We start from the raw sequence: 111,741 nt of genomic DNA, 5'->3' as shown, positions 1-111,741 counted from the left end.
CGCCCGTTGAGGAAGTGCAGTTCGGGCGCCCAGATGTTGCAGCACCGCGAGGCGGCGTCGCCCCGCCACACCTGCACGCTCGGGGCGGTGGCGAGCCCGGCGAGGGTGGGTGCCTTGCGGACGGTGATGACGTCGGACCAGCTCGTGGACACCAGGTGGTAGTTGCCGTCGTGGAAGGCGATCCAGGGGTCGGCGCCCTTCTGGGCCTTGACGGGATTGCCGAAGGAGGCCGCGTGCGCCGGCGGCTGCCCGAGGGGCAGGGCGAGCAGCAGTGCGGCCAGCAGGGTCAGTAGGCGACGGGCCATCCGCTGCTCCAGTTCAGGAGGTTGATGCCGAGTTTGGGGGTGCCGTTGTCGTTGCCGTCGTAGTAGTGGTAGACGATCAGGTCGCCGTCGGCGTCCTTGAGGACGGACTGGCCGCCGGGGCCGATGACGTTGCCGTGCGACTCCAGGACGGGGGTGCCGCCGTTGTTCGTCATCGGGACGCCGTTGCGGTCGAGGTAGGGGCCGGTGGCGCGGGTGGCGCGGCCGACCTTGACCTTGTAGGTGGAGGCGGTGCCCGCGCAGCAGGTGTCGTAGGAGGCGAAGAGGTAGTAGTGGCCGTTGCGCTTGACGACGAACGGCGCCTCGACGGCCTTGCTCCCGGTGGGGCGGGAGGCCAGCGAGTGGCGGGTGGGGTGCGAGGGGTGCTTCTTGCCGGTGGAGGGGTCGAGGCGGATCATCTTGATGCCCGACCACCAGGAGCCGAAGGACAGCCACCAGCTGCCGTCGTCGTCGACGAAGAGGTGGGGGTCGATGGCGTTGTGGTCGCTGGAGGCGTCGGAGGTGTGGACGATGCCGTAGTCGCTCCAGCTGCCCGGCTTGCCCGTGGTGGAACCGGCCAGGCCGATCGCGGAGTGCTGCGAGCCGAACGACGAGACGGAGTAGTACATCAGGTACTTCCCGCCGTGGTACGAGATGTCCGGGGCCCACGCCTCCGGCACCGAGGAGTACCGCGACCACCAGGAAGGACGCGTGGCGAAGGCGTCCGCCCCCGCGGTGAAGGCGGTCCGGTCGGCGGAGGTCTTGCTGCTGATGCCGCCACCGGTGGCGTACAGCAGGTACTGCCCCGAAGCGGTACGGATCATCGACGGATCGTGCGTGACCACCGACCCCGTCACCCGCCCGGGGTTGGGGTAGGCCGACGCGGTGGACGGCACGAGGGCGAGCATGACGGCGGGGAGGGCGAGGAGGGTGATTCTCTTGCGGCTCACGGGGACACCCCTGTTCTGTATTTCGAACAACGATCGCCAGTTCGGACGGAAACGTAGGAGCGATTCCCCTGCGCGTCAATGGCCTTCGCAGCGCGGGGTTCCGGCCGCACCGGGTCGGCCCGGGGTCCCCGTCATGGGCGCGGTCGAGCGGCGCGGCGCCCCCGCGCGGGGTGCCGGGCCCGGTGTACGGCACGCGGTACCGGTGGCCCTCCGGAGCGGCCGCGCGACCGGTGTGCGGCTGCTCCCGTCCTGATGACGGAGGCGGCGCCGGCCTGACGACGGAGGCGGCGCCGGTCGGCATCCCGGCGGTCTCGGGAGACCCAAGTAGCCGAATCCCGCCCGTGTCGCCCGCGCGGGGACGCCGGGGCCGGATATCCAGGGGGTCACGAAGAGGCGATCATCGAGGACGGACACATGGTGCACAGATCGGACAACGGCATGTCGCGGCGCCGGGTCTTCGCCGTCGGCGGCGCGCTCGCTTCCGTACTGACCGGAACGGGCGTCAGCGCCGCGGCGGGGCTCCCGGGCGGCGGGCCCGGTGCGGGCCGCGGCCAGGGGACCGGAGCCGGGGGCGGCAAGCCGCTGGCGCCGGTGGTCACGAACACCGCCGCCTGGCGGCCGGTGGCCGACGTGCTCGGCCGGCCGGGCGCCCTCGCCGCCGGCCGCACCGTCTACCGCGTCACGTTCCCCCGCGGTGACCTGACCGTCTCCTCCCACGGGGTCACCGGCCTGTCGCAGGCTTCGTACGCGGCGTTCGCCCGCTACCCCGACGGCCGGACGATGGTGATGGGCGACCTGGTGGCCACCGAGCGGGAGCTGCAGCGCGTCACCGACGCCCTGCACGCGCACGGCCTGCACCAGACCGCCGTCCACAAGCACCTGCTCGCCCACCGGCCGCCCCTGTGGTGGTCCCACTTCCACGGCCTGTCCCCCGACGCCCTGGCCCTGGCCCGTGCCGTGCGGGCCGGTCTGGACGCCACCGCGACCCCCGGGTACGCGCCGGCGGAGGACACCGCCGCGTCCACCGCCCCGCCACTGGACCTCGACACCGCCGCCATCGACGCCGCGCTCGGCGCCAAGGGAAGCGCGGGGAGCGGCGCCTACCGCTTCGCCTTCGCCCGCCGGGAGACCGTCACGGACCACCACCGCGTCGTCCCCCCGGCGATGGGCGTCACCACCGCCCTCACCTTCCACCCCGTCGGCCGCGGCCGCGCCGCCGTCACCGGGGACTTCGTCATGATCGCCGACGAGGTCCAGCGCGTCATCGCCGCCCTGCGGCACGGCGGCATCAGCATCGTCGAACTCCACAACCACGCCCTGCGCGACGAACCGCGGCTCTTCTACCTCCACTTCTGGGCCGTCGACGACGCCGTACGCCTCGCTCGCACCCTCCGCACCGCCAAGGCGGCCACCAACGTCGTCCCCACCACCTGACCGGCCGCGCGGACCGGACCGCCGCCCTGCGGGCACCGGAGGCCCGCGGGGCCTCCGGCGGCGGGTGCCTCGGAGGCCGAGCCGGTACTCCAGGGCCTGGTGCGTGGGCACGCGGCGAAAGCCCCCTCCCCCCGGGGGGGGCACCGACACGGTGGCCCGGCGTCCCGGAGGGCGACGGGCCCGGCCGTCGTGCCCGCAGCGCCGTCGCGGGCGGCTCGACGGGGCCCTCCGCCCCCAGGCCCGGCCCGCGCGGGACCCGTGCTCCGGGCCCGCGCCCGCGGGGCCGGGTGGCGGCACCGTGATCCGTATCCTGTGACGGTTGCCTCGGGGAAGGGACGTCCGGCATGCAGTGCAGCCGCAGGGCCGTGCGCGGGATCGTGTGCGCGGCGAGCGTCGTCGCCGTCGCGGGCCTGATGAGCGGCTGTTCGTCGGACGATCCCGCGCGGGCCGAGGAGTGGCAACGGGTCTACTGCACCAGGCTGGGGTCCTGGCAGGACGCCAGGGACGCCCTGACGGTGAGTACCGGGGACGCCGGCGCGGACGACGCACGAGCCGCCCGGTCACCGGAGTTCCGGGACGCCGAGAACGCGGCGCACGCGGCCGTCGCCGCCTCGAAGGTGCTCGACCGGGAGGGGCTCGACCACACCGGCGGTCACCTCGTCGAGGACACCGTGTGGGCCGTCGGCGGCGACACGGAGGCGGAGGGCCGTGCGACGTCGTACTGCAGCGGCTCGGGTTTCGAGACCCTGGTCGGCTGAGGCCGGGCCGTCTCGTCCACCGTCCGGGGCCCTGCCGGAACACAGCGGTCCGGCACCGGACGGGTGGCTTTCGGGCTCTCGCGGCACGCGGCCGGCGACCGCGGCGGCCGACTCGCCGGATGTACGCGGTGGTCCTCGCCCCGGCCCGTACGATGGCTCCCATGACCGGTGGCATCCCCTCACGTCGCCGCCCTGCCGGGCGGTTGCTGACGCTGCTGGTGACGGCGGTGCTGGCCGGCGTGCTGGGCATGCACGGGCTGGGCCCCGACGGAGCCGCGACGCCCCGGCCGGAAACCGGCCACGGCACGGCGGCGGCCCATTCCCCCGGGGTGCCGCAGGCGAGCGGCCCCTGTTCGCACACCGACGGGGGATCCGGCCATCCGGCCCATGCGGACGGAACGTGCGCGGCCGCCGGGACGGCCTCCGCGTACGCGCCGCCGGCGCTTCCCGGCGCCCTGCCCGGCGCACCGTCCCCTTCCGCCGCCGTGGCCGAGGCCATGGCGGCGGCCGGGAGCGGCCGGGCGCCACCCGATCTGTCCGAGCTGCAGATCCTGCGGATATAGAGCGGCCCGCACGGCATCCCCCCGTTCGCGCCCGGGTGCTTCCCGGCGCGGGTGCCGTGCCCCGTCCGTCTCTGTCCTTTCGCAGTCCGCACGCCGTGACCGGCGTGCGTGAAGGAGTCGTACTCCCATGAACAGCAAGCGTTCCCTCATCCGCCGCGGTGCCGTGGTGGTGACCGCCGGCGCGGCGGCCCTCGTCCTGGCCGCCTGCGGCTCGGACGACGGCGGCCCGGCCGAACACACCGGCCACGGCGCCTCCTCGGCGGCCTCCGCCCCGTCGTCGGCGCCTCAGGGTCGGCACAACGCCGCCGACGTCGCCTTCGCGCGGGGGATGGTCCCCCACCACCGCCAGGCGGTGGACATGGCCGACCTCGCGCCCGGCCGGGCGCACTCCGCGGAGGTGCGGAAACTCTCGGAGGAGATCAAGAAGGCCCAGGGCCCGGAGATCGAGACGCTGTCCGGGTGGCTGGCGTCCTGGGGTGAGGACGTCCCCTCCCCGGGGGCCGGGGACCACTCCGCGCACGGCATGGACGGCATGATGACCGGCGAGGAGATGGCCACGCTGGAGAAGGCGTCGGGAACGGCGTTCGACACCGCCTTCCTGAAGATGATGATCAAGCACCACCAGGGCGCCGTGAAGATGGCCCAGGCCGAGCGGGCCGACGGCTCCCACGCGCCGGCCAGGAAGATGGCCGCCCAGATCATCGACTCCCAGACCGCCGAGATCAAGAAGATGAACGAGCTCCTCGGCAAGGGCTGACCGCAGCCGCACCACGGGGCGGGCGCCGTCGGCGCCCGCCCCTCCCCCGGTGCCCGCTTCCCGCCGTCCTCCCGGTGCCCGCTCCACCGGCGTGGCGCCCTCCGGCGCGCGACACGCGCCGGAATACCCCCCGGGGGTACAATGTTCCTGCGGGTGGAGGGCCCGGACGGGCCCCGCGGGACGGAAAGGGGATGACCGTCATGGACCACGGCACGCACCGCACGGACACCGCGCACGACCACACCGGACACCACGGTTCCCCCACGTCGGGAGCATCCTGGGCGACGGCGGCGAAGGCCACCCTCCACTGCCTGACCGGATGCGCCGTCGGCGAGATCCTCGGCATGGTCATCGGCACCGCCCTGCTGTGGGGCAACGCGCAGACCATGGCCCTGGCGATCGCCCTGGCCTTCGTGTTCGGCTACTCGTTCACGCTGTTCGCGGTCCGCCGCACCGGCCTCGGCTTCAGGAGCGCCGTCAAGGTCGCGCTCGCCGCCGACACCGTCTCCATCGCCGTGATGGAACTGGTCGACAACGGCATCATCGCCCTGGTTCCCGGGGCGATGGACGCCCACCTGTCCGACGGACTGTTCTGGTCGGCGCTCCTGGGCGGCTTCGCCGTCGCCTTCCTCGTCACCACACCGGTCAACAAGTGGATGATCGGCCGCGGCAAGGGGCACGCCGTCGTCCACGCCTACCACTGACCCCGGCACGGCCCGCGCCCCGGCGCCCCGTACACGGGCGCCGGGGCGGGGCGCGCCGCCACCGGCTGGACTACCTCCTCCGCGCCGTCCCCTTCGCGCCGTCCCTTCGCTCGGCCGCGTCCTCGCCGTGCGTCCGGCCGTGCCCGCTCGGCCGGCGGCAGCCCGAGGCCCGTGGCGGCACTGGGTGGTGACGGGGGTGCCGGGGCGGCCGGTCACCGCGGCTTCGGCAGCATCCTCACCTCGGCCTCGGGGAGCTTGGCCCACCAGTGGTGGTAACGGCCGTAGACCGCCGTCTCGCGGTCGGCGAGGAACGCCGCCAGGGACCCGGCCTCCGCGGCGAGGCCGTCCCAGACGGCGGGCGGGAGCGGGTGGAAGGCCGTGACCTCGACGCCGGCGTCCGTCGGCCGCCACACCCCGGCGACGTGGCCGTCCACCAGTACGGTGGGCAGCACGTCGCCGTTGTTCCGGATCACCAGGGGGCGGTAGGCCGGGGGGATCACCCGGCTGCGGTCGGCGTAGGCCAGCAGGACGCTGTCCCACATCGCCATGAGGCGGGGCGGGGCGGGGGTGTCCGCGGGCGGGCGGGGGGCGCCGGGGAGGTCGAACAGCGCGACACCGTCCGGGCCGTGGAGCCGCTCGACGGCGCCCGTGTCGTCCAGCGCCCGGAGGACCGCGCGAACGGGTGTCCGCTGCACCATCGCGAACTGTGCGACGTCCGCCACCGACGCGGGCCCGAACCCGGCCAGGTAGCGCAGGACCAGGGTCCGCAGCACCTCCGGATCCACCGTCCGCCCGCCGGGTACGGGCCCGGTCCCGGCCGCGACGAAGGACGGCCGGAGACCGAACGACCACGGCGCTTCGGTGGGGGCGTGGTGCAGCGGCGCGTACGCCTTCAGCCCCCACCACGCCGCGTCCTTCTTCTCGGCGCCGAGCCGCTCCTCCACCCAGGCCCGCATCTCGGCCGCGCTCCGCGGCCGGCCCGCGAAGGCCAGCAGCCCCGGCACCAGTTCCTCGGCGTCCGCGGGCGTCAGCCCCGCGGCGGCGAAGCGCTGACCGAGCCGGGAACCGTACAGCGTGGGCTGCATCGCCGCGCGGAAGACCGGGTAGTCCTCGGCGTGCACGGCGTGCAGGGTGATCCGCATCAGTGTCGCCTTGACCACGGACCGCCCGGTGAAGGCGGCGTCCAGTTCGGCCGCGACGAAGCCGGTGAGCCGGTTCCACAGGGCGAGGTACGGCGAGGCGGGGTGCTGCGCCTGGAGGGCCACCACGCGCCGCACCCCCTCCAGGACGGTCGAGGACTCCCGCGCCAACAGCAACTGGCGGCTGAGGGTGGCCCGGTTGAGTTCGCGCGCGGTGATCTTCACGACGTGGATTCTGCCGTGTCCGGTCCTGCCTCCGCCAGCCTCGGCCGTGTTCCCGGAGGTCGGCCGGTGGACGGTCGTGAGCGGGCGCCGGGCGGGGCCGCACGGGGCGTGGCCCGGTCGGCCGCCCGCGGAGCGCCCGGCGGTGCGGGGGCCGTCGGCGCCCGCCGCGGGACGGTGGGGACCGGCGCCGCCGTCGGGTCCGCGGGCGAGGTGGTGCGCCCGCCGGAAGCGGGGTGCGAGGTGTGGGACGCGGGGCGCGAGATGCGAAACGCAGGGGGCGGGGTGCGGGGCCGTCAGGCGACGGCGGGGCGTTGGGCGGCGAGGCGGGCGAGGTGGGTCTCGCGCAGTTCCTCCCAGGGCGTGCAGTCCTCCGCCTCGGGCAGGCCGTGGGTGGCGATGTCCTCCAGGACGCCGGCGAGCCGGTCGGCGTTGGCCCGGGTACGGGCGGCGTACGCGCGCACGGCGTCGGCGGCCGCGGGGTCCAGCGGCTGCCGCGTGCGGTCGACGGGGGCCGGCTGTTCGCTCATCGAGGGCTCCAGGGGCGCGGGACTGGCGTGTCCCACCACGGTATCGCCCGGTCCGGAGGCCCGGGGGCGGCTCCGGGCGAAACCCGCTCGTACGGGCGTCGGATCCGGGGCGCGACCACCGGGCCGGCGCGTGGGCGATCGCCGCGGACAGCGCCTCCGCGGACGTGTCCGGTGCCCCGCCGCCCCGCGGCCCGCGCCTTCGACGGGGCAATGGTCGTACCGGGCCCGGCGGCCCCCGCACGGGGCTGCCGGGAGGAGGGCGGGCGTGCCGCCCGGCCCGTACGCGTGCCCCCGCCCGTCAGCAGTAGCCGCTGAGCGGTCCGTTCACGCCGGTCCACAGGTAGGCGTCGCTCACCCAGGTCCCGTCGGAGAGGCGGTTCCACAGCGAGGTGCTGCCGTACCGGCCGGTGTGCGTGGTGCCGTTGGCGGAGCAGGAGACCGTGACGCCGACGCCGTCGGCCACGGTTCCGACGACGGCGTGGCCGGTGCCCGGGCCGCTGCGCTTGTTCAGGATGGTGCCGCTGTCGTTGGTGTCGATGATGCCCTGGTCGAAGCCGAGGGCGCCGTAGTTGTGGAGCTGGCCGCCCGCGGCGACGCGGCGGCTGCCGTGCAGGGCCGATCCGCTGTAGGCAGCGCTGCCGTTCTGGGGGCGCCAGCGGCCGAGGTCGTGGTCGGCGATGGCGATGTACGCGCCGTTCTGGCGCAGGGCGAAGTGCACGTGGCGGCCGGAGGAGGAGCCGCCGCAGGTCACGTCGTTGCCCGTGTGACCGAGGTACGCGCCGGCGGAGACCGCGGCCCCGTCGACGGTGATGTTGTTCCACAGGTGGTAGTAGTCCGTGGCGTAGCCGCGGTCGTGCACGACGCGGATCCAGCCCTTGCACATGGTGTAGGCGGTGCCGCCGCGCGCGGCTCGTACGATCTGGTCGCCGCCCGCGAAGTCCACGGAGCTCCACGGCGTGTTGTAGCCGGACCAGCCGTGGGGGCCGCTGGTCATCGTCCAGGCGTGCCCGACGGTGAAGGGCAGTGCCATGCCGGTGCGGTAGTCGCCGCCGGCGAGCTGGGTGGTCATGCCGCCGCCGTCCGTCACGGCGGCGAGGCTGCGGCGCTCCGCGCTCTCCAGGACGGGCGCCGCCCTGGTGGAGAGGTCGCCGAAGGCGGGCTCGCCCTCCAGGGCGACCTTCCACGCGCCGTCGTCCTCGCGGTGGGCGAGGAAGAGCCAGCCCTGGGGGAGGTCCCGTGAGCCGGGCGCCGTGGCGAGGACGGCCGTACCGAAGGCCCAGTCGCCTTCCTGGCGCCGGGTGGTGACGCGGGGTTCGGTCCTGGTGCCGGCCCTCACGGTGGTGCGCGCCTTGTCGAGGAGGCGCTCCTCGACGGCGGTGGCGGGGCCGCGGTCGACGGGGGGCTCCGCGGGGGCGGCGCCGGCGGCGGCCGGTACGGCGGTGGCGGCGAGGGTCAGGATCGCCGCGAGCGCGCAGGCTCGCGCGGCGACTCCGATCCGTCTGAACATGGGGACTCCGTTCACCGAGGGGCGGGGTGACATGTTCGCGACAGCGGAATCTACGCGCGATGACGCCTCCCGACCAGAGCCCTCGCGGCGAACGCCCGGTTTCCTCGCCGTGAACCCCCTCCCCCGGCTGGTGGGCGGCGAGTGCCCGGGGGACCGCGGCACGGTGACCCGCGGCCACCGTCCGACCGCCCGTCCTCCCACGCCGACACCCACACCGCGGTCCGCTCGGCTCCGCTCGTTGCCGTGACACGGGCGGGCCGGTCTCCCGGCGCGGTCCGGTCCGTTCCGCGCGTCGCGTCGCGTGGACCACGCCGGGCGGTCCGGTTCGCCCTGAGCGGCGGGCGAAAACGGTGGACAAAGATCACCCGGGCGGCAGACTGACCCCATGACCGAACCGGATCCCAAAGCCGACCTCCGCTCCTACCTGCAGTCCGCCCGCGACGCCCTGCTGTGGAAACTCGAAGGCCTCTCGGAGTACGACGCCCGCCGCCCGCTGACGCCGACCGGCACCAACCTCCTGGGCCTGGTGAAACACGTGGCCGGCGTGGAACTGGGTTACCTCGGTGACACCTTCGGACGGCCCTCCGGCGAGCCGATGCCCTGGCTCGAGGACGGTGCCGAGTCCAACGCGGACATGTGGGCCACCGCCGACGAGTCACGCGCGTACATCGTGGATCTCTACCGGCGGGCGTGGGCGCACTCGGACGCGACGATCGACGCGCTGGCGCTGGACACGGTCGGCAGGGTGCCGTGGTGGCCGGACGGCAGGAACGAGGTGACACTGCATCACGCCGTGGTGCGCGTGATCGCCGACACGCACCGGCACGCCGGGCACGCCGACATCATCCGGGAGCTCGTGGACGGCGCCGTGGGGATGAACCAGGGCAACGACAGCATGGCGCAGGGCGACTCGGCGTGGTGGGAGAACCACCGAAGCCGACTGGAGCGCACGGCCCGGGAAGCCGGCCGGGGCGCGTGACTCCGGGCCGGGCGGGGAGGAGGCGACGGCCGGCCCCCGGCGCGGCGAGGGCGGGTGGGCCCGCCGTGCGGCGGGCGGCGCCCTGACCCGCGGAAGACCCCTTTCTCGGCTTTCCGGAAACCGGCACGGCGGCCAGGCCCCGTGGGAGACCGGCCCGGCCACCGTGTCCGCCCGGCACCTCTCCGCGGAAGAAATTCTCCGTCCCGGTTCCCCGCGAAAACCTGACGCGGCTCCTCGTCCTCTCCGATCGGGGCGGCCCGGGGTTCTTCCCACGAATTCGGAAAACCCCCGGTGAGGGGTGCCCCACCGTGCGTAGCGGCACGACCGGACACTCCGCGAAAACCTGCACGGAACCTTCGCACACGCGAAGGGAAAACATCCGAGCCCTCTCGGATTCCGGCACGTACGAGGGCATCCGGGGTCTTTCCGCACCGCGGGGCCGACCGGCGTTTTTCGTGGTCCTCCTCCCCGGAAAAGAGCGCCTCCGCGAGGCCGGAGAGGGATCTGCGGCAGGTGCCGCCGGTCACATCAGGACGGCTGGAGTCCGGATGGGCCGCCCCGGGTGCGAGGATGGTCGGTATGGACATCTGCAGCAGGAACAACGTGACGGTGACCGGCCGCCCGGACGGGCCGGCAGTCGTCCTGGCTCACGGGTTCGGCTGCGACCAGAACATGTGGCGCCTGATCGTGCCGGCCCTGGCCGACCGCTACCGCGTGGTGCTCTTCGACTACGTCGGCTCCGGCGGCTCGGACCTGTCCTCCTGGAACGAGGAGCGCTACGCGACGCTGGACGGCTACGCCCAGGACGTGGTGGACGTCTGCGACGAGCTGGACCTCGAGCGGGCGGTGTTCGTGGGGCACTCGGTCAGCGCCATGGTCGGCGTGCTGGCGGCGAAAGCGGCCCCGGAACGGATCGGGGCGCTGGTGATGGTGGCTCCCTCCCCCTGCTACATCGACGACGACGGTTACCGCGGCGGATTCACCGCGGAGGACATCGACGAGCTGCTGGCGTCGCTGGAGTCGAACTACCTGGGCTGGTCCTCCGCGATGGCCCCGGTGATCATGGGCAACCCGGAGCGGCCCGAACTCGGACAGGAGCTGACCAACAGCTTCTGCGCGACCGATCCCGACATCGCGCGGGTCTTCGCCCGTACCACCTTCCTGTCCGACAGCCGCCGGGACCTGAAGGACGTGCGCGTCCCGACGCTGGTGCTGGAGTGCGCCCAGGACGTCATCGCCCCCCGCGAGGTCGGCGCGTTCGTGCACGCCGCGATCCCCTCCTCCCGTCTGGTCACCTTGAACGCCACCGGCCACTGCCCTCAGCTGAGCGCCCCGGAGGCCACCGGGGAAGCGATCCAGGAGTTCCTGGAGTCGTTGCAGTGATGTGCGGCATAAACCAGGACCCCGAGCCCTCGGGGACCGGGGACGGGACCGGGACCGGGACCAACGCGGTGTTCACCGCACTGCTGGAGGACAGCGTCGAGGAACTGTACGAGTCGGCGCCCTGCGGGTACCTGTCGACGCTGATGGACGGCACCATCGCCAAGATCAACACCACGTTGCTGGGCTGGCTCGGCATGGACCGCGAGACGGTGGTGGGCCGGCTGCGCTTCGCCGACCTGCTCACCGTCGGCGGCAAGCTGTACCACGAGACGCACTTCGCGCCGCTGCTGCGGATGCGGGGCGAGATCAGCGGCATCGCCCTGGAGATGAAGGTCACCGGCGGCGGCCGGCTGCCGGTGCTGATCTCCTCCGTGGTCAAGCACGGCAGCGAGGGCGAGCCCCTGCTGATCCGCACCACCGTCTTCGACGCCTCCGACCGCCGCACGTACGAAGAGGAGCTCCTGCGCCGCAAGCAGGAAGCCGAGCAGGCGCGGGCCGAAGCCGAACGGGCGCGGGCGGAGGCGGAACAGGCGCGTCGGCAGGCCGAGGCCGACCGGGCGCAGCTGGCCGACGCCCTGGCCGTGTTGCAGCAGTCGCTGCTCCCGGCATCGCTGCCGCTCGTACCCGGGCTGGAGACGGCCGTCCACTACCACACGGCCTCCGCCAACCGGCTGGGCGGCGACTTCTACGACCTGTTCCCCATCGACGACACCCGCTGGGGATTCTTCCTCGGGGACGTGTGCGGCAAAGGGCCCGAGGCCGCGGCCCTGACCTCCCTGACCCGCTACACCCTGCGCGCCGCCGCCTTCCACGACCCCGAACCGGCCGTCGCGCTGACCACGCTGAACTCCGTCCTGCACGATCGGTACACCGCCACCGGGGACCCCCGCTACTGCACCGCCGTCTTCGGCATCGTCGAACCCGGTGCCGAGCACGACCAGGCCACCGTCCGCCTCGCCTCCGGCGGGCATCCGCCGGCCCTGATCGTGCGGGCCGGGGGGCAGGTGGACTCCCTGCCCACTCCGGGCGGCATGCTCGTCGGTGTCCTGCCCACCGCGCCCTTCACCACCGCCGAGGCCACCCTGGCGGCCGGTGACACCCTCCTGCTCTACACCGACGGCCTGACCGAGGCACGCACCGGTCCCACCCGTAAGAACCTGTACGGCGAAGAGGCCCTGTACGCGTTCGTCGCCGCCCGCGCCCCCTCCGCCCCCCAGGAAGTGATCACCGCGTTGACCGGGCTGCTGGGCAGCTTCGGCGACGGCCTCGACGACGACACCGCCCTGCTCGCCTTCGGCGTGCCCGCCGCCCGCCCCCACACCCTCCCGGCAACCGATCACCTCCGATGAGCCCGCTGACGATCACCGGCCGAGACACCACCACCGGACCCGTGGTGGAAGTCGTCGGCGACCTCGACTACGCCCATGCCACCGCCCTGCGCCAGCAGGTCGAACGCCTCACCCTGCGACCGGGCCAACGCCTGGTCGTCGACCTGGCCAGCCTGGAGTTCTGCGACTCCAGCGGCATCACCGCACTCCTCGCCGCCCGCCAGCACGCCCAGGCGGCCGGGGCCGACATCGTCCTGTCCGGCGTCCCCACCAACACCCTGCGCGTCCTGACCATCGTCGGTCTCGACCGGGTCTTCACCATCCGGCCCGACGCCGCCACCGCCTGAGCCACCAGCCGGATCCTCCGCTTCGGCGGACCGGGCCGCAGGTGCTCCCGGGGACGGGGCGGGGCCGGGTCTCGGAGCCTTCCGCGGACCGGGCCGGAAGCAGACCCCGTACGCACGCCGTGCGGGGTCTTCGAGGATCTCGCGCAGCCACGGGCTGCGGACGGCCGGCAGCCGGACCAGGGTGCGCCGGAAGACCCCTGGGTCGACCCGGAACGAGTCGTGGACACTCGGGATGGGCGGATCGTCGCGGAGGACGCCGTCGGGCACGAGGGCCGACGCGGGGACGGGAAGTCGCGGCTCCGGGAGGACCAGCCGGAACCACACCCCGAACGGCAGGGGAACCGGGTACGCCGGGGCGGTCTGTCCGGCCGGGGCCCAGACCTCCCCGGTCTGCGGATGGACCGGTACGAGGAGGATGGCGGCGTCCGCGTCGGGGGCGGGCAGCCCCGGCCCCGCGAGGACGGCCCGCCGCGCCGGTGGACCCTCGGGAAGCAGGCCGTCGAGTACGCGCCGGAACACCTCCGCGGCCGGGCCGTCCGGGACCGTCACCGGGCTGCCTTCCGAGGCCACCAGCAGGTGGGCGAGCGCATGCCCGGCCGCAGCCTCCCACTGCGGGCTCCAGGACCACCGGTCACTCGCCCCGGCCGGCGATCCCCACGAGGTGATCGGTTCGAACGGGGACGCCCCCCTCCCCCCCGCCATCAGCTCCGCCCAGGACAGCGGTCCGGCGTCGGCGCCGTCCACGGGGAGGCGGCGTACGGCGTCCGGGGCGAGCCACACCGCCTGCCGGAGCGAGCAGTCGTCGATCCGGCTCGCCACCGGCACGCCACACGCCTCACATGCCATGTTGGGCCCGGCGCGAGGGCGCTCCTCTCCCGGCCCCGGGTCCGGTCATCCGGCGAAGGCCCCTCGGAAACACCCTCACGACGCCGGCGGCGGCGGCCCGAGGAAAACCAGCCTCAGGGAAAGCGCGACCCGGGAAATCGCAGGAACCCCGACAGGGGAAATCTCTGTCGGCGGGCCACCGATTCCCTGCCCCGCCTCCGGGGGACCGGCCGATCCCGTGAAGCGGAAAGTCCGACCACCGCGGACGAAACAGGGAACGGACCAGCGTGCAGCGCTCCGGCTGCCCGGCCACCCCCGGCGAAAAATCCTTCGCGAAAGCAAAGTCGGCCGTGACCGTCCGGCGGCGAGCGATGCGCTGCACGGCGGAATCTTGAGGCACACCCGAACGGCTTCCGACGTCGTGCGTCCCTCCACGAAACAGCCGTGTCGGACAGAAGCACCCTTCCCGCCGCCCGCCCCGCCCGGTTCAACGGGGCACCCCACCACCTCGCCCACGAATTCTCACGATCCCCCTCGGCCTCCCGGAAACGCCGGTGACGCGTCGGCACCTCCGGCGGCCCTTTCCCGAACGTCCTGTCCGACGGATCGGCCGGGCGCCGATGAGGCCCGGCCCGTAAGCGGGCCCCTTCCCGTCACCGTCCGCAAGGAGGCGTCCTCGAGGCCTTTCGCGCGGTGGTGAAGGATCCGGGTCTGAGGGAGGGATACGGGGGCACACGAGCGGCACCACAACGAGGAATGGGGTGCTGACACATGCTGGGTATGGCCGCGGCGGTACTGTTCGCCATCGCCTTTCTGATCAACGCGACCGAACTCACGACGAACGCCGTGTTCTCGTCCGGGAACATCATGCTCCTCGGCCTGGCGGCACTCGCGCTGCACGTGGCGGGAATCGGATCCAACCGGGTCCGCCGCCGCTGACGAGCCGAAACCCCCCGGGGCGCGATGACACCGGCAACCGGTCGTCACCGCGCCCCGCTTCTCATCCGACGGATGCCTCAACTCCCTGTCTCAGAAGGAGAAGAGGGGGTACACGGCGAGCATGGCATCGAAGAAGACCAAGCCCCTGGCCCCCTGGGCCGTGCGCCAACTGCGACGGATCCGATCGATGTACGCGGCCGGAGCCGCCCTGTGGGGATTGGGGGCCCTCCTGGAAGCGTCGGAACGCCCCGGAAGCCGACAGATGTGGGTGTTCGTGCTTCTTCTGGTCATCTTCGCAAGTCTGCTGGCCGCCACGTTCGCACTCCTTCGGCGCCACGAGACCGCCACTCGCTTTCCTCTGTCCGCAACTCTTCGGGAGTCACGATGACCTGGATGCCGGAAACCGCCGCCGACGCCCTGACGGGCCCGATATGGACGCACCTGCTGGTGATGGCTCTGGCCGTACTCGTCCTGGTCTACAGCCTGTCCAGGCACAGGCGCTGATCCGACCCGGCCGGCAGCCGGCTGTGGACCGCCGGTGACACGGAACCGGACCGGCCCGTGCCGCCCGGCCCCTCTCCCCCAGCCCCTCTCCCCGCGCGACGCGCACTCCCCGGCGTCTCGCCTCCGCGTTCCCCGCCGAACCTCTCGCGGAGCGGTCCCGCCCCGGCACACGACGGGATCTCCCGGATCGCCGAGCCCCTCCCGCATCGAAGGCCCCACCGGGAACAACCGCGGCGCCCACACCGGATGACGCCGCAGGCGCGGAGCGGAGGGCCCCGCCACACGCGCGGCAGTCCGCTCGGGCAGTGTGATCGGCCCCGCCACCCGCCCCCGAGCAGCCACTTTTACGGAATCTTTGCCGTAGGGGAACCTGTCCGCCTCCGGGCGCGTTCACCTGATGGACCGCGAGGAAGCGCGTCCGACGACCAGGACCGGACAGACAGCAGCAGAAGCCGAGGTGGCACCAGTGGCGATGTGGGACCGGATCAAGGACCAGGCCAAGAACCTCCAGCAGTCCCAGAGCGCCCGGGGGTCGGGCGGGCACGGGCTTCCCGGGCAGGGGCAGCACGGTGGCCACGGCTCGGGGCAGGCTTCCGGCGGATCCAAGGCCCAGTTGGTCGGGCTGCTCAAGTCCCAGCTCGCCTCGGTCAAGACCGAGCTCAAGAGCGGTGCCTACCGGGACGCCAGCATGGCGATGTGCGCGCTGGTGGCCGCGGCCGACGGACAGGTGGAGCCGGCGGAGCGGCAGCGCGTGGAGGAGCTGATCCTCTCCAACGAAGTCCTGCAGAACTTCCCGGCGGACCAGCTCCGCCAGCGGTTCAACCACCACGTCGACAGGCTCGTCGCCAATTTCGAACTGGGCAAGGCCGAGGTGCTGCAGGAGATCTCCAAGGCCGCCAAGAAACCGGCGGAAGCCCGCGCGGTCATCCAGACCGGCATCGTCGTCGCCGGCGCCGACGGGTACTTCGAGCCGTCCGAGCAGTACGCGGTCCGTGAAGCCTGCACCGCCCTCGGCATCTCCCCCGCGGAGTTCGGCATCTGAGCCGCCCCTTCCGCAGCCCGCCCCGCCGGACGGCGGGCCCGTACCGCCTCGGGTGGGGGCCGGTGACGAGTGACCGCCGGAAGCACCGGAGGGCCGTACGGTCCGTCGGTGCTTCCTCCCTCTCCCCTTCCGCCCGACCGACGCACGGACTTCGGCCGACGGCGCCGTTCCCCCTCTCGGCGGGGACGGCGCCGCTGCCCCGCCACGCGCCTGGGGCAGTCTCCCGACCAGCCGTCCTCCAACTCCCGGGCCTCCCCCTCCGGTCGACGGGTCGCCCCAGGAGGACGCCTCAGCGCAGCACCACCGTGACGCCCATCCGCTCCAGGAACGGCACCACCGCGTCGAAGTAACTCACGTCGCCGTCCGTGTCCACGCTGACGCCCACCAGTGCCTGCCGGGCCACGTCCGCGTCGCGCCACACGAGCGTGAAGGGCACGCGGGAAGCCTCGCCCCGGCAGGAGCAGCCGCGCAGCGCGTTCCAGCACTGGTGCCACCGGTACCCGGGGCCGTGGACCGCCTCGCCGATCGCGCAGTGCAGACCCGGGACGTCGGTGACGTACCGCCCGTCCAGCTCGCACACCGTGCCGGGCTCCTCGGGGCCCCGGCTCACCTCTGTGAACTGCAGCCACTCGCCGCGCCCCTCGGTCGTGAACCGCGCCCACACGTTGCGCTCCCGGGGCGGGCCCTCGTGCCAGACCTCCCACACGGGCCGGGCCGCGGGTGGGGAGGGCAGACGGCCGAAGAGGCCGTGCTTGAGCGTCACGTCGATCAGCGCACCGCCCAGCACAGAGGGGCGGCACTCGTCGACGTCCGCCGTGATGTGCTCCTGGACCACGGTCGGCCGGCCCGCACGGTCCAGGAGCCAGAACTCCATGTGGTCGCCCCCGCCGCCGGGTTCGGCCATCCGGCGCACCATCCGCGGTGAGGGCTCGCAGCCGATGAGCCGTACGGGCCGGCGGGCGGGCTCCGGCCGGCGGCCGTACAGGCCCGCCACCCGGCGGCAGCGCCCGAGGACGCCGCCGCCGGCCCCGTTCAGGAGGGTGACGTCCGCCCTCTCGGGCTCCTCGTGGTAGGAGAGCGGCGCGGCGGTGACCACGCACTCGACGACCAGGTCGAGGAGGGCGGGGTCCTGCGCGCAGGGCCTGCTGTCGATGACGACGACGTCGTCGAGCTCACAGGAGTCGTAGGGGACGTACGCGTCCTCGGCGTCCAGGTCGCCCACGTCGAGGCCCAGTGCGCCGAAGGGAACGGGCGACGCGTCCCTCACGCACCGCTCGGCGGCCTTGAGGAGCCGTCCGGTGGGCGCGCAGCCGAGGAGGGTCAGCCGCTCCCGGAACGCGGCCCGGTCCACGAACAGCCCGTCGGCGTCGGCGCATCGTGCCCACACCGTCTGCTCGCCGTCCCACTCGCTCCTGACGAGTGCGAAGCGCAGCGGCAGATCCCGCTCCCAGACGACCTCGTGCAGCGAGCCGTCCTCCCAGTCGCCCACGGCGTGCCTCCCTCTCCGGCCTGCGGCGGCCGGGTCGATCATAGGTCCGGGGGGCGGCCCGAGTCGGTCTGCGCCCCCGGATGCCGCTTCCGCCCGGAACGGTGTGCCCGGTGGAGGTCGCCGGCGAGTGTTGCCTCAGTCGCCCAGGAGCGCGTGGGCGATGGCGGTCTGCGACGCGTCGAGTGTGGTGGCGCCGTCCTTGATGTCCCAGAGACCGTTCTGGAGGACGCGGGCGAGGGTCCAGGCGGTGGCCCGTCCGCGGTCGAGGCCCAGCACCTCGGTCATGAGGTGGAAGCGGTGCCGTACGGCGGCGGAGACGTCCGCGGCGCGGGTGATGTCGTCCCAGCGGTTGCGCAGGGCGGGCAGGAGCTCGAAGCCGGGGTCACCGGCGAGGGGCTTGGGGTCGATGGCGATCCAGTCGGCCCGCCCGTACGCCGGCGAACCGGGCAGAGGGGCGAGGACGTTGGCGTAGTGGAGGTCCCAGTGCAGGAGGCGGTCGCCGGGTTCGTCCAGCACCTCCCGCATCGCGGCGGCGCAGGTGGTGAGGAGGCGCCGCTCGTCCGGGTCGGTCAGGCGGTCCACGCTGCCGGGGAGCCGGTCGAGCATGGCGTGCGCCAGGTCGGCCAGTCGCGGCAGGCCGGGCGGGGCCGGGGTCGCGACCAGGTGGGCGAGGAGTTCCGACAGGTCCTGCAAGGCCCGCGTGCCGTCCGGGACCGCTTCCAACGAGCGGGAGCCGTCGAGGCGTTCCAGGAGCATGGTGCCGGTGGCGGGGTCGTGGTCCAGCAGGTCGACGACGCGGTGGGTGCTCCAGGTGCGCAGGGCGAGGGGCTCACCGCGGGTCTCCTCGTCCACGGGTTGCAGCTTGAGGACGGCAGGTGTTCCGTCCGGTCGCAGGACCGGGAGGACCAGTGCGACGACTCCGTGCGCGGCGGGGCCGTCGGGCTTGAGGTCCCAGCGCTCCAGGAACTGCTCGGCCAGGGCCGGCAGTCCGTGGATCCACGTCCGCCAGGCGTCCCCGGTCAGCGACGTGGCCAGCGCGGTGGGGACCTGGACCCGGCGGTCTGCCCGGCTGGTGGTCATCGCACCCCCGTCGAATTCTCGCCGGCCCCCGTCCGGATGGGGGCTCGAAGCTGCCTGCCGTACTCCCCCGCGAGGGGGCCTCCGCCGGCCCCGGGGGGCTTCGGCGACCTGCGTCTGCGTGTCGCCCTCGTCGACCGCCTCGTCCCCCACGGTACCGCCGTCGAAACGGGCACCGGACCGTACCCCCGGGCGCCGTCCGCACCGCGCGTCCCCTTCCGGCACGCCGCCGTCCCGCCGGTGTCCGGGGAGACCGGAAGGCACCCTGGAGCGGCGACCGGAGCACGGCGGGGGCCGGCGGCCGGGACCGGACGGCGGTTCCCCGAGGCGAGCCGAAGGTACCCTTCCTTCCACCGGTTCGACGGGCCCTCGGCCTCCCGACCGGGTCGGCTCCCGTGTGGGGGCCGCGTCGTGGTCGTGCGGAGGGGTCGTGGAACTGCTCGAGGTCCTGGACGAGGCCGTGGCCGTCCTGAAGGCCCCTCTGGGGGAGGACGACCGGGAACAGGGCTGGACCGACGGGCTTCGGAGAGAGGTCCAGGAGGAGATCTCCGTCCGCCGCTCGGTGCTGCGCCGCCACGGACCGGACGTGATGCGGCGCCTGCGGCCGCGTTTCGACGAGTGGCTGGAGCACGAGGGCGTGCGGCCGGGTCGGCTTCAGCGCCTGGTGTCGGACGTGCAGCGGCGGCTCGTGGACGCGCCCGCCCCGTGAGGGGGCGCGTCCGCCGTACCGGCCGGTCCGAGACGGCAGCCCGGTCACGCGCCCGACCCGCACGGTGTCCGCTCCCCCTCGACTACGGGGACAGCACACCGCCCGACGCGTGAGCGGCCGCGTAGGGCGCCACGGCCGGCAGGCCGTCCGCGCTGCGGGGTGGCCGCACGGGTCACGGCCCTCGAAGAGGTACCACGACCGGCGCGTTCCCCACGGGCTCCCGCCGTCAGTGTGCGTCCTTCGGCCGGTGGCCGGTGGGTTCGGCCTGACTCGGGGGCAGGCCGCTGACCCGTTGCAGGCGGAGTTGGCCGATCTCCGCGACGTTCTTCATCAGTTCGGCGTTCACCCAGGCGACCATGTGGGCGACGGTGTACCCGGGGTCGTTCGGCCACGGGAACGGAGCCACGGCGTCCAGGTCCGCACCGGTGAACCGGTCCATCGCCACCAGCCAGTCCTCACGCAGGCCGCACAGCCACTCGACGGTCGGCTCCCCCGCGCCCGGCCAGGCGACGTCACTCCGCTCCCGGGGCGTCCTGCCGTGGGCGTGGTCGACGGCCACGCCCCACCACCAGCCGATGTGCCAGCTCAGCCAGCCGATGGTCGGTACGGGAACGGGATCGGGTTCTGTCTCCGCCCAGTCCGCCACCCACGTCCCGTCGTCCGCTCGGCGCACCGTCCAGCAGTGGGCCACGGGCTCCCACAGGTAGTCGTCGGGTTCGAGCCGCTCCAGGTGGTACTCGAACAGCGACCAGGTCAGGTCGAACTGCCAGCGCAGCAGGTCCCGTGCGTACCGGGGGGCGGAGTCGTCTCGGGGAACAGTCACCGGCCGACCCTGGCACAGCCCCCGCGTCCCGGTGAAGCGATTATGCGGAGATCCCGTTCCCCCACGGATTTCCCCCACGGATTCGAGCCGGTGCGTCGGTGCGTCACCGCTGCACCGCGTCGGGCCGTGTCCTGTGCGTCCTGCTGGACGGTCACCTCGCCGTCAGCACCGGCCCGAACCACACCACGCTGATCGCATCCGACCTCAGCCGGGTCGTGGCCGCCCGCCACTCCGAGGACCGCCGCCCCTCCCGGGACCTCGCCCCGGGCGACGGCTTCGCCGCCTCCCTCAGCGTCCCGGCTGCCGTGACGGCCTTCCCGGTTCCGCCGACGGGGGTGGCGCTCCGGGGAGTACCGAATCCACCCCGTGTCTCGGAGGGGAGGGCGGATCGTCGTGCGGTCGATCCGGCGGTGAGAGCGCTCAGTTCGAGCCTCCTTGTCCCCTCACTCGTTCGAGAGCTTCGAACCGGCCATTCACACGCGTGTCCGTACTGAGCGGTACGCCCGTCGCCGGCCCCGTCCGCCACGGGTACACCACCTGATCGCGTCGCCGCTGCTCACGCTCCCGCGAGGTGTTCCCTTCGAATGGGTCGGTCGCTTCGCGTGGCCGAGAGTAGCGTCTTCCACCCACCTTGCCGTGCAATTGCATCTGAGATTGCGCATGCTGATCGCGGGACGGGAACGACTGATGCCAGAGCGAGGGGAACGTGCGATGAAGGACGTCGAGAACGGCGTTGCGGCCGACCTGATCCAGGGAGTCACCTGGAAGAAGAGCAGGCACAGCAATGGTTCGGGAAATTGCGCGGAGATCGCGGCCCTGCCGGGAGGGGGCATGGCGATCAGGAACTCCCGCTACCCAGACGGGCCGGCGCTGGTCTACACCCGCGGGGAGGTGGAGGCGTTCTTCGCCGGGATCAAGGACGGCGAGTTCGATTTCGTAGTCGACTGAAAACCGGCCAGGAAGTAGATCATCCGTTTCGGCTGCTCCCCGCAGCGGGATACTGACGCCTCGTATCGATACGCGCGAAGGGAGTCCGCACATGGGAGCAGCCGAACCGACCCGGTCCTCTCCGCCCCCCATACGGCCGGCCGCGTGGCCGCCTGAGCGGCGCAAGCCGCTGGTGGGTCCGCTGGGACGGGTCGAGGAACACCCCACCGCCGTGAGGCTGATCGTGGGCCACAAGCTCCGCCGCCTGCGGGAGCAGGCGCAGTTGCTCCCGCGGGACGTGGAACGGCTGCTGGGGATCTCGAAGTTCCGGACCAGCCGCGTGGAGACGGGCCAGGCGGCGTGCCGGGACGCCGAGGCGCTGAGACTGCTGGAGCTGTACCGGGTCGACGACCCCGAGCACGTCGACGAGTTCATGGCCCTGGTGGGTCTTTGCCACCGGCCGGAGTGGTGGAAGGCGTGGAACGACGTCGCGGCGGACTTCTTCCAGCCGCTCCTGGCCCTGGAAGGGGCCGCTGAACGCATCCGCACCTACGAGCACTTCTACGTGCCCGGCCTGCTGCAGACCCCCGACTACGCACGCGCCGTCATCCGGCTGGAGCATCCGGACCTGCTGCCCAGCGAGGTCGATCGGCGCGCCGAGCTGCGCAACGCGCGCAAGCAGCACCTGTGGGAGTCGGACGGGCCCGTCCTGTGGGCCATCGTCGACGAGTCGGTCCTCCGGCGCGACTTCGGTGATCCCGCCGCCCTGCGCGCCCAGATCGAGTACCTGATCAGCTGCGGGGACCACCCCGGCATCGTCCTGCAGATCGCGCGGATGGCCGCGACGCAGCAGGTGCCGCTGGGCAACAACGTCACGCACCTGAAGTTCGCCCGGTCCGACCTGGCCAGCTCCGTCTACATCGAGCACCTGATCGGTTCGGTGTTCAGCCAGGACCCCCAGCACGTCCAGAAGTACCAGATGCAGCTGGACCGGCTGGCGGCGTGCGCCCTCACCCCCGAGCAGTCACTCGAGGAGATGAAGGGCCTGCTGTGACCGCCCTCGTGCCGCCCCCGGCGGTGGTGAACCGTGCCGGGGGCGTCACGGCACGATGCCCACGCCCCCCCACTCCTTCCATTCGAAGGTCTTCTGCCTGGGGGCGAGGTCGTTGTCCGGGAGCCACGTGGAGACTTCGACGAGCCCGGGCGGGTCGATGATGTCGAGGCCCTGGAAGTAGGCGCGGACTTCGCCCTCCTCGCGTACCCGGCCCCAGTTCCCGTGGGTGGTGCGGTGCATGAAGTCGGTGACGAAGGCGCGCACGTGGGAGTGCTCGCTGACGAGCTGGCAGATGACCAGGCAGCTTCCGGGGGCGAGCCTGCGCATCACGTCGCGGACCAGCCCCGCGGGGTCGTCCTCGTCCGGGAGGCAGTGCAGCACCGAGACGAACAGGGCGGCGACCGGCCGTGAGAGGTCGATGAGCCGGCGCGTCTCCGGGTGTTCGAAGATGTGGTCGGTGTCCCGCATGTCGGCCTGGACGACCGCCGTGTGCTTGTTCGTCGCGAGCAGGGCGCGTCCGTGGGCGAGCACGATCGGGTCGTTGTCGATGTAGACGACGGAGGCCTCGGGGTGGACGCGCTGGGCGACTTCGTGCACGTTGTCCCGGGTGGGAAGGCCGGAGCCGTGGTCGATGAACTGGTCGATGCCCCGTTCTTCGGCCAGGTAGCGCACGACGCGCCGGAGGAAGAGCCTGTTGTTCAGGGCGAGCTCGCGCGTGCTGGGCACCTCGGTGAGGAGGATCTCGCACGCCTTTCTGTCCGAGTCGTAGTTGTCCTCGCCACCCAGCAGGTAGTCGTACATGCGCGCGACACTGGGGGTGGTGACGTCGATGTCCTGCGGGCTCAGCGGTTCCCCGTGCATCCAGACCTCGCCACGTCGATCGATTGGGGTTTCGGCATGAAAGAGGGCCCATGCTAGGGAGGCGGTCAGGGGCTGGGACAGGCCTCAGGCGGATCCACTCGTTTCACGGAAGGTGTTTCGGTCAGGATTCGGCGCGGTCGCGCTGACGCGGCGGTGCGGGTCGGCCGTTCCCGCGGCCGTGCGGGCCGCGGTGCGCAGGTGGACGGTCACGGCGGCTTCGTCCAGTCCCATGACGGCTGCGATCTTCGCCATGGGGAAGTGGAGCTCGTCGCGCAGGAGCACGGCGTCCGCGACGGGGGCCGGCAGCGGGGCGCTCCGGTCGTCCCCGGCGGCACGGTTCACCCAGCGGCGGAGCACTCGCCAGGCGACGGCTGAGGGGCGCGCGCTGCTGAGGACGAACGGCCAGATGGTGACCAGTTCGCCCAGGGCGCCCTCGACGCAGGCCCGTGCGATCGCAACGTCCCGCAGGCGCTGCGCGGCGTACCGGTGGTAGGCGTTCTGGTGGAGCAGGCAGAAGGCGGTGTACTCGGCCGGGAGGGAGATCGTCACGACGCGGTGTGAGGGTGGTTGGCCGAGATCCGGTTCGCCTGTCCGGTCATGTGCTAAGCGGATCGGAGGCATGGCGTGTCGTCCTCGGATGCGGAGCAGGACGGCTCCTGGGGGGACGGGGCGTCATTCGTCCGGGTGGACGACGTGGTCGGGCAGCGGGCCGTCGTACGGCGGGATCCTCAGGCGGACGAGGAAGGCGTAGTCGACGTCCTCCCACAGTCCTCGCAGGTCTCCCGGCGGGGCGTGCAGGGCCGTCAGCAGCGCGCTCGTCGTCTCCCAGGAGGGCACCACGCGTCCGGTGAGGACGTTCTCGATCGTGCCGATCCCGAGCAGGCCGGCGCTCGCCTCGGCGATGCGCTCGTACGGCGGGCAGCCGGCCGACAGGTACGTGCCGCGCAGCGCCCCGGCGAGGCGTGCCGCCGCTTCGCGCAGTGGCGGTCTGGTCGGCCGGGCGAGACCCTGGCCGGCTTCCCACAGCGGCCGCAGGTCCGCGGGATCGGCTCCGAACGTCTCGGCCAGGAGCCGCACGGCCGTCCACGTGGGCAGCCGCTCGCCGGACAGGATCCTGGACACGTACGACGGTGACAGACCCGTCTTCTCGGCGACGTCCTTGATGGGCAGGGGGGTGTGCCGGTGGAGGAACGACAGCGCGGAGGCGATCCTCCGCGCGGCGCGCCGCGCGGTCCGGGTGTCGCCGGGTGCGGGGACCTCGACGTGCGCGAGGATCTCGGGGCGGGCCTCGGGCGGTGCCGGGGCCCGGCCGGGTCGCGCGGACCGCTCCTGCGCCCGGTTGCGGAGGAGGCGCTCGACGGCCGCTTCGCCCCAGCGCGCCCGGACGGTCGAACGGCTCTGGCACGCCGCCCGGGCCACCTCGTCCCAGTCGGTTCCCCGGGAGCGGGCGTCGTTGACCGCCGCGGCGGCGTAGTGGTCCAGTTCGGCGCTGATGCGGCGCACCTGGGCGAGGAGTTCGGCGAGGTCCTCGTGCGCGTGCTCCAGTTCCAGGAGGCGCGTCACCGCGGCCTGCAGGTCCTGGGCGATGCTCAGCGCCGTGGGGAAGTGGTGCCCGGGTTGTCGTACGCCGCCTTCCCGGCGCCGCCGGCGCTGGGCACGGCGCTGGCAGCGCCGGTCGCAGTAGGCGCGTGGCCGGCCGGGCCCCGTCGTCCGCGTGAGGGGTGCCCGGCAGTACAGGCAGGTCGTCGGGGTCGGGGATGTGTTGCCCATGGTCCTCCCTCGGGGTTTCGCCCCGCGCAGGTGCCCGGACCCTGCTCACCCCAGGGGGGAGACGATCGGTCGGCTGGCTTGTGGCCGGCTTTCGGACCGTGCGCGACCGGCGGCCGGTGGTGCTCTGCCGGTGTCGACGACGGACGTGGATCACGGTCGCCGTCCCGCGGGCGCCGGGTGGGCGACGGCGGGAACGGCGTCCTAGTCGTTCTGCCGGACGGGCGTCACGAGGGCCGTCGGCGGCACCGACGGTCCTGTGAACGCCGTGAAAGGCCGCGTGACAACCCAGGCACGGCGTCCGTGCGAACCGCCTGCTCCCTTGCCACGGTCAGGGATCGCCGGCCTCCTCGGGGGGAGTGCCGAAACGACATGGCCTTCCATAAGGGACCTCCTTTGACAAGTAGGGCGGTCGGCAGGAGGGTTCGGGCGCCGGTCGACGGCCAAGCGGTCCCGTGCCTTCCTCTTTGTGCGGATGAACGTACCGCCTCGATTCACCCCTTCGCCACGCGAGTGGACGTTAATCCGAAATCCCGTTCCGGCCGGTCCCTATTGAATCTCGAACGGGAATGCCGCAATCGGCACCCTCACGCGCACCAACTTCCGCCAATCGATCGCTTTCGATCGAATTCATGCCGCCTTCGCGTGAGCTTTTTCGTTTCGGTTTCCCTTCCTTCTCTCACCGGTTCCTCATGTGTCGTAGCACGAAGAACGTGACAGGGTTCTCGGACTGTGCTATTGCGAGCTGCAATTTCAGCACCTTGACGAGGCGTCACACGCCCGTCCCCGAGGACGTCCTGCCGCACGCCTCCGGGAAGGACCGGCGGAAGCGGTGATGCCGAGTGCCGTCACCACCGGCACGCTCCTCCCGGCGGTGACCCCGTGCCGAGGCGGAGCCCCCGGCCCTCACGCGGCCGGTGGGCTCCGCGGCGGGAACCGGCTCGCAGGTGCTACCGGCGGGTGAGGGCGTCGGAGAGCCGCCGTGCCGGAGCGGACGACGTGCCGGTCGGGACCTTGCCGCAGAACTCCGCCTCGATCACGTCGACGTAGAGCGATCCGTCCCGCAGCCAGTCGCCGTTGGCGTTGAACGTCAGTTGGTGCCTCCCGTCCCGCGTGCCGACCATCGCGGACAGGGAGCCGTTCGTACGGCCGCTCTTGCCCACCACCTTCACGCCGCAGGACAGCTCCGCGAACTCGACCCCGAGCCCGTATCCGAGCCCCCCGCCCGCCGGCACCTCGTCGAGCATCTGCCTCAGCTGCGCGGGGGGCAGCAACCCGCCGCGCAGCAGCGCGCGGTGGAAGCGGTTGAGGTCGCCGCTGGTGGAGATGACGTCGCCGGCGGCGCCCAGCCAGGTCATGTTCTGCTCGGTGGCGTCGTGGATCTCGGCGTCGGGTGCGTCCTGGTGGAGCCGGGAGTAGGCGACCGGGTGCGGCTTCGGCATCTGCGGCGACGTGCCGGGGAACGACGTCCCGCGGAGGCCCAGCGGCCGGATGACGCGGCGGGTGACCTCCTGGTCGTACGGACGGCCCGTCACCTTCTCGATGACCATCCCGGCGATCACGAAGTTGGTGTTCGAGTACTGCGGCTTCCTCTGCGGGTCGGGGTGCGGCGGGTACGTGAGGGCGATCGCCACCAGTTCCTCGGGCGTGTGGGTGTCGTACCGGTGCTCCGGGAAGCCGGGACCGGAGGCGTTGTGCGCGAAGGCGGGATCGTCGGTGTGGTTGGCGATGCCACTGGTGTGGTTGAGGAGTTGGCGCAGGGTGACCTCGGTGCCGTCGTACCCGTTGCCCCGCAGCAGGCCGGGCAGCCAGGTCTCGACGGTGTCGTCCAGGCTCAGTCTCCCCTCCGCGTCCAACTGGAGCAGGACGGTCGCGATGAACGTCTTGGTGATGCTGGCCCCGCGGAAGTGGTCGCCGGCCGACCGCTTGCGGCCCGTGGCCGTGTCCCCGTGACCGGCCGTGGCCGACCACCTCACGCCGCCGTCCTGGACCTGGGCGGCCGCTCCGGGCAGTCCGCCCTTCTCGACCAGGTCACGCAGTGCGGTACGGGTCGCTTCGTGTCCGCCTCCCGATCCCGTCGCGTGCGCGGACGGGGCGAGCGTGGCCGCTCCCACGGCGACGGCGAGCGCCAGGGCGAGTGAGGCGGTGCGTACGGACCGCTGTTCCATGGGTGAGACCTCCGGGTCACCGGGGGGCCGGGTGTGCCCCCTGTGGCGGGAGGGACGCCACCAAGGGGTGTGGGGTTGTCCGTTGGTGCTTCACGGGGGCGGCCGGGCGGTGCCCGGCGGGATGGCGGGGAGGGTCCCGGCACGGGGGCGTGACGCCGCCCGCCTCGGGCAGGCGGACCGGCGAACCGGGCGGCCTCGGGCTCCGGTCGACGATCCGGGGCGTGACTCCCGGCGCTGCGGGGCCGCTGCGGCCGAATTCCGTTGATCCGCTTCAGGGCGGCCGACGATACTGCTCCGATGAGCCGAATCGGTGTGATGTTCGACAGGGACCGACGACCGGAGGAGCTGAGGGACTTCGCGCACGAGGCGGAGAGCCTCGGCGTGGACGACCTCTGGGTCGTCGAGGACCTCGCCTGGGCCGGGTCCGTCTCCTCCGCGACGCTGGCGCTCACCGCCACCGACCGACTGCGGGTCGGCATCGGCATCATGCCCGCGCCCCTGCGCAACCCCGCCCTGCTCGCCATGGAACTCGCCACCCTGGCCCGGGTCTTCCCCGACCGCCTCGTCGTGGGCGTCGGCCACGGCGTTCCGGAGTGGATGGCCCAGGTCGGCGCGGCGACCCCCACCAAGCTGGCGCTGCTGGAGGAGACCGTCACCGCGGTGCGCACGCTGCTGCGCGGCGAGACCGCACACGTCGACGGGCGCGCCGTCCACATCGACGGCGTACGCCTGGTCCATCCGCCGGCCGAACCCCCGCCCGTCGTCACCGGCGTCGTGCGTCCCCGTTCCCTGGAGCTCTCCGGCCGCTGCGCCGACGGCACGGTCATGGCCGAAGGACAGGGCCCCGCCGCCGTCCGTACCGCCCTGGCCCACATCGCGGCCGGCCGCACCTCCTCCCCCGCCGCTCCCACGAGCCACCAGCTGATCGTCTTCACCCACCTCTGCGTCTCGCGGGACGACCCGGACCGGGTCGCCACGGCGACGGCTCCCGTCCGCGCCGAGTACTCCGACTGGCTCGGCATCGCGCCCGAAGACGTCTTCCTCGCCTCCGGCACCCCGCAGGCCGCCGCCGCCCGCATCCGGTCCCTGTGGGACGCGGGCGCCGACACCGTGGTGCTCCGCCCGGTCGGCGACGACCCGTGGGAACAGGTACGGGCGGCCCTGGCCGCGCTGGGGCGCTGACGAGATCCCGCCGGCACCCGGTGCACCGGGTGCCGGCGGGACCGGCGCCGCCCAATCCCGAGGCGACTGCCGACCTCCTTCTCCCCACCGGACCGACGCCCGTGCCCGGCCGTGACGCCCTGCCGGGGGGCGAGGGCCGCGCGGGCGGCCGCCGTCCGCCTTCCCATGCGGTGGCCGGGAGGGCCCACCGGGGTGCGGCAGTGGGGCGGGCCCGGCGAAAATCGCTTCGAGCGCCGTGGCGGTCGCCTCTACCGTGACCTGGTGACGACTCAGGTGATCGTGTTGAACGGCGGATCCAGCTCGGGCAAGTCCGGGATCGTCCGGTGCCTGCAGGCGGTGCTGCCGGATCCGTGGCTCGCCGCCGCCATCGACTCGCTGGTCGAGGCGATGCCCGCTTCCCTGCGCGCATCGGACGCGGGAATCGCATTCACCGCGGAGGGCGGCGTGAACATCGGATCGGAGTTCCGGGCGCTGGAGGCGGCGTGGCGGGAGGGCGTCGCCGCGATGGCCCGTGCGGGTGCCCGGGTCATCGTCGATGACGTCTTCCTCGGCGGGGCGGCGTCCCAGGAGCGGTGGCGCAGGGCTCTGGCCGGACTGGACGTGCTGTGGGTCGGCGTCAGGTGCGAGGGGACGGTCGCCGCGGGCCGTGAGATCGCCCGCGGCGACCGGACCCAGGGGATGGCCGCGTCGCAGGCGGAGCTGGTCCACCGGGGCGTGGCCTACGACCTGGAGGTGGACACCACGCACACGGAGTCCCTGGACTGCGCGCGGGCCATCGCCGCCCGGACCGGGTGACCGCGGACTCGGTTGCCCGCGGGCTCGGTTGCCCGCCGGCTCGGTTGCCCGCGGGCTCGGTCGCGCGGACGTGGTCGTCCCCGGGCGCAGTGGGTCGCGGACGCGGTCGTCCGCGGGCTCCCACTCCCCCGTCGCCGCGAGGAGACGTGGTACGTCCCGTACCGTGCGGGGGAAGGAAGCGGATCACTGCCGGTTCCCCGCCCGCCCCTCCTCGTCAGGGTCGTCGACGGTGCCGGGCCGCCTCGTGGACCGTCCGTCCGGTTGGTGAAGGATCCGGAGGCCATCCCATGGACATCCGCACGACCCATCGCGCCCTGCTGAAGCGCCTGCTGCCCGGCGAGGAACCGGGTGGTCTCGCCGTGCGGCAAGGGCAGTTCCACGACGTGGTCATGGGCGCGGACCGTGTCGTGTGCCTGCCCCGCAGCCGGGCGGCGGCCGCCCGGCTGCCCGAGCGGGCGGCCGTGCTGCGCGCACTCGCCGGTGTCGACCTCGGCTGCCGCGTACCCGAGCCGTCGGCCCAGGGCGAGGCCCCCGGCGCCGACGGGGTGCCGTTCCTGGTGCTCAGCCGCGTTCCCGGGGAACCGCTGGAGGCCCGCGCGCTCGACGACGCCCGGGTGGCCGGCGCCGTGGCGGCGCAGTACGCCACCCTGCTGGCCGGGCTGGACCGCGCCGGCCGCGACGCGGCGGTACGAGCGGTTCTGCCTCGGACGCCGGCGGACCGGTGGCGGCGGTTCGCGACGAGCGTGCGCGCGGAGCTGTTCGCCCTCATGTCCGACGGCGGGCGCCGGCGGGCCGAGCGGGAGCTCTCGGCACTCGACGGCCTCCCCCACCTCACCGAAGCGGTGGTCCATGGTGACCTCGGTGCCGAGAACGTCCTGTGGGAGTGGAGGGACGGCCTGCCGCACCTGACCGGAGTGCTCGACTGGGACGACGTCTCCCTCGGTGACCCGGCCGAGGACCTCGCGGCCGTCGGCGCCGGCCACGGTCACGGCCTCCTGGAGCGGGTGCTCGCCCTGGGCGGCCGGCCGGACGGCGGGCTCGCCACCCGCATCGCGGCGATCCGCGGCACGTTCGCCCTGCAACAAGCCCTGTACGCCGCCCGCGACGGCGACGAGGAGGAACTGACGGACGGCCTGGCCGAGTACCGCTGAGACCCGGCTCCGGTGGCGGCCGTCGCACACCGCGGCCCTCAGCCCAGCAGCGCGGCCGTGCACTCCTCGATGAGGTCCTCGGCGTGCGGGGGCAGCGGCGTACCCGCTCGCACATGGCGTCGGACCACGGACAGCGGCAGGTCGACCAGGGCCAGGACGATGCGGTCCCGGCCCTGCTCGCCCGTGGCGCCCAGGGCCCCGGCGAGGGCCTCCAGGGTGGCGAACACCCGCCGGTTACCGGAGTCGGCGCGCCGGGTGTGCTCTTCGGACCAGTCGGCGCGGCCGAAGTCGGCGGCGCCGTACAGCAGAAGAGCGACCTCCTCCGGATGCCGCCGGCTCCAGCCCACCGCGTACCGGGCAGCCGCGCGCGCGGCGCGGCGCGGGTCGCTCTCGCCGTCGAGGACGGCGAGGTAGCCCTCCTGGAAGCGTTCCACGGTCCGCAGCCACACCTCGGCGAGGAGCGCCGGGCGCCCGGCGAACCGGTGGTAGACCGAGCCGCTCGGAGCGCCGACGGCCTGGGCGACCGCCGACATCGTCACGGCGGGCGGTCCTCCGGCGGCCGCGAGGCGAACGGCGGCGTCGAGCAACTGGTCGGTGTCGAAGCGGGGTGGTCTCGCCATGAAACAGAGAGTACCCTCCAATTAATTGGAGGCATCCCTCCAATACTATGAGGGGAGGGCGCATGGGCGTCTACAACGTGCACGGGCGTCTGCTGGCCGCGGAGGAGAGCACGGTGGGCGCGCTCGTCGACACGCTGGCGAGCGGAGAGGGCGACCGGTTGTGGCCCGGCCGCCACTGGTCGCCGATGGCGTTCGACCGCCCGCTGGCGGTCGGCGCGGTGGGCGGGCACGGCCCGGTGCGCTACACCGTGTCCGGGTACGCACCCGGGCGCTGGATCCGCTTCGAGTTCACCGGGCCGCGGGGGTTCCACGGCTTCCACGAACTGGCCGTGCTGCCCGTCGACCCGGAGCACACGCTGCTGCACCACACTCTCGCGATGTCGACCAGCGGCCTGGCCCGGATCACCTGGCCGCTGGCCTGGCGGCCGATGCACGACGCCTGCCTGGAGGACGGACTGGACCGCGCCGAACTCGCCTGCACGGGCACCGTCGCCCGCCCGGCCCGCTGGTCGCCGTACGTCCGTCTGCTCCGCCGGCTGGCCGCCCGCGCCGCCCGCCGCGGCCCCGGGACCGCCGGCCTTTGAGCCGGAGGGGCCAGGGCCGCCCCGGCCGCCGGGCGCGCGGCCCCGAACCGGGCGCGCGCCCGGCCGCGCCGGTCCGGCGGCGCGCGGTGGTCACCCGCTCGTGGCCCGCTCCCCCGCCGCGCGCCCGGTGCCGCGGCGTGCCGCGACGACCGCGCCCAGCACCAGGCCCGCGCCGAGGACCACCAGTCCGCGCAGCCACACCGCGGCCTCGATCCGGGTGGCCAGCAGGACGCAGGAAGCGGCGCCGAGCACGGGAAGCACGGTCGGGGCCCGGAAGTGGCCCGGCTCGCCCGGGTCGCGACGCAGCACCAGGAGCGCGGTGTTGACCATGAAGAAGACCACGAGGAGCAGCAGGACCAACGTGGACGCGAGCGTGGTGACACTGCCGGTGAGCGCGAGCAGGGCCGCCAGACCGGTCGTCACCGCGATCGCCACCCAGGGGGTGCGGCGCCCGGGCAGTACCGCGGTCAGGGCGCGGGGCAGCAGGCCGTCGCGGGCCATCCCGTACGCCAGGCGCGAGGACATGATCCCGGTGAGCAGCGCGCCGTTGGCGACGGCCACGAGCGCGATGGCGCCGAACAGCCGCTCCGGTACGCCGCCCGCGGCCCTGACCACTTCGAGGAGGGGCCCGCTGGACCCGGCGAGCGTGCTCGTCGGGACGGCGGCGGACGCGGCGGCGCCCACCAGGACGTACACCACGCCGGCCGTGACGAGCGCGGCGAACAGGGCGCGCGGGTAGGAGCGTCGGGGGTCACGGGTCTCCTCGGCGACGTTCACCGAGGTCTCGAAGCCGACGAACGAGTAGTACGCCAGCACCGCGCCGCTCAGGACGGCCGCCGCGGCGCCGTGCTCGGGCGTCCCCAACCGGGTGAGCCGGCCGGGGTCGCCCTCACCGCGCAGCAGGAGCCAGGCCCCGAGCACGACGATGATCGCCAGGCCGCCCACCTCGATGACGGTGGCGGCGACGTTCGCCCGGGTGGACTCGCGGATGCCGCGGGCGTTGAGCAGGGCCAGCGCCACCAGGAACAGCACGGCGACGGGGCCGACGGGCACCGAGACGAAGGCCGCGAGGTAGTCGCCCGCGAAGCCCCGGGCGAGCGCGGCCACCGACACGACGCCGGCGGCGAGCATGGAGAACCCGGCGAGGAACCCGGCGAACGGCCCGTAGGCGCGGGTCACGTAGTGCGCGGCCCCACCGGACCGCGGGTACTTCGTCGCGAGCTCGGCGTACGAGGCCGCCGTGAGCAGGGCCAGGGCGAGCGCGACGGTCAGCGGCACCCACACCGCCCCGCCCGAGTCGGCGGCGATCCGGCCGATGAGGACGTACACCCCCGCGCCCAGGACGTCGCCGAGGATGAAGAAGTAGAGCAGGCGCGTGGTCAGGGCACGCTTGAGTGGTCGGTCTTTTCCGGTGGCCATGAAGATCCGCTTTCCCCGGGGGCGGCGTGACACGCACGGGGTGCGGGGGCCGTCCACCCCTCTGGCCCACGGGGCGGGCACGGCGGCCCGCCGGGGTGGCGCGGGGGTGGATCGGGGCGCCGCGCCGCCGCCCCGCCGGTGCCGGAGCACGGCGGGGCGGCGACGCGGCGGGCCGTCAGGGGGTGGTGCGCCGGGTGAACCGGTGCCACCAGTGCCGGCGCCGGGGGTGCACGGCGCGACCGAGCCTCCGGCCGAGCAGTACGTAACCCAGCAGCGCGCCGGTGCTGTTGAGGATCACGTCGTCGACGTCGAAGGCCCGCCCGGTGATCAGCGCGCCCTGCACCAGCTCCACCAGCGTCATCACGACGGCGGTGACCACCACGACCCGGAGCAACCCGCGGGTGCGCGGCGCCAGCACGGGCAGCAGCAGGCCGAACGGCACGCCCAGCGCGATGTTCCCGCCGAGCTGCTTGACGGTGTCGCGGAAGGCGGGCTGCCCGAGGTACTGGCGGATGGAGTCACCGGGGCGCAGGTTGCTGTGCGTCAGCTGTTCGGAGGCGACGGACGGTTCCAGCGTCAGCCGGGCCAGGACCACCGCGAACCCCACCATGAACACGAAGGACACCAGCATGGCCGCGATGCGGGCTCCTCTCGGCCACCTGGGGCCGGCCGGCGCCGCTCCGGGGTCGGGTGCCGCCTCCTCCTCCGCCCGTTTGGTCGTGTCCCGCCGGACCGTCCACGTCATCGTCAGCCCCCTCCCGAGGTCAGCCTTCAGGCAGCCCGGCTACCCCCGGTACGAAACCGCACACACCCCACGGGACCGGGGCCGGCGGGGCGGGCGCGGCGTTCGCCACGGGGCGGGCGCGGGCCGGACCGGAGGCGCCGCCGAACGGGGTGACGGCCCGTCCGCGACGCCTCCACGCGGCCGGGCACGCGGGCCGGCGCGGGCCCGGACGGATTCCCCGGGCCGGGCCGTCCCGCGTGCCTCCGAGGAGGGGCCCGCCCGGCGGGGTCACGCGCAGTCGCCGTCGGCGCGCTTCGGGGACGTCCGGGGCGACCGCCGGTCCCGTGATCAAGGACGGTGACCGGCAAGCGAGTTGGAAGAAAACGTTCCGCAACTGTCCGGAACCTTGTCAGCCCGTCGAACGTCACCCTATTCTCACCGACGGAAAGCGCTTTCTGATTGACGAGGGCCGTCACCGACGGCCTCGCACACCCATGCCGCGGCGGGCCCACCGAGCCCGATCCGCATCGGGAGGAGCCCTCCTTTCCGGGCCGACCAGCGACCCGCCCGACGACGGGCCGGTACCCCCCGACGGCCTGCCGGAACGACCACGGCACGCAGCGGCACCCAGCATCCGAAGACGAAGAGGGAGACAAGGATGAGGCGACCAGTCGCACTGCGACTCTGTGCCGCGACGGCCACCATGGCCCTCGCGGCCGCGACCGGGGTGGTCCTGTCGACGCCCGAGGCATCGGCGGCGACCGGTGGCGTCACCGGCTACGCGACCCAGAACGGCGGGACCACCGGCGGCGCGGGCGGGCAGACGGTACGGGCCACCACGGGAACCGCGATCCACGCGGCCCTGTGCGGCCGGGCCAGCAGCAGCACCCCGATCACCATCCAGGTCGAGGGGACCATCAACCACGGCAACACCGGCAAGGTGTCGGGCGGCAGTTGCAGCACCGCCGCCGGCGTGATCGAGCTGAAGCAGATCAGCAACGTCACGATCGTCGGGGTCGGCAGCGGAGCCGTCTTCGACCAGCTCGGCATCCACATCCGCGACGCCAGCAACATCGTCATCCAGAACGTGACCGTCCGGAACGTCAAGAAGTCCGGCTCGCCCACGTCCAACGGCGGTGACGCCATCGGCATGGAGAGCAACGTCCGCAACGTCTGGGTCGACCACGTCACCCTGGAGGCGTCGGGCGGGGAGTCGGAGGGGTACGACGGCCTCTTCGACATGAAGGACAACACGCAGTACGTGACCCTGTCCTACAGCATCCTGCGCAACTCCGGCCGCGGCGGCCTCGTCGGATCCAGTGAGAGCGACCTCTCCAACGGGTTCATCACGTACCACCACAACCTGTACGAGAACATCGACTCCCGCGCCCCCCTGCTGCGCGGCGGCACCGCCCACATCTACAACAACCACTACGTGAGCCTCAACGAGTCCGGCATCAACTCCCGGGCCGGGGCACGCGCCAAGGTGGACAACAACTACTTCGAGGACTCCAAGGACGTCCTGGGCACCTTCTACACCGACGCGGCCGGCTACTGGCAGGTCAGCGGCAACATCTTCGACAACGTGACCTGGTCCAGCCCCGGCAGCGAGAACAAACCGGCCGGTCCCGACCCCCAGTCCAACACCACCGTCAACATCCCCTACCCCTACGGCCTCGACGCGGCCGGTTGCGTACCGGGCGTCGTGAGCCAGACGGCGGGTGCCAACAAGGGCCTGCGGGTGTCGGACGGCAACTGCTCGCCGCAGACACCGGCTCCGACGCCGACATCGACGCCGACCGGCCCCACGCCGAGCCCCACCGCCACGACGCCGAGCCCCACCGCCACGCCGGGACCGACGCAGCCCAGCGGGACCAACCTCAGCATCGGGGCCGGCTCCGACGGCTCCGGCAAGGCCGACGGGACGAGCTACGGCAACGTACGGGACGGTGACCTGAGCACCTACTGGTCGCCGACCGGGTCGACCGGCTCCATCTCCATCAAGTGGGGCTCCCCCACCGCGGTATCCAAAGTCAACATCCGGGAGGCGTCGGGCTCCGTGGGCAGCATCGGGTCCTGGCGGCTCGTCAACGCCGACACCGGCGCCGTCCTGACCTCCGGCAGCGGGGCGGGCGTCATCACCTTCGCCCGCACCTCGCTGCAGAAGCTCACCTTCGAGATCACCGGCTCGACCGGCACGCCGCGGATCGCCGAGTACGAGACCTACGCCGGATAGCGGCGCGGTCCCGCCTCACGCCCGGAGCCGGGGGCCGTCGGACGCGGCGGCCCCCGGTCCCGGGCCGTCAGGGAGTCGGCCTCGGACCTCCCGGGGTGCTCGGGCATGCGGAGGAGCCCCGGTACGGCGTGCGCCGTGGGGGGCGCACGCCACCGGCTGCCGGGACGGCAGGCGAGTCGCCGGCCGGTGGGGTGAACCGGAAGCGGCGCGCACGGCTCGTTCCGCATGCCCGTGCGAGTACCGGCCGACCGGGGCGCGGTCAGGGCCACCCCTGATGGCTCCGGCGCCTCCGGTCGGCCGACGACCGAGAATCTACGGAACCGGAACGTGCGCGGCCATCCGGGTGGGCGGTGGCCCGGATACGCAATCAACCGCGCCCGGACCGTGCCCCGACCCGCGTACCCGGTGGAGCCCCCCCACTCGGGGCCGGGGCGGGCGCCTTCCACCCGGTCGTCCGCGGGACGCGGAAGCGGCGGGCACGGAGGCGTCCGCCCGGGAACCACCCGGCACGCGGGCGGACGCACGGGTCGCGGGCGGACGCGCGGGGCGGGGCGCCGTGCGGCCCGGCGTCAGAGCCGGCTCAGTTCCCACAGGCGGCAGATCCCCGTGCCGTCCGCCAGGTACTGGCCTCCGCCCACGTCGGGCCGGGTCACCACGTAGTCCTTCTTCTGCCACAGGGGCACCAGGGGGACCGATGTCGCGACAGCCCTCTGGATCACCCGGAACTGGTCCATGGTCAGGGCCCGGTCGGTCTGCTGCTGCGTCTTGCGGATCGCCGTGCTGATCTCCGGTGACGAGAAGCCGTTGTTCAGTACGTTGTCCGGGCCGACCAGGGGCTGGGTGAACGTCTCGGGGTCCGGGAAGTCGGGCGACCACCCCGTGAGGAAGGCGTCGAACTCCCCCCGGGCGTAGCGCTTCTGGTAGGTGGGCCAGTCGGGCTCCTCGACGAGCGTGACCTCGAAGACCCCCAGGGCTTCCAGCTGCCGTTCGAGTTCCTTCGCCTCCAGGGCGGCGGTCCCGCTCTGGTGGCCCAGGGTGAAACGGGCCGGTGTGGGGATTCCGGCGGAGGCGAGGAGTCGCCTCGCGTACCGGGGGTCCGCCTCGGGGTAGGCGTCGAAGAACGCCGTGCTGTGGCCGGTGATGCCCTGGGGGATGAGCGAGTACAGCGGTGTCACGGTGCGCCCGTACACCGTGCCGGCCAGGTGCCCGCGGTCGACGAGGGCCGCGACGGCCCTGCGCGCGGCCACGTCGGCCAGGGGGTTGCCCTTGCGACGGAGGTTCACGGCGAGGTAGTGGGCCTCGGTGCTCTGCCCGATGGAAAGACGCAGGTCGGGGCTGTTCTCGTCGAGCTTCGCCAGGGTCGCCGACGGGAGTCCCCGGTAGGCCACGTCGACCGTGCCGGCCCGCCAGGCCGCCTCGACCTCCTGTGCCTCCTGGTAGTACCGGATCCGGATGGGCGCGCCCCCGCCGCCGGGCACCGCCCCCTGGTACCGGGGGTTCGGCTCCAGGTCGATCCTGTCCTCGGACCGGGAGGAGATGACGTAGGGGCCGGAACCGGTCACCTCCCGCACCGTCCGCAGTTCGTCGGACGGGTACACGGACGGGTCCACGATGGACCCGGCGCCCGTGGCGATCTTCGACGGCCACGTCGCGTCGGCCGTCTTGAGGTGGAAGGTCACGACGGAGCCGTGTGCCTCCACCGACTCGAGGTTCGCGAGGAGCGGTCCCGGTCCGAGGGGGTCGTTGATCCGCAGGATCCGGTCGAACGAGTGCTTCACCGCTGTTCCGGTCACCCTTTTCCCGTTGGAGAACTCCAGACCGTCGCGGAGCAGGCACCGGTAGGTCAGGAGGCCGGAATCGGTGAACCCGCACTTCTCGGCCGCGTCCGGCCGGGGCGCGGGCGCCCCGGGCTCGAAGGTGAGCAGGCTCTGGTAGACGTTGCTGTACAGCGCCCACGAGCCGCTGTCGTAGGCCCCGGCGGGGTCGAGGTGTGTCAGGACGTTCGCGGTCCCGATGACGATGGGAGCGCCGCCCCCGCCTTCGTCCGGTACCGAACGGCAGCCACTGACCAGCAGTAACGCCACGCATCCTGCTGTCGCCCGTAGGTGTTTCGCCTTCATAGGTGCTGTTCTGCTCTCTTTGGTCCGTACGCCGCGTCCGAAGACGGGTGCCGAGCGGTGGGCGCCGGCGGGGCGGGTGCCTGGCGGCCCGGTCGTGTCCGGGGACGGGGTGGGGGTGACGGGGTGGGGCCGGCCTCCTGCCGGAGGCCTGTTCCTCACGGGTTTTCCTTCCTGCCGAATCCGTCGCCGCCTCGTGCGGCGGCCGGTCGGCGGGGAGAACCTACGGGCCGATCTTCGCGCCCTCCATCCGGACGGGGCCGGATACGGATACGTCAACAATCCCGGGCCCTGCCGGTACCGCGCCGCCGCGGTCCGCCGGCGAAGGGACCGGTCCGTGCCGGACGGGTCACGGTGCGTGCGGCACGCGGGTGAGGGCCGGCGGGGCGCCGCGCCCGCGCGGACCTGGGCTTTCGGCCCCCTCCGCCCCGCCGGCGTCGCGGCAGCCGCGCGGCCCCGGCACGGCGATCGCGGCCGGGGCCCGGAGGGCGCGGTGCCGTGCCGTGCGTCCTGCGGAGGCGCCGGCCCGCGCCGGACGCCGGCGGCCGCCGGGCGCCGGGACCGCCGTTCGGGCAGGTACGGGACCGTCCGGTCCGCCTTCCCGGGGCCGGTGCGCGGTTCTTTGCGTATACGTGCTTCACCGCCCCTGATTGCCCGCGGTGTGCGCGGGCCGGATCGTTGACATGCCGAGGACGGAGCGTCCGGCACCCGAGCGCCCGGTGAAATCGGATACTCCCGGCCGCTGGGCCCGACACGGGTACCAGCTCGAACGGACTGGAGCCCACGTCATGGTCATCGAACGCGTCCTGAGTGGAGCACCGCAGCGCGTCTGGCCCGATCACCTGCGGGGTCTGGCCGCCTGCACCATGCCGGCCTCGCCGGAGGTGGTGCCCGTGCTCCGGCGGTTCTCCCGGACCGTCGCACGGGGCTGGCAGCTGCCCGACCGTTTCGACGAGGCCCTGTCCGTGATCGTCACGGAACTGGTCACCAACGTGGTCCTGCACAGCGACAGCCCGTGGGTCTCCCTGGCGATCGACGTCCGCGGCAGCGCCCTGACCGTCGAGGTGATGGACGGCGGGTCCTGGAAGGACCGGGGCGCCCCGCGCCGGGAGCCGCTGGACGACCAGGTGGCCTGTGGGCGGGGGCTGCGCCTCGTCGACGCCTACGCGACCCGGACGGTGGTGCGGCGCGTGGAGGCGGGGACGTCGGTGACCGCCGTCATCGCCCTCACCACCCCGCAGGAGCAGATCTGCCCGGTGGTGCGGCCCGCCCTCGGCGCGTTGGTCTAGACGCCCCGGTCCGGACGCCCCGGCCCGGGGCCGGCCCGCCGGTCGGACCTGGGCCGGCGGACCGCAAGCCCCGGCGCCTCCGCCCCCTCTCCGGACGGGCGCCGTCCTCCCCGTGCGTTGCCGCGGCGGCGTCGGGGGGACATCCTGGGAGACCGGAAGACGTCAGGGCCCCGACGCACCGGGCCCCGCGGGGGCACCCGCCGGCCCGGTGGTCCGTGAGGCGGACCCTCGGGTCGAGGCGGCGTACGGAACGTAACCTCCGGTCGCCGGACGCGCCGCGGCGCGTCCGGGAGCCGGGACCTCGGAGTCATGGGACGGTCGCGTGGTCGCCACACACGAGTCCGCGGGGAGACCCGCGCCGCTGCGCTCCCTGGTGGACGCCGGGTCGGGGGCGGTGCTGGTCCTCGTGGAGGGCGCCGCCGGCATGGGCAAGAGCCACTTCCTCCGCGGGGTCGGCGCCTCGCCGGAGGCCGCGGGGGTGACCCGCCTCGCCTGGAGGTGCGGCGATCCGGACGCACAGCCCGAGGTCGTGCGGCAGGAGGGGCCGCTGCTGCTCCTGGTGGACGACGCGCACCGGGCGGGCGCCGAGGAGCGGCAGCGGCTCCGCCGTGTGCTGGAGGCCCCCTGGCCGGGCCTGACGGCCGTGGTGTCCTACCGCCCCGAGGAGCTGGAGGTCCCCGGTCTCCCGCTCGGGGCCTCGCCCGACGGCTACCCGCCGGAGCTCACCGTGGTACGGCACCGGCTGGAACCGTGGGACGCGGCCGGGGTCCGCCGTGCCGCGGCGGAGGTCCTCGGCGACCACGGCCCGGCCGAGGTGGTGACGAGGCTGTGGGAGCGTTCCGGCGGGGTGCCGCAGGTGGTGGTCGACCTGCTGGCGCTCCTGCGGGGACGCCCGCTGGAGGAGCACACCGTCGACGGCCTGGACGGGCTCGGCGTGCCGGTCCGGCTGGCCGAGCTGGCGCTGAGCCGGACGCTGCGCCTGTCCCCGGAGGACCGGCCGGTCGTCTGGGCGGCGGCCGTGCTGGACGAACCGGTGAGCCGGGACGAGCTGGTCGCCGTGTCGGGCCTGGGCCCGGCGCGGGGCAGGAGCGCGCTGCTGGCGGCGCTGGCCTGCGCGGCGCTGGCCGAGCGGGAGGAGGGGCGCTACGGGCTGCCCGTTCCTCTCGCGGCGCTCGCCGTGCACGCCTCCGTGCCCGGACCGGTGCGCCAGGAGCTGCACCAGCGGGCGGCCCGTGCGGTGGCCCGCCGGCAACCGGTGCCCTGGGCCGTGCTGGCCCGGCACCACCGGGCCGGTGGCCACGTCCGCGGATGGCTGCGGGCCGTGGAGAACGCCGCCCGGGCGGCGGCCGGGTCGGGGCGCCACCAGGAGGCGATCGGTCTGCTGGAGCCCACGCTCACCTCCCCGGTGGTGCCGCCGCAGGTGCGGGCCCGGCTGGCGCCGCTCCTGGCGCGCAGCGCCGTCGTCGGGCTGCGTTCGGACCAGACCGTCGAGGTCCTGAGGCACATCATCCGCGACGCGTCGCTCCCCCTGGCCGTCCGTGGCGAACTGCGGCTCGATCTGGGGTTGTTGCTGAACAACCAGCTCGGCAGGGTACGCCAGGGGTGGCGGGAGCTGGAGCTCGCCGCCGCCGAACTGCGCGAGGTGCGTCCGGACCTGGCCGCCCGGGCGATGGCGGCGCTCGCCCTCCCGCAGTGGCCCGGTCCTTCGGTCGAGGTGCACCGGACGTGGCTCCTCACCGCCGTGCAGGTCGCGGAGGAGAGCGAGGACGACGTCATCCACGCCGCCGTCGCCGCCAACCGCCTGTCCTTCTCCCTCAGCGTGGGCGACCCGGAGGCGTGGGACCTGGTGGAGTCCCTCCCCACGGACAGCCCGGAGCCGAGCTGCCGCCTGCACGCCGCGCGGGGCCTGTGCAACGCCGCGGACTCCGCGGCCTGGCTCGGCTACTACCCGCGGGCGGAGGAGATGCTGGCCGCGGGCCTGGAACTGTCCGCGAGGAACGGCGCCCCGTACACCGAGCACACCGCACTGGGGACGCGGCTGCTGCTGGAGTGGTACACGGGCCGGTGGGGCGGGTTGGCGGAGCGGTGCGAGAGGTTCGTCGACGCGACGGCCGACATGCCCCTGCTCTCCTCCGACGCCCGCATGGTGCGGGGCCTCGTCGCCTTCGCCCAGGGCGACTGGGGTACGGCGCTGTCCTGGCTGTCCGGCGACGACGCGACGTCGCCGGAGGACACGCCGGCGCCGCTGGCGGCGGCCACGTCCGGTGCGCTGGTCCGTCTCGCGCTGGCCCGCCAGGAAGTGGGCGGAGCGGCGGAGAGGGCCCGCGAAGCCTGGTCGGTCGTCGCCGCCAAAGGGGTCTGGGGGTGGGCGGCGGAGCTCGCCCCCTGGGCCGTGGAGGCGTTGGCACGCGCGGGCGAGCGGGAGACGGCGCGGCACATGGTGCACGCCTTCGCCCTGGGGATCGAGGGCCGTGACGTGCCCGTCGCCCGGGCCGCCCTCGTCTGGAGCCAGGCCGTACTGGCCGAGGTGGAGGGCCGGTGGGGGGAGGCCGTGCGCCTGTACCGGGCGGCGTCGGCCGCGTACGCCGCGCTGCCCCGCCCCTATGCCCAGGCGCTGAACGCGGAGAGCGCGGCACGCTGCGCCCTGGAGACGAGGGGGCGGGACGTCCCGGAGGGGGCCGGGGGCGGCTCCCGCCAGGGCACCGGAGCCGAGGGGCCCCGTACGGAGGAGGAGACCGGCGAGGGCGAGGGGACCGACGGGGTCGACGACACCACGGTGTGGGCGGTGGCCGAACTGCAGGCGTGCACCGAGCGGTTCAGCGACCTGGGGGCGGTCTGGGACGCGGCCCGCTGCCGGGCGGTCCTGCGCACGTACCAGCCGGCCAAGGACAAGCGGCGGCCCGGCCGCCCCTCGCAGGCGGACCAACTCTCGCCGCGCGAACGGGAGGTGGCCGAGCTGGCGGTGTCCGGGCTGACGAACCGGGAGATCGCCACGACGCTGCACCTGTCCCCCCGGACGGTGGAGCAGCACATCGCCCGCGCCATGCGGAAGACCGGCGCGCTGTCCCGGCAGGACCTTCCCCGGCACCTCGTGTGACCGGCCCGCCCGGCCGTCCGGGGCCGTCGCCGTCGGGAACACCACCGCGGCGGTCACGGCCGCGACCGCGGGCGGGTCGGGCGCCGGGGTCGAGGCCGCGGCCCCGCGTGGACAGGACGCGCCCCGTACGAGGGGGCGGGGCGCGCTCAGACGCCGACCGCCTCCTCCATCTCCTCCTCGGCCTCCTTCTCCTCGGGGACGGCCCGGCCCGCGGCGGGGGCGGGGGCCGCGACGGCGGCCCGGGTGCGGCGCCGGCTCTCGGTGACGCCGGCGACGGCGGTCAGGGCGAGGCCGGCGAGCAGCCACAGGACGAGGACGAGGACGTGCCCGCCGAGGGCGTGCCCGTCGAAGTACACGTGGCCGCGGACCCCCTCGACGAACCCGGCGCCGTTCCAGAAGGCGTGCAGCGAGGCGAAGAGGCCGGGCTGCAGCTCGGGCCGGTAGACGCCGCCGGAGCTGGTGAAGTTGAGCATGACGAACAGCACCATGACGCCGAGGGTGGTCCACCGCTTGAGGAAGGTGTGGAGGCCGACGCCGATGAAGAGGATGCCGGCGCCGTAGAGCCAGGACATCGCCCACAGTCCGCCGAGGCCGTGGTCGACGAGGTGGAAGACGGGCCCGGCGAAGAGGACTCCCACGAGGCTGACGGCAAGCGACGTGCCCGCGGCCAGGAGGGCGCGGATCCGCATCGGCAGGACGGCTCCGGCGCCGCCGATGACGGCCACGGAGGCGTACGAGCCGATGCTGAGGGCGACGAGCAGGAAGAAGACGCCCTGCCCGGTGGGGTCGCCGTCGGCGAGGGGAGCGGTGTCGGTGACTTCGAGGGGGGCGCCCTGGGCGGCTGCCACCTTGGTGAAGACCTTCTCGACGGCCAGGGCGCTGGTGTCGGAGGAGGCGCCGGCGACGAGGAGTTCGGGCTGGGGGCCGGGGACGTAGGCGCCGAAGCTCGACTGCTCGCGCAGGGCGGTGACGGCGGTGTCGCGGTCGGCGACGGTGCGGACGTCGAGCGCGCCCGCGCCCTCGTCCTGGAGGGTCTGGGCGAGGACCTGCGCGGCGGGCCCCGATCCGACGACGTCGACGCGGAGGTGGTGGGGTTCGGGGGCGTGGAAGGCTCCGAGGTAGGCGAGCCCCATGCCGACGCACATCAGCAGCGGGGTGAGCAGGTGCCCCAGGACGTGGCGCAACGTTCCCTTGGTGTTCGGCCCTGCGGACACGGAACCTCCATTGGTTGGCTTTTACAACGACAAACCGTTGTACTATACAACCGAAACCGGAGACCCGTCGACCGGCGGCACGGGCGAACGACAAGGGGCACACCATGAGCGAGGGCGCGCGCGAGGCGGCCGTCGAAACCATCCAACGGGAGCTGACGGCTTTCGCCCGCCGCGCCCGGGCGACGGCGGCCCGGCTCCATCCCGAACTGCCCCTCGTCTCCTACACGCTGCTCGCCCACATCCACGACCGGGCCGGCTGCAGCGCCACGGACCTGGCGGCCCACTACCTGCTGGACAAGTCGACGGTGAGCCGGCAGCTCGCCTCGCTGGAGAAGCTGGGCCTGGTCGAGCGCCGCCCCGATCCGGACGACCACCGCGTCCAGGTCGTCCACCCGACGGAGGAGGGGCGCCGCGTCCTCGCCTCGACGCAGGCCAGCCGGCACGCCGCCTACGAGGAACGGCTGCGCGACTGGTCCGCCGAGGACCTGGCCCGCTTCGCGGCGTACCTGGTCCGCTACAACGCCGCCGTCACCCCCGGTCCGCCGGAGACCCCCCGCCGCTGAGCCCGTCCGGGCCCGTGCCCCGCGGATGGCCGCGCCCCTCGCGAGCGGCCGCCTCCGGCACGGGTCGGGGCGAAGGGGGCGGAACGGCCGCACCGCGGCGCGCTCACGTCGCCGAGCCCTCCTCCCGGTCGGACGCCCCCCCGGCGGGGCGGCGGGTGACTGCGCGACAGGTCGCGGGCGGCCGGCCCGTGCCGCCCCGGCGCGGTACCGGTGCCGGCGCCCTACCGGTGCCGGCACCGGCGCAACAGCCCTATGCGGCAGCGGAGGTCACAGGTAGCCGCCGGCCAGGGCCACGAGGGCCACGCGGCGGCCGTGCACGTGGTCGCGGCGGGGGCGGGTGACCGGCCGGGCGGGGAGGTCGAACACGTGCCGGGCGCGCCGCGACCGGCGCTTCCCGCGCCGCCGCGCGGGGGCGGGCTCGGGGTCCGGCGCGCCCTCCTCGCCCCACAGCGCCTCCTGCCGCCACACCAGGGGTATCGCGGTCTGCCCGTCGAGCCGCACCGGGGGCGGGTCGGACAGCTGCTGTTCCACGGCCCACAGCCGGGCCCGCGTCTTCGACGGGATCACGCGTTACCTCCACAGTGACAGGTCACCTCGAAGTATCGGCTGCCCCTTCGCCTGCCGCCCACGCCGGAGCGGCCGCGGGCGCCGCGCCGTCCGCCGGGGGCTCCGCGCGGCAGGGCGGCCGGCGGGGTCGGCCGGTCGACCCCGCGTTCCGGGGGGGGGAACGGACGGAAGCCCGCGACCGGAGTGGTGGCCGAAAACCCCTTCTTGTCATGGTCATGCCCATTTCGAAGAATGCGCGTGACCGTCCACGTACGGAAGGACACCCCCACATGAAGAGGACCCTCGTCGGTGCGCTGCTCGCGTCGGCGCTCATCGGCCTCGGCGCCACGCCCGCGGCGGCCACCGCCCCCGCCCCGGCTTCCGCCGCCGCCCCGGTGGCGGCCTCCGGGGTCGCCGCCGTCGACTTCGCCGGCACCGTGGCCCTGAACAACTGCTCCGGTTCGGTCGTGCGGTTGCCCCAGTCGCAGCCCGACGACCGCGCGCTGGTGCTGTCCAACGGCCACTGCCTGGAGTCCGGCATGCCGGGCCCCGGCGTCGTGGTCGTCGACCGGCCCTCGACCCGCAGCTTCGGCCTCCTGAACTCCGCCGGCACCCGTGTCGCCACCCTGCGGGCCGCCAAGATCGCGTACGCGACGATGACCGACACCGACGTCTCGCTGTACGAACTGACCACCACCTACCGCCAGATCGAGGACCGCTACCGCATCAAGGCCCTCGAACTGGACACGGTCCGCCCCGCGCAGGGCGCCTCCATCAAGGTGGTCTCCGGCTACTGGAAGCGGATCTACAGCTGCTCCGTCGACGGTTTCACGTACCGCCTCAAGGAAGGCGACTGGACCTGGACGGACTCCGTCCGGTACACCGCGGCCTGCAACACCATCGGCGGTACGTCCGGGTCACCCGTGATCGACACCGCGACCGGCAAGGTCGTCGCCGTCAACAACACCGGCAACGAGTCCGGCGGCCGCTGCACCGTCAACAACCCCTGCGAGGTCGACCGGAACGGCACCGTGACCGTCCGCCAGGGCATCAACTACGCCCAGCAGACGTACACCATCGCCCCCTGCGTCGGCACCGGCAACAGGATCGACCTCAGCCGCCCCGGCTGCGCGCTGCCCAAGCCGTAGCCACATCCCGTGCCGTGGCCGATCGGGATCGGACACGGCAGGCGGCCGTCCGGCGGCGCTCCGAGACGGGAGCGGGCCGGATCGGCCGCCGCCCGGGACCGCACGGGCCGCCGGCGCCTACGCGGCCTCCCGGTGCCGCACCGCCTGCGCCACGAGCTGCGCGTTGTCCTTGGCGGGCAGGAAGTCGGCGTCCAGCAGGGTGTCCTCCAGGCCGATACGCGTTTCGAGGCCGTCCCGGAGCGCGAGGCGCAGGACGGGCCACGCGGCGTCACCATCGGAGTGGAGCTGGATCGGCACGGCGCCGTCCTTCCCCCCGAGGACGTCCAGGATCCTCCGGGCGTCCGCGATCGACCGGTCGACCGGCCGGTCGATGACCTCCACCAGGATCCGCGCGTAGTGGTCCCCGCGGTACCTGGCGGCGAACGCGCCGGCGTCGTCCTCCGACCAGATCCCGACTTCGATCCCCACGCCGAGGCCCCGCAGGAGCCGGGTGGTCTCTTCGAACGCCGGCTCGCTGATGTTCACCGAGGCGAAGTCCGGCGGTTCGGTCAGGTCGCTCCAGCGGGCCAGCTCGTCCAGCCGGCGCCGCGGGTCTCCCCCCGTCATCCAGATCCCGGTGGAGACCCCGACCGGGACGGTGCACGCCTCCCTGACCGCTCTCAACGCGGCGTCGACGCTGTCGCGGTGCAGGGTCTCCCGGCCGTCGGCGTCGCGCGGATGCATGTGGATGCTGTCGGCCCCGGCCGCCTGCGCGGCTCTGGCCTGCGCGGCCAGGTCCTCCGGGGTCACAGGGAGGTGGGGGTGTTCGCCCGTCACTCGGCGGCCGTTGAGACAAGCCTGGATCATCCTCGCCATGATGCCATGTCGACCGCCCGCCATCCCGTTCCGACACCACCCGCGGGTCCGGCGGGCCGGGGCGAGGGGCGGGAGGCCGCGGGACCCCGGGACCGGCCGTGCGGGCCCCTCCGGCCGGTGGCCGGAGGCGGCGGACGCGGGGCCGGCCTCGTACGCCTCCCCGCACCGCGCGGCGGGTCCGGCGTCGACCGCCCGGAGGCCGCGGTCGTCCCCGGAGACGCGCCTGCCCCCGGACGTCGTCGCCGCCCGGACGGAGGTCCACGCGGCCGGGCGGGTCAGGACGCCGCCCGCCCGACGGCCGTGTCGACGCCCCCGGCCGCCCGGCCCATCGTGGGGCCGGGCCCCGTCGGACGGCGACAGCACGGCGGGGCACCGCGCACGACGGGCGCGACACCCGTGTACGGGGACGCCGGCCCCCACGCGCGAGGACGCCGCCGGTCGCGCTCCCCGTTCCCGCCCCGGACGAGGCGGCGAACCGGCGGGCCGCCCGCCGGCAGGGAGTCACACGGCGGTCACGGGAAGCCCGGCCGCCCGCCACGCGCGGAACCCGCCCACGAGGTCGGTGGCCCGGGACAGCCCGATGGCCCGCAGGGACGCGGCGGCCAGCGAGGAGGCGTATCCCTCGTCGCAGAACACGATCCACCGGACCCGCGTGGACGTGGCCTGCGGCAGTGCCCCCTCGCCGGCCGGGTCGCACCGCCATTCCAGGTGGTTGCGCTCGATGACGAGGGCGCCCGGGATGCCTCCCTCCGCGCGGCGCGTCGCCTCGGGCCTCGTGTCCACGAGGAGCGCCCCGTCGCGCACGGCCCTCCACGCCTCCTCCGGCCCCAGCCGGTCGAGCCCGGCCCGTACCTCGGCGAGATGCCGGTCGATGCCGGTCACTCCTCCACCTCCTCGACGCGGTCGGTCACCAGCCGCCCGTCGGGCAGCTGCCGGTAGTACGCCATGCTGGTCAGCGACGGCGCGTAGACGTGGATGCTCACGGCCGGCACGGGGCCCTCGTTCACCACCTGGTGGACGAGGCGCGGCCCGAACGCCCGCACCGGGCCCGGCGGAAGCCGCCGCGGCACCGGATGCACCGGGTACGACGTGGGCGGGAAGACCCGTTCGGTCAGCTCTCCGCGCACCACGGTGAACGCCCCCTTCGAGCCGCCGTGTCCGTGGATCTCGGTGCCCTGTCCGGGCAGCCAGGTCAGCAGCCACACCTCGTGGGTGGCGGTGCGCTCCAGGCGCGTGTGGTACCGGTCGGGGCTTTCGAAGCGTACGTACGGGAGCCACAGCTCCGTACGCGCCGCGATCCGTTCCGCCGCCTCCCCGAGCCGCGCGGGGCTCGGGGAGGCGATGACGGACGCGGGGAAAGGGGAGGTGGGCGCGGAGGAGCCGGGGGACGGCACGACGAACATGGGGGTTCCCTGGGTGTGGAGGCGGGCGGTACGGAGAAGGAGCCGCGCCTCGGGAACACCGGGGACGCGACCGTCAGGGACGGTCGCTACGACACAGCGCACTGGCCACGCGGACGAGGTCCACGTGGTGCCGCGCGAAGAAGCGCCTGCTAGTCGGCATGCGCAGCAGATTCCCAGCAGACGCACCGCGGGTCAAGCCGCTCGGCGTGTCGCCGCCCCGGGGCGCCGCCGCCGGGGGGACCCGTCGACCGCCGGACGGCGGCGGGCGCCACGGCCCGGGGGGATCCGCGCGGACCGCGCCCGTCCGTCCTCCCCGGCCGGGGGCCGCCGGACGGTGCCGGCCCTGCGTCCGGGCGCGGATCTCCGGCCGTACGGGCGCTGTCTCGGGGGCCCGGCGGTGTCCCCGGACGCCCGATCTCCGTTTCGTGCAAACATGAGGAGCATGACCGCGGTACTTGTGGGTAGGCGCGCCACGTCGGCCCCTGCAGGGCCGAAGAGAATTCCGTGTATGGAGGAGGGGACGATGACGGTGGCGACGACCGACACGAGCACGAGGGCCATCAGCGGTATCGCCACGCTGCCTGAGGTGGCGGACCCCCGGAAGGTTCCGCCGAAGGACGCCCGGGCGCTGACGAAGCTGTTCATCGAGCAGCTCGCGGTTCTGGAAGAGGGCACGCCCGAGTACCAGTACGCGCGCAACACGCTCATCGAGATGAACATGTCCCTCGTCCGGTACGCGGCGGGTCGGTTCCGCAGCCGCAGCGACGAGATGGACGACATCGTCCAGGTGGGGATGATCGGTCTCATCAAGGCGATCGACCGGTTCGAGCTGACCCGCGAGGTGGAGTTCACCACGTTCGCCGTCCCGTACATCGTCGGTGAGATCAAGCGGTTCTTCCGCGACACCTCGTGGGCCGTGCACGTGCCGCGCCGCCTGCAGGAGGCGCGCGTCGAGCTGGCGCGGGCCACCGAGGAGCTGCGCACCCGCCTGGGGCGCACGCCCACCGTCAAGGAACTCGCCGAGCTGATGAACCTGACCGAGGAGGAGGTCATCGAGGCCCGGCTCGCGTCGAACGGCTACAACTCCTCCTCCCTGGACGCCGCGATCAGCGGTGACGAGAGCGGCGAGACCGCCCTGGCCGACTTCATCGGCACCGAGGACCCGGCCATGGAGCTGGTGGAGGACTTCCACGCCCTGGCCCCGCTGATCGCCCAACTCGACGAGCGCGACCGGCGGATCCTGCACCTGCGGTTCGTGGAGGAGCTCACCCAGGCGCAGATCGGCGAGCAGCTCGGCTGCTCGCAGATGCACGTGTCGCGCCTGCTGTCGCGCACCCTCAAGCGCCTGCGCGAGGGCATGCTGTCCACGCGCTGAGCGCGCGGACAGCAGTCCGCTACAAGAACCTCCGGATCGGAGTGACCGCCGCCTCCAGCAGCCGCTGGAAGGCGGCGCGTCGTTTCCAGCGGGAGAGGTCGATGGCCACGCTGCGGGTGAGGTCCTCGTCGAAGTGGGCGTCGAGGGTGGCGGTGAACTCCTCGTCGAGCACGGCGAGCATGACCTCCTCGTCGTGGTCCATGGAGCGGCGGTTGAAGTTCGTCGAGCCGGTCAGCGCCGCCACCCGGTCCACCGTGATGATCTTGGCGTGCATCATCGTCGGCTGGTACTGCCGGATCTCCACCCCGGCTTCCAGCAGCTCGGCGTAGTGGGACTGGCCGGCGAGCTGGCAGGCGCGCTGGTCGGTGTACGGGCCGGGCAGCAGGATCTCCACCCGTACGCCCCGGCGCGCGGTGGCGCAGAGCAGGTCGATGAAGTACGTGTCGGGTGCGAAGTAGGCGGTGGCCAGGCGGAAACGCTCCTCGGCCGAGGTGAGCATGACCCGGATGAGGGTCTGCATGTCCTGCCAGCCGATGCTCGCCGACCCGCGGACGACCTGGACGATCGACGTGCCGTACTGGGCGTGCTCGGTGAAGCGGTCGCGCTCGTCGTACAGGTCGTCGTGGCACTCGGCCCAGTTCTGGGCGAACGCCGCGGCGACGCCGTCCACGGCCGGTCCGCGGAGCTGTACGTGCGTGTCGCGCCACTCGCCGGGGTCGCGGGCGTCGCCGCACCACTCCTGGGCGATGCCGACCCCGCCGGTGTAGGCGGTGTGCTCGTCGACGATGAGCGCCTTGCGGTGGCAGCGGTGGTTCTGCTTGAACGGCGAGAGCCACACCGGTTTGCGGAACCAGGCGATCTGCACCCCCGCCGCGTCCATGCCGTCGAGCAGGTCCGTCTCTATCTGCCGGGCTCCGAAGCCGTCGAGCAGCAGCCGCACCCGCACCCCTGCGCGGGCGCGATCGGCGAGCGCCTCGGCGAACTCCCTGGCGATCTGCCCCCGCCAGTACACGAACGTCATCAGGTCCACGGTGTGCCGGGCGCTGCGGATGGCGTTCAGCATGGCGGGGAAGATCTCGTCGCCATTGCGCAGCGCCACGAGCTCGTTCCCCTCCGTGGCCGCCACGCCGATCAGCCGCTCCAACCGTCGTCTGAGCCGCTGCTTGCGCTCCTCGCTGTCGGTGGCGGTCTCCCCGGGCGCGGCGCTCATATGGTGCCCTCCGGGGCCTGGGCGGCGGGCGACCCGCCGGTGGCGAGGGCCACCGCGACGGGGGCGGGCGCGGCGGTCCGGGGCACGGCGTAGGCGGCGTGCCGGGCGCCGAAGTGCTCGGGCATCGTTTTCTGTACCTCCCTGGGCGGCGCCCGCCGGAAAAGCGGCGGGCCACGACGGAAGCCTAGTCTCCGGACGAGAGGCCCCGAACGGCGGTGACCCCGTACCGGCGCTCCCCCGCGAAGACGCGTGCCGCCCTACCGGACCCGTGCCCACCTGCGGTCACCCCGTCGGCCGGGCGACGCGCCGACGGCCGGCGCCCCTCGCCCGCACCGGCCGTCCTCGTGTCCGCCCGGCCGCCGTCGGCCTGTTCGGGGATCGCCCTTCGCGTTCCGCGGGGGCGCTCGCGCCGAGCCGCCGCACCCCTCCGACGGCCGCCGGCCCGGGACTTGCCCGCGGCGGACCCGGCGGGCAGCATGATCATGTTCATCACCGGGGGGAATATGCGGCGTACTGCCGGAGCGGGACCGGACCCGGGGAGCGTCCTGCCGATCGGGCCGGGTCTCCCGCGGGTGTGCGGTCGTCCGGCCGACGCGTTCCGCCGGGGCGCGGGTACCTCGTCCTCTTCCCCGTACGCCGCCTCGGCCTCGGCCTCGTCCTGAGCGGCCGTACCGGTCCGGCGCGAGAAGCGCGGCCCCCGGTCGGCGTCGAACGCCCGACGAGCGGATCGACACGTCCTGCTGAATCTGGAGATCTTTGCGTCCCACCTACGCACGCACAGAACGTGGATCGGCGGTGCCGCCGCCGCGACGGCGTCCGCGCTCCTCATCGGCTCGCCGTCGCAGGCCGTGGAGGGGCCCGCGACGACGGCCCACGCCCACACGGCGCGGATCGTCGTCGGGGCGCACGAGCGCGCCTGCACCGGCACGCTGGTCGACCCCCGGTGGGTCCTCACCACGTCGGGGTGCTTCGCGGACGCGACCGGGGCCGTCACGCCCGGCGCGCCGCGGACGCCGACGACGCCGACGACGGTCACGGTGGGCCGGCCCGACCTGACCGACACCACGGTGGGGGCCGTGCGCGCGACCGTCCGGCTCGTGCCGCACCCGCAGCGGGACGTGGTCATGGTCGAGCCGGCGACGCGCGTCACCACCGTGAAGCCGGTGGCCGTCGCCGGTACCGCGGCGTCCGACGGCGAGTCGGTGCGCGTCACCGGATACGGGCGCACGAAGACCGTGTGGATGCCGGACCGCGTCCACGTCGGGACCTTCACGGCCGGTGCGGCCGGGACGGCCGACCCCACCTCGGTCAGGCTGGCGGCCACCGGGGACGCGGTCGTCTGCCAGGGGGACGCGGGCGGTCCCGTCCTGCGTGAGACGGGTGCCGGACCGGAGCTGCTGGCCGTGGTCGGCCGGTCCTGGCAGGGTGGCTGCCTCGGCTCCCCGGACACGGAGACCCGGACGGACGCCTTCGCGACGCGCGTGGGCGACCTGCGCGCCTGGATCTCCGCCACGGCCTTCGCCGCCCAGGGCGACCTGACGGGCGACAAGGCCGCGGATCTCGCCGCCGTCTGGAACGACGGCACCCTGCACGCCTACCCCGGCAACGGCACCGGCGGCCTGTCCGGGGCGCGCCTCCCGCAGGTGGGCGGTACGAGCTGGTCGACCGTCAAGCACCTGACGAAGAGCGACTTCACCGGTGACGGCGTCGCCGACGTGATGGCCGTCCGGAACGACGGCCCCCTGCACGTCTACACCGGCAAGGGCGACGGCACCCTCACCACCCAGACCCCCGTCACGCTCGGCGGCGCCACCTGGAGCACCGTCAAGCAGCTGACGTCCGGTGACCTGACGAACGACGGCATCGCCGACCTCGTCGCCGTCTGGGGCGACGGGACGCTCCACCTCTACCCCGGCAGGGGCGGCGGGCAGCTCGGCAACGGCGTCGCCCTCGCCGTCGGCGGCAGCACCTGGGGCACCGTCAAGCACCTGGCGTGACGCAGGCGCCCGGGACGGCCCCGCCGGCGCTCCCGGCCGGCACCGCCGTCCCGGGCGCCGGAAGCGGAACGTCCCCGCAGGGTCTCCCTACGGGGACGTTCCCGTACACGACCGCGCCGCCCCGGCCGTACGAGGCACTGTGCGAGACACCTCGTGCGGCGGTCCGCGGCGCGGGTCCCTACCGTCCGGCGCTCACTTGTAGGCGATGTCGGACGCCGTGTACCTGCAGTGGGTGCCGTCGGGGCCGCTGCCGTTCGTGCTCGGCTCCGCGCCGGTGTTGTTGCCGATGTACTTCTGGCACGGGACGATCTTCCGGTCGGTGTCGCCGACGATGGTGATGTTCCTCAGCGTCGCCGAATCGCCGTAGTTGGTGTTGATGCCGACGATCCTGCCGCCCTTCCAGCCGACCTCGACGGTGTTGAGGTTGATCGTCCGCTTGTACTGGGTCTTGCAGTTGCCGCACGAGCGGATGAAGGTGCCGAAGTCCTTGACCGCGAAGTTCGACACGTTGAGCGTTCCGGCACCGTTGAACTGGAACACCTTGTCGCTGGCCGCCTTCGCGCCTCCCCCGGTGACGGTGTAGACGCTCGACGAGGAGGTGCCGCGGAACGTCGCCGCGTCCTCGCCGACGTCCTCCCACCAGACGTTCTGCAGGGTGCAGCTGCCCAGGCAGTGGATGCCGTCCGCGGCGGGAGAGCCGATGATCACGTTCTTCAGCACGGCGCCGGCGGCGAGTCGCAGGATCGGCCCCTGGTTCTCGTCCTGGCCCCCGGAGCCCAGGTCGCCCGTGCCGTAGAGGCGCTTCATCCCGTAGTCCTTGGTACCGGATATCGAGATGGTGGAGGCGACGGGCTCACTGCCGTTGGGCGTGGGCCAGACGGCGGCACTGGCCGGCGACGCGCCGCCAGTCATGAGCATGCCAAAAGAGAGGCTGAACGTGGCCAGGGCGCTGCCCACCACGCGCCGACGGTGGCGCGGTCGTGTCGCGGACCTCATGGTGCGGCTCCTTCTTCGTCGTCCGAGAGGGATCACCGGATGCGGGGAGCGGACTTCGGCGACAGGACGGAGAGGCGCGCCGAGCGCATCGGCTCGCCGGCGGAAGGGCGGGGCGCCGGGGGCGACGCCTCCACCGTGACACCGGTCGGTCGACACACAAGGAGAACCAGCCCTCCTCCTGAACCTCGTTCACGTCGCGGAACAAGGAAGGCGGGGTGACGCCGTCCCGGGGCGTCACCTCCCCCTCCTCACCCCACTCCCGTCGCCCCGTTGCGCGAGGGCGAATCACATCCTTGAACGGAAGGTAGAGGGCAAGCGCTTTCTAGTCAACGGCTCGCGCAGGATGTCTCCCGGCTGTGGAACCACGGGTACCGGCATCACCGCCCCGAACCGGCCACCCTCCGCTCGCGGCGCGTCGGGGCGCCCGGACCCGCGGACGGCCGGCGAGCGGCGGCACTCCGGGCAGCCGGGCGGACCTCGCGGCCGATCGGGGCCGCCACGGTCCCCGAGGGGGACCGGCCGTGTGCGGTGCCGCGGCGGACCCCGGCCCGTCGCACCGCTCCCCCGGCGTGGCAGCATCGTCGGCATGCCGGAATCGATGACATCCGATCAGCTCGCCGCCCGCACGTCACGCGCTCTCGATGCCGCCGTCGCCGCGGGGCGCGCCCTCGGGCTCACGGTGACCGACGCGGCCGTGCTCCACGACGTGTTCTCCGTCGTGGTGCACCTCGCTCCGTCACCCGTGGTGGTCCGGGTGCCCACCGTCCTGCCCCCGTACGCCGACCCCGACTCCCAGACGGCGCGACAACGGGTGGAGCTCGACGTGGTGGGGTGGCTCGCGGAGCAGGGTCACCCGGTCGTCCCGCCGAGCCCCCTCGTGCCACGGGAGCCCGTGCGGCGCGACGGGTTCTCGATGACGTTCTGGCAGTACGTCGAGCAGGCCCGGGACGTCGAGCCCGACTTCGTGCGCAACGCCGGCCTGGTCGCCGACCTGCACGCCGCACTGCGCGAGTACCCGGGTGAACTGCCGTTCCTGTCGGCCGCCGAACCCCGGTTCGTCACGGAAGGGCTCGCCGCCCTCGAGGCGCGCCCCGACCTCATCGAGCCGGCCGACCTCGACCGCGCACGGCGCGAGTGGAAGGTCCTGGAACCCCTCGTCAGCTCGCGCGCGGCGTTCGAAGCGGCGTTCCCCGGGATCGACTTCCAGCCGATCCACGGCGACGCCCCCGCGGTGAACATCGTCGCCTCCTCGGACGGCCCGCTGTACTCCGACTTCGAACTGGTCACGCTCGGCCCGGTCGAGTGGGACATGGCGGCTCTCGGACCCGAGTGCGAGGCCGCGTACGACTCGGCCGCGCGGCGCCGGGGCCTGCGCCGGCTGGACGAAGGCGTGCTGCGCCTCGTCAACGCCGTGGGCATGTCCCGGGCCGTGGCCTGCCTCGCGCTGGTGCCGCAGTTGCCCCTGCTCGCGGAGGCGCTGAAGCCGGCCGTCGAGCAGTGGCGGACGATGCCGTTCGCGGGCGGTCTGGGCGACTGAGCCGTTCCGGGCGACGAGGCCCGTGCGGCCCGGCGGTCACGGAGGTGACGCGCGGGAGCCGGCCGTCGCTCAGGGCCGTGGGCGCTCTCCGGGCCGGAGAGCGCCCACGGCGCCGGTGGCGGGGCCGCCGGCGGTTCGGGGCGGCGGGGCCGGGCGCCTTGCGGACCTACCCGACCGTCAGGGTGAAGCGGCGCGGGTTGCCGTCGTGGGCGGCTCCCGAGACGTCCGGCCGTCCGTCCGGCCGGACGTCGTCGTACGGGAAGGCGTAGCCGATCGGCGTGTTCGCGTGGACCACCCGCGACCAGTGGTTGGTCGACGGGTCGCGGTAGTAGTCGGAAGGGGCGGGGCCGTTCGGCTGGTCGGGGTGGGTGAGGAGCGTCGTGCGGTTGAATCCCGCCGCCAGCCGGGCGAGCAGCGCCTTGCGGTCGTCGGAGTCGCCGGGGTTGTTGGTGAACGGCCCGTGGTTGCAGGTGAAGACGTCCCTGGAGGTCGGCTTGGCGAAGCTGTGGCCCCCGGTGAAGGTGAGGACGTCGCCGTTGACCCGGCCGGTGCGTACGCCGCGACCGCCCTGGAGGTCGATGCGCAGGTCGGTGGTGCGGTACTTCTGCCAGACCCGGTCGATGTAGCCGGTGAAGGCGCTGCGGAACGGCATCTGGTCGGGGCGGTCGAAGTACGGTGCCATGAGGTTCTGCGGGGAGATCACCCGCAGGACCGAGCCGTTCGACGCGCGGATCACCAGCTTGTCCCACGGCTGGCCGTCCCGCGCGGCCTGGGCCACGAGTTCGTCGGCGATCCGCTGCACGGCACCGGCCGGGAGCGGCGCGACGGTGTGGGTGGCGTCACCGGTGAGGGTGAGGCCGATGGGCAGGGCGGTCACCAGGTCGACGTAGCTGATGTTGGCGTACAGCTGCTGCGGGTTGAAGGTGAACTCGGCGAACGACCAGATGCGGCCGTAGTTCCGGTCCGAAGGGGTCGCGAAGGCCGGTTCGACGAGGGCGGGACCGGGGTTGAGGAAGAAGTCGAGCTTGTTGTCGCGGACGAAGTAGACGCGGGCGCCGTACATCTGCGGCAGCGTGAGCACGACCGGGCCCGCGCCCGCCGGGCGCAGGGGTATGGCGCAGTCCACGGGCAGCGGGGTCATCGTGGAGGAGGGGGACTCGGGGCGGTAGACACCTCCGCCCGGGCGCAGCAGGACCCAGCGACCGGTGCCCTGCTCGTGGCCGGTGACGTAGGCGTGGACCGTGCCGGGAAGCGACCTGTTCTCCAGGGCCAGTTCGCAGGTGGCCGGTGCCGCCGAGGCGCGGTCGCGGAGGCCGAACGCGGTCACCGCCGCGGCGGCCGCGGTGCCGGCGAGCAGGGACCGGCGGGACAGGGGACGTGCGGGGCGGCGGTGCGGTGCGGGGCCGCCCGAGGACATGGCAGAGGACATGGGGGTGCACTCCTGGTGGGGGAAGGAGGAGCGGTGGGGGTGAGTGCGCCCACTCTGGCGCCGGTGGCCGGAGGCGTCAAGAGATGATGCTGAGAGCGCTCTCAGTTTTTCTCCGCCTTCACAAATCGACGTCACCGGCCCCCACTTGGCGGAAAGTGGCCGCCTCACCACCCGGGGGTGCGGCCCGCGGGGGCGGCGGACCCGGGGCTCCCCCGCCGGGCGCGTAGGGTGACGCGCACACGAGGAGAGCGAGGCGACGGTGCCGGACTGGAGACGCAGACTGGGCCTGGAGGCGCACCCCGAGGGCGGGTTCTTCCGGCGGACCTACACCAGCCCCCACGTCACGCACACGGCCGGCGGGCCCCGCCCGACGGCGACCTCCATCCACTACCTGCTCACGCGCGACGAGCCGCGCGGCCGCCTGCACCGCAATCGCAGCGACATCCTCCACTTCCTCCTCGACGGGGGCCCCGTCGAGTACGTGACCGTCACCTCGGACGGTGTCCTGGAACGCGTCACGCTGCGGGCCGGCGACCGCCACTTCCTCGCCGTCCCCGGCCAGGTGTGGAAGGCCTCGCAGCTCGTCGGCGACGCCACCCACGCCCTGGTGGCGGAGGTCGTCACCCCCGGCTTCGACTACGCCGACCACCGATTCGCCGTGGGCGAGGACTTCGCCCACCTGCCCGCGCTGCGTGCGGAACTCGCCCCGTTCCTGCCCTGAGCCACGACCACCGGCGCGGGCCCGTGGCATGGCGTGCCACCGGGGCGAGCCGCGACCGCCGGGGCGCGTCCCGTGACCGCTCGCGCGGGGGCGGAACGCGCCGTCGAGCCCGCGGACGCCGCCGGGGGAAGCGCCCCGCCGGGGGCTCCCGACGCTCCGTCTCCCCCGGCCCCGGTGGGACGGCCGGCCGGGCGCCGGCCAGTCAGGCTGGGGCTGCCGTCGTTCCCCGCCCGCACGCGGCCACCACCCGGCCGTCCGGCTCCTCCCCTCTCCGATGGGAGCGCTCACGGGACGCGGCACGGACCCCCTTCCGCCCGCGGTGGGGCGCGGAAACCCCTTCGCCGCCGGTGTGCCGCGCCCGTACACTCGAATCCATGGGTTCGTACTACTTCTTTCTCTGATTCCGGGCGCGGACGCGCGATGACCGCCGGCCGGTAGGCCGCCGCGGTGTCGTCGCCGTCCCCTTCCCAGGTCCGCGAACCCCGGGCTGTGCCCATGTCCTCACTCAGGGAAAGAACCATGCGCGACCGCGCCCCTTCTCAGTTGTCCGTCAAGGACGTCTCCAAGACGTACGGCGTACGGACCGTCCTCGACCAGGTCTCCTTCTCCGTCCGGCCCGGCGAACGGATCGGAGTCATCGGCGAGAACGGATCCGGGAAGTCCACCCTGCTGCGGCTCCTCGCCGGCATCGACCGGCCCGACACCGGTGACGTCACGGTCGGTTTCCCCGGTGGCGTCGGCCACCTCGCCCAGACCCTCGCGCTCGCGCCGTCCCGCACCGTGCAGGACGCCGTCGACGCCTCCCTCGCCGACCTGCGCGCACTGGAGCGGCGGATCCGGCAGGCCGAGGCCGATCTCTCCGACGCGACGCCCGAACAGCTCCACGCGTACGGCGACCTGCTGTCCGCCTACGAGGAGCGCGGCGGGTACGAGGCGGACACCCGCGTGGACGCCGCGCTGCACGGGCTCGGCGTGGGCCGGCTCGCCCGGGACCGGACGCTCGGGTCCCTCTCGGGCGGTGAGCAGTCCCGTCTCGCACTGGCCTGCGTCCTCGCCTCGGGGGCCGAACTGCTCCTGCTCGACGAACCCACCAACCACCTGGACCTCACGGCCGTGCGCTGGCTGCAGGAACGGCTGCGCGCCCACCACGGGACCGTGCTGGCGGTGACCCACGACCGGGTCTTCCTGGAGGAGGTCGCGACGGCGATCCTGGAGGTCGACCGGGACACGCGCACCGTCCGCCGCCACGGCGACGGCTGGAGCGGGTACCGCGCCGCGAAAGCCGCCGCCCACCGCCGCCGGGTGCGGGAGCACGAGGAGTGGCGGGACGAGCTGGCCCGTACGGAGGCACTGGTCGAGGCCGCCGGGCAGCGGCTCGCCGCCACGGGGAAGGACCCCCGGCAGGGCTTCGGCAAGCACCGCCGCTCCTCCGAGGCGAAGCTGTCGGGGCAGGTGCGCGCCGCCCGGGTACGGCTTGAGCAGTTGCGCCGGGCCCCGGTGCCGGCGCCGCCCGAACCGCTGCGGTTCCGGGCGCACCTCACGGCCGGGGCGCCGGGCGGCGCGGCGGACGGCGTCGTCGCCGAGCTCACGGACGTCGTCGTGGAGAACCGGCTGTCCCTGCCGCGGTTGCGGATCGAGGCCGGTCGCCGCCTGCTGGTGACCGGACCCAACGGCGCCGGCAAGACGACGCTCCTGCGGGTCCTCGCCGGTGACCTGCGACCGGACGCCGGGACGGTGCGCGGTACCGCCCGGGTCGGCTACCTGCCGCAGGAACTGCCCGCCGTACCGTCGCCCGAGGCCCTGCTGACGGTGTACGCGGCGGGGCGGCCCGGACCGGCGGAGGAGTACGCCGACGAACTGCTGGCCCTCGGGCTGTTCCGCGAGGAGGACCTCGACGTGCCGGTCGCCTCCCTCTCGGCCGGCCAGCAGCGCCGGCTGGAGCTGGCCCGGCTGGTGGCCCGCCCGGCGGACCTGCTGGTCCTGGACGAGCCCACCAACCACGTCGCGCCGGGCCTCGTCGAGGACCTGGAGGAGACGCTGGCACGGTACGAGGGCGCGGTGGTGGCCGTCTCGCACGACCGCCGGTTCCGCAGCGGTTTCACCGGCGACCGCCTGGAGCTGCGGGCGGGCCGGGCGGCGGCCTGACGGGACGGGACGGCCCCGTTCCGGTCCCGGGCCGAAGTCGCCGTGGCCGCGACGCGGATGGGAGGGTGGGAAGGTCCGTGTCCACCCGACGGAAGAGGTCCCGGTATGGCCGTCATCCACGCCACCACCATCAAGCCGACCAAGCTCGAACTGCTCACCGCCTGGCTGCCCTCCCGACCGTGGTACGGCGGCGGTACGGGAGGACCGGAGCTGGCGAAGGCCGGGGGGTTCCGGCTGGACGACCCGCGGGGCGAGGTGGGGATCGAGTTCATGGTGGTCACCGACACCTCCGGTACCGACCCGGTCACCTACCTGCTGCCCCTGACGTACCGCGGTGCCCCGCTCGACGGAGCGGAGCACGCTCTCGTCGGCACGATGGAGCACGGGGTACTGGGGCGGCGCTGGGCCTACGACGGCTGCCACGACCCGGTGCTGGTCGCCCAGTTGCTCGCCCTGGTCGAGGGCCGCGCCCAGGCGCAGGCCCAGAGCACCAGTGACACCCCCGACCACGAGGTCACCCGTTCCCACACGGGGGAGGGCCCCCTCCTCACGGACCGCGCCGTCACCGCCACCGACGACGCGGAGGGCACCGCTCTGGATGTCGCGCGCGGCACGACCCTCCGGCTGCACCGGGTCCTGCGGCCCGCGCCGGAGGAGGCGTCCGCCCTGCCGCGGACCGCGACCGGCCACGTCGCCGGCCCCTGGCACCTGCCCGACGGAACCCGCGTCCGGGGGCTGTTCGCCGTGCTGCACGCCGACCCTCGGAACCAGCCGTCCGCCGTCCGGGGCGAGGCCTGACGCCGGCCGTCGCCCGGCGGACCCTCGGCGGGCACGGCCCGGTGGCCTGGCTGCGGCAGGCGGCCAGGGCCCTGGGGCCCGTCCTCCACGGCTGGTACGGGCAGGCCGAGACACAGTACGTCGGAGCGCCCCGGCCCGGGCGGGCCAGGGGCCCCGGACTCCGTTCCGGGCCCCTGGTGTGTGCGCTGCCGGGACCCTGGGGTCCCGGCGTTCGCAGCGGCACGTCCGGCGGACAGGAGCGCTCCCCGTCTCCGGGGGCCGCTCCCCCGCCCGGCCGGGCGGGGGAGCCGTGGATCAGAGGGTGCCGGTGATGCTCAGGCCGACGAGCGTCCCGGGAGCGCCGGTCAGGGTGACCGTGGCGGTCGGGGCCCAGGTCCCGGCGGCGTGCCGGGTGGTGTGCAGGACCTTGCCGTCGGCGGTGACGGCGGCCAGCTGCAGTTCGCCGTCGACGTGGGCGGCGCTGAGGGACTTCGTGGTGACGGTGCCCCAGACACCGGAGAGGTTCCCGTACACGGTCCAACTGCCGTTGCCGGAGCGCAGGGTGTGGAACTGCTTGGTGCCGTTGTCGGTGGCGATGACGACGTGCGCGTCGGTGCCCACACCGGCGATGGAGACGGAGGAGACGGGGCCGGTGACGCCCACGGCCTTGGTCATGTCGCCCCAGCCGGTCCACTGCCCGGTGGTGTTGCGGACCGTGTGGTAGGGCTTGCCTCCGGTGACCGCGACGGTCTGCAGCTGGCCGCCGACGCTGGCCGTGGCGACGGACGTCACCGCCCCGATGGGTCCCGCCGCGCCGGAGACGTCGCCGAAGCGGGTCCAGTTGCCGGCGGCGTCGCGGCGGGTGTGGAACACCTTGTTGTCGGCGAGCGCGACCACGTGCAGGTCGTGGCCGATGGAGACGGCGGAGACCTGCCGGAGGTTGCCCAGGACCCCGGCGACGGCGCCCACGTCTCCGAACGCGGTCCAGGAGCCGTCGGCCCTGCGGATGCTGTGGCGCAGCTTGCCCTGGCTGTCGATGGCCAGGACGTGGGTGTCCTGGTTGATGCCCGCCGCGGTCACCGCGGAGGCCGACGACAGGGTGCCGCCGATGTTGCCGGCCTTGGTCTGGACGTCGGTGAAGTCGGTCCAGGTGCCGTCGGCGAGCCGGATTCCCTGGTAGACGCCCGTGCTGGTCTGGGCGATGGCCTGGGCCCTCCAGCCGGGCTGCGCGACGCGGACGTCCATGATCCACTGACGGAGGTCGTCGACGCGTGCGGCTTCGGCGTTCCGCCGGGTCTCGGTCGAGGGGATGCCCAGGCAGCCGGCCTGCCACGAGCGGCTGGCGAGGGCGACGACCTCGCCGGCGGCGTTGGTGACGGGGCCGCCCGCGTCGCCCTGGCAGATGGCGTCGCCGGTCTGGCCGCCCTCGATGGCGAGGGTGGTCGCCGTGGAGGAGGTCGTGGTGAAGGCGGCGGTGTGGACCTTGTCGGGCACCCACACCGTCTTCGTCCGGCCGAAGCCCGCGGCGGTCAGTGCGGTGCCGGCCCCGGGTGCGGCGCCGGCGATCCTGGCCGGGGTGACGCCGGTGGCCGACCGGTCGAGGCGCGCCAGGAGGACGTCCCGGTCGGTACGGGGGACGACTTCCGCGATCGTGTACTCCTGGGAGCCCAGGGTGACCTTCACCGGCTCCTGGGGCTTGCCGGCCACCATGCCCGTGCCGGGCGTGGTGGTGAAGCAGCTCTGGGAGGTGAGGAGCCACTGGGCCGCGACCAGGGTGCCGGAGCAGCCGCGGGCGTCGGTCTGGTCGCCGACGGTGATCTGGGCGGTGTGGGCGAAGACGCCGGCCGTGTCGGGAGCGCCGATGGCGGCGGTCGCGGTGTTCGACGACAGCAGGCCGGTGCCGATCGCCGCGGCGAGGCCGGCGGCCATCCACGCGGACCGTGGACGGGTACGAAGCACGAGTGTTTCCTTCGGTAGGACGGCAGGGTCCGGGCAGGACGGCATCGTCGAAGGAACCACGCACACCCCCCGGTTGTGACAACCCGTGCAGACTACCGCCGGATTCGGTGGAAGTGATCTTGGAATTCCGGATTCCGCGAAGACCGTCGTGATCGCGGTGTCCACACCCGTCCGCCGGTGCCCGCTCCGGCGGTGCCGCGGGGCCGGCCGCCTCGGCGCCTCCCCCGGCGCCCCCGGAAAACCGGTGCCGTCGCCGCGTACGTGCCGCGTAGCATCCGGCCCATGCCACGCCCCCACGTTTCACCTTCACGCGGCGCGCCGACGGTACCGTCCTGATCACCCACCACGGCCGCTCCGCCGTAGTCCTGCGCGACGCGCGCGCCGTCCGCTTCCTGGTGGAGGTGGAGGACGGCGACGCCCAGCTGGTGATGGCCCGTTGGACGGGCTCGTACACGTTCGGCAACGAACGCCAGGCCCGTCGGCACCCCCGCAATCGCGGGCGGGTCTGAGCAGCCTGCCCCTGCCCGCCGTCTTCGTGGCGACCGGTGCCCGGGTGCCCGCCCGGCGTGCCGCGGTCCCGGCCGGTACGTGTTCCGTGACCGCGCCCGAGAGTGCCCCGGACCCCGGTGCGGCCTCCCGGCCCGGCCTTCCCCGCACCCCCGAGGGGCTCCGGCCGTGCCGGGGAGGATCATCCCGCCGTGCCCGCCGCGTCCTTCACCCCTCGTCGGCCGCGCGCGACGGCGCCGGGCGGCGGACCGGGCCGGCACGGCGGGCGGGTCGTGCGGTCAGCGGTTCCCGTGGCGGAGGAGGAACAGTTGCTTCACCGCGTCCACCACCTGCGCCAACTCGTCCCCGTGCGTGATGTTCTGGGAGCAGTTCACGGTCTCGTTGGTGGTCAGGCGGCTCGGCTGGTCGAAGTTCTCGATGATGTTGCAGTCGTGGAACTGGACGGTCCCGTCGGTCTTCGTCGTGTCGTCGTCGGCCGCCCGCGCGGCCCCGGCAGCGCCACCGGCGACCGCCAGAGCAGTGAACACGCAGACGAGGGATCGGGGAAATCTCATGGCTCTCTTGCCTTCCGGGATCATTTCGCTTCGGCACGCCCGGAAAGAGGCGTGCGGCCGTTCTCGGCCGAGGTCTCACGGAATCACCCGCCCCTGCGGACAGTCGTATCCGTGAGGCGCCGGATGCGCCCTCGCCGCCAGGCGGCGGACGGTGCGCCACCGGGAAAAGCGGTGTTCCAAGCGGGTGGCGCCGTTCCGGCCCCCGCACATTGTCGCTCCCCCCGTGACCGATACCGGTATGACCGATCGGAAAACCATCCTTCTGGGCCATCGCGGAATTCCGGGCCGCCCGTGCCGGTCGATGCCGAAACGGCGACGGGACGCATTCCCCGCCCGCGGCCGACGGGCAAGCCGGCGGCGGTCGCGGCCGGGCCGCGAGGCGTGCGCCGAGGGGGCCGGAGCCGGCAGCCCCCGGCGGGGACACGGGGGGCGGGAGCGGCGCGGCGCCCGTCCACCGGGCCGCTGCGCGGGGACGCCTCGCGCACCTTCCACGCCACGGAAGGTTGTTGAGGGACCCTCAGAAGTCCACACGGCTGGACGGGGTACACCGATACTCACACTTCGTGTCGAACAATCCGGTTATCCCCTCATGTGCTTACGTTTCCGGTGAAGCCTTCCCCCTTCCTCAATCGGGAGACAGAGCATGCGTCAGTTCGTACGTATCTGGGGTGCCGGAATCGCCACGGTCGCCGTGGTGGCCGGTTCGGTCGGCGCGACGGTGGCCGTCGCTTCGCCGTCCCCCGTGCAGCACCAAACGGCCGCCGCGGCCGCTCCGGCCTTCTCGGCCAAGGCATCCATGAAGAACGTACGTGCCTGGCAGCAGTTCCGGGTCCGCGGTGTCGCGAAGAACGTCCCCCCCGGCAGCCGGGTCACCCTCCAGCAGAAGGTGGGTGACCGCGGCTGGACCACCCTCCCCGCCTCGATGAGCACCAACTCCCGCTCCATGTACAACATGCGCGTCGTGCTCGGCATGAAGGGCCACAACAAGCTGCGGCTGGTCGACAGCCGCAGGCAGGCCGTCTCCCCGGTCATCGACGTCTGGGTGCGCTGACCTTCGGCACGCCGCCCGGCACATGGGACGGACGCCTCCCCGGTTCGACCGGGGAGGCGTCCGTCCCATGTCGCCGGGCCCACCGCCGCGTCACGGCCCGCCGACGCCCGCGGTGCGGTTCAACCGCGCGCCAGTTCGTCCGCCGTCCGCACCACCGCCTCGCGGGACACCTCCAGGGCCTCGCGGGACGCCTCGCGTGCCCGGCGCAACCTGGCCTGGCCGTAGCGGAGGAGCGCCGAGGCCCCGGTGACGTAGGCCAGGGTCAGCGCTCCCGCGGCGATCTCCGGCGACCACGTCCGGGCCAGCCGTTCCTGGAGGGCCGTGTGCGCGGTCAGCGCCGCGAGCAGACCGCACGCGCCTCCCGCCGCGACGGCCGACAGCCCGCCGCGGGTCCCCGCGACGGCCTCCGCCACCGTGTCACCCAACTCCTCGCGTACGTTCATCACTTCCCCGACCACCACGGCCACCACGCTCTCGGCTGCTTCAGGCATGTTCCCCGCCTACCCTCCGCGTCCGCGCTCATACGGGACGGTGGACCCGACGCGCCGCGCCTCCCCCGCTCCCGCCCGGCGACCGGAGCCGGCCGCCGCCACACGGGAGACGGGCCCCTCCGTTCCCCTCGTATGCCGCGGCGGCCCCGCCCTCCCGCGCGCCCTCGGATCCACGGTCGACCGCAGGCGGACCGTACGGCTTCCGGTGTCCCGTGTCACCGCCGGTTCGCCCGGCCGAGGCGGATTCTCAGAGCAGCGCGCTGCCGCAAGGACAAGGTCCGGGCCCCCTTCCGATATCCGCGTGGCGCGGGATATCCCTGAGGGTGAGCGGCCGATCGGCGGGCGCAGCGTGAAGAGGAGCGGACCATGGGCGAGGGACGATCCGAGGACGGCTGGCATGTGGACGAGCGGTGCACGAACTGCGATGTCGCCCGGCAGCTCGCCCCGGGCTTGATCGGCGAGGCCGGCGGCCGCTCGGTCGTCCTGCGCCCGCCGCACGACCGATCCGAGCTCCGGCAGCTCCATGCCGCCGCGCACGCCTGCCCCACCCGGTCGATCCGTCCCCCGAGCGGGCGGCTGGACGCGGCGTCGGACCCCTTTCCCCTGGCCGTGGACGACACCGTGTACCTGTGCGGGCACAACTCCCCCCGCACCGCGGGAGCCAACTCCTACCTGTTACGCCGCCCCGACGGCACCGTGATGATGGTGGACACGCCACGCTGGAGCGCTTCGCTGGCCGCGCGCTACGAGACCCTGGGCCCTGTCACCGACATCCTGCTCACCCACCGCGACCACGCCGCGCACGGCCGCGGTTACGCCGACCGCTTCGGCGCCCGGCTGTGGATCCACGAGGGTGACCTCGATGCCGCCCCGGACGCCGACCGCGTGCTCCGCGGCACCGACCCGGCGGAGATCGCCGAAGGGGTGGTCGCCCTCCCGCTTCCCGGGCACACGCGGGGCAGTGTGCTCTACCTCGCGGACGAGCGGTACTGCTTCAGCGGTGACAGCTTCTACTGGTCGCGTACGACAGCGGACCTCGAGGTGGCCGACAGTGTCACCTGGTACTCCATCGAGGAGCTGGCGGCCTCCCTGGCCCGGACGGTCGACCGGTTGTGCTTCGAGTGGCTGCTGCCGGGCCACGGCGACCGCCGCCACCTCCCCGGCGACGAGATGGCCCGTCGGCTGCGGCGGCTGGCGGCCCGTACCCGAGAACTGCGGCCCCGGCCCGTCGACTTCACCGCGGTGCGCTGGTGACCGCCCGGTCCGCGGGTCCCCACCCGGAAACCCCGATCCGCAGGACGGGCGATGACCGGCGGCTCCGGCCCGTCCCGGCCGGGGCAGCCCGGCGCGCGGTGAGGCACCGTGTCCGCTACCGACGCAGTTCGAAGGAAACGTGCGCGGACAGGGCGCGGAGGAGGTCCGGCGCGTCGAAGACCCTGCCGGCGGAGGCGACGCCGACCGTCCTGGTCCGCCCCGTGAGGATGCGGTGGACGGCTTCCACCACGAGCGGCGCGGTGACGGCGTAGATGTCCCGGCCCCTCGCCACGGCGCGTCGTTCGCTGCCGCCGGAGCGCACGACGGCGTCGACGAGGAAGGTCTGCGCGGACCGTCCGCGCTCGTCCGCCGCGGTCGGCGCCGGCGTGTCCGGGGCCGACACGTCCCTGGCCGCTTCCACCGTCATGTAGGTGCGCACCTCGGGGATGGCCAGGTGGCTGGGGACGGTGACGACGTCGGCCATCGTGAACTCCCCCACGACCGGCCGCGTGCCCATCGGGTCGGGAAAGGACCACTCCAGGACCGGCGGGGCGTCACCGGCGTACTGGAGCCGCCCGTCCGCGTAGCGGACGCGCCGGCCGCCCCGCCGCTGCCGGGAGACCTCGCCCGCGGCGCGCGTCCCGGGGGTGGGGTGCCAACTGTCCAGCCCGTAGGCGATGTGCGCCTCGTCGGCCGCCGTCCAGTCGCCCATCGCCGCGGTCACCAGCAGGTCGCCGAGGCCGCCGTAGAAGGCCATCGCCGGGACGACCACCGTTCCCGCGGCGCGGGCGCGGTCCGCGAAGTGCGTGAACGTGTCGGCGTTGGCCTCGATCTCGGCCGCCACGTCCACGTACGGGATCCCGGCGCGCAGCGCCGCCTCGATCACGGGGGCGGCCGTCGTGGCGAAGGGCCCGGCGCAGTTGACCACGGCCGCCGCGCCGGTCAGCGCGCGGTCGAGCGAGGCCGCGTCGTCGACCGACGCCGTCCGGACGTCGAGGCCGGGGCCGGACGCCGCGAGTTCCCGCAGCTTCGCGGGGTTCCGGCCGACGAGGAGCGGGACGAACCCGCGCTCCCGCAGCTCCGCCACCACGAACCGCCCGGTGTGCCCGGACGCCCCGAACACCGCCACCGTGTGCCCCGATCCCATGGTTCCTCCTTGCAGCCGAATGATCCACTGAGGACATCCTGACGAGGAGGGGCGCCCCACCACGAGTGTCCGGAACGACATGGCGCGTACAATTCCGGACATGGGCACTGTCGCGCTGGCCGTCACCGAGGGAATGCTGCACTTCGAACTGTCCGTGGCGTACGAGGTGTTCGGCTCCGCACCGGCCGGTGTGCCGGTCACCTGGTACGACGTCGCCGTCTGCGGGCCGGGCGCCGTGCGGGTCGGCCGGTTCCTCCTCCAGCCCGATCACGGCCTCGACCGGCTCCCGCACGCCGACACCGTGATCGTCCCGGGCTGGGCCGACGTCGAGGAGGAGCCGCCCGCCGACCTGGTCGACGCGGTGCGCGCGGCCCACGAGGCGGGTGCGCGCGTGGTCTCCCTGTGCACGGGCGCGTTCGTGCTGGCCGCCGCCGGCCTGCTGGACGGGAGGCGCGCGACCACACACTGGGCGCACACCGACGCCCTGTCCGCCCGCCACCCCCGGGTGGAGGTCGACCGGGACGTGCTGTACGTGGACGACGGCAGCGTGCTCACCTCCGCCGGCAAGGCCGCCGCGCTGGACCTGTGCCTGCACCTCGTCCGCCTCGACCACGGCCCGTCGGTCGCGAACACCGTCGCCCGCCGCCTGGTCGTGCCGCCGCATCGGGCCGGCGGCCAGGCGCAGTTCGTCGCCACCCCGGTGCCCGCTCGGGACGACCACCCGCTCGCCGCCCTGTTCCCCTGGGTGATCGCACGTCTCGACCGGCCGCTGACCGTGGAGGACCTGGCCCGTCAGGCACGGATGAGCTCGCGCCACCTGGGCCGCCACTTCAGGGCGGCGACCGGTACCACCCCGCTGCAGTGGCTGCTGACCCAACGGATCCGCCGGGCCCAGGAGCTGCTGGAGGCCACCGACGACGGCGTGGACGTCATCGCGGCGGCCACCGGCATGGGCACCGCCGCGACACTGCGCCGTCACTTCAACCGTACGGTCGGTGTGCCTCCGGACGCCTACCGCCGCGCCTTCCGCTCGCGCTCCCGCCCCGGCCCCTACGACAGCCCGCGGCACCGGGACGCCCCCGGCCGGGTCACCGGGCCCGGCGACGGCACGGGGCCGTGACGGGCGCGGCCCCACCGCCGAGGGCGACGGCCCGCTGAGCCCCGTCCGCCACCCCGCCGGTCCGGTGGAGCGTGCGGGACGGAGGACGGGCCCGCGTCGTCTTCCGTCCCGGGCGCCCCCTCACGCGGACGGTCGTCGACGGCCCGGTGGCGGACCGGTGGGGCCTCCGCCGTACGGGTGGGGCCTCCGCCGTACGGCGGGCGGTAATCCTGCCGCACGGATGGGGGCCGAGCGGCCGGCGCCCCGGCACGTCCCCCTTTGGGTCGGGGCGGTCCCGCCGTCGTGACGGGTCCCGTGCTACCGCACGCCGGGCGTGAGCTCGACCCGCACGTCGTCGGCCTCCCGGATGACGTAGACGTGATCGGTCTTCGCCCTCCAGCCGACGGGTACGGCGTAGTAGCGGCCCTCGCGCGCCACGACGAGCCGCAGGCCCGTGTAGCGGTAGCGGAAGTGGACGCCCTGCCCGAGATCGTCGAAGCGGAGCTCCGGCGATCGGGACCTGATGCCGAGTCGCTGCACGCTGTAGACGACCAGGCCGGTGCGCTCGACCACTTCGCGGGCGTCGTTCCGGGCGTTCCGCTCGCCGAGTTGGGCGGCCGCCAGGGTGACGGTCCACAGGAGGAAGGCGGCCGCGGCGAGGACCGACACCGCTGCGTCCCGCAGCCCCCTGGGGCGGTCCGCGTCCGCCCGCCGCGCTTCGCCGAGCAGCAGGCCGACGGCGACGAGCAGGGGGCCGGCCCAGCGGTACGGCAGCAGCAGCTGCCACTGCCACCACAGGACGAGCAGCAGCAGACCCGCGACCACGACGACCAGGTGGGAGCGGGCCGCCAGCGCCGTGCCCAGCGACGTGACGCGCGCCAGGCCGGCGGGCGGCGCCTGCCTCGGCCACCGCCCGCCGACGGCCACCACGACGAGCAGCACGACGGCCCCCACGAGGACGGGGAAGGTCATCAGGTTCAGGCTCTGCAGGACGAACTCGGCGAAGCCGAGACCGAGGGAGAAGGGGGAGAGGTGGAAATGACCGTAGTACGCGCTCGTGTAGATCACGCCCACGTAGAACATCAGCGCGGCGATGAACGACGCCTGGGCGATCACGAGGTTGAGCAGCGCGGTGGGCGACGCCGGGCGCGGGCCCGCCCGCTCCGTCCACGACGCGGGGCGGGGCTCCGTTCCGCTCACGTACCGTCCGGCGCGGGCTCGTCCCGGGTCACGCCGTCCTCGGGAGGCGGCGGGCAGCCGGGGCCGCCGGGACACTCGGGAACGGGCGGGCAGTCAGGTCCGCCGGGACACTCGGGAGGGGGCGTCGTCAGCGTCGGCGGAGCGACGCCCGGGCCGGTCGTCCTCGCCGGTCGGGTGCGTGTCGGGATCGCCGGGGGCGGGGAAATCGGCTCGCCGCCGTAGGAGGGAGAGCCGTCGGACGGGAACGGCGACGGCGAGAGGCTCGAAGTCGCCGTCGTGGGGCTCGGGGACGACGGGACGGGAGACGGGTCGTCCTCGTCGGCGCCCCCGCCCGAACCGCAGGCCGCGACGAGCCCGAGGAACGCCGCGCACACGCCGATGCGGGCCGTCCGCCCCAAGCCGTACCTCATGCGCGCGCTCCGTGTCCGTCGGTGTGATCGGGGAGCACCGTAACGCCGCTCCTCCCGGCCGCCGGCGACCTGACGGCCCGAGGCCGCCCGTACCGCTCGATCGGACCAGCGAAGAACACGCCGCCGGCGAGCCCGGCGCGCCCCGGCCCCTGACGGCCGGTGCCCCGTGCCGTCCCGCACCACGGCCCGGGAGGCCCTTCTGTCCTCGGTGCGGCGGCGCCCCGGCCGGCCTTCCCGTGCCGTGGTGCGGGGGCCGGTCCCGGTGTCCGTCAGGAGGCGGGGCTCTCCCCCGGGCCGGTGCCGTACGGTCACGCCATCGGCAGCCGGTACGGCGGGCCGGTACCGGACGGCCGGTCCGTGGCTTCGGGGCGCCGGGCGCGTCGCCGGTCGGGGCGTCGTGCCGTGGCGGAACGGGACAGGGCCCCGGAGCGTGCGCTCCGGGGCCCTGTCGGTCGCCTGGCGGCGGATCAGGCGGGGGTGATGTTCTCCGCCTGCGGGCCCTTCTGGCCCTGCGTGATGTCGAAGGTCACCGCCTGGCCCTCCTGGAGCTCACGGTAGCCGGAGGCGTTGATGTTGGAGTAGTGCGCGAAGACGTCCGGACCGCCGCCGTCCTGCGCGATGAAGCCGAAGCCCTTTTCGGAGTTGAACCACTTCACGGTTCCGCTGGCCATGCTCATGCCTCTCAGTCGATATCGGGCCCGCACCGCGCGAGCCCGGAGGTGATCGCCCTGGTTCTCAGGCACTGCACAGCAAGAAGCCCACGCCACCGCGTGGGCAGGAACTGCGAACCACGACATCTATCCATGACGCTACACCGCGAAAACGCTCATCACCAGAGAGCAACTGCCCGTCGTTCGCGGGCGCGTCGCCGAAAATCCCCCACCGGAGGGCTCGGCGGCGGTGCCGTCGCCCGTACCGACCCGGGTTCGCCGAACGGTGCGGGAGGTGGGGTCCGGGGCGTCCGGGGAAGGGGGCGGTTGCGGCTGAGCAGGAGCGGAAGGCCAGGTCGGACGATGTCCCCGCAAGGTCGGGGTCTCTCGGGGCCGGCCCTCCGCGACCCGTGCGAGGGCGGTTTCGCACCTCCGCGGACGCCCCTCGCCGTATGGCCCGAACAGGCGCCCCGCTACTCCCTCCGGTGTACTCCCCGCGAGCCACGGGTCCTGGACACACCGGGGTCGAGAACCCTCCGCAGGGCGGAGGAGGGCGGTACCCGGGAGGGACGCGGTACGGGCGGGGCCGTTGCCAGACTGCCGTGGACAGGGCCGCGGGAGACGGCTCGGGGGAAGGGAGAACGACCATGGCCGAGAGGCGGACAGCGGTGCGCGGGGGCCGGCGGGCGGTGTCACGGGGGGTCGCGGCCGCACTCGCGGGGGCGACCCTCCTCGGCGCCGCGCCCGGCGCGTGGGCCGCGCCGTCCCCGCGACCGGCGGTGTCCCGGGAGGAGGTCCGGTCCGGGCGCACCGACCTGGACCGCGGCCTGGCGGCACTCGTGGAGCGGGGCGGGTCCGTCGCCGCGCTCGCCGAGCTCCGCGAGGACCACCGCGTCACCTGGCGCGGCGCCGCCGGCCTGGCCGACCTCGCCACGGGCGAACGCACCCGCCCGGACGGCAGGGCGAGGATCGGCAGCGTCACCAAGACCTTCGTCGCCACGGTGACGCTCCAGCTGGCCGCCGAGGGCCGGATCCGGCTGGACGGGCCCGTGGAGGAGTACCTGCCGGGAGCGGTCCGCAACGGCCGGAACATCACCGTACGGCAGCTGCTCAACCACACCAGCGGCCTCTACGACTACTGGTCCGCCCCCGAGTTCGCCCTCGGCGACGAGGCGAGCGTGCGCCGGTACCTGCGGGAGGGCCGCTGGAAGACCTACACCCCGCGTGAGCTGCTCGACGTCGCCGCACGCCACGACCCGTACTTCGCACCGGGCCGTGGCTGGAAATACTCCAACACCAACTACGTCCTCGTGGGGATGCTGATCGAGAAGGTGTCCGGAAGGAGCTGGCAGCAGGAGGTCGAACGGCGGATCCTGCGCCCGCTGCGGCTGGGCGGCACCGTCATGCCCACCACCTCGCCCCGCATCCCCGGCCCGCACGCCAAGGGCTATCTGCCGCTGCCGGAGGGACCGGCCGACGTCAGCCTGCTCGACCCGAGCGTGGCGGGTGCCGCGGGCGGCGGCATCTCCACCACCGCCGACCTGAACCGCTTCCTCGCCGCGCTGCTCGGGGGCCGGCTGCTGCCGAAGGCCCAGCTCGCCGAGATGCTGGAGGCCGTGCCGGCCGCCGAGTTGGGCGCCTCGTACGGTCTGGGCATCATCCGGTACGACACGGCCTGCGGCCCCGTGTGGGGGCATCCGGGAGGCATACCGGGCTACTCGACGTTCCTCCTGGGCACCCAGGACGGCCGGCGCCAGTTCGCCCTGTCGGACACGCCCTACGGTGACGACGCCACCGGCGGAGCGGTGCTCGAAGGGCTCCTGAACGAGGCGCTGTGCGGGACGGGGGGCGGACGGGCTCCCGTCCCGGCGTCCTTCACCGCTCCCCCGCGGGGCCTGCGGTAGGCGTCCGCCGCACGCACCCGATCCCTTCAAGCCACCTTGTTCGAGACGGTTTTCGCGGCAGGAGACGGGTTACGCGCAAGCCATGAGTGAAACGGACAAGAACAGCAGCAAGGGCCCGACCACGGCTACGAGGTCGGCCAACGGGAAGGCCGGGGCCGCGGGCACGGCCGCGAAGGCGGTCCGCCGCACGGCCCGGTCCGCCACCGACCGCGCCGGCGAGGCCCGCGAGGGGGCGGTGGGCGTGCTCGCCAACCCCGCGCAGGCGCTGACGTCCACGGTCAACGTCGTGTGGCGCAAGGCCGCGGTACCGGCGCTGGGCCTGCTCAAGGCCAACCCGGTCACCGCAGGCGGGGTCGCGGCGGCCGCGACGGCCGTGGCGGTCGGTGCCTACGCCGGCGGGCGCAGGTCCGTCCTGCGCGCCCACGGCCCCGTCACCCGGCTGACGGGCGGACGCCTCTGAACGGCCCGGTGGCGCGCCCCCTCCGGCGCGCCGGTACCACCCCTCCCGCTGAGCCCCCCGCCCGTGCCGGGGGGCTCCGGCCGTTTCGGGGGGTGCGACCATTTCGGGGACTTCGACTGTTTCGGGGATTGTGACCGGTTCGGGGATTGTGACCGGTTCGGGGAGTGCGACCGGTTCGGGGAGTGCGACCGGTTCGGGGGGGACCGGTTCGGGGGGGGACCGGTTCGGGGGGGGACCGGTTCGGGGAATGCAGCCATTCCGGGGACTTCGGCCGCTCCGGGGCACTCCAGCCGCTCCAAAGGGCTCCGGCCGCTTCGGGGGTCTCGGGTGTGCCGGGTCCTCCGCCCCCGCCGCTACCGCCGTCCTGGGGCCTGTGCCCTTTCCGTGGGTCCGGTCGCTATCGCGGGGTGCGGCCCCGCACGCCGTTGGCGGTGACGAGCGCGCGTTCGCGGGCGGTGGGGCCTCCGTACGCCGCGAGGGCCCGCGCCGCCGGCAGTCCGCCGGCGGCCGGCCGCCGACCGGTGGGTGGTACGCGTGGGCCGTGTCGCCCAGGGTGCGCCCCCGTCGGGCACCGCGAGGACGGTGACGAGGGTGCGGGCCTCGTCAGGGGCCCGCGACGGACGGCGGCGTGATGCCCGGTCCGGTCCCACCCGCCTCGGCGCCCCGGCGTACCGCTGCTTCGTCGAGCTGCCTCCGGGGTTTCCCCGACGGCTTGTTTCAGCCACTCGGGGCTGTGCCGGAACGTGCAGCCGAGCCGGGTGGCGCCCGTGGCGTAGGCACGTCGGGGGGAACGGGGAGACGGCCGCCCGTCTCCGCCCCGCGGGACCGGGCGGGACCCGGCGGTGCTCTCGGGGCCCCGAGGCGGGCGTGCGGGGCGGGGCGGGCGTCCTGTGTCGTCGGTGTCCCGGAGGGCGCGGCGCCGACCGGGGTCGATCGTGCCGTCGTCGGCGGTGCCGCGGGAGCCGCTGCCGCACGGACTGCGCGCGGCGGCCCCGGCGGCCGGTCGACCGGCCGCCGGGGTGGGGCTACTGCGGGTTCCGCCCGGACAGGTCGCCGCCGGGGTCGTCGGGCAGGGCGACGCGCACGGTGATGCGCTTGCCCACCGGCTCCCGCTGGACCTCGAAGCCCCGGGCGACCGCCATGACGATCTCCAGTCCGTGCTGGCCGACCCTGCCCGGGTCGGCGGCGCGGGCCACGGGCAGCACGGGATCGCTGTCCCACACCGCCACCTCGACCGTGTCCCCGACGACCCGCAGCTCCAGCAGCGCGGGCCCGGGGGCGTACTTGTAGGCGTTGGTGACCAGTTCGCTCACCACCAGCTGCGTGAGGTGCATCGCACGCTCCGACACGGGCAGGCCGTGCTCGACCTGGACCCGGGTGAGGAAGTCCACCGCGGCGTCGCGCCCTTGCGCGATGCAGGCGGCTCCGCCCTCCAGAGTGACGGTCCTCTGTATCGCGTGCGCCGTCGGCGCCGCCTGTCCCTGGGCACCGTGTGCCGACTTCACCATGTTCATCCTCACTCCCCCGTTCACGATCCCGCGTCTACCCGGCACCTCCGCCTCTCACACCCTCCTTCTTCCCGGGAGGTGCGACGGGTCCCGGTCGCCCTGGTGCCCCGGGGCCGTCGCTTCAGTCGAGGAGCCCCAACCGGACCGCCTGCACGCCCGCCGCGAAGCGGCTGTCGGCGCCGAGTCTGGCCATCAGCGAGGTCAGCAGGCGGCGCAGGGTCCGTTCCGAGCAGTCCAGCCTGCGGGCGATCACCTCGTCCTTGGCCCCGGCGGCGAGCAGGGCCAGCACTTCGCGTTCCCTCGGCGAGTAGTCCTCCGGCGCCCCGCCGGTGCCGGGGGGCTTCACCCTCGGCGCGGCCGGGTGCCCGGTGGCCCAGTGGTGATCGAACACCCGGACGAAGGAGTCGGCGAGGCGGGTGCTGTGCAGGATGACGTCGCCGGAGATCTCGTCCCGGCCGTCCGCGGTCCCGACGGCCATGACGGTCACGGCCCGGTCGAAGACGTTCAGGTGGAGCGGAACGGTCGAGGCCACGCGCACCCGGGCGCCGTGGTCCATCAGCGCGGAGAGGTACTGCGCGACGCCGGTGCGCCGCAGGGCCCGGGCCGCCACCAGCAGGCGCAGGTCGATGCCGCGTCCCAGCAGCCGCAGGTCGGTCTCGAGGCCCTCCTCCAGCACCTCCCGTGCGGGGAAGTCGGTGCGCATGCCGAGGACCTGCTCCCGGCACAGCGCGTCCAGGTCCTCCATCCGCTTGCGCAGCCTGGTGCGGTCGTCGAAGAACTCCGCCTCCACGGTCTCCCGCTTGGTGGGCCCCATGCCCGGGAGCATCCTCAGGACGTCGTCGACGGCCTCCAGGCCGTGGTGCAGTTCCTCCCGGTACCGGTCGATGCGCGACCGGTGCTCGGCGATCAGCTCGTGCAGCGCCCGCTGGGGCGACCGCACCTGCCGGTGCGTCTCGTCGAGCAACCGCCGCTCGGCCAGCCAGCGCCGTACGTCTCCGGGCAGCGCTTCCATGTCGCCGGCCGGTGTTCCCGTGCCGTCGGGCGGCCGGCTCTGTGCGCAGGCGCCGGCCGCGAGGACCTCCGGGGAGGGCGCCGCCCGCTGGACGAGCGCCTCGTAGGCGGCCCGGGCCGCGACCGGGGCCCTGCCGTGCTCGCCGACCGGCTCTTCCCGGTGGATCTCCGGCGTGCACGCCGGAGCACCGGGTGACCCTTCGAGTGGCCGGCGGGGGGTCTTCGGTGACATGAACAGGACCATAGGGCCGCCGGCCGGGCTTTGACCACGACCGGTGCCTCACCGCCCCCTCCGTGTCCGTCGACGGTCACGCCTGATTCGGCCGTGGTCAACCCTCCATTGACGTCGCTATGTTCTTCGCCGCACCGAGAAATCGCCTCGGCCCCCGGAACGGCGACCCCGTCCCGCGGCCGTGGTCCCGGTGTGAGCCGGCCGGCCCGTCACGAGGAACGGGTGGGCCGGTGCAGGCGGGTCCTCGATGTGCCCGCCCCGATGCCGTATCCGCATCACCGCAGCACGGCGCCCGCCGTCGTGCCGCGCCGCTCCACCCCCCGCACGCCATCATCCCCAGCCGGCCGGCCACCGCAGGTGACCGCACGGCTTCGATGGCGCGCCCCCCACACACACCGGTCGGGCCAGTGGCCTCGACCGGAGACACGATGAGGTGTTCGCTTCCCCATGCGCAGAATTCACATCGGTGCTCTCACCCTGGCCCTCCCCCTGGCCCTGCTCCCCGCCGTCGGCACCGCCGCCTCCGCGGCCGAGCCGTCGCCCGCTCCGCTGCTGAAGGTGGCGGAGGCCCCCGCCGCGCAGGAGATCAAGGGCCGCTACATCGTGACCCTCAAGGCCGGGGCGGACCCCGCCGGCCTCGCCAAGAACAAGTCGGTCAAGACCCGGCACCTGTACCAGGAGGTCCTCAACGGCTTCGCCGCGGACCTGAACGCCGGTCAGCTGGAGGCGCTCCGGCGTGACTCCCGCGTCCTGTCGATCGAGGAGGACCAGAAGGTCAGCGCCACGGCCACGCAGACCAACGCCCCCTGGGGCCTGGACCGCATCGACCAGCGCAGCGGCCGCAACGGCACGTACACCTACACGCGCAACGGCTCCGGTGTGACGGCGTACATCATCGACACGGGCATCGACACGGCCCACGCCGACTTCGGCGGGCGCGCCCGCAACGTCTTCGACGCCTTCGGCGGCAACGGCCAGGACTGCAACGGCCACGGCACGCACGTCGCCGGTACCGTCGGCGGCACCACGTACGGTGTGGCCAAGGGCGTCCAGCTGCGCGGGGTGCGCGTGCTCGACTGCCAGGGCTCCGGTTCGTTCTCCGGCATCATCGCGGGCTTCGACTGGGTCCGGCAGAACGCCGTCAAGCCGGCCGTGGCCAACGCCTCCCTGGGCGGCGGCTACTCCTCGGCGCTGAACAACGCCGCGACCTCCCTGGCCAACTCCGGCGTCCACCTGGCCGTCGCCGCCGGCAACGAGAACCAGGACGCCTGCAACGTGTCCCCGGCCAGCGCCTCGGGCACCATCACGGTCGCCGCGTCGGACTCCTCCGACCGCAAGGCGAGCTTCAGCAACTACGGCAACTGCACCGACCTCTACGCCCCCGGTGTGAGCATCAGCTCCGCCCGTGCCGGTGGCGGTTCGACGGCGATGAGCGGCACCTCGATGGCCTCGCCGCACGTCGCCGGTGTGGCGGCCCTCTACAAGTCGGCCTACGGTGACGCCTCCAGCGCCACCGTCAACAACTGGCTGATCAGCAACAGCACGGCGAACGTGATCGGCGGCAACATCAGCGGCACCCCGAACCGCCTGCTGTTCACCTCCGGTCTCTGAGCATCCCCACCCCACCGGCGCACCCTCTCAGGCAGGGGGTGGCGCCGGAACACCGGGCCCGGTCAGCGAGCTGCTGACCGGGCCCGGTCGTCGTCCCGCCGGGCCGGGAACTCGGTGATCCAGCCGCCGCGGACCTCCCACGTGCCGCCGTCGGCGCTCGCGCCGCGCAGCCCGTACAGGACGCCGGAGCCGGCCAGGGCCAAAGCGCGCGGGTCGCCCAGCGAGCCGAAGCAGTAGGTACGGGACGGCTCCCATGAGGTGCTGTGTCTCAGCCGTCGGGCGAGCTGGACGAAGCCGGGCACGGCCGCGGCGACCACCCAGGCGTCGGGGGACTCCGCGGTCATCCGGCGGGCCGCCCGCAGCCACGAGGCCGCCGTCTCGGGCCAGTCGACCACGGTGAGGACCGTGCCGCCGCGGGCCTCCCACGTCTCGGCGAAGGCCGCGGCCGCCTCCGAGGAGGCCGTGTCCCTGCCGTGGCCCACCACGACGGCCGTCGTCCGGGGCCGGGGGGCCGTGAGCAGGCCGGTCAAGGCGGCCAGCTCGGCCGCCGTGTGCGGGGCGGGGCGGGGCAGCCCCCTGAGCCGTTCCCGCTCGGCCGGATCGACGAGCGGCGGGTCGACGGCCCCGGGGCGGTCGTCGGGATGCCTCATCAGGGGCGCCTTTCCGTCATCGGACGTGGGTCGCTCGCACCGGTGCCCCGGGGCGGGGCCGCGCGAGGGCGGGAGCGGCGCCGACCGTGACGCCCGGTCCGCTCCGTCCCACGTCTGGAGAACACCGCGACGAGCCCGTCGGTTGCACGGTCCGGGCGCGGCCCGGTCCGCCGCCGCATCGTGCGCGACCGCCGTGGCCACGCCCCCGGCCCTACCGGTCCGGGAGGTACGCTCCCGCGCGCGCCGCGGCCGCGGCGGCCTCGGCGGCCCGGTCCGCGGCGGCCTCGTCGAGGGGCTCGCCGCTGGTCAGCAGGCGGTAGTAGAGGGGGGCCGAGACGGCCCGGACCACCTCGTGCGGGTCGGTGCCCGCGGGGACCTCGCCCCGGTCGACGGCCTGCCGCACGCACGGGGCCCACTCCCGGACGCGGACGTCGTAGAAGCGGTGCAGGGCCTCGGCCGTCTTCGCGTCGCAGACGGCGGCGGCGATCACCGCCTTGAACAGCGCCCCCTGCCGCGGGTCGGTCAGCGTCCGCCGTACCAGCCGGGCGTTGGCCTTGAGGTCGCCGAGCAGCGAACCGGTCTCGGTGCGGGGCAGTGACTGCTCGGCCATGTCCGCCAGCAGGTCGGCGACGAGGCTCGTCACCGTTCCCCAGCGGCGGTAGACGGTCGTCTTGCCCACGCCGGCGCGGCGGGCGACGTCGGCGAGGTCGAGGTGGGCGAAGCCCCGCTCCGCCAGGGCGTCCCCCGCCGCCTGCAGCACCGCCGCCCGTACGCGTGCCGTCCGCCCTCCCGGGCGCACGGTCCCCGGATCCGCACCGTCAAACCCCATAACGGGACTCCTGTTCCATTAGCTGGCCACGGCTGCTATGGTAGCGCTCATCCAAACGGGACCGTAGACCCATTAGTGGTTGGCGGGAGAGAGGGGACCAGCGATGGAGTACAGGCGACTGGGCGCGTCCGGACTCAAGGTCCCCGCACTGAGCTTCGGTGCGGGCACCTTCGGCGGCCGGGGGCCGCTCTTCGGGGCGTGGGGGAGCACCGACGCGCGGGAGGCACGGCGCCTGGTGGACATCTGCCTGGACGCCGGGCTCACGATGTTCGACACCGCCGACGTCTACTCCGACGGCGCGTCCGAGGAGGTGCTGGGCGAAGCGATCAGGGGCCGCAGGGACCGGGTGCTCCTGTCCACCAAGACCGGCCTCCCGACGGGCGACGGGCCGGACGACGCCGGCACCTCGCGGTCACGCCTGATCACCGCGTGCGAGAACGCCCTGCGCCGGCTGGGCACCGACCACATCGACCTGTTCCAGCTGCACGCCTTCGACGCCGGCACCCCCGTCGAGGAGGTCCTCTCCACCCTGGAGGACCTGGTGCGCGCGGGGAAGGTCCGCCACGTGGGCATCTCCAACTTCTCCGGCTGGCAGGCGATGAAGTCCCTGGCCGTCGCGGAGAAGTACGGCCGTCCGCGCTACGTCGCGCACCAGGTGTACTACTCGCTCGTCGGCCGCGACTACGAGTGGGAGCTGATGCCCCTGGGACTCGACCAGGGACTGGGGGCGCTCGTCTGGAGCCCCCTCGGCTGGGGGCGGCTGACGGGCAGGATCCGCCGCGGCGGGCCGCTGCCCGCCGGCAGCCGCCTGCACGACACGGCGGACTACGGCCCTCCGGTCGAGGACGAGCACCTCTACCGGGTGGTCGACGCCCTCGACGAGATCGCCCGGGAGACCGGCAGGACCGTGCCGCAGATCGCCATCAACTGGCTGCTGCAGCGCCCCACCGTGTCCTCGGTCATCATCGGCGCCCGCAACGAGGAGCAGCTCCGGCAGAACCTCGGCGCCGTCGGCTGGACGCTCGCGCCCGAGCACATGGCGAGGCTCGACGCCGCGAGCACCCGGACGGCCCCCTACCCGTACTTCCCCTACCACCGCCAGGAGGGCTTCGCCCGCCTCAACCCGCCGGTGGGCACGGCCGCCTTCCCTCCCGCCGGGTGAAGCGGTCCGCGTCCGCCGGCCGGGCGGCCGGAGCCGGCGGATCCGGCGGCGACCCGGCGGCTGGGCGGCCCGGCGTCCGGGCCCCCACGGCGCCGGGGGCCCGCCCGGCCGCCACCGGGCCCCACCGTACGGCGAGGGGCTACCGGCGGGGCGGGTGCGCCGGACGGCGGCGCCGCCCCGCCCAGAGGGCCTTCTGGACCAGCAGCGTCAGCGTGCCGGCGACGATGATGCCGAGCAGGTTCAGCAGCAACTGCTCGGTCGACCCCCGGGTCTGGCCGAACTCGCCGTACGACAGGGCGACCGCCGCGTTCGCCGCCGCCGGGACGGTCGTCACCGAGATCGCCACACCGACCAGCGCGCCCGACTTCGACGACGTCAACGACAGCGTCCCCGCCACGCCCGCCAGTACCGCGACGACGAAGGAGAACCAGTCCGGGGCGTAGATGAAGCCCGTGTTCGGCCGCTCACCACCCAGCTGCTCCATGGAGAACAACCCGACGGCGTCCATGAGGAGACTGAAAAGCACCGTGAACACCATGGCCGCGGCGAAACCGGCGAGGAGGGCCGCCAGTGACCGCCACGCCAGCCGCGGGGCGCGCCGCACCAGCGCCGTGCAGAACCCGGCGAGCGGGCCGAACTCCGGTCCGACCGCCATCGCGCCCACGATCAGGATCGCGTTGTCCAGCACCACGCCGCACGCGGCGATCATCGTGGCCAGCGACAGGAACGCGATGTAGGTGACGGAGAGCGTGGACTCCTCGTTCGTCGCGTCGGTCAGCTGCTCCCACAGCACCGCGTCCGCGGCCTCGCCCGGGGCCTCCCGCTCCGCCTCGTCGGCCCGCTTCGACAGGAGCAGGTCGACGTTCTCGACGGCGATCGCGCCGTCCTCGTCCAGGCCCCGCGCGCGCAGTTCGGCGATCAGCCCGTCACCGACCTCGCGCGCCACGTCGAACATGACCATGTCCCCCGCCGGGTTGCGGGCGGCGCCCGGCAGCACCGCGAGGTGCGTGCAGCCGACCGTCCCCTCCACGAGCCGTACGACGTCCTCGGTCCGGTCGGCCGGCACGATGACCCGCAGATGCAGCACAGCGTCTCCTCCCTGTCTCCCGGCGGCACCCGCCGCACCCGGCGGCAGGCGCCGCGCGCCACATCGTACGGACGGGAAAGGCGCGTTCCGGACCGGGCGGTACCGCCGCGCCGGGCCCGCACGGCCCGGCGTGCCCGCCGGCGGGCACGCCGCCGGGGAACCTCCGCGGGGCGGCACGCGTCTTCCCGCACGGGCGGGTGGGCCGGCCCGCCCACGGACGAGGGGGACGAGACCGACGTGAGCAGTGACAAGGCCCGGAAGCTGTTCGAGGCGCTCGACCTCGACAACGACGGGACGCTCACCCGCGAAGAGGTGATCACCGCCCTGCGGACGAAGGGGCCGACCCTGGCCGCCGCGGGAGACCTGCCGTTCTGGGGCCTGGGAGGCACCGAGGACTCCTCCGCGCTGTTCGACAGCGCGGACCAGAACGGGGACGCCGTACTGACCCTGGAGGAGTTCGCGGCGGTGGTCGACCGCCGCTTCGGATGGCGCTGACCTCCCACCGGACGACGCCGCGCCGCCGGACCGCACGAGCGGCCCGGCGGATCCCGTCCGCCCATGGCCCCGGACCCGCCCCCGCGGCCGGGGGGCCGACCGCCGCGAACCGCGGGCGCGGAGCGGGGGATCCGCCCGGCGCAGGCCACCCCGTAAGGAGCGCAATCGGTTTCGCCCCTATATTGCGGTCCATGCGACCACACCACGCCCCGCTCCCCCGCGCCCCGTGGACACCCCGGTGAGCGAGACCTCCGCGACCGGGACCGCGCACGGGGCCGGCGACCCGCCGGCCGCACCACGACGGCGCGTACTCGCCGACCTGACACCGCTGCGCACCAGCCCCGACTACCGGCGCCTGTGGGTGGGCGGCACCATCTCCTGGACCGGCCAGGGGATGACCACCCTCGCGATATCCCTCCACGTCTACGAACTGACGGGGTCCAGCTTCTCCGTGGGCCTCGTCGGCCTGTTCTCACTCGTCCCGCTCGTCGCGTTCGGCCTGTACGGGGGCGCCGTGGCGGACGCGGTCGACCGCCGGCTCCTCGGCCTGGTCAGCGCGACCGGGCTCGCCGCGCTCTCCGTGGTGCTGGCCGCCGGCACCGTCGCCGGGTTCCACCGGGTGTGGTTCCTCTACGCGGTGGTGTCCCTGCAGTCGGTCTGCGGGGCGGTCAGCTCGCCCGCGCGCACGGCGATGATCCCCCGCCTCCTCCCGAAGGATCAACTCCCCGCGGCCAACGCCCTGTCGTCGATGACCACGACCTCCGGAGCCCTCGTCGGGCCCATGCTGGGCGGACTCGTCGTCGGGGCGTGGGGGTACGAGGCCGCCTACCTGATCGACGCCGTCGCCTTCAGCGCCGCCCTGTACGCGATGTGGCGGCTGCCCGCGATGCCCCCGCAGCGCGGCGGGGACTCGAAGCGGCCGTCCGTCCTGGGCGGGCTGCGGTTCCTGGCCACCCGCCCGAACGTGCGCATGACCTTCTACACCGACTTCTGCGCGATGATCCTCGCCCACCCGCGGGCGCTGTTCCCGGCGTTGGCCGTGCTGTGGTACGGGGGCGACGCCCGGACGACCGGCCTGCTCGTCGCCGCGCCCGCCGTCGGGGCCCTCCTCGGCGGGGTCTTCTCCGGCTGGCTGGGCCGGATCCACCGCCACGGCCTGGCCATCGTCCTGGCCGTCGCCGCGTGGGGGGGCGCGATCGCCGTGTTCGGCCTGACCCGCCACCTCTGGCTGGGCCTGGTCCTCCTGGCCGTCGCCGGTTGCGCGGACACCATCTCCATGGTCTTCCGGACGACCGTGCTCCAGACGGCCGTCCCCGACGACATGCGCGGCCGCCTCCAGGGCGTCTTCATCGTCGTGGTCGCGGGCGGTCCCCGGGCCGGCGACTTCCTGGCCGGAACGGCCGGCGACCTCTTCTCACCGACCACCGCCGTGGTCGCGGGGGGCGTGGCGTGCGTGGTGGCCGTGGGCCTCCTCGCCGTCGCCCGGCCCGGTTTCCTCCGCTACGACGCCCGGGCCCCGCAGGCGTGACCCCGCGGGCCCCGCGCCGGGTCTTCCTCCCCGGCCGTCCGCCCGCCGCGACCGGGCCACGAGGGGAAGCGGCGCGGCCGGACGGCGCCCGACGAGGGGCCGGGCCCTCCGGGGCGGGTGCGCGTCCGTCCCGCGGTGAGGGGAGGGCGCGAACCGCGGTGCGGGCCGGCCCTCCCGTCCGTACGGGCACCGAGGCCGGCGGCGATCGGGGCCGCGCGCCGTCCGAACCGCGCCGGGCGGTCGTCCCGGGCCCCGGGAACGGCGGTCGCCGCGTCTTCCCGGATCCGGGGTGCATACCCCCGCCGATCGGGGGCACCAAGAGGAGGACCCGAGTTCGCGCGCCGACACCCCCCGACCGGCGCCGGGCACCCGGCCCCGCCACTCACCTGTCCCGGTGGCGGGGCCTTCCCCTTCTTCCACGGCCCCGGCGGGGACGGCCGACGGCACGGTACGACCGGGGGGCCGGGCCCGGCGCCGGCTCGGGTGGCGGGCCCCTCCGGACGCGACCCGGTGCCGGCCGCGCACGAGCGGAAGCGCGTACCGCCACGGCCTCCGGTGCCGCCGACGGTGCCCGCGGTGGGGATCCGTCCCCGGTCGCACGGGGGCGGCGGCCGTACGAGCGAAGAGGCCGGCTCGTCCCCCCGGCCGCAGACGCCCCGCCCCGGTGGCCGCCCGGGGCGGGGCGCGCGGCCGGCGGGGTCAGCCGTAGGCGCGGCGGCACAGACCGACGACGGAGCGGTCCACGGTGCCCCGCGCCGCCTGGCACAGGTCACGCATCCGGACGGTCTGCCGCGGTCCGGGCCGGGGCACCACGACCGGCGGCGTCCTCCCCGGGCCGCGGCGCTTCGGTTCTCCGGCCGCGGGGCGCCGCCCCGGCCCCGGTGGGTCGGCCCGACGGCCCTCCGTCCCGAGCCGCCGGGGCGCCGCTCCGGCCGGTACGTCGCTCCGGACACCGGCCGTACGGCGCGGGGTGGCCGCGGGCAGGACCGGGGCCCTGCCGCTCAGTTCCTCACGCGGGGCGGGCGGTGTCGGCGGCGGGCTCGCCGCCACCCGCACGGGCGGGCGGTCCCGGGCCGGCGACTCCCCCGGGACGGGCGGCGGGGCGGGCGGGCCGCCCCGCACGGACACGCACCCGGCCAGTGCGAGCGCGGCGGTCAGGACGACGGGGACGAGCCGGTGTGTTCGCATGCGGCCACGGTGCCCGCGCCGGAAGCCCCCCAGGGGCGGAACACCCCCTCGGCCACCGTGACGGGTGATGACGGCCACCGGTGGCTGACGGGCGGGCGGCGCCATCGAGCGGGGCTCCGCGGTCCTGCCCCGCTCGGTACCGCCGTCCTGCCCCGCCCGCGGTCGGCGCACCGGCGGTCGGCGCACCGGCCGGGTGCGGTCAGCAGTGGCGCAGGCCGTGCGCCGAGGGGTCGGCGTCGAAGGAGGAGGGCGTGTGGACCGCGGAGGCGGGGACGAAGCCCGAGGCGCCGTGGTCGTCGCCCGTGGTCTTGTACCAGGTGCGGTTGCCGCCCGCGTGCAGCGAGCCCGTGGTCCAGCAGTTGAACCAGCTGTACGTGGTGCGCAGGGTGTCGACCTGCCAGCTGTCCGTCCGGTCCGGGTAGCTGCGGATCGAGGTGGGGGCGTCGTTGTGGCACCACAGGAGGCCGTCGGACCGGACCCCGCATATCCGGATCACCGACGCCTCCGCCGTGGTGGGGACGACCACGGTGGCGAGCGCGGCGAGCGCGGCCGCGGCGGTGGAGGTGGCGAGAACTCGGCGCATGGACAACTACGACTCCCGTCGTGTGGTGATCGGCTTGTCGGTGGCGAGGACGCGGCCGGGCCGCCGCCGGTTCCGACGCCGTACGCGGAGGGGGCGCGGCTCCGGGGACGCGCTCTCCGCCGGGGACGCGGGGCGGCGGACGGCGGCGCGAGCGGCCGCGCGGGGCGGCCCCCGCGCCCCGGCGCGCCAGCGGAAATGGCGGAGCGCCGTCCCGTGTTGACGGCACAGGAACCCCGAGGCGGACCAGAGAGGGAGCGAGCGGTGAGCGACACGTACTACGAGTTCGGGACGGCCGCCGAGCGGTGGGACCGCGCTCGGTTGTTCTTCGAGGCCAAGGAGTACCGGACGGCCGCCGGCATCCTGCGCGGCCTGGTCGACGAGTACCCGCGGCAGACGGCCCAGCGGCTGCTGCTCGCCCGCGCCTACTACCACTCCGCCCAACTGAACCGCGCCGAGACCGAGTTGCGCGCCCTCCTGGACCACGACCCCGTGGAGCCCTACGCCCGGCTCATGCTCGGCCGCACCCTGGAGCGGCAGGGACGTGCCGAGGAGGCGGCGCCACATCTGCGGATGGCCGCCGCCATGGCGGGCGACCCGGTGTGAGCCGGCCGCTCGGCGTCCCCGGCGGGGAACCGGCCGGGGACGCCGAGCGGCCCCGGCCGTGCCCTCGGGGACCGGCGGCGGGACGCCCCGGGTCACGAGTGGGCGCGGCGTCGGCCGGGGCGAGGACGACCCCGTCGCTGCCGCACTCGCCGGTGGAGCCGATCCGGATCGGGCCGCGCGGCGTCGCGCCCGTGTGCGGTGCGGCCACCGGCGAGTCCCGCACGGTCCGCGCCGGACGCGCCCGGCGGCCCGCCGACGCGCCAGTGTTCGCGTCCGCCCACCGGCGTGCGCCCCAGCGCCCCGGCGCCCGCGCACCACGGCATCCGGTGGCCGCCTCCGCACGCCGGGACGCGGCCCTTCTCACTCCGGCCGTCCGGACAGGAGCCTTGCTCTGCTCCACCGGATCGTCGCCACTCTCAGGAGGTACTCATGGTGGGTTCGCGTTTCCTCGCCGCCGCCACGGCCTTAGCCGGGCTGCTCGCGACCGGAGCGGTCACGGCGCTGGCCTCTCCGGCCTCGGCCGCGAGCCGGTTCGACGACGGCAGCTTCGAATACCCGACCGCCCCGGCCGGCTCGTTCACGACGCTCTCCGCCGGCCAGTCCATCGGGCCGTGGAAGGTCACCGGCGGAGCGGTGGACCTCATCGGTGCCGGATTCTGGCAGGCCGCCGAAGGGGACCAGTCCGTCGACCTCAACGCCACGGTCCCCGGGACGGTGGCGCAGACCTTCACCACGACCCCGGGCAAGAAGTACACCGTCACCTACTCCCTGGCGGCGAACCCGGAGGGCGGGCCGGCCCTGAGGACGGGCCGGGTCCTGGTCGACGGGCAGAACTTCCAGGACTTCTCCTTCGACGCCACGGGCAAGACGCGCACCGCCATGGGCTACGTGACCCGGCAGGTGACGTTCGTCGCCAACGGGCCGACGACGACGCTCGGATTCGCCAGCACGGTGTCGGGTGCGTACGGCCCGGTCATCGACGACGTACGGGTCGACACGTGTTGCACGTGCTGCTGCTAGGAACGGTGGTCGACGGGACGCGCACGACCCGGTGACGACGTACCCGCGAGGACGCCCGAGGCCGTGGCGGTCGGATGCCCCGACCGCCACGGCCTCGTGAGCAGGCGCGGGGCGGCCCCCGGTGAGCGGACACGGCGTGTTCCCTTGCCGTTTCCCCTTCCTGCTTGCGCGGGGGGAACCGGACGGCAACAATGACCGACAGCCGGCCACGGGGGGACCGGCGCGTCGAAACCGGGGGGAGCCGGCGCACCACGTTTTCCGTCGTGCGCGATCCAGGGATTCCGACCCTCTTTCTCACGCTGCGCCCCTCCGAGGGCTTTCTCCGCATGCGCGAAATCCGGTAGGCGGTGACGGCATTCCTGTGACGTCGACTCTGAAAGACAGGACCCCATGAAGCTGTTGTCCCGTGCGTTCGCCACGGCCGTCGCCGCGGGAGCGGCCGCCGCACTCGTGTCCCTCACGGGCACCGTGGGCGCCACCGCCGCGGGTTCCGGCACCGCCGCCGCGCCCGCGCTGACGCAGGTCGCGGACGAGGCGCCCGGTTACGCCGTCGAGGACTTCGCCTACCCGGACGCGGACCGCATCCTCGCGGAACAGGGAATCGTCCTCAAGCGTGGGGACGGCCACATCACCCTCGCCGCGTGCGGCAGCGAAACCGGCCTGCTGGAGGTGTGGGCGCGCAGCAAGGACAAGGTCTGCTTCCGCGTCTCCGGGAACGGCGGCTACCTCAGCCTGGAAATCCCCTCCGTTTACGGAGTCAAGGGAAACGCGTACGCCACCGAGGTCACCATGACCGTGGAGGACGAGGAGAAGTCCTTCGACATCGCGAAGAACACCTGGACCCCGGTGGGGGAAAGCGCGGACCCGAACGGGCGTGACCACATGCTCGTCGAGATCAGGGCCACGCGATAACGCCGCGCACCGGTCCCCGGGGACCGGTCCCCTCCCTCCCCGTCGTTCCTGCCGGCCGGTCCGGCACCCGTTTCCCAAGGATGACCATGTCCCGTATCCGTCCTCCGCGCGCGGCGCGGCTCGGCGGTGCCCTGGCCGCCTGCGCCGCCCTCGGCGCCACGCTCCTCGCACCCGGTTCGGCCCAGGCCGTCGCGGGTCAGCCGGTCCCGCTCGGCACGTACGCGTTCACCGCCCGCCTCGTCGTCGGCGACCAGCCGGAGGCGCGGGCCTGCTCCGGTGTCCTGGTCGACCCGCGCTGGGTCCTGACGGCCAAGAGCTGCTTCGCCGCCGACCCCGCGCAGAGCATCGACGTCCCGACCGGCGCGCCCGCGCGCCGGACCACGGTCACCGTCGGCAAGACCGACCTGACCGCCGCCGGCGGGCACACGACCGCCGTCGTGGAGCTGGTTCCGCGCTCCGACCGCGACCTCGTCATGGCCCGTCTCGAACGGCCCGCCACCGGGGTCACCCCCGTGGCGCTGAGCGCGAACGCGCCCACGGCCGGCGAGGAGCTGACGGTCGCCGGGTTCGGCCGTACCCGGACGACCTGGGTCCCGGACAGGCTGCACTCCGCCGTGTTCACCGTCGGCGGCACGTCCGCGACCGAGTTCGAGGTCGCCCCCAGGACGCCGGCCGACGCCTCGCTCTGCCAGGGCGACGCCGGGGGCCCGGCGTTGCGCACCGGGAACGGCGCGCCCGCCCTGGTCGCCGTGACGAGCCGCTCCTGGCAGGGCGGCTGCCTGGGCAGCGCCGCCACGCGCACGGGCGCCTTCGAGTCCCGTACGGACGGACTCGCGTCCTGGGTGAAGGGCACCACGAACCGCTCCGTGCGGATGACGCCCGGTCAGAAGCTGCTGCCGGGGCAGATGCTCGCCGCCAACGACGTCAAGGTCCTCATGCAGACCGACGGCAACCTGGTGATGTACCACAACGCCGGCGGTGGCGCCCTGTGGGCCAGCGGGACGCACGGCAACCCCGGCGCGTACGCGGTGATGCAGACCGACGGCAACTTCGTCGTGTACGGCAAGGACGGCGGCCCCAGCACGGGCGGCGCGCTGTGGAGCACCCGGACCCACGGCAACGAGGGCGCGTCCCTCGCCCTGCAGAGCGACGGCAACCTCGTCCTGTACTCCCTCTCCCCGACCGGCGGAACCGGCTCGGCCCTGTGGAGCAGCACGACCTGGAAGCGTCCCGCCACGCTGAAGGCCGGGGACAGGCTGGGACCGGGCGCGTGGACCCACAGTGAGCGTGTCGTCCTGCTGATGGACATCCTGGGCCGCCTCTCCATCCGGGAGCGCGCCACGGGCAGGGAGCTGTGGGCCGTCGGGGACCTGAACCCGGGCGCCTACGCCCTCTTCCAGCCGGACGGCAACTTCGTGCTGTACGCGAAGGACGGCGGCCCGACCACGGGTGGGGCGCTGTGGAACACCGGCACCTTCGGCACCGGCTTCTCCCTGGTGCTGCGGGACGGCGGCGACCTCGTCGTATCCGGTGCGGACGGCAGGACGCAGTGGAGCAGCGGCACCGCGCTCTGACCTCCGGACCCGCCGGCGGGCGCGCCCGGCGTACGGGGCACGCGCCCCGTACGCCGGGCGCGCCCCGTACCGGGAACGGGGAGCGGTCGGCCGGGCCGGGCCTGGCCGGCGCCGTCTCCCGCGTACGGTCGGCGCGTGCCGCGGCTCTCACCCCGCCTCGCCGAGGCCGTCGCCGCGCTCCCCCTCGCACCGCATCCGCGGGCCCTGGGGATCGGGGCGCGAAGTGCCGCCGCACCGGGTGCGGGGCGGGGCCCGGTCTCAGGCGCCGCGGTGGGTGAAGGGCCCGCCGGCGGTGAAGGCCAGCCTCGCGAAGCGTTCACCGATGCGCCGGTGGGTGGCGGCGTCCGGGTGGAGCCCGTCGGGCAGCGGCAGTTCGGCGAAGTCCGCCTCGCCGTAGAGGTCGCGGCCGTCGAGGTGGTGCAGGTGCGGGTCGCGGGTCGCCCGCTGCCCCACGATGCGGGCCAGCTCGTCCCGGATGACACGCAGGGTCAGTTTCCCGCTCGCGCGTTCCGCCGGGTCGCCCATGGCGCGGAACCGCAGCCGCCCGGTGCCGAGGTCGCCGAGGTCCGCGGCGCTGGGGCCGGGCGTGTCCTCGTGGAGGGGGCACAGGAGGGGCGAGACGACCAGCAGCGGTGTGGTCGGGTGGCCTTCGCGGATGGTGTCGAGGAAGCCGTGGACCGCGGGGGTGAAGGCGCGCAGGCGCATCACGTCGGTGTTGACCAGGTTGATGCCGATCTTGACGCTGATCAGGTCGGCGGGCGTGTCGCGGAGCACGCGGGCGGTGAACGGGTCGAGCAGGGCGCTGCCGCTCAGGCCCAGGTTGACCAGTTCCACGCCTCCGAGGGAGGCGGCGAGCGCGGGCCAGGTGGTGGTGGGGCTCGCGGCGTCGGAGCCGTGGCTGATGGAGCTTCCGTGGTGCAGCCACACCCTGCGGCCGTCGTCCGGTGCGGGTTCCACGGGGGCGTCGGTGCGCAGGGCGACGAGTTCGGTGGTCTCGTCGTGCGGCAACCAGATCTCGACGTTCTTCACGCCGTCGGGCAGGCCGGTGAAGCGGAGGGTGCCGGGCTGTCCGGGCCGGTGGTCGACGGTCCGGGTGGCCATGTCGATGGTCAGGGTGTTGCCGCCCGTCACGCTGCCCCGGCCGGCCGGGCGGCCGTCGACGAGCAGGTCGTACACGCCGTCCGGGCGGGGCGGGGCGCCCACGTAGACCCGTTTGGTGGGCAGCGCGTCCAGTTCGACGGTGGTGGCCCGGGTACGGAAGACCAGGCGCACCCCGGAGGGCTGGGACTCGGCCATGGCCAGCTGGCCGTCGGCGCATTGGGCGCGGGCCCAGGCGGGCAGGCGGTGCGGCAGCACGCCGTGCTCGGTGCGTTCCACTTCCAGGGCGCCGCGCAGGAGGTCCGCGGTGACGGGCGTGGTGATCCGGAAGTCCTTCGTGTGCACGGTCCCCACCGGTGAATCGACGTGTGTGGTGCGTTCGGCTTCGCCGCTGCGCGGCCGGCGCGGCGTCCGGCCGGGGCGGGCCCCGGTCACTCGGCCGGTCCCGGGCGTTCGGCCGGTCCCGGGCGTTCGGCCGGTCCCGGGCGCTCGGCGGGCCAGTTCCGCAGCAGCGCGTCGAGGGCGTCGAGGATCCTCGTCCAGGTCTCCTGCGAGTCGGGGGCGCTGTGGCTGAACCCTCCCGCCGCCTCCAGGCTGACGTAGCCGTGGAAGACGCTGCCCAGCAGCCTGACCGCATGCGTCCGGTCGGGCTCCGCCAGGTCGTAGCCGCGCAGGACCGCCCGCGCCATCCCCGCGTGCCTGCCGCCCGCGCCGGCGGCGGCCGTCGCCGGGTCGAGCCGCAGCCGGGCGGCGTCGTAGCGGCCGGGGTGCTCCCGGGCGTAGTCGCGGTAGACGTTCGCCAGGGCGGCCAGGGCGTCCTTGCCGGCCCGCCCGGCCAGCGCCGCCGCGCCCCGGTCGGCGAGTTCCCCGAGGGCGAGCAGGGCGATCCTGGTCTTGAGGTCGTGGGAGCTCTTCACGTGCGAGTACAGGCTCGCGACCTTGACGTCGAACCGCCTGGCGACCGCCGAGACGGTCACCTGGTCGAAGCCGACCTCGTCGGCCAGTTCCGCGCCCGCCCGAGCCAGGCGTTCCGCGGTCAGTCCCGCGCGGACCATCCTCTTCCTCTCCCCGTCCCCCGCCGAACCCCTCGCCGAGCAGGGAATTGCCTAATGCCTTTAGGTAACCTACCACTTCTCTTAGGCAAGGTCCTCCGGCGCCGGGGACGGGCGTGGTCCGGCCCGGGAGCGTGCCCGGCGGCGACCGCTCCGGGGACGCGTGCGGTGCGCGGACGGGCCCTCCCCCGCACGTCCGCGAAATCCCTGGTGCCCGCGTCGGCCGGACCCTAGGGTCGTCCCCATGGCGATCATGGGTCCACAGGACATCGACGAGGCGGTCACCGCCACCGTCTCCGCACTTCGCGACGTGGCGGAACGGGACTGGTCCGTACCGGCGGCCGGGCTGGAGTGGAGCTGCCACGACACCGCCGTCCACATCGCGAGCGACTTCGTGGGTTACGCCACCCAGTTGACGGGCCGCGCGACCGACGGATACGCCCCCTTCGACGTCGTCGCCGATCCGGGTACCGCCCCCGACGGCCTGATCCGCGTCGTGGAGGCCACCGGCGGGCTGCTCTCCGCCGCCGTCCTCAGGACTCCCCCCGAGGTGCGGGCCTGGCACCCGTACGGCGCCGCGGGCGGTGACGGCTTCGCGGCCATGGGGGTCGTCGAGACGCTGGTGCACACCCACGACATCCTCGACGCCCTCGGGGTGCACGGCTGGCAGCCGCCCGGACACCTGTGCGCCCGTGTGCTGGAGCGGCTCTTCCCGCACACCCCGCGCGGGAACGACCCCTGGAGGACGCTGCTGTGGGCCACCGGCCGCGGCGACCTCGACAGGCTGCCCCGCCTGGGGGCCTGGCGCTGGTACGCCGACCCGATCCGCTCCGAGCGGCTCGTCCTGTGCGAGGTGTCGCCCGTGGTCGCGGCCGACCTGCACGGCGGCGGCAGCGGGGGCTTCGCGTGGGCCGAAGGGGGCCCGGAGGAGGGCACGCGGTTCGCCGGGGGCATGGTGGTGCAGGCGCGCGAGGCGGGCACGTACCGGCCGGGCTGGGGCACGTACGCCATCGTCCGCGCCTCCGACCGGCGCGCCGTGGGCGGCATCGGCTTCCACGCCGCCCCCGACGCCGACGGCGAGGCCGAGATCGGCTACGACCTCGTGGAGTCCGCGCGCGGCCGGGGCTACGCCACGGAGGCCCTGCGCGCCCTGGCCGACTGGGCCTTCCGCCACCCCGAGCCGACGGTGCTGCGCGCCACCGTCGACCACGGCAACGCCCCCTCCCACGCCGTCGTCACCCGCGCCGGATTCACACCGGACGGTTCCACCGACGACGGCGTGCGCTACCTCCTGCCGCGGCGCCCGGGCACCGGTGAGCGCGTTGGGGACGTGTCGGCGGAGCGCTGATCGCGGGCCGTCCGCCGAGGAGCGCGGCCGGCCCGGCCACCTCGTACCCGCGCCCGGCGGGGCGGGACCCGGCCGCGCGCCCGGCCCCCCCGTCGATCGGGGGCCCGGCCCCGTAGGCTCGGGTCATGGGACCGGAGAAGAGGGCGGGAGGACCGGTGGACGAGGAGGAGTGGCTGCTGCGTCACGGCCTGCGCCCCGACGAGCGCGGCCTCGACGAGGTGCGCACGCTGCTGGAGGAGCAGATCCGGCTGGAGCGCCGGAGCCAGGGGTACGGCGACACCCTCCTGATGAAGCTCTGCTGCGTCCAGTTGTTCCACGCCGGCCGCCTCGATGACGTCCCGCTCATCTGGCGTGCCAAGACCGCCGGCTTCGACGCCTACTGCTCGATCGACGTCCAACTCCTCTGCGGTGCCGGGCTGAGCCGGACCAATGCCTACCTCGAGTCGCGGCAGGACGCGGAGAGCAGGGCGGCGCTGGAACGCCTGCTGCACTGCGAGGAAGCGGATGACTTCGACGGCTTCTCCCCGGCCCGGCAGTCCGCCCAGTACGTCGCGTACTACGCGTGACGCCCCCGCCGGGACGTCACCGGTGAGGAGGGGCCGTGCCGCCCGGCCCGCTTATAGGGGAGAGGGGCCGGGCGTCACGCGGCGAGGGCCGGGGAGGCGTCGAGGCGGGTGGCCGCCGTACGCCAGGCGGCCGTCACCGCGGCGTGCGCCTGGGCGGTCCCGGTGACATGGTCGCCGGCCAGGGTCAGCGGTGCGCCCACGTGGACGTGCAGGGCGGGGCGGCGGAGCGGGGCGCTGAGGACACCCGCCAGTTGCCGGGCCGGGCTGCCGGACGTGACCCGGCGGGCCCCCGCCTGGCCCAGGGGGACGACCGGTGCGCCGGTGCGCCCGGCCAGGCGGGACAGGCCGCTGCGGAAGGGGCCGGGGGCGGCCTCGGCGGCGCCCTCACGCGCGGGGATCCCCCCTTCGGCGTAGATGAGGACGAGCCTCCCCCGGCCGAGGGCCGCCTCCGCCAGGTCGAGGGCGCGTGCGGCGCGGCGGTCGCCCCGGTGCACGGGTATGTGGCCCCCGCGCGTGAGCGCGCGGCCGAGCAGGGGGACCCTCCACAGTCCCGCGGTCGCCATGACGACCGGTTCGACGCCGAGGCGGCGCAGTGCGGCGAGCACGACGGCGGGGTCGGCGAGCGAGGTGTGGTTGGCGGCGACGATGCTGCCCGGCGCGAGGTCCGCGTCCCGGTCGGCGGTCACCGTGAGGCGTCCGAAGGCAGGGACCAGGGTGTGGGCGAGGCGGCTGAGCATGCGGGTCTCCCGGTGGTGACGGTGTCGGTCGTCATCGTCGGCGGCCGGGGGGCGGCGGGGACTGAGCACGCGTACTCGGTTCGGGTGAGGGTGCCTACCCAGGCGGGCCCTCTCCGCGCGGTGGGCGGCGGGCGGCGGACGGGTGGGGCGCCCGCGTGTGTCCGGGCGGGAGGGCGTGTCGATCCTGGTGGGTCGCCCGGGTGGTGGGCGTACTCGTGGGACACGAGGGGCACACGTCTGCGGTGAGCTCGGGTGATTTCTTCTTCGCGTTGTTCGGGGCCGGCGCGCTCGGCGCCGCCGTGCTGCCACGGGTCGTGGCCGGGCGGCCGTTGTCCATGCCGCTCGTCTTCCTGCTGTGCGGAATGGCCCTCCAGGCGTCACCGCTGCCGCTGCCCGGGGTCGACCCGGTGGGCGACCGGATGTGGGTCGAGCACCTCACCGAGGTCTGCGTCATCGTCTCCCTCATGGGTGCCGGGCTCGCCCTGAACCGACCCGTCGGGTGGCGGCACTGGCAGGCGTCGTGGCGGCTGCTGGGCGTGACGATGCCGCTGACCATCGTGGTCACCGGGCTGCTCGCCTGGTGGTTGCTGGACTGGCCGCCCGCCGCCGCGCTGCTGCTCGCCGCCGTGCTCTCCCCCACCGACCCGGTGCTCGCCTCCGAGGTCCGGGTCGGCGCGCCCACCGAGTCCGAGCACGACGAGGACGAGGTGCGGTTCGCCCTGACCAGTGAGGCGGGGCTCAACGACGGGCTCGCCTTCCCCGTCGTCATGGCGGCGATCGCGCTGGCCGCGGCCGCCGGTACGGGACTGTCCGGTGCGTGGGTCGGGCAGTGGCTGCTGGTCGACGTGCTCTACCGGTGCGTCGTCGGCGTCCTGGCGGGGCTCGCCGTGGGCAGGCTGCTCGGCTGGATGTTCTTCCGCGCCGGATGGGAGTCGATGCGGCTGTCCGAGCACCGCGACGGGTTCGTCGCGCTGGGCGCCACCTTCCTGGCGTACGGGGTCACGGAACTCGTCCACGGGTACGGCTTCCTCGCCGTGTTCGTCACCGCGTGCCGGATCCGGGCCGCCGAGCGCGCCCACGGCTACCACACCGTGCTGCACGACTTCGTCGAGCAGGTCGAACGGCTCATGACCGCCGGGCTGCTCTTCCTGCTCGGCGCCTTCGTGGCGCAGGGCGCGCTCACCCACCTGACCTGGCAGGGGGCGCTCGTCGGTCTGCTGCTGCTCCTCGTCGTCCGGCCCCTGACCGGGTGGGTGGCGCAGTTCGGTACCCCCGCCGGTCCCCGGGAGCGCGTGGTGACCGCGTTCTTCGGCATCCGGGGCATCGGGTCGCTGTTCTACCTCGCGTACGCCCTCGGCACGGAGGGCTTCCACGTCCCGGCGGAAGAGCTGTGGGCCGTCGTGACCTTCACCATCCTCGCCTCCGTCGTCGTCCACGGGACCAGCGCCTCACCCGTCATCTCCCGTCTCGACCGGATACGGCTGCTCAAGGCCCGGCGCAGGCACCGCGGGAAGCGGCCCGGTGACGACGAGGTCGCTCACGAGCGGCTCTGAGACCCTCCGCCCCGGCGGGAGGGGGGCGTCCGTACGGCGCCGTCACCACCCGGCCCGGACGGAGGGCGCCGAAGGCGGGTGCGCCGCGACGGGGCGAGGCCGCGGAAACGTTCCGGCAGGGCGGAGGAGGTCACCCCCAGGGGGGGCGGGGAAGGCCGCGGGTGGGCGCCGCCGGATCTCCCCCGAGGAATCCTTCCTGCCCGCCGGGCGCTCCGCCGGGTCCGGCGCGGTGCCCTCCCGGTGGCTACTCGAAGCGGGACGTGTCGCCAGCGCCCCTGCGGACGATCTCCGGTGCGCCGCCGGAGAAGTCGACGACCGTGGTCGGCGCCGTACCGCAGTCACCCGAGTCGAGGACGGCGTCGAGGACGTGGTCGAGCCGGTCCTTGATCTCCCAGCCCTGCGTCATCGGCTCCTCCTCCCCCGGCATCAGCAGCGTGCTTGACACGAGCGGCTCGCCCAGTTCGGCGAGGAGGGCCTGGGTCGCCGTGTGGTCGGGGATGCGCACCCCGACGGTCTTCTTCTTCGGGTGCTGCAGCTGGCGCGGCACTTCCCTCGTCGCGGGGAGGATGAAGGTGTAGCGTCCGGGCGTCGCGGCCTTCAGCGTCCGGAACACGTCGTTGTCGACGTGCACGAACTGGCCGAGCTGGGCGAAGTCCCGGCAGACGAGGGTGAAGTGGTGACGGTCGTCCAGGTTGCGGATGGTGCGGATCCGCGCCAGGCCCTCGCGGTTCCCCAGCTTGCAGCCCAGTGCGTAGCAGGAGTCCGTGGGGTACGCGACGAGGGCGCCGGAGCGGATCATCTCGGCCACGTTGCCGATGACGCGGCGCTGCGGGTCGTCGGGGTGCACATCGAAGTACTTCGCCATCCGACGAGCCTAACGCGCCGTCGTGCGCCTGCCGGTCAGGCTCAGCAGGGCGCGACGTGGACGACGGGGCCGTGGGTGCCCGCGTACCCCTCGCCGACCGTGGTCGTCGTGGCGGGCGGCATCGTGTGGCAGACGCCCTCCGCGCCGTCCTGGCAGACCACCTTGACGTCCGGGGCGGTCGTGCGGTCGTTCGTCACCTGCGCCTAGCGCCGGCTCTGCCGGGAGGTGACGCACGAGGGGCCGGCTGTGCGCCGGCCGACGGGACGGACGCGGCAGCGGGGGGCGTCAGGACCGTGCCCGCCGCCCCTTCCCGGAAGGGCGGGGCGGCGGGCACGGGGTGGGGCGGCGAGGGGACCGGAGCGGGGCCGACGGCCCCCGCGAGGACGGTCCCGGCCGAGGACGGTCCCGGCCGAGGACGGGGACGCCGGGCCCCTGAGGGGTTCCCCTCCGGTCGGATCCCCGTCCCGGGGTGGGGACCCGACCGGTGGGACGCTCGCCGATCCGGCGTCAGCGCACGCGGCCGTAGAGGACCTTCTTGGTCCAGATCCGCTCCAGCTTCACCACCGAACCCGCCTTCGGGGCGTGCCAGATCCGGTTGCTCCCGGCGTAGACGCCGACGTGGTAGACGCGGCCGCCGGAGTGGAAGAAGACCAGGTCGCCCTTCTGGAGGGTGGACGCCGAGATGTGGCGCGTCCGGTTGTACTGCTGCTGCGCGGTGCGCGGCAGGTTCTTGCCGGCCTTCTTGTACGCGTACAGCGTCAGGCCGGAGCAGTCGAAGCGGGACGGACCCGCGGCTCCGTACTTGTACGGCGAACCCTTCTTGGAGGCCGCCACGTTGAGCGCCTTCGTCGCGTGCGCGGGGCCCGCCGCCTGCGCGGCGGGAGCGGCGCCCGGTGCCAGCAGCGTGCCGGCGAGGGCGGCGAGGGTCAGTGCCGAGACGGCACCGGTTCGGGACAGTACGGACGGAACGTGATTCTGCGCGGTCATGCGCAACCCTTCGTCATCCGCCTGCGAAGGATGACCTGTCGGGTTCGGGCAGGCGAAGTTGCCCGGCCGCTGACGCGGCTTCACCCCAAGGGACGGCCATGGTGCGCACGCCCCGGTACTGCTGGGTCCTCCACTCCTGCCGATTCACTTCGTGTCGACCAGATCCGGACGGCGGCAGGACTCGGCGTCCACCCGGACCGCCTCGCCACGGCGGCGAGGGCTTGTCGTCGTCAGGGATCTTGACCCATGACGGGAGGAAAGTTCGAACGGAATCGGCATTTTGTGAGACTCCTCACCGTTGGCCGAATCCGGGCGCGCCGTGTGGCCGGGGGGTGACGGAGGCCGGTCCGGAGGGTGTGCGGCGAGTGTCCCTGGGCGTCGTGACCGCCGCGCGCTACGCTGTGCGAGTGACTCTTCTCGTGATGCGCCGACACGTGGACTACGTGCGCGTCACGACCACGAGTTGTCCGCGCCAGGACTGACCTCTTCCCCTCTCCACCTCTCCACGGTCCTGCAGTCGGCGCACCCTCCCGGCACACTCCGGCCGGTGCTCTCCGTACGCCGCGTTCCCGTCACCCTCAGGGCAGCAGGGCCTCGTCACACGCGAAACGGAAGGCCACCACCATGTCCGTCCCGACCGTCACCACCGAACGCGCCCTGCCCGTCATCGACCTGTCCGCGGCGAACGACCCGCGGTCCCGCGGAGCGTTCCACCGCGACCTGCTCGCCGCGGCACGCGACGTGGGATTCCTCCACCTGACCGGACACGGCGTCAGCGACCGGGAGACTTCCCGGATCATGGAGCTGACCAGAGCGTTCTTCGCCCTGCCGGAGGCGGACCGACTGGCGCTCAGCAACCTGAACTCGCCGCACTTCCGGGGCTACACCCGGATCGGTCACGAGCTGACCGGCGGCCGCTCCGACTGGCGCGACCAGTTGGACGTCGGCGCCGAACGGCCCGCCGTCGAGGTGGGGCCGGACGATCCGGCGTACCTGTGGCTGGAGGGGCCCAACCAGTGGCCCGCCGCGCTGCCGGAACTCCGTACGGCCGTCCTCGCCTGGCAGGACCGGCTCGCCACGGTCGCGCACCGGCTGCTGCGGGAGCTGCTGACCGCGCTCGGCGCGCCCGCCGACTACTTCGACGACGCCTTCGCCGAGCGCCCCCACCTGCACACCAAGCTCGTCCGCTACCCCGGCTCGGCGCCCGAGGGGAGCGGCCAGGGCGTGGGCGCGCACAAGGACTACGGCTTCCTGACGCTGCTCCTGCAGGACGAGGTGGGCGGCCTGCAGGTGCGGTCCGGCGACGGCTACCTGGACGTGCCGCCGCGGCCGGGGGCGTTCGTCGTCAACCTGGGCGAGCTGCTGGAGATCGCGACCGACGGGTACCTGTCGGCGACCGACCACCGGGTGGTCAGTCCGCCCGGGGCGGTGGAGCGCTTCTCCGTGCCGTTCTTCTACAACCCGCGGCTGGACGCGGTGATCAGGACGGTTCCCGGCGCGTACCTGGAGCACGCGCCCGGCATCGCCGAGGACCGCGCGAACCCCCTGCACGCCGAGTACGGGCGCAACGAGCTGAAGGGGTGGGTGCGGGCCCACCCGGAGGTCGCCCGGCGCCACCACCCCGGGCTCGTGGCGGGGTGACCGCCCGGTGAGGCCGGGGCCCGCCCGCTGACGGATCCCGGGCCCCGCGGGTGGATGACGGGCGCGGAGCCGCCCGCCGCGGTCGCGGGTGCTCGTCCCCCGGGGAGGGAGGGCGCCGCCGTGACCGCGCGCCGGCCCGGCCGTCGCGCCAGGGCCCCGAGCGACCCGCCGCCCGTGCCGGGAACGGTCTTCCCGGCCGTCGGCCCGTTCGTCCCGCCCTCCCGCGGTGGGGCACCGGTCCCCCAGCGCCCCACCACGCCGCCCGTGGTCGCCCGAGGCGCCGGTCAGGTCCGGGCGAGGGCGTCCAGCAGTTCGCCCTCGCGCCGGGCGCTGAGGCCCGCGCGGCGGGGGCGGTCCAGGCCCTGCCCGCGCTCCCAGCGGAGGGTGTCCGCCAGCAGGTCCGCGCGGGGCCGGTGGCGCAGGCCCGCCGCGCGCGCCGCGGAGCCGTCGCGGGCGGACCAGCCCTCCCAGCCGGGCTCGACCAGCCACATCGGCAGCGACTCGGGGCCCATGTACTCGGCCACGTCCTGCGCGAGGAGCCAGGCCGAGTCGGCCGTGACCACCGGGCCGGTGTGCCCCGCGACCTCGCGGGACAGGTCGATCCACTCGTGGAAGGGGACGACGGGGCCGACCGCGTCGTACGTGCCGGTGGTGCCCGCCTCGGCGGCGTCGAGCAGCCACGCGGACAGGTCCCGCACGTCGACGACCTGGGTCGGCAGGCCCGGTGTGTCCGGGACCAGCACCGGCCCCCGCGGGTCGCGCGCGGCGCGGGCCACCCAGTAGCCGGAGCGTCCGCTGTGGTCGCCCGGGCCGCCGATGAGGCCGGCGCGGGCGATGAGGAGCCGGTCGCCCACGGTGGCCGTCGACGCCTGCTCGCAGGCGGCCTTCGCCTCGCCGTACAGCGAGCGGTCGGCCTCGTCGTGGTCGGTCGGGGTGAGGAGCGGGGCGGACTCGTCGGCGCCGATCGCGGCGTGGGAGGCGTACGCGCTGACGGAGGAGACGTACGTCCAGTGCCGGGCCGTGCCGGCGAGCGCGGCGAGCGCCCCCCGTACGAAGCCCGGCTGCCAGGACACCTCGACGACGGCGTCCCACACGCGGTCGAGCAGCGGCGCGTACGCGGCGGGGTCGCGGCGGTCCGCGGGGACGAGCACCGCGCCGTCCGCGACCCCGCCGCTCTCGCCGCGCGCGAGGCACGTCACGCGATGGCCGCGTCCGAGCGCCTGCCGGGACAACTCCCTGCCGAGCCACGCCGTTCCGCCCAATACCAGGATTTCCATTCCGCCACTCAAGCAGCACGGCGCCCCGGCACCCAGAGCGGTTCGCCGACAGCGCATCCGGGTTCGCCCGGGGCGGGGGCGGTGACCCTCCCGGGGCGCGGTCGTTGCCCTACCCAGGAGGCACAAAATCCACGAAAGGGGCATTTATGGATCAGAACGGCGGGTCCTGGGCGTACATCGGTTCGTTCACCTCGGGCGGCGGGCACGGCATCACCGTCGCCGCCGTGGACCCGGCGAGCGGGGCGCTGACACCGGTCGGGGCCATCGACGTGCTCGCCGACCCGTCGTGGCTCGCGCTCGACCGGGGCACCGGGGTGCTGTACGCGGTGAGCGAGGCGGAGTCCGGCGAGGTCGCCGCCTTCCGGGCCGAGGGCCCGGAACTGGCCCCGCTCGGCCGGCCGGTCGCGGTGGGCGGCTCGGGCCCCACGCACCTGAGCGTCGCCGGGCGCCGGCTGCTGACCGCCAACTACGGGTCCGGGAGCGTCAGCGGCCTGACGCTGGACGCCGACGGGCGCATCGCCGGGCCGGCCGTCGTCCTGGCCCACCAGGGCTCCGGCCCGGACCCGGACCGGCAGGAGGGCCCGCACGCCCACCAGGTGCTGCCCGACCCGAGCGGCCGGTGGGTGCTCACCACGGATCTGGGGACCGACTCGGTGCGGGTCTGCGCGTTCGACGGGGAGGGCGGGGCGCTCCGCGTGCACGGGGAGGTGGGACTCCGCGCCGGGTCCGGGCCCCGGCACCTGGCGTTCCACCCGGACGGCACGGTCGCGTACGTCCTGCACGAGTTGGAACCGCAGGTGACCGTGTGCCGCTGGGACGCGGCGTCCGGGTGGCTGGAACCGCTGTCGGAGGTCCCGGTCGACGGCGACGGCGGGCCCCGGGGCGTGCGGGCCTGCCCGTCGGTTCCCGCGGTCTCGGCGGACGGGCGGTTCCTCCGGGCGGCGGTGCGGGGCCTCGACGCGCTCGTCACGCTGTCGCTGGAGGACGGGGCGGAGAAGCCGCGGTTCGTGGGGAGCGTGGGCTGCGGCGGGAGCTGGCCGCGCGATCTCGTCGCGGATCCCTCGGGACGCAGGCTGTACGTCGCGAACGAGTGGTCCGGGAACGTGACGTGGTTCGACGTGGACCCGCTGGACGGGCGGCCGCGGCAGGGCGGCTCGGTGGAGGTGCCCGCCGCCGCGTGCGTGGTCTTCTCCTGAACCGGCCCCGGACCGGGCCGAACGGCCGCGGGCCGGGGGCGCCGGTGCGGGGCCCGGGACCACTCTCCACGCCCACCGTTCGGAGCCGGCCGGAAACGTTCCGTGACGGTCCGCGCCCCGCGGGCCGGGTCGGTGCCCGTGACACGACGCGATTCGTGCGGGGCGCGGGAATTTCGTCGCCCCGTGTGATCGTTGACGTCTGGAGTACCCACCGACGACGTAAGGATCGACCGCTCGTGAGCAAGGTCCCCTCCCTGACCCTGAACAACGGTGTCACCATGCCGCAGCTCGGCTTCGGTGTCTGGCAGGTGCCGGACGCCGAGGCGGCGGAGGCGGTGGGCACCGCCCTCGAAGCCGGCTACCGGAGCATCGACACCGCCGCCGTGTACGAGAACGAGCGCGGCACCGGTCAGGCCCTCACCGCGTCCGGACTCCCCCGCGAGGAGCTGTTCGTCACCACCAAGCTGTGGAACGACGAACAGGGCTACGACTCGACGCTCCGCGCCTTCGACGCCTCCCTGGAGCGGCTCGGCCTCGACTACGTGGACCTCTACCTCATCCACTGGCCGGTACCGGCGCAGGACACGTACGTCGACACGTACAAGGCGTTCGAGAAGATCCTCGCGGACGGCCGGGCCCGCTCCATCGGCGTGTCCAACTTCCTGCCCGAGCACCTGGAGCGGCTGATGGACGCCACGTCCGTCGTGCCCGTCGTGAACCAGATCGAGCTGCACCCCCAGCTCGCCCAGGCGGAGTCCCGCGCCTTCCACGCCCGGCACGAGATCGCGACCGAGGCCTGGTCGCCGCTGGGCCAGGGCCGCGGCCTGCTGGAGGTGCCCGCCATCGCGGCCGTCGCCCGCAAGCACGGCCGCACCGCGGCGCAGGTCGTGCTGCGCTGGCACCTCCAGCTCGGCAACGTGGTGATCCCGAAGTCCGTGACGCCGTCGCGGATCCGGGAGAACATCGACGTCTTCGACTTCGAGCTCGACACGGAGGACATGGCGGCGTTCGCGGCGCTCGACGAGGGCCGGCGGCTCGGGCCCGACCCGGCCGTCTTCGGCGCCTGACGCACGACGGGAGAGGGGCGCGGCCGCGGGTGCGGTCGCGCCCCTCTCCCGTGCGGGCGCGGGGGCGGCGGTCAGGCCGTGCGGTTCATGGGCCCCCAGGGGCGGCGCTGGCGCGCCACCTCCTCCTCCGCCTCGTCGAGCACCTCCAGGTCGATCCAGCAGACCGGCTCCACGTCGCAGAGCAGCGGCTCGTTGTCCGGGCCCCGGGCCGCCTCGCGGCCGCGCAGGGCCCAGGGGCGGACGTCGCCGTCCCGTTCCTGGCGCAGGTGGCAGTAGTCGTACAGGCGGCGGGCCACCCAGAGCCGTACCGGGCGGTCCTCCCACCAGCTCTCGATCTGCAGCGGGTTCGCCGACAGGCCGGGCAGGGGGATCCCGGTCAGGTGGTCCACGCTGCGGGTCTCCTCCATGTCCTCGGCCGGGCTCCGCGACCAGCGGACGAAGAGACTGCCGTGCCGCTCCACGAGGTCGGCGAGCTCCTCCAGACTCCCGACGGTCGGCAGCTCGGTGACCCCGTCGGGGGCCGTCCTGCGGGTCGGCGCCGCTACGGTCTCGTCCATGTCGTTCCACCTCTTCGTCGTACGGGACCAAACGCCTCGTACCCACACGTAACAGGATGACTCCTGGTAACAACCGACGCAGGTCGGAGCGCTCCGCGGTTCCGGTGGGCGAGATCCGGGGAGATCGGCGGAAGCCGCCCGTCCGACGGGCGCGGTCCGTTAGCGTCGCCCGCATGGGAGACTCACAGAACCCTCACACCTCATCCACCTCGCCTCGCACACGCGTCCGGCGCCTCTCGATCGCCGTCGCGGGGGCGGCGACCCTGGTGGCCCTCAGCGTCGGCGCCGCCCTCGCCGCCGGTACGAACGAGGACCCCGCCCCTCCGACGAGCACGTACACCGAACCGACGCCGCCCCAGGAGCCCACGGGGGGCGCGGGCAGCGGTGACACCACCGCGGGCTCCGACAGCGGCGGCTCGGTCGGCGTCACCGAGGGAGGCGGGGACACCGAGGGAGGCGGGGACACGAGCGGCTGGTCGAGCGGCGGGAGCGGAGGCAGCGCGGGCGGCCTGACCGACGGCGGCTCCGGCGAGACCACGGGCGAACCGAGCGGCGGGCCGACCGGCTCCCCCTCGCCGTCCCCGTCCACGCCGCCGAACCTGGCGGAGATCGACCGGCGCATCACCGAGCTGAACCAGAAGGTCGACCAGCTGCCCACCAAGAAGGAGCTGGCGGACGCCCTGCGCGCCTTCGCCGACCAGCTCGACGCCTCCGGCTCCTGACACGCGGCGCACCCGGTGGGCCGCCGCCTCGCGGCGCGCCCTCCGGCTCGCCCGCCGCGGCCCGGCTCACCGCCGCGGCGCAGGACCGCCGCGTCGAGGTGATCGGCGCCCGTACCGGGAACACCGCCCTGGGGGCGACCCGGACGGCGCCATGTCGCCGGCGACCCACGCCGGCCCGGCCACCGGGTGGTGTCCGAGGTGGAACAGGCCGACGGCACGCAGGCGCCGCGCGGGCAGCTGGTCGGCGACGGCGGCCGGACGGCCGTCCACCAGGCCTCGCGGGGCGGGCCGGCGGCGCCTCACCCGGGGCGGCGCGGACCGGGCACCTCGTGCACGGCCGCCGCGAGCCGGGCGAGGGCGGCGGCGTCGGGGCCGCCCTCCTCGGCGCCGAAGACGTGCACCACGAGTCCGGTCTCGCCGGGCGCGGCCGGTACGTGCAGCGTCTCGTAGTCGAGGGTGAGCGTGCCGACCACGGGGTGGCGCAGCCGCTTGCGCCCCGCGCCGCACATCACCACCTCGCCGGTGGCCCAGAGCCGCCGGAAGTCGGCGCTGTACGCGGACAGTTCCGCGATGAGCGCGGCCAGGTACCCGTCCTCCGGGTACCGGCCCGTGGAGACCCGCAGCTGCCCGACGGCCTCCGCGGCCCGCTCCTCCCAGTCGGGGAAGACGTCCCGTGAGACGGGGTCGAGGAAGAGGTAGCGGGCGTTGTTCCGGTCGCGGTGGCCGGGGCCGGCCAGGCCGCCGACCAGTTCGGCGCCGAGTGCGTTCCAGGCGACCACGTCGAGGCGGGGGTTCGTCACGAAGGCGGGGAGCCCCTCCATGGCGTCCAGGATCCGCCGCAGCAGGGGGCTGACCCGCGCGGTGGGGGCGGGGCCGCGCCGGTCGGCGGCCAGGGTGGCGAGGTGCCTGCGCTCCGCCGCGTCGAGGCGCAGGGCCCGGGCCAGCGAGTCGAGGACCTCGGGGGACGGCTGGGTGGCCCGGCCCTGTTCGAGGCGTACGTAGTAGTCCACGCTGATCCCGGCGAGCTGCGCCAGCTCCTCCCGGCGCAGCCCGCGCACCCGCCGCCGGCGGCCGCCCGCCAGGCCGACGTCCTCGGGGGCGACGCGGGCCCGGCGGGCCTTGAGGAAACCGCCGAGCGCCCGCCGGGGGTCGCCGATCACGTCGATGCCGCCGCCGTCGCCGTTCACGCGCTCCGTCCGGTCCACGCCGTTCATGGGCTCAAGTATGCGTGGTCCTGCGGGTACCAGGATCGGCGTTCCCCCGGTCGCAGGGGGTCCTGGCTGCCGTATCGCGCGCGGGGGAACGTGGGGGCATGACCGAAACCACCGCGCGGCAGCGCAAGAAGATCCTCGTCGTCACCGCCCATCCCGAGTCCCGTTCGCTCACCTCCGCCCTGACCGCCTTCGCGGTCGGCCACCTGCGGGCGGCGGGGCACCAGGTACGGGTCTCCGACCTGTACGCCATGAAGTGGAAGGCGGTCGTGGACGCCGACGACTTCCCCGAACACCCGGCGGACGGGCGGCTGGACGTGATGGGCGCCTCGGAGCGGGCCACCCTGGCGGGCCGGCTGACGCCGGACGTGGCGGCCGAGCAGGAGAAGTCCGCTGGTCGGACGCGGTGGTCCTGCAGTTCCCCCTGTGGTGGTTCTCGGTGCCCGCGATCCTGAAGGGCTGGATCGACCGGGTCTTCAGCTGCGGGTTCGCGTACGGCCCCGAGGTCCCTCCGCCCTACGGCGACGGCGCCGCCCTGGCGGGGCGCCGTGCGCTGCTGTCGGTGACGGCCGGCGCGCGCGAGGGGGCGTTCTCCGACCGGGGTGTCCACGGGCGGCTCGCGGACGTCCTCCACCCGATCCAGCACGGGGTGTTCTGGTTCACGGGCATGGCGCCGCTGGAGCCGTTCGCCGTGCACGGGGCCAACGACCTGCCGCAGGAGGAGTTCGCGGCGGCGTGCGAGGCGTACGGGCGGCGGCTCGACGCGTTGTTCACGGACGAGCCGGTCCCCTTCCGGGCGCTCGCCGGCGGCGACTACGACCGCGACATGAGGCTGCTGCCGGGAGTGGAGGCGCCGGGCACGAGCGGGTTCGGCCTGCACCTGCGCCCGGCGGGGTGAGCGGCGCCGCCCGCCGCCCGCCGGGGGCTTCCGGCGAGCGGCGGGCGGGTGGTCAGTTGCCGTCGACCGGGAGCCAGCCCGAGTAGGCCTCCGGCTGGTAGTACTTGTTGGTGTCGCCGTCGTAGCGCAGGGCGCGCAGGCGGACGCTGCCGGACTCGGCGTAGTCCTTGTCGCACTTCACCCAGCGGTTGTAGCCGGACTTGTTGCGGCACGCCTCGGGGGCCCGGCCGTAGTTGGTGTAGACGCCGCCGATCGCGGACATGCCGTCGGACGCGGTGTCCAGGACCCAGATGACGTCGCCGTCGTGCTGGAAGCAGACCTTGGAGCCGTAGGTGGCGACGCACCAGCTGTCCGGCGGGAGGGAGGAGGACGCCAGCGGAGCCTTGGTGCCGGTCGTGCCCTCGCCCTGGTCCGTGCCCTGGTCGACGGTCCACTCCGGGGCGTCGGCGACCGTGTCCTCGGCGGTGGCGGGGGTGGCGGCGAGCAGCAGGGTCGCGGCGGCCGCGACGGCACCCAGCACGGTCCGCCGGGTGGCGCGGGGCGCCCGGGACGGAGTTGTACCCATGTGAAGATCCCTTGCGTGTCATGGACTTCTCAAGAAAGTGGAGTGATCCTAGCGTCAAGATCACTCCTGGCGCACCGGGGGCCGTCCCGCCGGCCGGGCGCGCGTCCGGCGCCAGGATCCCGCCGCGCGGGGCGACCGGGGAGGGCGCCCGGCCTCCTCCCGGAGGCACGCACGCGCGCTCCGGGGGCCCGGGGCGCACGGGGGCGGGAGGATCACCACGCGCACGCCCGTGAGGCGCCTCGCGGCCCGGTCAGGCGGGCGGCGCCGAGACGAGGGCCCGCCAGGTCTCCCCGTCGACCACCCCGGTGGCCGGCAGCCCGGACCGGCGCTGGAAGTCCCGGACCATCTGCTGCGTGGCGGCGGTGTAGGCGCCGGTGATGTCGGCGGGCTGCCCGGCCCGGTGCAGCAGGTCCTGGACCGCCTCCACCCGCGGTCCCCTGTCCCCCGGCGCGGCGGGCAGGGCCAGCATCCGCCAGGTGTCCCGGCCGACCTTGCCGTCCGGCTGGAGTCCGTGGCGCTTCTGGAACGCGACGACCTGCGCGCGGGTCTCCGGGCCGAAGACGCCGTCCGCGCGCAGGGTGTGGCCGTGTGCCCGGAGCAGGCGCTGGACGGTCCAGGTGAGGGAGGACGTCTCCCCCTTGCGGACCAGCGGCCAGCGGGTGGCCTCCGGGCGGGGCGGCGCGGCCGCCGGGCGGACCGTGTGGCCGGTGCCCGGGTCGAGGACCGCGCGGCTCGCCGTCCAGCCGACGGTCAGGACGGCCGCCGCCACCGCGGCCACGAGGAGGGCGCGCCGGACGGTGCCGCGCCCCGGCCGCGGCGCCGCCCCGCGGCCGGCGGGCCCGGCGGCGGGGTCCCGGTCCGGTCGCGGGGCGGGCACGGGGCCGGAACCCGGTTCGGGCGCCGGGACGGCGGTCGGGGCGGCCGGCGGGGCGACGGCCGGGGCGGGGCGGGCGCTCCGGGCGAGGAGGAGGGCGGTTTCCAGGCCGTCCGGCGGGGCGCCGAGCACGGCGTGGAGGGCCCGTACGGCGTCGGGGGGCGCCACCAGCGGATGGGCGGGGTTGAGGTACCGCGACAGGGTCGTCTGGGTGACGCCGACCTGCCGGGCGAGCGACGCCTGGGTCGGTTTCCGCCCCCCTCCGCGCGCGGACTCCTCCCACCACGTCCGCAGCAGCGCCGACAGCTCCCGGCCCGCCCCGTCCGCCGTCCCGTTCGGCGGCGCCTCCGCCATGTGCCCTCCCGAGCTTCAGCAGCGTGCATGAGCCCACGTCACAGCAGTGCATGGGGGCATGCATGATTCCGCATCAGGGAGGTCCCCGATGCCGCTCCCCGGAGCCCGCCGGGTGCCCCATCGTGGGTTCCCGGCGGCCCGCGCCGCCCGGTCCCCGCAGCTTCCGCAGGGGGCTGCCCAGCGCGGGAGGCCGTCCCCCGGTCGGGGGCACGGCTCGTAGAGAACCCTCGAAGGAGTGATCACCCATGTCCGTGATGTCCTACCTCGGCTTCCGGTCCGCCGCGATCGGCGCCGGTGTCGTCAGCCTGCTGGCCGGTGCCGTCGCCACCGCCCCGGTGGGGTCGGCCGCCTCCGCGCGGCCCGGCGAGGCCGCGGCCGTCACCACCCTGGAGTTCACCCGGAACTCCGGTGACCCGCTGAACTCGCGCCTGGCCGTGGTGCGGGGCGGGCGGACGGTGGCCGTCTTCCGCGCGGGTTCGGGCCTCGGCGCGGGCCACCCCGAGGGCCGGAACGAGTGTGCCCGTTCGAAGGGCTGGCTGCCGGCGGGCACGTACTCCGTCGGAGCGCGCACCACCCGGTACGACGGCCGGGTCATCAAGGGCTACGCGATCCCCCTGAGCGACAAGACCTGCAAGGACGGCAGGACCCCGCGCACGGAGCTGTTCATCCACAGCGAGATGACCCGCACCGGCGGCCAGGGGCGGACCGAGGGCCAGCGGTGGGACGGGGTGAAGGACTACAAGTCCGCCGGGTGCATCAAGCTCGCGCCGCAGGACGTCAAGGAGCTGTTCCGCGTCCTCGGCCAGGGCTCGGCGCCCAAGCGGCTCACGGTCCGCTGACGCCCGTCCCGGGTGCCGCCCGCCCCTCCGCGGGGGGGCGGCACCCGCCGTGCGCCGGTGCGCGGGCGTCGCGGGCCGCCGCCGTCACGGGGCCGCGGTTCGTACGGCCCGGTCGGGTACGGCGTGCACGGCGCCGGCCGGCAGGGCCGGGTCGGCGGCCACGTGCGGGGGGCCGGGTCGGCGGCGGCCTCCCGCGGGGGCCGGATCGGCGGAGGCGGGCGGACCACAGCAGGCCGGGGCGTGAGGACGGCCCCGGGCGGCCCCGGCGGCAAGGCGCCCGTCAGGCGATCCAGCGCGCCCGCCGGGTGGAGGAGGGGGCCGGCGGGTCGTCCGACAGCGCCGCCGCCATGCGGCGCACGGCCTCGCGCAGGGTGTCGGGATCGGAGGTGTACGGGATGCGCAGCCGCTGCTCGAACAGGCCCGGGTGGGCGGCGAAGCAACCGCCGCCCTCGATGCGCACCCCGCGCCCGAAGGCCTTCTCGGCGAGGGCCGGGGCGACGGGCTCACCCAGGTCGACCCACAGGGACAGTCCGCCCGGCGGCAGTCGCCACGTCCAGTGCGGAAGGTGCGCGGTGAGGGCCTCGGCCAGCGCCGCGCGCTGCCGGCGCAGCTGTTCCAGCCGGGGCGGGAGGAGTTCGTCGGCGCGGTCCAGGAGGTGGAGGGCGAGGAGCTGGTCCACCACCGAGCCCCCCATGTCGTCGGTCATGCGCTGGACGGCGAGTTCGGTGACCAGCGAGGAGGGAGCACGCAGCCAGCCGATGCGCAGCCCTCCCCAGTGGGTCTTGCTCATCGAGCCGATCGTGACGATCCCCCCGCCGCCGCCCGGTGCCGCGTGGGACGCGAAGGGGGCGGGGGCGGGGACGTCGAGGGCGAGCCCGGTCAGGGTCTCGTCGACGACGAGCCGGGTGCCGGAGCGTTCGGCGGCGCGCAGGACGCGGACGCGGTCGCCGTCGGGCATGAGGTGGCCGGTCGGGTTGTGGAAGTCGGGGATCAGGTACGCGAGCCGGGGCGTCGCCTGCCGGAGGGACGACTCGGCGATGCCGACGTCCCAGCCGGAGTCGGTGACCGGCACCGGCACGGCGCGCAGACCGGCCCGGCGGATCGCCTCCAGCGCGTTCGGGTAGGAGGGGTTCTCGACGAGCACGCGGTCGCCGGGGCCGCACAGCAGCCCGAGTGTCAGGCTGAGCGCGTGCTGGGCGCCGGACGTGACGAGGATCTGCTCGGGCACGGTGGCCAGGCCGCGCCGGGTGAAGCGGTCGGCGACGGCGGCGCGCAGCTCCGGCAGGCCGTACGGATGGTAGCCGGGGGTGCGGGCGTGCTCGGCGAGCCGGGGCGCGATGTGGGCGAGTGCGTCGAGGAGCACCTGTTCGGGCAGGCACGGCGCGGCCCTGGCCAGGTCGATCGCGGCGTCCGGGGAGCCGAGGACCCGGGCGACCCCGCGGGGCGTACGGCCTTCCGGGAGGGCCGTCCAGGTGCCGGCGCCCTGACGGCTGTACGCGTGGCCGCTCTCGCGCAGCAGGTCGTACGCGGCGGTGACGGTGGCCCTGCCGACGCCGAGGGCGGCGGCCAGTTCGCGCTCGGCCGGGAGGCGCGCGTGGAGGGGCAGCCGTCCGTCGAGGACGAGTGCGCCGATCCGGCGGGCCAGGTGGCGGAACGCGGGCTTCGCTCCGGCCGGGTCCGGCAGCATCGCCGCCAGACGGCGGCTGCCCAGCGTCGCGCCGGTGCGCCGCTCCCCGCTGCCCCCGTGCCGTGGGCCCGTCCCCGCCATTCCCACCACTTCCCCCTGATTGGCCGTGTCCTTCGGACCGGTGACGGTACAGACTCACCGCCCATGCCTTCCAAGCACCTCGGTGCGCGGACGCGGCGTGCCCGCCCGTCCGCGCCTCCCCTCACCTACCTCTCCCTCCGCGAACACCCCCTGCGGCGGCTGGCGCAGTTGTTCACCGGCCTGGCTCTGTACGGCTTCAGCCTGTCCCTCCTGGTGCGGGCCTCGCTCGGCGCCAACCCGTGGAGCGTCCTGTACGAGGGGGTGGCGCACCGCACCTCGCTCGGTTTCGGGACCGTGAGCGCGGCGCTGGGTGTGCTGGTGCTGCTGCTGTGGATCCCGTTGCGGCTGAGGCCCCGGCTGGGCACCTTCGCCAACATCGTCGTCATGGCGTGCGCGTCGGACGCCGGGCTGGCCCTCGTCCCCGAGGGCCTCGGCCTGCCCGCGCGGATCTGCCTGCTCGTCGGCGGCGTCCTCCTCAGCGGCCTGGCGGTCGCCGTCTACGTCGGCGCCCGCCTCGGCCCGGGACCGCGGGACGGCCTGATGACCGGTACGGCCGCGATGACCGGCTGCTCCCTCCGCCGGGTCCGCACCCTGATGGAGGTGGTCGTGCTCGCGTCCGGCTGGGCGCTCGGCGGCACCGTGGGCGTCGGGACGGCGCTGTACGCCCTGGTGATCGGTCCGGTCGCCCAGGTCTGTCTGCCGCGGTTCACCCACCCGTCGTCCTCGGACCGGGCCGCGACGGCCGGTCGTCCCGGCGCCCCGGACTGACCGGCCGCCGCGGGAGCCGGGCGCGGCCCGTCAGCGCCGCGGGGCGGGGGGTTGCAGGAGGCGGCACGGGACCTGTCGTTCGGTCAGGCCGCCGCGGCCGTCCGGGTCGACCCGGTACAGGCCCGCCTCCGGGGTGCGGGTCACGGCCTCCGTCAGCTCCCCGTCCGTGAAGAGGGCCGCGGCGCCGTCCTCCACCGCCCATCCGCCCGGCAGCTTCCCGGTGGCCACGGCCGCCCGGTAGGAGGGGCGGCGGCCCGGCTCGGTGTCGTAGTGCGGGCAGACGGAGCCGGGCAGCAGGCCGAGGCCGCCCGCCAGGTGGGTGAGGGGGCCGAAGGAGTCCGTGTGGGAGCCCTCCGCCCAGCAGTTGGCGCCGGCGCTGATCCCGCAGAGCAGCGCCCCCCTGTCGTACGCCTCGCGCAGCAGCCGGTCCACGCCGTGGACGCGCCACACCGCCAGGAGGTTCGCGGTGTTGCCGCCGCCCACGTAGAGGACGTCCTGCGCCAGGAGGAACGCGCGCAGGGCGTCGTCGTCGAGTTCCCTGCGGAACAGCGGCAGCACGGAGGGGACGCGGTCGGGGCGGCCGTCGAAGGCGGCGAGGAACTTGTCGACGTAGACGGCGGCGTCGCCGCTCGCCGTCGGCAGGAAGCACACCTTCGGCCGCGGGGTGCGGGCGTGGCCGAGGACCCAGTCGTCCAGCACCCCGTCGTCGTCGACGGAGAAGCCCCCGCCGAGCAGGGCGAGGCGGTGCTGCGGGGCGGTGACGGGCACGGGCCCTCCTCGGGGTGGGGGTGGTTCTGCGGCTCCGGAGGGACGATGCCGTGCAACGGCCTTCTCCCGCAAGACGATTGGCGCGCGCCGGTCACGGTACGGCTCGGTAGGATCGCGATCATGGACGCGTACG

At 74.4% G+C, this 111,741-nt stretch carries 103 protein-coding genes, 2 pseudogenes and 1 riboswitch (2 of these 106 running past the window's edge); of the genes and pseudogenes, 53 read left to right on the top strand and 52 right to left on the bottom strand.

The features are described from left to right. Both IE106_RS30705 and IE106_RS14840 read right to left on the bottom strand, forming a co-directional pair. A protein-coding gene (locus IE106_RS30705; RefSeq protein ID WP_268255298.1) for a family 43 glycosylhydrolase crosses the window boundary here: on the bottom strand, positions 1-305 show its 5' portion. The gene continues 121 nt to the left of window position 1, outside the view; 305 of the gene's 426 nt are visible here — the first part of the coding sequence; its start codon is at positions 303-305; its stop codon lies off the left edge, out of view. Continuing rightward, a complete protein-coding gene (locus IE106_RS14840) occupies positions 287-1,210 on the bottom strand; it encodes an arabinan endo-1,5-alpha-L-arabinosidase (RefSeq protein WP_189534171.1) in 924 nt (307 codons plus the stop codon). Before IE106_RS14840 ends, IE106_RS30705 begins: the two co-directional genes overlap by 19 nt. Before the next feature lie 456 nt (positions 1,211-1,666). Between IE106_RS14840 and IE106_RS14835 the strand changes: the two genes are divergently transcribed. The 5 genes from IE106_RS14835 (at position 1,667) to IE106_RS14815 (ending at position 5,468) form a co-directional block, all read left to right on the top strand. Beyond that, positions 1,667-2,686, top strand: a complete 1,020-nt coding sequence (locus tag IE106_RS14835; protein ID WP_229840432.1) for a DUF1259 domain-containing protein — start codon at positions 1,667-1,669, stop codon at positions 2,684-2,686. 344 nt (positions 2,687-3,030) lie between these two features. Continuing rightward, a complete protein-coding gene (locus IE106_RS14830) occupies positions 3,031-3,444 on the top strand; it encodes a hypothetical protein (RefSeq protein WP_189533955.1) in 414 nt (137 codons plus the stop codon). Positions 3,445-3,605: 161 nt separating this feature from the next. Continuing rightward, positions 3,606-4,007, top strand: a complete 402-nt coding sequence (locus IE106_RS14825) for a DUF6153 family protein (RefSeq protein WP_189533953.1) — start codon at positions 3,606-3,608, stop codon at positions 4,005-4,007. A gap of 127 nt (positions 4,008-4,134) precedes the next feature. Then, positions 4,135-4,764 (top strand): DUF305 domain-containing protein, encoded by a 630-nt coding sequence (locus IE106_RS14820; protein WP_189533951.1) that lies wholly within the window; start codon positions 4,135-4,137, stop codon positions 4,762-4,764. 200 nt (positions 4,765-4,964) lie between these two features. After that, entirely contained in the window at positions 4,965-5,468 is a 504-nt protein-coding gene (locus IE106_RS14815; RefSeq protein ID WP_189534167.1) for a DUF4396 domain-containing protein, read from the top strand. A gap of 212 nt (positions 5,469-5,680) precedes the next feature. On the opposite strand, the gene IE106_RS14810 is transcribed toward IE106_RS14815, so the two are convergent. The 3 genes from IE106_RS14810 to IE106_RS14800 all read right to left on the bottom strand — a co-directional run bounded on the left by IE106_RS14810 (position 5,681) and on the right by IE106_RS14800 (position 8,866). After that, complete coding sequence (locus IE106_RS14810; RefSeq protein WP_189533948.1) at positions 5,681-6,832, bottom strand: winged helix DNA-binding domain-containing protein; 1,152 nt, start codon at positions 6,830-6,832, stop codon at positions 5,681-5,683. Positions 6,833-7,125: 293 nt separating this feature from the next. Then, the gene (locus IE106_RS14805) at positions 7,126-7,359 is read right to left on the bottom strand and encodes a hypothetical protein (protein ID WP_189533946.1); all 234 of its coding nucleotides are present in this window, start codon (positions 7,357-7,359) and stop codon (positions 7,126-7,128) included. 298 nt (positions 7,360-7,657) lie between these two features. Beyond that, on the bottom strand, positions 7,658-8,866 hold the full coding sequence (locus tag IE106_RS14800) for a M23 family metallopeptidase (RefSeq protein ID WP_189533944.1): 1,209 nt from the start codon (positions 8,864-8,866) through the stop codon (positions 7,658-7,660). A gap of 385 nt (positions 8,867-9,251) precedes the next feature. Here IE106_RS14800 and IE106_RS14795 point away from each other — a divergent pair, with 385 nt between their 5' ends. The 4 genes from IE106_RS14795 to IE106_RS14780 all read left to right on the top strand — a co-directional run bounded on the left by IE106_RS14795 (position 9,252) and on the right by IE106_RS14780 (position 12,903). Next, a complete protein-coding gene (locus IE106_RS14795; RefSeq protein ID WP_189533942.1) occupies positions 9,252-9,845 on the top strand; it encodes a DinB family protein in 594 nt (197 codons plus the stop codon). Positions 9,846-10,424: 579 nt separating this feature from the next. Beyond that, on the top strand, positions 10,425-11,228 hold the full coding sequence (locus IE106_RS14790) for an alpha/beta fold hydrolase (RefSeq protein ID WP_189533940.1): 804 nt from the start codon (positions 10,425-10,427) through the stop codon (positions 11,226-11,228). After that, on the top strand, positions 11,228-12,577 hold the full coding sequence (locus IE106_RS14785) for a PP2C family protein-serine/threonine phosphatase (protein WP_189533938.1): 1,350 nt from the start codon (positions 11,228-11,230) through the stop codon (positions 12,575-12,577). Before IE106_RS14790 ends, IE106_RS14785 begins: the two co-directional genes overlap by 1 nt. Next, positions 12,574-12,903, top strand: coding sequence for an STAS domain-containing protein (locus IE106_RS14780; protein WP_189533936.1), 330 nt, complete (start codon positions 12,574-12,576; stop codon positions 12,901-12,903). The genes IE106_RS14785 and IE106_RS14780 overlap by 4 nt, the downstream gene beginning before the upstream one ends. A gap of 126 nt (positions 12,904-13,029) precedes the next feature. On the opposite strand, the pseudogene IE106_RS30340 reads toward IE106_RS14780, so the two are convergent. Beyond that, a pseudogene (locus IE106_RS30340) lies at positions 13,030-13,758 on the bottom strand (hypothetical protein); the annotation flags it as partial. Positions 13,759-14,499: 741 nt separating this feature from the next. Between IE106_RS30340 and IE106_RS14775 the strand changes: the two are divergent. After that, on the top strand, positions 14,500-14,667 hold the full coding sequence (locus IE106_RS14775; RefSeq protein ID WP_189533934.1) for a hypothetical protein: 168 nt from the start codon (positions 14,500-14,502) through the stop codon (positions 14,665-14,667). Positions 14,668-15,637: 970 nt separating this feature from the next. Then, a complete protein-coding gene (locus IE106_RS14770) occupies positions 15,638-16,213 on the top strand; it encodes a tellurite resistance TerB family protein (RefSeq protein ID WP_189533931.1) in 576 nt (191 codons plus the stop codon). Between the two features lie 289 nt (positions 16,214-16,502). Here the strand turns inward: IE106_RS14770 and IE106_RS14765 are convergent, their stop codons facing one another. Together IE106_RS14765 and IE106_RS14760 are read right to left on the bottom strand one after the other, a co-directional pair. Beyond that, positions 16,503-17,702 (bottom strand): barstar family protein, encoded by a 1,200-nt coding sequence (locus IE106_RS14765; protein ID WP_189533929.1) that lies wholly within the window; start codon positions 17,700-17,702, stop codon positions 16,503-16,505. A 135-nt stretch (positions 17,703-17,837) separates the two neighbouring features. Further along, positions 17,838-18,782: an aminoglycoside phosphotransferase family protein gene (locus IE106_RS14760; protein WP_189533927.1), complete on the bottom strand. Its 945-nt coding sequence runs from the start codon at positions 18,780-18,782 to the stop codon at positions 17,838-17,840. Positions 18,783-19,209: 427 nt separating this feature from the next. Here IE106_RS14760 and IE106_RS14755 point away from each other — a divergent pair, with 427 nt between their 5' ends. Next, a complete protein-coding gene (locus IE106_RS14755) occupies positions 19,210-19,488 on the top strand; it encodes a hypothetical protein (protein ID WP_189533925.1) in 279 nt (92 codons plus the stop codon). A 226-nt stretch (positions 19,489-19,714) separates the two neighbouring features. Here IE106_RS14755 and IE106_RS14750 read toward each other — a convergent pair whose 3' ends face one another. Then, positions 19,715-20,311, bottom strand: coding sequence for a DinB family protein (locus tag IE106_RS14750; RefSeq protein ID WP_189533923.1), 597 nt, complete (start codon positions 20,309-20,311; stop codon positions 19,715-19,717). Positions 20,312-21,022: 711 nt separating this feature from the next. Between IE106_RS14750 and IE106_RS14745 the strand changes: the two genes are divergently transcribed. Together IE106_RS14745 and IE106_RS14740 are read left to right on the top strand one after the other, a co-directional pair. After that, positions 21,023-21,259, top strand: coding sequence for a DUF397 domain-containing protein (locus IE106_RS14745; protein ID WP_189533921.1), 237 nt, complete (start codon positions 21,023-21,025; stop codon positions 21,257-21,259). A gap of 211 nt (positions 21,260-21,470) precedes the next feature. After that, positions 21,471-22,292 (top strand): helix-turn-helix domain-containing protein, encoded by an 822-nt coding sequence (locus IE106_RS14740; RefSeq protein ID WP_229840428.1) that lies wholly within the window; start codon positions 21,471-21,473, stop codon positions 22,290-22,292. 45 nt (positions 22,293-22,337) lie between these two features. On the opposite strand, the gene IE106_RS14735 is transcribed toward IE106_RS14740, so the two are convergent. From IE106_RS14735 to IE106_RS14720, 4 genes are all read right to left on the bottom strand, one after another. Next, positions 22,338-23,153 (bottom strand): SAM-dependent methyltransferase, encoded by an 816-nt coding sequence (locus IE106_RS14735; protein ID WP_189533917.1) that lies wholly within the window; start codon positions 23,151-23,153, stop codon positions 22,338-22,340. An 84-nt stretch (positions 23,154-23,237) separates the two neighbouring features. After that, positions 23,238-23,702 (bottom strand): DEAD/DEAH box helicase family protein, encoded by a 465-nt coding sequence (locus IE106_RS14730; protein ID WP_189533915.1) that lies wholly within the window; start codon positions 23,700-23,702, stop codon positions 23,238-23,240. A gap of 123 nt (positions 23,703-23,825) precedes the next feature. Further along, positions 23,826-24,923: a helix-turn-helix domain-containing protein gene (locus tag IE106_RS14725; RefSeq protein ID WP_189533913.1), complete on the bottom strand. Its 1,098-nt coding sequence runs from the start codon at positions 24,921-24,923 to the stop codon at positions 23,826-23,828. A 947-nt stretch (positions 24,924-25,870) separates the two neighbouring features. Next, positions 25,871-27,088, bottom strand: coding sequence for a serine hydrolase domain-containing protein (locus IE106_RS14720; protein WP_189533911.1), 1,218 nt, complete (start codon positions 27,086-27,088; stop codon positions 25,871-25,873). A gap of 297 nt (positions 27,089-27,385) precedes the next feature. Between IE106_RS14720 and IE106_RS14715 the strand changes: the two genes are divergently transcribed. The 3 genes from IE106_RS14715 (at position 27,386) to vph (ending at position 30,216) form a co-directional block, all read left to right on the top strand. Beyond that, a complete protein-coding gene (locus tag IE106_RS14715; protein ID WP_189533910.1) occupies positions 27,386-28,270 on the top strand; it encodes an LLM class flavin-dependent oxidoreductase in 885 nt (294 codons plus the stop codon). Between the two features lie 261 nt (positions 28,271-28,531). Then, positions 28,532-29,065 carry a chloramphenicol phosphotransferase CPT gene (gene cpt, locus IE106_RS14710; protein ID WP_189533908.1) on the top strand — a complete coding sequence of 178 codons (534 nt, stop codon included), beginning with the start codon at positions 28,532-28,534 and terminating at the stop codon, positions 29,063-29,065. A gap of 287 nt (positions 29,066-29,352) precedes the next feature. Next, entirely contained in the window at positions 29,353-30,216 is an 864-nt protein-coding gene (gene vph, locus IE106_RS14705) for a viomycin phosphotransferase (protein ID WP_189533906.1), read from the top strand. Between the two features lie 38 nt (positions 30,217-30,254). Here the strand turns inward: vph and IE106_RS14700 are convergent, their stop codons facing one another. Next, on the bottom strand, positions 30,255-30,836 hold the full coding sequence (locus IE106_RS14700; protein WP_189533904.1) for a TetR/AcrR family transcriptional regulator: 582 nt from the start codon (positions 30,834-30,836) through the stop codon (positions 30,255-30,257). Positions 30,837-30,898: 62 nt separating this feature from the next. Between IE106_RS14700 and IE106_RS14695 the strand changes: the two genes are divergently transcribed. After that, positions 30,899-31,420, top strand: a complete 522-nt coding sequence (locus IE106_RS14695) for an SRPBCC family protein (RefSeq protein WP_189533902.1) — start codon at positions 30,899-30,901, stop codon at positions 31,418-31,420. 90 nt (positions 31,421-31,510) lie between these two features. Here IE106_RS14695 and IE106_RS14690 read toward each other — a convergent pair whose 3' ends face one another. Both IE106_RS14690 and IE106_RS14685 read right to left on the bottom strand, forming a co-directional pair. Beyond that, positions 31,511-32,839, bottom strand: a complete 1,329-nt coding sequence (locus IE106_RS14690) for an APC family permease (RefSeq protein ID WP_189533900.1) — start codon at positions 32,837-32,839, stop codon at positions 31,511-31,513. 175 nt (positions 32,840-33,014) lie between these two features. Further along, a complete protein-coding gene (locus IE106_RS14685) occupies positions 33,015-33,584 on the bottom strand; it encodes a VanZ family protein (protein ID WP_229840427.1) in 570 nt (189 codons plus the stop codon). 637 nt (positions 33,585-34,221) lie between these two features. On the opposite strand from IE106_RS14685, the gene IE106_RS14680 reads away from it, so the two are divergent. After that, positions 34,222-35,799, top strand: coding sequence for a pectate lyase family protein (locus tag IE106_RS14680; RefSeq protein WP_189533899.1), 1,578 nt, complete (start codon positions 34,222-34,224; stop codon positions 35,797-35,799). Positions 35,800-36,368: 569 nt separating this feature from the next. Here the strand turns inward: IE106_RS14680 and IE106_RS14675 are convergent. Next, complete coding sequence (locus tag IE106_RS14675; protein ID WP_189533896.1) at positions 36,369-37,919, bottom strand: ABC transporter substrate-binding protein; 1,551 nt, start codon at positions 37,917-37,919, stop codon at positions 36,369-36,371. Positions 37,920-38,704: 785 nt separating this feature from the next. Here IE106_RS14675 and IE106_RS14670 point away from each other — a divergent pair. Both IE106_RS14670 and IE106_RS14665 read left to right on the top strand, forming a co-directional pair. Then, positions 38,705-39,205 carry an ATP-binding protein gene (locus IE106_RS14670; RefSeq protein ID WP_189533894.1) on the top strand — a complete coding sequence of 167 codons (501 nt, stop codon included), beginning with the start codon at positions 38,705-38,707 and terminating at the stop codon, positions 39,203-39,205. Between the two features lie 322 nt (positions 39,206-39,527). Further along, entirely contained in the window at positions 39,528-42,302 is a 2,775-nt protein-coding gene (locus IE106_RS14665; RefSeq protein ID WP_189533892.1) for a helix-turn-helix transcriptional regulator, read from the top strand. 146 nt (positions 42,303-42,448) lie between these two features. Here IE106_RS14665 and IE106_RS14660 read toward each other — a convergent pair whose 3' ends face one another. Continuing rightward, positions 42,449-43,516 (bottom strand): hypothetical protein, encoded by a 1,068-nt coding sequence (locus IE106_RS14660; protein ID WP_189533890.1) that lies wholly within the window; start codon positions 43,514-43,516, stop codon positions 42,449-42,451. A gap of 104 nt (positions 43,517-43,620) precedes the next feature. Between IE106_RS14660 and IE106_RS14655 the strand changes: the two genes are divergently transcribed. Beyond that, complete coding sequence (locus tag IE106_RS14655) at positions 43,621-44,079, top strand: MarR family winged helix-turn-helix transcriptional regulator (RefSeq protein WP_189533888.1); 459 nt, start codon at positions 43,621-43,623, stop codon at positions 44,077-44,079. A 267-nt stretch (positions 44,080-44,346) separates the two neighbouring features. Here the strand turns inward: IE106_RS14655 and IE106_RS14650 are convergent, their stop codons facing one another. After that, positions 44,347-44,646 carry a hypothetical protein gene (locus IE106_RS14650; protein ID WP_189533885.1) on the bottom strand — a complete coding sequence of 100 codons (300 nt, stop codon included), beginning with the start codon at positions 44,644-44,646 and terminating at the stop codon, positions 44,347-44,349. 269 nt (positions 44,647-44,915) lie between these two features. Between IE106_RS14650 and IE106_RS14645 the strand changes: the two genes are divergently transcribed. Next, a complete protein-coding gene (locus IE106_RS14645) occupies positions 44,916-45,773 on the top strand; it encodes a S1 family peptidase (protein ID WP_189533883.1) in 858 nt (285 codons plus the stop codon). Between the two features lie 117 nt (positions 45,774-45,890). Here the strand turns inward: IE106_RS14645 and IE106_RS14640 are convergent, their stop codons facing one another. The 3 genes from IE106_RS14640 to IE106_RS14630 form a co-directional block, all read right to left on the bottom strand. After that, positions 45,891-46,619, bottom strand: coding sequence for a 3-keto-5-aminohexanoate cleavage protein (locus IE106_RS14640; protein ID WP_229840426.1), 729 nt, complete (start codon positions 46,617-46,619; stop codon positions 45,891-45,893). A 510-nt stretch (positions 46,620-47,129) separates the two neighbouring features. Then, complete coding sequence (locus IE106_RS14635) at positions 47,130-47,510, bottom strand: rhodanese-like domain-containing protein (RefSeq protein ID WP_189533880.1); 381 nt, start codon at positions 47,508-47,510, stop codon at positions 47,130-47,132. Further along, the gene (locus tag IE106_RS14630) at positions 47,507-48,031 is read right to left on the bottom strand and encodes a cysteine dioxygenase (RefSeq protein WP_189533878.1); all 525 of its coding nucleotides are present in this window, start codon (positions 48,029-48,031) and stop codon (positions 47,507-47,509) included. The genes IE106_RS14635 and IE106_RS14630 overlap by 4 nt, the downstream gene beginning before the upstream one ends. Before the next feature lie 523 nt (positions 48,032-48,554). On the opposite strand from IE106_RS14630, the gene IE106_RS14625 reads away from it, so the two are divergent. Further along, on the top strand, positions 48,555-49,406 hold the full coding sequence (locus IE106_RS14625; protein WP_189534163.1) for an RNA polymerase sigma factor SigF: 852 nt from the start codon (positions 48,555-48,557) through the stop codon (positions 49,404-49,406). 19 nt (positions 49,407-49,425) lie between these two features. Here the strand turns inward: IE106_RS14625 and IE106_RS14620 are convergent, their stop codons facing one another. Continuing rightward, a complete protein-coding gene (locus tag IE106_RS14620; RefSeq protein WP_189533876.1) occupies positions 49,426-50,616 on the bottom strand; it encodes a phospholipase D-like domain-containing protein in 1,191 nt (396 codons plus the stop codon). Further along, a complete protein-coding gene (locus IE106_RS30700) occupies positions 50,613-50,741 on the bottom strand; it encodes a hypothetical protein (protein WP_268255297.1) in 129 nt (42 codons plus the stop codon). The genes IE106_RS14620 and IE106_RS30700 overlap by 4 nt, the downstream gene beginning before the upstream one ends. A gap of 723 nt (positions 50,742-51,464) precedes the next feature. On the opposite strand from IE106_RS30700, the gene IE106_RS14615 reads away from it, so the two are divergent. Then, positions 51,465-52,613 (top strand): FG-GAP-like repeat-containing protein, encoded by a 1,149-nt coding sequence (locus IE106_RS14615; protein ID WP_189533874.1) that lies wholly within the window; start codon positions 51,465-51,467, stop codon positions 52,611-52,613. 192 nt (positions 52,614-52,805) lie between these two features. Here the strand turns inward: IE106_RS14615 and IE106_RS14610 are convergent, their stop codons facing one another. Beyond that, positions 52,806-53,609 carry a pectate lyase gene (locus IE106_RS14610; RefSeq protein ID WP_189533872.1) on the bottom strand — a complete coding sequence of 268 codons (804 nt, stop codon included), beginning with the start codon at positions 53,607-53,609 and terminating at the stop codon, positions 52,806-52,808. A 586-nt stretch (positions 53,610-54,195) separates the two neighbouring features. On the opposite strand from IE106_RS14610, the gene IE106_RS14605 reads away from it, so the two are divergent. Next, positions 54,196-55,146 carry a phosphotransferase gene (locus tag IE106_RS14605; RefSeq protein WP_189533870.1) on the top strand — a complete coding sequence of 317 codons (951 nt, stop codon included), beginning with the start codon at positions 54,196-54,198 and terminating at the stop codon, positions 55,144-55,146. A 166-nt stretch (positions 55,147-55,312) separates the two neighbouring features. Here the strand turns inward: IE106_RS14605 and IE106_RS14600 are convergent, their stop codons facing one another. Then, positions 55,313-56,575, bottom strand: coding sequence for a glycoside hydrolase family 64 protein (locus IE106_RS14600; RefSeq protein ID WP_229840424.1), 1,263 nt, complete (start codon positions 56,573-56,575; stop codon positions 55,313-55,315). Between the two features lie 259 nt (positions 56,576-56,834). Here IE106_RS14600 and IE106_RS14595 point away from each other — a divergent pair, with 259 nt between their 5' ends. From IE106_RS14595 to IE106_RS14585, 3 genes are all read left to right on the top strand, one after another. Then, entirely contained in the window at positions 56,835-57,296 is a 462-nt protein-coding gene (locus tag IE106_RS14595; RefSeq protein ID WP_189533868.1) for a cupin domain-containing protein, read from the top strand. 519 nt (positions 57,297-57,815) lie between these two features. After that, positions 57,816-59,441, top strand: coding sequence for a ribosomal protection-like ABC-F family protein (abc-f, locus tag IE106_RS14590; RefSeq protein ID WP_189533866.1), 1,626 nt, complete (start codon positions 57,816-57,818; stop codon positions 59,439-59,441). Positions 59,442-59,546: 105 nt separating this feature from the next. Further along, positions 59,547-60,239 carry a maltokinase N-terminal cap-like domain-containing protein gene (locus IE106_RS14585; RefSeq protein WP_189533863.1) on the top strand — a complete coding sequence of 231 codons (693 nt, stop codon included), beginning with the start codon at positions 59,547-59,549 and terminating at the stop codon, positions 60,237-60,239. A gap of 294 nt (positions 60,240-60,533) precedes the next feature. On the opposite strand, the gene IE106_RS14580 is transcribed toward IE106_RS14585, so the two are convergent. Together IE106_RS14580 and IE106_RS14575 are read right to left on the bottom strand one after the other, a co-directional pair. Continuing rightward, positions 60,534-62,177, bottom strand: a complete 1,644-nt coding sequence (locus tag IE106_RS14580) for a trypsin-like serine protease (protein ID WP_189533861.1) — start codon at positions 62,175-62,177, stop codon at positions 60,534-60,536. 785 nt (positions 62,178-62,962) lie between these two features. Then, positions 62,963-63,238 carry a hypothetical protein gene (locus tag IE106_RS14575; RefSeq protein WP_189533859.1) on the bottom strand — a complete coding sequence of 92 codons (276 nt, stop codon included), beginning with the start codon at positions 63,236-63,238 and terminating at the stop codon, positions 62,963-62,965. Positions 63,239-63,881: 643 nt separating this feature from the next. Between IE106_RS14575 and IE106_RS14570 the strand changes: the two genes are divergently transcribed. Further along, positions 63,882-64,289: a hypothetical protein gene (locus tag IE106_RS14570; protein ID WP_189533857.1), complete on the top strand. Its 408-nt coding sequence runs from the start codon at positions 63,882-63,884 to the stop codon at positions 64,287-64,289. Positions 64,290-64,408: 119 nt separating this feature from the next. Here the strand turns inward: IE106_RS14570 and IE106_RS14565 are convergent, their stop codons facing one another. After that, complete coding sequence (locus IE106_RS14565; protein ID WP_189533855.1) at positions 64,409-64,780, bottom strand: hypothetical protein; 372 nt, start codon at positions 64,778-64,780, stop codon at positions 64,409-64,411. 366 nt (positions 64,781-65,146) lie between these two features. Here IE106_RS14565 and IE106_RS14560 point away from each other — a divergent pair, with 366 nt between their 5' ends. Further along, positions 65,147-66,034, top strand: coding sequence for an MBL fold metallo-hydrolase (locus IE106_RS14560; protein WP_189533853.1), 888 nt, complete (start codon positions 65,147-65,149; stop codon positions 66,032-66,034). A 115-nt stretch (positions 66,035-66,149) separates the two neighbouring features. On the opposite strand, the gene IE106_RS14555 is transcribed toward IE106_RS14560, so the two are convergent. Next, positions 66,150-67,181 carry a saccharopine dehydrogenase family protein gene (locus tag IE106_RS14555; protein ID WP_189533850.1) on the bottom strand — a complete coding sequence of 344 codons (1,032 nt, stop codon included), beginning with the start codon at positions 67,179-67,181 and terminating at the stop codon, positions 66,150-66,152. A 100-nt stretch (positions 67,182-67,281) separates the two neighbouring features. Here IE106_RS14555 and IE106_RS14550 point away from each other — a divergent pair, with 100 nt between their 5' ends. Continuing rightward, positions 67,282-68,301, top strand: a complete 1,020-nt coding sequence (locus tag IE106_RS14550) for a helix-turn-helix domain-containing protein (protein WP_189533848.1) — start codon at positions 67,282-67,284, stop codon at positions 68,299-68,301. 297 nt (positions 68,302-68,598) lie between these two features. Here the strand turns inward: IE106_RS14550 and IE106_RS14545 are convergent, their stop codons facing one another. Next, entirely contained in the window at positions 68,599-69,480 is an 882-nt protein-coding gene (locus IE106_RS14545; RefSeq protein WP_189533846.1) for a hypothetical protein, read from the bottom strand. 877 nt (positions 69,481-70,357) lie between these two features. Then, positions 70,358-70,561 (bottom strand): cold-shock protein, encoded by a 204-nt coding sequence (locus tag IE106_RS14540; protein ID WP_028964611.1) that lies wholly within the window; start codon positions 70,559-70,561, stop codon positions 70,358-70,360. Between the two features lie 626 nt (positions 70,562-71,187). Between IE106_RS14540 and IE106_RS14535 the strand changes: the two genes are divergently transcribed. Further along, positions 71,188-72,444 (top strand): serine hydrolase domain-containing protein, encoded by a 1,257-nt coding sequence (locus IE106_RS14535; protein ID WP_189533844.1) that lies wholly within the window; start codon positions 71,188-71,190, stop codon positions 72,442-72,444. An 82-nt stretch (positions 72,445-72,526) separates the two neighbouring features. Next, the gene (locus IE106_RS14530) at positions 72,527-72,904 is read left to right on the top strand and encodes a hypothetical protein (RefSeq protein ID WP_189533842.1); all 378 of its coding nucleotides are present in this window, start codon (positions 72,527-72,529) and stop codon (positions 72,902-72,904) included. 1,025 nt (positions 72,905-73,929) lie between these two features. Here the strand turns inward: IE106_RS14530 and IE106_RS14525 are convergent. Beyond that, entirely contained in the window at positions 73,930-74,412 is a 483-nt protein-coding gene (locus IE106_RS14525; RefSeq protein WP_189533839.1) for an ATP-binding protein, read from the bottom strand. A 121-nt stretch (positions 74,413-74,533) separates the two neighbouring features. After that, on the bottom strand, positions 74,534-75,655 hold the full coding sequence (locus IE106_RS14520; RefSeq protein WP_189533837.1) for a helix-turn-helix transcriptional regulator: 1,122 nt from the start codon (positions 75,653-75,655) through the stop codon (positions 74,534-74,536). Positions 75,656-76,102: 447 nt separating this feature from the next. On the opposite strand from IE106_RS14520, the gene IE106_RS14515 reads away from it, so the two are divergent. After that, on the top strand, positions 76,103-77,266 hold the full coding sequence (locus IE106_RS14515; RefSeq protein WP_189533835.1) for a S8 family peptidase: 1,164 nt from the start codon (positions 76,103-76,105) through the stop codon (positions 77,264-77,266). Between the two features lie 62 nt (positions 77,267-77,328). Here the strand turns inward: IE106_RS14515 and IE106_RS14510 are convergent, their stop codons facing one another. Both IE106_RS14510 and IE106_RS14505 read right to left on the bottom strand, forming a co-directional pair. After that, a complete protein-coding gene (locus IE106_RS14510; RefSeq protein ID WP_189533833.1) occupies positions 77,329-77,916 on the bottom strand; it encodes an ABC transporter substrate-binding protein in 588 nt (195 codons plus the stop codon). A gap of 211 nt (positions 77,917-78,127) precedes the next feature. After that, complete coding sequence (locus IE106_RS14505) at positions 78,128-78,745, bottom strand: TetR/AcrR family transcriptional regulator (protein ID WP_189533831.1); 618 nt, start codon at positions 78,743-78,745, stop codon at positions 78,128-78,130. A gap of 103 nt (positions 78,746-78,848) precedes the next feature. On the opposite strand from IE106_RS14505, the gene IE106_RS14500 reads away from it, so the two are divergent. Beyond that, positions 78,849-79,907 (top strand): aldo/keto reductase, encoded by a 1,059-nt coding sequence (locus tag IE106_RS14500; protein ID WP_189533829.1) that lies wholly within the window; start codon positions 78,849-78,851, stop codon positions 79,905-79,907. 139 nt (positions 79,908-80,046) lie between these two features. Here IE106_RS14500 and IE106_RS14495 read toward each other — a convergent pair whose 3' ends face one another. Beyond that, positions 80,047-80,994, bottom strand: coding sequence for a DUF389 domain-containing protein (locus IE106_RS14495; RefSeq protein WP_189533826.1), 948 nt, complete (start codon positions 80,992-80,994; stop codon positions 80,047-80,049). Between the two features lie 237 nt (positions 80,995-81,231). Here IE106_RS14495 and IE106_RS14490 point away from each other — a divergent pair, with 237 nt between their 5' ends. Continuing rightward, a complete protein-coding gene (locus IE106_RS14490) occupies positions 81,232-81,489 on the top strand; it encodes an EF-hand domain-containing protein (RefSeq protein WP_189533824.1) in 258 nt (85 codons plus the stop codon). A gap of 238 nt (positions 81,490-81,727) precedes the next feature. Beyond that, on the top strand, positions 81,728-83,017 hold the full coding sequence (locus IE106_RS14485) for an MFS transporter (protein ID WP_189533822.1): 1,290 nt from the start codon (positions 81,728-81,730) through the stop codon (positions 83,015-83,017). Positions 83,018-83,716: 699 nt separating this feature from the next. Here the strand turns inward: IE106_RS14485 and IE106_RS14480 are convergent. Both IE106_RS14480 and IE106_RS14475 read right to left on the bottom strand, forming a co-directional pair. After that, positions 83,717-84,205, bottom strand: coding sequence for a hypothetical protein (locus tag IE106_RS14480; protein ID WP_189533820.1), 489 nt, complete (start codon positions 84,203-84,205; stop codon positions 83,717-83,719). Between the two features lie 199 nt (positions 84,206-84,404). Then, positions 84,405-84,788 (bottom strand): hypothetical protein, encoded by a 384-nt coding sequence (locus IE106_RS14475; protein WP_189533818.1) that lies wholly within the window; start codon positions 84,786-84,788, stop codon positions 84,405-84,407. 261 nt (positions 84,789-85,049) lie between these two features. On the opposite strand from IE106_RS14475, the gene IE106_RS14470 reads away from it, so the two are divergent. The 4 genes from IE106_RS14470 to IE106_RS14455 all read left to right on the top strand — a co-directional run bounded on the left by IE106_RS14470 (position 85,050) and on the right by IE106_RS14455 (position 88,897). Further along, a complete protein-coding gene (locus IE106_RS14470) occupies positions 85,050-85,391 on the top strand; it encodes a tetratricopeptide repeat protein (protein WP_189533816.1) in 342 nt (113 codons plus the stop codon). Between the two features lie 429 nt (positions 85,392-85,820). Continuing rightward, on the top strand, positions 85,821-86,411 hold the full coding sequence (locus IE106_RS14465; RefSeq protein ID WP_189533814.1) for a choice-of-anchor C family protein: 591 nt from the start codon (positions 85,821-85,823) through the stop codon (positions 86,409-86,411). 390 nt (positions 86,412-86,801) lie between these two features. Beyond that, entirely contained in the window at positions 86,802-87,323 is a 522-nt protein-coding gene (locus IE106_RS14460; RefSeq protein WP_229840422.1) for a hypothetical protein, read from the top strand. Between the two features lie 86 nt (positions 87,324-87,409). Next, positions 87,410-88,897 (top strand): trypsin-like serine protease, encoded by a 1,488-nt coding sequence (locus tag IE106_RS14455; protein WP_189533812.1) that lies wholly within the window; start codon positions 87,410-87,412, stop codon positions 88,895-88,897. Positions 88,898-89,155: 258 nt separating this feature from the next. On the opposite strand, the gene IE106_RS14450 is transcribed toward IE106_RS14455, so the two are convergent. Together IE106_RS14450 and IE106_RS14445 are read right to left on the bottom strand one after the other, a co-directional pair. Beyond that, a complete protein-coding gene (locus IE106_RS14450) occupies positions 89,156-90,340 on the bottom strand; it encodes a GDSL-type esterase/lipase family protein (protein ID WP_189533810.1) in 1,185 nt (394 codons plus the stop codon). Between the two features lie 86 nt (positions 90,341-90,426). Further along, positions 90,427-91,050 carry a TetR/AcrR family transcriptional regulator gene (locus IE106_RS14445; RefSeq protein WP_189533809.1) on the bottom strand — a complete coding sequence of 208 codons (624 nt, stop codon included), beginning with the start codon at positions 91,048-91,050 and terminating at the stop codon, positions 90,427-90,429. Positions 91,051-91,291: 241 nt separating this feature from the next. On the opposite strand from IE106_RS14445, the gene IE106_RS14440 reads away from it, so the two are divergent. Continuing rightward, entirely contained in the window at positions 91,292-92,395 is a 1,104-nt protein-coding gene (locus IE106_RS14440; protein ID WP_189533807.1) for a GNAT family N-acetyltransferase, read from the top strand. 125 nt (positions 92,396-92,520) lie between these two features. Next, positions 92,521-92,961, top strand: a complete 441-nt coding sequence (locus tag IE106_RS14435; protein WP_229840420.1) for a hypothetical protein — start codon at positions 92,521-92,523, stop codon at positions 92,959-92,961. Between the two features lie 74 nt (positions 92,962-93,035). On the opposite strand, the gene IE106_RS14430 is transcribed toward IE106_RS14435, so the two are convergent. Then, a complete protein-coding gene (locus IE106_RS14430; RefSeq protein WP_189533805.1) occupies positions 93,036-93,698 on the bottom strand; it encodes a lysophospholipid acyltransferase family protein in 663 nt (220 codons plus the stop codon). A gap of 242 nt (positions 93,699-93,940) precedes the next feature. Here IE106_RS14430 and IE106_RS14425 point away from each other — a divergent pair, with 242 nt between their 5' ends. After that, positions 93,941-95,251: a cation:proton antiporter gene (locus IE106_RS14425; protein ID WP_189533803.1), complete on the top strand. Its 1,311-nt coding sequence runs from the start codon at positions 93,941-93,943 to the stop codon at positions 95,249-95,251. Positions 95,252-95,495: 244 nt separating this feature from the next. Here the strand turns inward: IE106_RS14425 and IE106_RS14420 are convergent, their stop codons facing one another. The 3 genes from IE106_RS14420 to IE106_RS14410 all read right to left on the bottom strand — a co-directional run bounded on the left by IE106_RS14420 (position 95,496) and on the right by IE106_RS14410 (position 97,103). Next, a complete protein-coding gene (locus IE106_RS14420; RefSeq protein WP_189533801.1) occupies positions 95,496-96,116 on the bottom strand; it encodes an L-threonylcarbamoyladenylate synthase in 621 nt (206 codons plus the stop codon). A 41-nt stretch (positions 96,117-96,157) separates the two neighbouring features. Next, a complete protein-coding gene (locus tag IE106_RS14415; protein WP_189533799.1) occupies positions 96,158-96,313 on the bottom strand; it encodes an alpha-amylase inhibitor in 156 nt (51 codons plus the stop codon). Positions 96,314-96,623: 310 nt separating this feature from the next. Then, entirely contained in the window at positions 96,624-97,103 is a 480-nt protein-coding gene (locus IE106_RS14410; protein WP_189533797.1) for a C40 family peptidase, read from the bottom strand. A 3-nt stretch (positions 97,104-97,106) separates the two neighbouring features. Next, positions 97,107-97,267: riboswitch (cyclic di-AMP (ydaO/yuaA leader) on the bottom strand. 460 nt (positions 97,268-97,727) lie between these two features. Between IE106_RS14410 and IE106_RS14405 the strand changes: the two genes are divergently transcribed. Continuing rightward, positions 97,728-98,744 carry an isopenicillin N synthase family dioxygenase gene (locus tag IE106_RS14405; RefSeq protein ID WP_189533795.1) on the top strand — a complete coding sequence of 339 codons (1,017 nt, stop codon included), beginning with the start codon at positions 97,728-97,730 and terminating at the stop codon, positions 98,742-98,744. Between the two features lie 284 nt (positions 98,745-99,028). On the opposite strand, the gene IE106_RS14400 is transcribed toward IE106_RS14405, so the two are convergent. Next, a complete protein-coding gene (locus tag IE106_RS14400) occupies positions 99,029-100,021 on the bottom strand; it encodes an NAD-dependent epimerase/dehydratase family protein (RefSeq protein WP_189533793.1) in 993 nt (330 codons plus the stop codon). 146 nt (positions 100,022-100,167) lie between these two features. On the opposite strand from IE106_RS14400, the gene IE106_RS14395 reads away from it, so the two are divergent. Together IE106_RS14395 and IE106_RS14390 are read left to right on the top strand one after the other, a co-directional pair. Beyond that, on the top strand, positions 100,168-101,217 hold the full coding sequence (locus IE106_RS14395) for a lactonase family protein (protein ID WP_189533791.1): 1,050 nt from the start codon (positions 100,168-100,170) through the stop codon (positions 101,215-101,217). Between the two features lie 236 nt (positions 101,218-101,453). Beyond that, positions 101,454-102,284 (top strand): aldo/keto reductase, encoded by an 831-nt coding sequence (locus tag IE106_RS14390; protein WP_189533789.1) that lies wholly within the window; start codon positions 101,454-101,456, stop codon positions 102,282-102,284. Between the two features lie 71 nt (positions 102,285-102,355). Here the strand turns inward: IE106_RS14390 and IE106_RS14385 are convergent, their stop codons facing one another. Beyond that, positions 102,356-102,841: a DUF6098 family protein gene (locus tag IE106_RS14385; RefSeq protein WP_189533787.1), complete on the bottom strand. Its 486-nt coding sequence runs from the start codon at positions 102,839-102,841 to the stop codon at positions 102,356-102,358. 173 nt (positions 102,842-103,014) lie between these two features. On the opposite strand from IE106_RS14385, the gene IE106_RS14380 reads away from it, so the two are divergent. Beyond that, a complete protein-coding gene (locus tag IE106_RS14380; protein WP_189533785.1) occupies positions 103,015-103,563 on the top strand; it encodes a hypothetical protein in 549 nt (182 codons plus the stop codon). Positions 103,564-103,862: 299 nt separating this feature from the next. On the opposite strand, the gene IE106_RS14375 is transcribed toward IE106_RS14380, so the two are convergent. Further along, positions 103,863-104,777, bottom strand: coding sequence for a helix-turn-helix domain-containing protein (locus tag IE106_RS14375; RefSeq protein WP_189533783.1), 915 nt, complete (start codon positions 104,775-104,777; stop codon positions 103,863-103,865). A gap of 98 nt (positions 104,778-104,875) precedes the next feature. Between IE106_RS14375 and IE106_RS14370 the strand changes: the two are divergent. Continuing rightward, positions 104,876-105,672 (top strand): annotated as a pseudogene (locus IE106_RS14370) (NAD(P)H-dependent oxidoreductase). A 52-nt stretch (positions 105,673-105,724) separates the two neighbouring features. On the opposite strand, the gene IE106_RS14365 reads toward IE106_RS14370, so the two are convergent. Continuing rightward, positions 105,725-106,237, bottom strand: a complete 513-nt coding sequence (locus IE106_RS14365; protein ID WP_229840417.1) for a hypothetical protein — start codon at positions 106,235-106,237, stop codon at positions 105,725-105,727. Positions 106,238-106,487: 250 nt separating this feature from the next. Further along, positions 106,488-107,465, bottom strand: coding sequence for a peptidoglycan-binding protein (locus IE106_RS14360; protein ID WP_189533781.1), 978 nt, complete (start codon positions 107,463-107,465; stop codon positions 106,488-106,490). A 245-nt stretch (positions 107,466-107,710) separates the two neighbouring features. Here IE106_RS14360 and IE106_RS14355 point away from each other — a divergent pair, with 245 nt between their 5' ends. Further along, positions 107,711-108,304, top strand: coding sequence for a L,D-transpeptidase (locus IE106_RS14355; RefSeq protein WP_189533779.1), 594 nt, complete (start codon positions 107,711-107,713; stop codon positions 108,302-108,304). Between the two features lie 280 nt (positions 108,305-108,584). On the opposite strand, the gene yczR is transcribed toward IE106_RS14355, so the two are convergent. Next, positions 108,585-110,072, bottom strand: a complete 1,488-nt coding sequence (gene yczR, locus IE106_RS14350; protein ID WP_189533777.1) for a MocR-like transcription factor YczR — start codon at positions 110,070-110,072, stop codon at positions 108,585-108,587. A 63-nt stretch (positions 110,073-110,135) separates the two neighbouring features. Between yczR and yczE the strand changes: the two genes are divergently transcribed. Beyond that, the gene (gene yczE / locus IE106_RS14345) at positions 110,136-110,840 is read left to right on the top strand and encodes a membrane protein YczE (RefSeq protein WP_189533775.1); all 705 of its coding nucleotides are present in this window, start codon (positions 110,136-110,138) and stop codon (positions 110,838-110,840) included. Between the two features lie 30 nt (positions 110,841-110,870). Here the strand turns inward: yczE and IE106_RS14340 are convergent, their stop codons facing one another. Next, a complete protein-coding gene (locus IE106_RS14340) occupies positions 110,871-111,608 on the bottom strand; it encodes a Type 1 glutamine amidotransferase-like domain-containing protein (RefSeq protein ID WP_189533772.1) in 738 nt (245 codons plus the stop codon). Between the two features lie 120 nt (positions 111,609-111,728). On the opposite strand from IE106_RS14340, the gene IE106_RS14335 reads away from it, so the two are divergent. Further along, on the top strand, positions 111,729-111,741 hold the 5' portion of the coding sequence (locus IE106_RS14335) for a formylglycine-generating enzyme family protein (protein WP_229840415.1). It continues 692 nt past the right edge of the window; 13 of the gene's 705 nt are visible here — the first part of the coding sequence; it begins with the start codon at positions 111,729-111,731; its stop codon lies beyond the right edge, outside the window.

This window comes from Streptomyces roseolilacinus, assembly GCF_014649335.1.
Lineage (GTDB): Bacteria > Actinomycetota > Actinomycetes > Streptomycetales > Streptomycetaceae > Streptomyces > Streptomyces roseolilacinus.
Note: the sequence above shows the minus strand (reverse complement) of the source record. Positions and strands in the feature narration are given on the sequence as shown.

Excerpts from the sequence above, each read along its gene's own strand:
- IE106_RS14605 (WP_189533870.1), top strand. The coding sequence starts at position 54,196 with ATGCCGGAATCGATGACATCCGATCAGCTCGCCGCCCGCACGTCACGC.
- IE106_RS14405 (WP_189533795.1), top strand. The coding sequence starts at position 97,728 with ATGTCCGTCCCGACCGTCACCACCGAACGCGCCCTGCCCGTCATCGAC.
- IE106_RS14530 (WP_189533842.1), top strand. The coding sequence starts at position 72,527 with ATGAGTGAAACGGACAAGAACAGCAGCAAGGGCCCGACCACGGCTACG.
- IE106_RS14480 (WP_189533820.1), bottom strand. The coding sequence starts at position 84,205 with ATGCGAACACACCGGCTCGTCCCCGTCGTCCTGACCGCCGCGCTCGCA.
- IE106_RS14395 (WP_189533791.1), top strand. The coding sequence starts at position 100,168 with ATGGATCAGAACGGCGGGTCCTGGGCGTACATCGGTTCGTTCACCTCG.
- IE106_RS14835 (WP_229840432.1), top strand. The coding sequence starts at position 1,667 with ATGGTGCACAGATCGGACAACGGCATGTCGCGGCGCCGGGTCTTCGCC.
- IE106_RS14645 (WP_189533883.1), top strand. The coding sequence starts at position 44,916 with ATGAAGAGGACCCTCGTCGGTGCGCTGCTCGCGTCGGCGCTCATCGGC.
- IE106_RS14805 (WP_189533946.1), bottom strand. The coding sequence starts at position 7,359 with ATGAGCGAACAGCCGGCCCCCGTCGACCGCACGCGGCAGCCGCTGGAC.
- vph (WP_189533906.1), top strand. The coding sequence starts at position 29,353 with ATGGACATCCGCACGACCCATCGCGCCCTGCTGAAGCGCCTGCTGCCC.
- IE106_RS14500 (WP_189533829.1), top strand. The coding sequence starts at position 78,849 with ATGGAGTACAGGCGACTGGGCGCGTCCGGACTCAAGGTCCCCGCACTG.
- IE106_RS14775 (WP_189533934.1), top strand. The coding sequence starts at position 14,500 with ATGCTGGGTATGGCCGCGGCGGTACTGTTCGCCATCGCCTTTCTGATC.
- IE106_RS14510 (WP_189533833.1), bottom strand. The coding sequence starts at position 77,916 with ATGAGGCATCCCGACGACCGCCCCGGGGCCGTCGACCCGCCGCTCGTC.
- IE106_RS14575 (WP_189533859.1), bottom strand. The coding sequence starts at position 63,238 with ATGAGATTTCCCCGATCCCTCGTCTGCGTGTTCACTGCTCTGGCGGTC.
- IE106_RS14690 (WP_189533900.1), bottom strand. The coding sequence starts at position 32,839 with ATGGCCACCGGAAAAGACCGACCACTCAAGCGTGCCCTGACCACGCGC.
- IE106_RS30700 (WP_268255297.1), bottom strand. The coding sequence starts at position 50,741 with ATGCCCGAGCACTTCGGCGCCCGGCACGCCGCCTACGCCGTGCCCCGG.
- IE106_RS14540 (WP_028964611.1), bottom strand. The coding sequence starts at position 70,561 with ATGGCCAGCGGAACCGTGAAGTGGTTCAACTCCGAAAAGGGCTTCGGC.
- IE106_RS14445 (WP_189533809.1), bottom strand. The coding sequence starts at position 91,050 with ATGGTCCGCGCGGGACTGACCGCGGAACGCCTGGCTCGGGCGGGCGCG.
- yczE (WP_189533775.1), top strand. The coding sequence starts at position 110,136 with ATGCCTTCCAAGCACCTCGGTGCGCGGACGCGGCGTGCCCGCCCGTCC.
- IE106_RS14795 (WP_189533942.1), top strand. The coding sequence starts at position 9,252 with ATGACCGAACCGGATCCCAAAGCCGACCTCCGCTCCTACCTGCAGTCC.
- IE106_RS14600 (WP_229840424.1), bottom strand. The coding sequence starts at position 56,575 with ATGTCCTCTGCCATGTCCTCGGGCGGCCCCGCACCGCACCGCCGCCCC.
- IE106_RS14820 (WP_189533951.1), top strand. The coding sequence starts at position 4,135 with ATGAACAGCAAGCGTTCCCTCATCCGCCGCGGTGCCGTGGTGGTGACC.
- IE106_RS14555 (WP_189533850.1), bottom strand. The coding sequence starts at position 67,181 with ATGGGATCGGGGCACACGGTGGCGGTGTTCGGGGCGTCCGGGCACACC.
- IE106_RS14420 (WP_189533801.1), bottom strand. The coding sequence starts at position 96,116 with ATGGCGAAGTACTTCGATGTGCACCCCGACGACCCGCAGCGCCGCGTC.
- yczR (WP_189533777.1), bottom strand. The coding sequence starts at position 110,072 with ATGGCGGGGACGGGCCCACGGCACGGGGGCAGCGGGGAGCGGCGCACC.
- IE106_RS14455 (WP_189533812.1), top strand. The coding sequence starts at position 87,410 with ATGTCCCGTATCCGTCCTCCGCGCGCGGCGCGGCTCGGCGGTGCCCTG.
- IE106_RS14675 (WP_189533896.1), bottom strand. The coding sequence starts at position 37,919 with ATGAAGGCGAAACACCTACGGGCGACAGCAGGATGCGTGGCGTTACTG.
- IE106_RS14535 (WP_189533844.1), top strand. The coding sequence starts at position 71,188 with ATGGCCGAGAGGCGGACAGCGGTGCGCGGGGGCCGGCGGGCGGTGTCA.
- IE106_RS14785 (WP_189533938.1), top strand. The coding sequence starts at position 11,228 with ATGTGCGGCATAAACCAGGACCCCGAGCCCTCGGGGACCGGGGACGGG.
- IE106_RS14735 (WP_189533917.1), bottom strand. The coding sequence starts at position 23,153 with ATGCACGGGGAACCGCTGAGCCCGCAGGACATCGACGTCACCACCCCC.
- IE106_RS14655 (WP_189533888.1), top strand. The coding sequence starts at position 43,621 with ATGAGCGAGGGCGCGCGCGAGGCGGCCGTCGAAACCATCCAACGGGAG.
- IE106_RS14620 (WP_189533876.1), bottom strand. The coding sequence starts at position 50,616 with ATGAGCGCCGCGCCCGGGGAGACCGCCACCGACAGCGAGGAGCGCAAG.
- abc-f (WP_189533866.1), top strand. The coding sequence starts at position 57,816 with ATGCGCGACCGCGCCCCTTCTCAGTTGTCCGTCAAGGACGTCTCCAAG.
- IE106_RS14440 (WP_189533807.1), top strand. The coding sequence starts at position 91,292 with ATGGCGATCATGGGTCCACAGGACATCGACGAGGCGGTCACCGCCACC.
- IE106_RS14360 (WP_189533781.1), bottom strand. The coding sequence starts at position 107,465 with ATGGCGGAGGCGCCGCCGAACGGGACGGCGGACGGGGCGGGCCGGGAG.
- IE106_RS14570 (WP_189533857.1), top strand. The coding sequence starts at position 63,882 with ATGCGTCAGTTCGTACGTATCTGGGGTGCCGGAATCGCCACGGTCGCC.
- IE106_RS14380 (WP_189533785.1), top strand. The coding sequence starts at position 103,015 with ATGGGAGACTCACAGAACCCTCACACCTCATCCACCTCGCCTCGCACA.
- IE106_RS14460 (WP_229840422.1), top strand. The coding sequence starts at position 86,802 with ATGAAGCTGTTGTCCCGTGCGTTCGCCACGGCCGTCGCCGCGGGAGCG.
- IE106_RS14515 (WP_189533835.1), top strand. The coding sequence starts at position 76,103 with ATGCGCAGAATTCACATCGGTGCTCTCACCCTGGCCCTCCCCCTGGCC.
- IE106_RS14790 (WP_189533940.1), top strand. The coding sequence starts at position 10,425 with ATGGACATCTGCAGCAGGAACAACGTGACGGTGACCGGCCGCCCGGAC.
- IE106_RS14410 (WP_189533797.1), bottom strand. The coding sequence starts at position 97,103 with ATGACCGCGCAGAATCACGTTCCGTCCGTACTGTCCCGAACCGGTGCC.
- IE106_RS14720 (WP_189533911.1), bottom strand. The coding sequence starts at position 27,088 with ATGGAACAGCGGTCCGTACGCACCGCCTCACTCGCCCTGGCGCTCGCC.
- IE106_RS14375 (WP_189533783.1), bottom strand. The coding sequence starts at position 104,777 with ATGAACGGCGTGGACCGGACGGAGCGCGTGAACGGCGACGGCGGCGGC.
- IE106_RS14630 (WP_189533878.1), bottom strand. The coding sequence starts at position 48,031 with ATGTTCGTCGTGCCGTCCCCCGGCTCCTCCGCGCCCACCTCCCCTTTC.
- IE106_RS14430 (WP_189533805.1), bottom strand. The coding sequence starts at position 93,698 with ATGCTCAGCCGCCTCGCCCACACCCTGGTCCCTGCCTTCGGACGCCTC.
- IE106_RS14465 (WP_189533814.1), top strand. The coding sequence starts at position 85,821 with ATGGTGGGTTCGCGTTTCCTCGCCGCCGCCACGGCCTTAGCCGGGCTG.
- IE106_RS14840 (WP_189534171.1), bottom strand. The coding sequence starts at position 1,210 with ATGCTCGCCCTCGTGCCGTCCACCGCGTCGGCCTACCCCAACCCCGGG.
- IE106_RS14550 (WP_189533848.1), top strand. The coding sequence starts at position 67,282 with ATGGGCACTGTCGCGCTGGCCGTCACCGAGGGAATGCTGCACTTCGAA.
- IE106_RS14780 (WP_189533936.1), top strand. The coding sequence starts at position 12,574 with ATGAGCCCGCTGACGATCACCGGCCGAGACACCACCACCGGACCCGTG.
- IE106_RS14760 (WP_189533927.1), bottom strand. The coding sequence starts at position 18,782 with ATGACCACCAGCCGGGCAGACCGCCGGGTCCAGGTCCCCACCGCGCTG.
- IE106_RS14715 (WP_189533910.1), top strand. The coding sequence starts at position 27,386 with ATGAGCCGAATCGGTGTGATGTTCGACAGGGACCGACGACCGGAGGAG.
- IE106_RS14670 (WP_189533894.1), top strand. The coding sequence starts at position 38,705 with ATGGTCATCGAACGCGTCCTGAGTGGAGCACCGCAGCGCGTCTGGCCC.
- IE106_RS14505 (WP_189533831.1), bottom strand. The coding sequence starts at position 78,745 with ATGGGGTTTGACGGTGCGGATCCGGGGACCGTGCGCCCGGGAGGGCGG.
- IE106_RS14685 (WP_229840427.1), bottom strand. The coding sequence starts at position 33,584 with ATGACGTGGACGGTCCGGCGGGACACGACCAAACGGGCGGAGGAGGAG.
- IE106_RS14610 (WP_189533872.1), bottom strand. The coding sequence starts at position 53,609 with ATGAGGTCCGCGACACGACCGCGCCACCGTCGGCGCGTGGTGGGCAGC.
- IE106_RS14745 (WP_189533921.1), top strand. The coding sequence starts at position 21,023 with ATGAAGGACGTCGAGAACGGCGTTGCGGCCGACCTGATCCAGGGAGTC.
- IE106_RS14435 (WP_229840420.1), top strand. The coding sequence starts at position 92,521 with ATGGGACCGGAGAAGAGGGCGGGAGGACCGGTGGACGAGGAGGAGTGG.
- IE106_RS14640 (WP_229840426.1), bottom strand. The coding sequence starts at position 46,619 with ATGATCCAGGCTTGTCTCAACGGCCGCCGAGTGACGGGCGAACACCCC.
- IE106_RS14625 (WP_189534163.1), top strand. The coding sequence starts at position 48,555 with ATGACGGTGGCGACGACCGACACGAGCACGAGGGCCATCAGCGGTATC.
- IE106_RS14400 (WP_189533793.1), bottom strand. The coding sequence starts at position 100,021 with ATGGAAATCCTGGTATTGGGCGGAACGGCGTGGCTCGGCAGGGAGTTG.
- IE106_RS14695 (WP_189533902.1), top strand. The coding sequence starts at position 30,899 with ATGGGCGTCTACAACGTGCACGGGCGTCTGCTGGCCGCGGAGGAGAGC.
- IE106_RS14475 (WP_189533818.1), bottom strand. The coding sequence starts at position 84,788 with ATGCGCCGAGTTCTCGCCACCTCCACCGCCGCGGCCGCGCTCGCCGCG.
- IE106_RS14680 (WP_189533899.1), top strand. The coding sequence starts at position 34,222 with ATGAGGCGACCAGTCGCACTGCGACTCTGTGCCGCGACGGCCACCATG.
- IE106_RS14525 (WP_189533839.1), bottom strand. The coding sequence starts at position 74,412 with ATGGTGAAGTCGGCACACGGTGCCCAGGGACAGGCGGCGCCGACGGCG.
- IE106_RS14585 (WP_189533863.1), top strand. The coding sequence starts at position 59,547 with ATGGCCGTCATCCACGCCACCACCATCAAGCCGACCAAGCTCGAACTG.
- IE106_RS14725 (WP_189533913.1), bottom strand. The coding sequence starts at position 24,923 with ATGGGCAACACATCCCCGACCCCGACGACCTGCCTGTACTGCCGGGCA.
- IE106_RS14700 (WP_189533904.1), bottom strand. The coding sequence starts at position 30,836 with ATGGCGAGACCACCCCGCTTCGACACCGACCAGTTGCTCGACGCCGCC.
- IE106_RS14565 (WP_189533855.1), bottom strand. The coding sequence starts at position 64,780 with ATGCCTGAAGCAGCCGAGAGCGTGGTGGCCGTGGTGGTCGGGGAAGTG.
- IE106_RS14825 (WP_189533953.1), top strand. The coding sequence starts at position 3,606 with ATGACCGGTGGCATCCCCTCACGTCGCCGCCCTGCCGGGCGGTTGCTG.
- IE106_RS14830 (WP_189533955.1), top strand. The coding sequence starts at position 3,031 with ATGCAGTGCAGCCGCAGGGCCGTGCGCGGGATCGTGTGCGCGGCGAGC.
- IE106_RS14560 (WP_189533853.1), top strand. The coding sequence starts at position 65,147 with ATGGGCGAGGGACGATCCGAGGACGGCTGGCATGTGGACGAGCGGTGC.
- IE106_RS14800 (WP_189533944.1), bottom strand. The coding sequence starts at position 8,866 with ATGTTCAGACGGATCGGAGTCGCCGCGCGAGCCTGCGCGCTCGCGGCG.
- IE106_RS14385 (WP_189533787.1), bottom strand. The coding sequence starts at position 102,841 with ATGGACGAGACCGTAGCGGCGCCGACCCGCAGGACGGCCCCCGACGGG.
- IE106_RS14365 (WP_229840417.1), bottom strand. The coding sequence starts at position 106,237 with ATGGGTACAACTCCGTCCCGGGCGCCCCGCGCCACCCGGCGGACCGTG.
- IE106_RS14355 (WP_189533779.1), top strand. The coding sequence starts at position 107,711 with ATGTCCGTGATGTCCTACCTCGGCTTCCGGTCCGCCGCGATCGGCGCC.
- IE106_RS14815 (WP_189534167.1), top strand. The coding sequence starts at position 4,965 with ATGGACCACGGCACGCACCGCACGGACACCGCGCACGACCACACCGGA.
- IE106_RS14520 (WP_189533837.1), bottom strand. The coding sequence starts at position 75,655 with ATGTCACCGAAGACCCCCCGCCGGCCACTCGAAGGGTCACCCGGTGCT.